This is a genomic window from Pseudoalteromonas sp. 2CM28B (assembly GCF_023161935.1).
Window position 1 is genome coordinate 1 of the sequence record NZ_JALNTH010000006.1, and the last position, 115343, is coordinate 115343.

The window sequence follows — 115343 nt, forward strand, 5'->3', positions numbered from 1 at the left end:
GTCGGCGATGCAGGATTTGAACCTGCGACCCCTTGGACCCAAACCAAGTGCGCTACCAAACTGCGCTAATCGCCGATGCTTACGATTGCCTGCGAGTGACCTCGTTGACAACGGGGTGCATAATAGTGATTTGCCTGGGAGAGGTCAAACGTTTTTTGCATAAAATAAATCAATCGGTCATTTTTAGTTCATAATGGTTAAATATTGCAAAACTAAGCTGAAATTTAGACGCTTTTTTTGAAAACACCGGTTTATAACCTAAAAGCAACTTGGCGCTTCGGGCCTTTTCTGCGAAAATAGCCTGCATATTAAAAAAGCATTAATAAAATTAATTTTTTGCATACACCCCTCTTTATATGCAGATGCTTTTAAAATATAAGTATCGAAGTTTATTTAACCCCAATTAAAGGTCCCCCATGACGGCAAACATCATTGATGGTAAGGCAATCGCAAAACAAGTACGTAGTGCAGTGGCTGAGCGCGTAAGCGAACGCGTTGCAAACGGTTTACGTGCACCCGGTTTAGCAGTAGTACTGGTAGGGCTTGACCCTGCAAGCCAAGTTTACGTTGGCTCCAAGCGTAAAGCGTGTGAAGAAGTAGGATTTATTTCAAAGTCATTTGATTTACCTGCGCAAACCAGCGAAGAAGAACTACTAGCATTAATTGATGAGCTAAATAACGATGGCGAAGTAGATGGTATTTTAGTGCAACTACCGCTACCTGAAGGCCTAGATGCAGAAAAGATTTTAGAACGTATTACACCACATAAAGATGTAGACGGTTTTCACCCTTACAATATTGGCCGCTTAGCGCAACGTATGCCGGCGCTGCGCCCATGTACACCCAAAGGGATTATTACCTTATTAGATTCAACGGGCGTGCGTTACAAAGGGATGCATGCGGTAGTTGTTGGCGCCTCTAATATTGTTGGCCGTCCTATGTCGCTTGAGTTATTACTTGCCGGTTGTACTACAACGGTATGTCACAAATTCACACAAGACTTAGAAACCCATGTGCGCCGCGCAGACTTATTAGTAGTGGCCGTAGGTAAACCTGAATTTATACCTGGTGAGTGGGTAAAAGAAGGTGCGATTGTGATTGATGTAGGTATTAACCGTTTAGATACAGGCAAGTTAGTGGGCGATGTGCAGTACGGTGTTGCAGAGCAAAAAGCTGATTTTATTACCCCTGTACCGGGTGGCGTTGGCCCAATGACTGTAGCAAGTTTAATTGAAAATACCCTCGAAGCATGTGAAAAATACCACAGTTAATTTAACGCCTTAGCATTAAAAAAGGGTTGCCAACTGGCAACCCTTTTTAGTTTAAAAGCTACTTTAACGCATTTACGCTTTACGCCATGTTGTTTTACCTGCTGAGTCTTCAAGCACGACACCGAGTGCATTAAGTGCATCACGTGCTTCATCTGCAGCGGCCCAATCTTTGTTTGCGCGCGCTTCATTACGTTTTACAATCAGCGCTTCGATAGTGGCCACTTCATCATCATCTTGCCCGCCTTGCAAAAACGATTCAGGTGCTTGCTGGGCAACACCAAGCACTTCGCCTATGCTGCGTAGCACAAATGCTAATTGACCCGCTTGCTGTGTATCGGTGTCTTTAACACGGTTTAGCTCTTTAGCCAGTTCAAATAACACCGGTAACGCCTCTGGTGTATTAAAGTCATCATTCATGGCTTTTCTAAATTTAGCCACGTACTCATTGTTTTCAATATCGCACGTTATTGGCTCAACACCGCGAAGTGCTGTGTAAATACGTTCAAGCGATGAACGTGCTTGATCTAAATTCTCTTGTGAGTAATTTAACTGGCTACGGTAATGCCCTGATATTAAAAAGTAACGAACTGATTCAGCGTCATATGTTTTTAATACCTCACGCACAGTAAAAAAGTTGTCTAATGACTTAGACATTTTTTCTTTATTTACTTGTACCATGCCTGTGTGGATCCACGTATTTACATACTTACCATTGTTTGCACAGCATGATTGCGCAATTTCGTTTTCGTGATGCGGAAACTGTAAATCAGAGCCGCCACCGTGAATATCAAAATGCTCACCTAAATGCTTTGAGCTCATTGCTGAACATTCTATATGCCAACCCGGACGCCCTTCTCCCCACGGAGATGACCAAGAAGGCTCGCCTGCTTTTGCTTTTTTCCACAATACAAAATCAAGCGGATCGTCTTTATCTTGTGCAACCTCTACGCGAGAGCCTGCTTGGAGCATACTTAAATCTTGTTGCGATAGTGCGCCGTACTGCTCAAACGTAGAAACATCAAAAAGCACGTCGCCGTCGTTTGCTACGTATGCATGGCCTTTTGCAATTAAGCGCTCAACCATTTCGATAATTTCATCCATATGGTTTGTAACCGTAGGTTCAATATCTGGGCGCAGCATGTTTAGGCTATCAAAGTCTTCGTGCATGGCTTGGGTCATACGCAAAGTTAGGTCATTAATTGACTCGCCATTTTCGTTTGCGCGTTTAATTATTTTATCATCTACGTCGGTAATATTACGTACGTATTTTAAGTCGTACCCAAGGTGGCGAAGGTAGCGGACAATAACATCAAACCCGACAAATGTACGCGCATGACCGATATGACAAAAATCATAAATGGTGATACCACACACATACATGTCGATTTTGCCTTCGACCATAGGTTTAAACTGCTCTTTTTGTCGCGTGAGTGTGTTGTATATTTGTACCATTTACTTTTAGTCCTTGACTGTTTGCTGAGTTGGCTATGTTAACACTTGAAAAGCCCCCGCTCTAGCGCTTTTTATGCCCAAACCACCTCAATGCGCGTGTTTAAGTTGGAATTAAAACCAATTTTGGCGAGGTCTTGATTGTGTGTAATAGAGGTTCTGTTGTTAAAATTAATAACACTGTAAAAATCAGTTTTAAACCACCCTGTTTATTGCTTAACAGACTCTTGCTCTGTGCATGGTTATATATTGAGAGAAAATACCACAACGGCAAAATACCGCCTCGATATTAACCCCCTGTAAAACGCACAAGTATATACCTTGGGCAGCTTTGGATATATTGAACAAGCACTTTGTTTATCTTAGTTAACTAAGATAAAATAGCGCGACTAATTAAACCAGATATAGGAAACCACATGGTTGTTCTACACACTAATTTTGGTGACATCACCATTAAAATGTTTGAGCAAGAAGCTCCAAACACAGTTAAAAACTTTTTAGAGTACGCAAACTCAGGTTTTTACAACGGCACTATTTTTCACCGCGTAATTGACGGCTTTATGGTGCAAGGCGGTGGATTTGTACCTGGTATGGAACAAAAAGACGTTAACGACCCAATTCAAAACGAAGCAAATAATGGCCTATCTAATAAAGTAGGTACATTAGCAATGGCGCGTACGCCTGATCCACATTCAGCAACAGCCCAATTTTTTATTAACGTTAACGACAACGACTTTTTAAACCACAGCAGCGAAACTTCGCAAGGCTGGGGTTACTGTGTATTTGCTGAAGTAGTTGAAGGCATGGACGTAGTAAATAAAATTAAAGGTGTAGCAACAGGCAGCGCTGGTTTTCACCAAGACGTACCGCTTGAAAATGTAATCATCGAAAACGTTACTGTAAGCTAAACGTTTACTCATATACTGAGTAATTAAGCGGGCATAGTACATTATTTATGTATTCGCCCGCTTTTATTTAACCTAACTAGATGCCTCTATGACTTCTCAAACCTACTTTATTGCAGACTTACACCTAAGTGAAAACCGCCCAGATATTAGCGAGGCCTTTTATCGCTTTATAAATACGCACATTATTGGTAAGCCCGTAGATGCACTGTATATTTTAGGTGATTTTTTTGAAGTATGGGTCGGGGATGACTACGTAACAGAATTGGCTAGTGAGGTAGCAAAGCATTTAAAAGCCGTTAAAGATGGCGGTACACCAGTGTACTTTATACACGGTAATCGCGATTTTATTATGCGTGAGCAATACGCTAAACGCGCAGGTATGGTATTGCTAAACGAGCAAACGGTTATAGATTTATATGGCACTCCCACTGTTATTTTGCACGGTGATGAAATGTGTACTCAAGATATTGAGTATCAAAAGTTTCGTAAAAAAAGTCGCGGTTGGTGGTGGCCTAAATTAATGTTAGCAATGCCACTATGGTACAGAAAAAAAATTGCTCGCAATGCCAGAGAAAAAAGCAAATTAAGCCAAGCCGACAAACCCATAGAAATTTTAGACGTAGTAGATGACGCCGTACTAGCGATGTTTGCCAAGTATAATGTAAGCAACATGATACACGGCCACACCCACCGCCCTGACGTACACACTTACACTGTAGGTAAGCAAACACTAACACGAACTGTGCTTGGTGATTGGTATACTCAAGGCTCATATTTAGTGGTTACTCCACAAGGTCAAAAACTCATTAATACGCCCTTCGCATAATCTCAAATCCTGACTATTATTTAAGTACTTTTTGGTAATAGGATAAGGATATATGTATAAAGCTATTTATTGTTTGGTGCTTTGTTGCATTTTTTCCAAAGGGTATGCCTCAGAAAATTGGCAGCTCGTCGCCGAAAACTCCCCACCCTATATTGGTGAGCGCTTAATTGATAACGGCTGGGTTACTGCCTTAACTAAAGCGGCCTTAGCTAATCAAAATATTAATAACGACATCGAGTTTACCAGCTGGAACAGAGCGCTGGAGCTTACCAAAATAAATAAAAAAGATGCAATTTTAGGCGCTTTTTATACAAAGTCGCGTACTGATCTTTTTTATTATTCGCGCCCACTTGCTAACGTATACGTTGGACTATTTAAGCTCAAAGACAGACAAATAAACTATGACGGCAGTATGGACTCTTTACAGCCATACAGTATTTGTAAAGGCGTTGGCTACGCAGTAAGTGAAGTTTTTTCTGAAAGTAATGGACTGGCCGTAACCTCAACTCGCGGGTTAATTAACAGTTTATATATGCTTCAAAAAGGACGAATAGACTTAGTAGCAGGCACTAAAGAAGTGGGTGAATACTGGTTAAAAAACACCGAAAAGCTTAATGAACCCGGCGCGCCACAAGTTGAATATATTTCGCCCGATTTAGAGCATCATCAACTGCATGTTATGTTTCCAAAGTCTGACCCTGATGCAAAACAAAAAAGAGACGCGCTTGAACAAGGCTTTTCTACTATTTTATACAATGGCACCGCAAAAGAGCTATTAGTAAAACATGGCTTTTCTCAAAGCACGGCGCTTGAGCTCATAGACTTTATAGAAAGAAGTAGCACACCTAACTAACCGGTGTGCTTGAAGAGCTAAATAACACTGCTTTAATTAGTAACTAGTGCAGGAGCGCCACTGTGAAATTTAAAGTCTTCATCAGGGCTAGTGATCAAATCAGCCTCAATTTTACCAAAAAAGTCGACTCGCTCAGTAATATCAAAATCAGCAATTTCTTGTGCCAGTGTTAAGTAATCTTGATAATGGCGCGCCTCAGAGCGAAGCAATGAAATATAAAAATCGCCTAAGCGTTTATCAACATGTGGAGCAAGTGCAGCAAAACGCTCACATGAGCGAGCCTCAATATAAGCACCTACAATTAGTTTATCGACTAATGCATTAGGCTCAAACGTTTTAACGTTACGTAGCATCCCTTTAGCGTAACGACACGGTGTAATACTGCGGTACTCTACTCCATACTCGTCCATTATTTCGAGCACTTGATAAAAGTGATGTAATTCTTCTTTTATTAGCATCACCATTTTATCTATTAAATCTTGCCCGTAAGGTGAGTTAGACTTTGGGATAATAGATTTTGTAAGTTTATTTTTAGCCGCTAAATCACGCCAATTACCTTCGCGTTTATAAATAAGTGTTTCAAAGGGCTTTAGCCATTCAAGTAATGCATCGCTGCTGTCTTTATCTACCGCGTACTTACGAATTAAAAACATTGCACTTTGCGCTGCTTTTAACTCACAAATTAAGTGATCGATTAAAATAATCGATAAATTTTCTTTTTTTACTGCCTCAATAACCCATTCATTTGGGGTTTCACACAATAAAAAATTATTAATAGGGGCTAAAAGTTCGCTATGTGGCACAGGGCTGCTCGTTACTTCAAATAATAAAAAGCCATTTTAACACGAAAAATAACGAAGAATAAAACGAGCTAAAACAACCTCTTTAAAATGTTAATAAGCAGTTAACTTGACTTTGTATATGAACTAAACCATAAATATAGGTGCTGTATAAAAAACAAACTAACTAAAACTAAATTATAACCAACAGTAATACGTTCCTTTTATGGAGTACCGCTATGATACTGAACCACCTGTGGGGCATTTATGCTCATCCACTCGAAGAATGGCAAACAATAGATAACCGCCACGAAAGCCTGACTTATAGCCTGTCGCATATTTTACTTATTGCATTATTTCCATCGATTATGGGGTATTACTCATCGGTGTATTTAGGCTGGAGTATTGGTGCGGGCAACCCAGTATTTTTAACACATGAAAGCGCACTGCTAATTGCCGTGGCTATGTATGGTGCGTTAATAGCCGGTGTGTTTGCACTGGCCTATTTAGCCCATTGGATGGCCGTTACATTTGGTGCTAAACCTACCTTTACACAAACGCTTGAACTTGCCGCTTATACTGCTACACCCGTGTTTATGTCGGCCTTAGCCGCTTTTTTACCTGAGCTGTGGTTTGTTGTTTGCGTAGGTATGATTGCCCTAGCCTACTCGGTGTACTTGCTTTATACAGGCGTGCCAATACTAATGCATATTCCACAAGAGCGCGGCTTTATTTATGCCAGCTCTGTTGTTACCTGCGGGCTAATTTTATTGGTAATAATTTTAGCTGTAACCGCAATACTTTGGACTAACGGCATTGTGAGTCCAATGTTTACCTAATCAACCACGTTGTTTGATATGAAGTGTTCCCTTTCTTTCCTTCGCAAAAAAGGAGCTAATTAGCTCCTTTTTTTATCTCTGATTATGTTTAATCACACATTAATCAGCTTCGTTGGCATCTTGATTGTGTATTTCAAGGCCTGATGACATGGCGTTTTCGCGGTTACTTTTAGCCGAGTCGTTACGCAATTGATCAATATGGTTTAAGTAATCTTGATCGATATCGCCGGTAATGTATTGCCCATCAAATACAGAGGTTTCAAACTTAGTAATTTCTGGGTTTTCTTGGCTTACAGCGGCAATTAAATCGTTTAGCGATTGAAAAATTAAGCCATCAGCACTGATGCTTTGGTTAATGTCTTCAACTTCGCGGCCATGCGCAATAAGCTCTGCGGCAGATGGCATATCAATACCATACACATTAGGAAAACGAATTTCTGGTGCTGCTGAGGCAAAATACACATTTTTTGCTCCGGCTTCACGGGCCATTTCTACAATTTGTGCCGAGGTTGTACCGCGTACAATTGAATCATCAACCAGTAAAACGTTTTTACCTTTAAACTCACGGTCAATCGCATTTAGCTTTTGACGCACTGACTTTTTACGCATTTCTTGGCCAGGCATGATAAATGTACGACCAATATAACGGTTTTTAACAAAGCCTTGGCGGTAAGGTAAATCAAGCATGCGGGCAATTTCTAACGCCACATCGCATGAGGTTTCAGGAATTGGGATAACAACGTCAATGTCTTTATCGCTCCACTCACGCGCAATTTTTTCACCCAGTTTAGTACCCATATTTACACGCGTTGCATAAACCGACATACGATCGATGGTTGAATCAGGGCGAGCAAAATAAACAAACTCAAAAATACACGGCGCATAAGAGGCTTTTTCAGCACAACTTTGTGAATGAAATTGGCCATCTTCAGTTACGTAAATCGCTTCACCTGGTGCAACGTCACGCACAAATTCAAAGCCGTCTGGCTTTAATGCTACGCTTTCTGAGGCAAACATGTACTCAGTGCCTTTAGGGGTTTCACGCTTACCAAATACCAAAGGACGGATACCATTAGGGTCACGAAATGCTAAAACACCGTGGCCAATAATCATCGCAATAGCGGCGTAGCCACCGGTTACTTTGTTGTTTACTTCGGTTACTGCAGTGAAGATGTCTTCAGCGTCTAAATGTAATTTGTCAGACTTACTTAGCTCATGTGCCATGATATTAAGTAGTATTTCTGAGTCAGACGTTGTATTAACGTGACGACGCGCTTCTGAGAACAGTTGCTGCTTTAGAGTTTCAGCATTGGTTAAATTACCATTGTGCGCAAGCGCAATACCAAATGGTGAATTAACGTAAAACGGCTGCGCTTCAGATGAACTTGACGAGCCAGCAGTAGGGTAACGTACGTGGCCAATACCAATTGTGCCTTGTAGTCGTTTCATATGGCGGGTGTGAAACACATCCTTTACTAGGCCATTTGCTTTGCGCAAGCTAAACGTATTGTTTTCAATGGTAATGATGCCCGCGGCATCTTGACCTCGGTGCTGCAAAACAGTTAAGCCATCATAAATCGCCTGATTAACAGGAGATGTTCCGACTATCCCAACGATACCACACATGTAATTTATCCTCGCCGATTAACGGTTTACTGAATTTAAAAAGCTCGAGTTGTTTTCTAGGTACGAAAAGAACCATTCAACAACAAAGCCAAATTCTGGAATCAAAATAGAATTGCCCCACCAGTGCGTGTTTGGTGCACCAGTAAAAGCATCAAGAAAGAAGAGTAACGCGCTCACGACCAACACGCCTCGTAACGCACCAAAAACAATGCCGAAGACACGATCGGTGCCAGATAAACCAGTACGTTGTACAAGCTCACCTAAAATGTAGTTTAGTAAACCGCCTAACAGTAGCGTCGCAAAGAAGAGTATGGCAATGGCCGCCGCATTTCTTAAAAGGGGTTCAGAAATACTTGTTAGGAAGGAAGCTAAATATTGGTAAAACAAACTAGAGATGATAAATGCGCAAGCCCATACTGCTAATGACATAGCTTCTTTAACAAAGCCGCGTATTAAACCGATGATGGTAGACAGTGCAATGATGCCAAGAATGGCGTAATCAACCCAGATCATATTAACCAATTAGTCGCTATTTTGGGGCGCATTCTATACCCAAACCTCGTTAATATGCAAGTTAAAGCGGGAGATAACCAGCAACTAGCACGTACAAAAACTTATCACTTTAACGGCTATTTTTAGCCCTTAAAAACAAAAAAAGCCTTACTATAGTAAGGCCTTTTAAAATCAATTAGAGACGCTGTATTGAGTGACTTTGCCGTTTAACTTAGTAAGCGCTTTTAGCTCGGGTAACTTTTTGGTCAGCTCCGCCTTATTAAGCGAGGGACCAACAAACACTTTAGTCAATGTGCCATTTGGCGTTTTAATTGGTTTTGTAAACGTTTTAAAGCCTTTCGCTTTAAGCTTAGCTTGTAAGGCCTTAACATTGGCGGCATGGGAAAAACTACCTAGCTGAATTACATAGGCCATATCAGTGAGGTTTTCTTCACTTTTACGTGGTGCAATAGGTTTTGCTTTTACCGGCTCTGGCGCTTTCGCTACAGGCTCTGGCGCAGTTTGAGGCTCTATGCTTGCTTCGACTATTTCAGGCTCTGCTGCGTATTGGCTTTGTTTGCTTGTTAGCACATCGTCATCGGCAGCTATGTCTTCAATTTGCTCTTGTTTTAAAGGCTCAGCCTGCGCTACTTTTTCATCTATAGACTCTTGAAGGTCAATAGTTTTAAACTCAGAGCGTTCAGGGATAGCTTTAAAGCCCTCTTTGTAGTGGACCTTTTCGCCATCGAGTATATTAGGAATAAACACAATTGCTGCGATCACCACAATACTGGTTCCGACTAAACGATTTATAAAACCTGAGTTCACCGACTTTCTCTCTATTTTTTAAAGTAGTTTATAGCATCTGCAACAGTAAAAAATGACCCAAACACAATTAAAAGCGTATCACTTTGCTGTGTAGGCATAATTACATTAAGTGCTTCGTGCACACTATTATAGCGTTCATGCGTGCCTGTATGAGGTATAGTTTGCAACGCCGCGGCCATATTTTCAACGTTATCGCCACGAGGTATATGCAAGCTAGTAAGAGACCAGTGATCAATTACATGGCTTACCTCTTTAAGTACACCCGCTTTATCTTTATCAGCAAGCATAGCGACTAATGCATGAATTTTAAAGCCTTTATCTTTATAGCTTGCAAGCTTTAGTGCTAAATAACGAGCAGATTCGGGGTTGTGAGCTACATCGGTAAACACTAAAGGTGCAGTGCTTAATTGCTCAAAGCGCCCCTCAACAACTAAGTTAGCTAAACAATGCTTAATTACCTCATCACTTGGCAATAAATTTAGCACAGCTAGGGTTGTTAAGGCCGTTGCTGCATTTTGTGCAGGGATAGCTGGCTTATCTAACAGCAAATTATAATTTTTATATTGCCATGTAAAATGCGCTTCGTGCTCTTTGAATATAAAATCAGTACCGGATATAATCATGCCTGCTTTAATCTCAGCACCGTAATCGGTCATTGTATGTGGTATGTTTAAATCACCAATAATAGCCGGCGTGTTTTGACGAAATATACCTGCCTTATCATAAGCAACTAACTCTCGTGTATCGCCTAGGTATTCTTTATGATCTAAATCTATGGTGGTGATCACGCTTGCATAAGGTGTAACAATATTGGTGGCATCAAAGCGCCCGCCCAAACCAACCTCAAGCAGCACATAATCAACCTCAAAGCGTTTAAAAATAGCCAGCGCACCTAGGGTGCCATATTCGAAATATGTAAGCGCCGTGCTAGCGCGACCTTGCTCTAGCGTGTTAAAGGCATCAACATGGTATTGATCATCAAGCTCTTGGCCATTTATGCGCACACGCTCGTTGTATCTAATTAAATGAGGAGAGGCATACGTACCTACGCTGTAACCTTGCGCAAGTAATAGCGATTCTAAACAGCGTGCAGTTGTGCCTTTGCCGTTTGTGCCGCCAATAAGAATAATTTTGCTGGAAGTGTTTAATAAGCCAATGTTATTTGCAACAGTAGCAACGCGTTCGAGTCCCATTTCAATATTTGCAGGGTGAACACTCTCTAAATAACAAAGCCAATCATCAAGGCTTGATGATTGGCTAGGAATTGTATTTGTCATAGCGTGTAATCAGTAAAGCTGAAATTTACGCTACTCTATGCTCTTGTTCGGTAGAAGGCAAGTTCATAAATTTAGCAAGTACGCGTGCTAATGTGTCGCGCATTTCACGACGGTCAATAATCATATCAATTGCACCGTGCTCTAATAAGAACTCACTGCGTTGAAAACCTTCTGGCAAGGTTTCACGTACTGTTTGCTCAATTACGCGCGGACCCGCAAAGCCAATTAAAGCTTTTGGCTCAGCTACGTTAATATCACCTAACATCGCTAATGATGCAGATACGCCACCCATGGTTGGGTCGGTCATTACTGATATAAACGGCAGGCCTTTTTCGCTCATTTTAGCAAGCGCAGCGCTGGTTTTAGCCATTTGCATAAGCGACATAAGCGCTTCTTGCATACGTGCACCACCTGAGGCAGAAAAACACACTAATGGCATGTTGTGCTCTAAACATTGGTCTACGGCATCAACAAAACGTGCGCCTACAACCGAAGCCATTGAACCACCCATAAATGAGAATTCAAAAGCAACCGCAGCAACAGGAATACCTTTTAAGCGGCCCTTCATTGCTACTAACGCGTCTTTTTCGCCACTTGATTTTTGGGCTGCGCTAATACGGTCTGAGTATTTTTTAGAGTCTTTAAACTTTAATACATCTTTAGGCTCGTGCTCAGTGCCAAGCTCCGTGCGGTCACCTTCATCTAAAAAGTGCTCTAAACGTTTACGGCCGCTCACACGCATGTGATGGTCGCATTTAGGACATACGTTTAATGATTTTTCTAGTTCAGCTTTATATAAAATTGAATCGCAAGCTGTACATTTAGCCCAAACGCCTTCTGGAATTTCTTTACGACCTGACGACTTAGTCGTTTTAGGTAAGATTTTTTCTAACCAACTCATTTGCAACTCTCTTAATGCTGTTCTGTGTCGCGAGTCTGCTAATAAGTAGCAGACAGATTTTTTCAATTAAAACATGAATTACACAAACACGGTATAAAAAACTGGTCTTAGTAGTTAGATAAACGCTTATAAATTCAACACTAACATTCCGAGTCAGGTAAAAATAATGGCCCTAGTGGGGTTTTAGGAATATTAAAGTGCTCTGGGTAATCTACATCTACTAAATAAAGACCCGCGGCTTTTGCCGTGGCACTGGCTTTAGCACGCTCTTTTAAATCTAATAGCTCTTTTAACCATACAGGTTGGTGCTTGTGTAGACCTATATCCATTAAACAGCCGGTAATATTACGCACCATATGGTGTAAAAAAGCGTTCGCTTTAATATCAATAATAACGTAATCGCCCTGGCGTTGTACCGATAAATGATGAATAGTTCTGTTTGCTGTATTAGCTTGGCAATGCAGCGCTCTAAAAGAGGTAAAGTCGTGCTCGCCAATTAAGTACTGACACGCCTCTTGCATTTTTGTTTCATCAAGTGGGTGATGAAAGTGCGTAACGCCTTCATTCATAACTGCGCCTCTATAAGCGTAATTATAAATAACATAACGATAACGACGCGCTGTTGCGCTAAAGCGTGCATGAAAGTCTTCACTAACAGGTTGTGCAAAACGAATCGCTATATCTTTAGGGAGTAACGTGTTCATTCCCATAGTAAATGCAACCATCTCACGGGGAGCATGGGTTTCAAAGTGTACAACTTGACCAGTCCCATGTACACCTGCATCTGTGCGACCCGCACACACTATTTCAACCGGATGATTACAAATGCTCGACAACGCTTTTTCTACTTCTTGTTGTACGCTATTTACATGAGACTGACGTTGCCACCCACTGTAACGTGCGCCGTTGTATTCAACTCCAAGTGCTACTCGCATAATTACTGCTTTACCTACTGTGCTAATGAACGGGGCATTTTATGCTATCTCGCGATGCAATAAAAGTAACCTCGTCTATTTATAGTTATTCGCAAAATTAAGTAATTTATTTTACCCCAATAAAACACAGCGATAAGTTAGTGAGCTTTTAACGTCTTGGGTTTAATTAACGTCTAAAACTAATTAAGTGCTTTTATAGGTTAGAGTTATTCGTACCTATAAAAAAACCGCATTAACAAAGCTAATGCGGTTTTTATAATCATGAATGCTCTAGTTAAGTTTAGCTTTTAAACTTTGCGCTTCTTCTTGTACATCTTCAGGGCCACTTTCAATAACATCTTCAATCACTTTAAGGGCTGAGTCAAAGTCGTCAATTTCAATGTATGCTCTTGCCAAATCAAGCTTGGCAGAATAACCACCGCTTTCTAAGTCAACATCTGTTGGGTTATCGCCTGCAAGTAACGAATCAAAGTCACTTAACCCTACGTCCATATTAACCTCGTCATAGGGCTCGTGCTCAAGTACTGAGTCATCGCTTTGCTCAAGTAGCGCGTCAATATCAACAAAATCATCTGTTGTAGCCTGCGGTTCATTTTGCGAAGGCTCTTCTTGCACCGCTTTCGCTTCAACTTCAGTGTCTAAGTCTTCGTTTAATAGGCTATCAAAGTCGACATCAAATTCGCTGCTATCTTCTAAATTTAACTCATCCGGTTCACCTAACTCACTAAGCAACGCATCAAAATCGGTTTGCGTTAAGTCAGCCATAAACTCATCGTCTAGCTGCTCGTCGGGTATAACGTCTTCATTAGTTTGATCATCAGCAGCCTGTGTTAGCTCGGCTTCTAATTGCGAATTTGTTATTTCATCTTCAACGTCTTCTGAAAGTGCTTGTTCTAAAATTGCATCGTCAAAATCAGGCTGTTCCTGCGCACTATCCGTTGTTTTCGCCTCACCTAGAGGTTCCTCTTGCGGTAAAGGCGCATCAAGCTTATCGTCAATCAGCGGCTCGTCATCTAGGTCGGCTTCTAACGCATCAATACCAGTGTTACCAGCAAGTGCATTTGCTAAGTCTTGCTCAGCTTGGCTTGGCGCCATACCGCTTGCTTGTCCATCAAGTTCATCACCTTGTAACTCTTGCGGACTATATGATTGCTGATCATCTAAATCAATTTCGTCATCGTTATCAAGCTCTAACTCAGGGTACTCGTCAAGTTCTTCACTTGGAGTTACTTGCTCATCTAATAAAGCATTGAGCTCGTCGTCTAGCTCATCAACGCTTTGCAATAAATCATCATCGAAAACCCCTTCGTCTTCATCCGTATTTTCAGATAAATCTAGCTCGCTTTCATCATCAGTTAATTCATCAAGTGATGACGGCACTTGAGCGTGGTTATCATCTGCACCTATATCATCGGTATGCTTCGGCTCAAGCTCTGGCTCTGAAAAATCGTTATCAATGAGTAACTCATCATCAAAGTCGTCTTCTAAGCTATCTAATTCACTGCCTGAAAGTGCGTTTGCTAAGTCTTGTTCAGCTTGGCTTGGCTGCATGCCTGTTGCATCACCATCAAGCTCATCTCCCAATAACTCATCAGGAAGATATTGCTGTTGCTCTGTTACATCTAACGTCTCGGGCTTATCATCTGAAAAGTCTATATCATCACTAAGCGTATCATTTACAGCATCATTTTCAGGTTGAGTATCTAAAAGCGGACTCGCTGGTGTTTCTTGTGAATCAAGCGGATCGTCACCTAAATCAACCTCTACCTCTTCAATGTCATCATCAAGATCATCTAACGCCCAATCAGGGTTTTCAACATAGTCTTCGTCTGTAGCCTGCTGTAGCTCGTTGAGTAATTCATCAACACTTTTTAGGGTATCGTCAGTGTACTCTTCCTGTGCATCCTCTGGGTCGAGTAACGTTTCTGAACTATCTGTAAAGTCAGTGTTTTCAAGCAAGTCAGCATCAAGCTCTGGTTCTTCTACAAGCTCTGGTTCTTCTACAAGCTCTGGTTCTTCTACAAGCTCTGGCTCTTCTACAAGCTCAGGCTCTTCTACAAGCTCTGGTTCCTCGAGAAGTTCTGGCTCTTCTTCAAGCTCAGGCTCTTCTACAAGTTCAGGCTCTTCTTCAAGTTCAGGTTCTTCTACAAGTTCAGGTTCTTCTTCAAGTTCAGGTTCTTCTACAAGTTCAGGTTCTTCTACAAGTTCAGGTTCTTCTACAAGTTCAGGTTCTTCTACAAGTTCAGGCTCTTCTACAAGTTCAGGCTCTCCTACAAGCTCGGGTTCTTCTACAAGCTCGGGTTCTTCTTCAAGCTCAGGCTCCTCTTCAAGCTCAGGCTCTTCTACAAGTTCAGGCTCCTCTTCGAAATCTGGCTCTTCTTCGAGGTCAGGCTCTTCTACAAGCTCTGGTTCCTCGAGAAGTTCTGGCTCTTCTGCAAGCTCTGGTTCCTCGAGAAGTTCTGGCTCTTCTACAAGCTCTGGCTCATCAATAAGTGAAGACGCTAATGTTTCAATATCATCTTCGTCAAAATCTTCCTGTGCATCAGCTAGATCTTCGACTGAATCAGCTAATGCGCTATCAATATCTCGCTCTGTATCATTATCTGTTGCTACTTGAGCGGCAGATGAATCTTCAACTTCATCAATTAAGCTGTCTATGTCGTCTAAATCAAAGTCATCGCTTTCTTCAACTAGCGCATCAGCAGGAGCTTCTTCGGTTGTATCGCCGGCTTCATCAATTAAGCCGTCTATGTCGTCTAAATCAAAGTCATCGCTTTCTTCAACTAGCGCATCAGCAGGGGTTTCATCAGGTGTATCGCCTGCTTCATCAATTAAGCTGTCTATGTCGTCTAAATCAAAGTCATCGCTCTCTTCAACTAGCGCATCAGCAGGGGCTTCATCAGGTGTATCGCCCGCTTCATCAATTAGGCTGTCTATGTCGTCTAAATCAAAGTCATCGCTCTCTTCAACTAGCGCATCAGCAGGGGTTTCATCAGGTGTATCGCCCGCTTCATCAATTAAGCTGTCTATGTCGTCTAAATCAAAGTCATCGCTTTCTTCAACTAGCGCAGCATCAGTAGGTGTTTCATCAGGTGTATCGCCCGCTTCATCAATTAAGCTGTCTATGTCGTCTAAATCAAAGTCATCGCTTTCTTCAACCAGCGCAGCATCAGTAGGTGTTTCATCAGGTGTATCGCCTGCTTCATCAATTAAGCTGTCTATGTCGTCTAAATCAAAGTCATCGTCTTTTGATGATTCTTTATCAGCTTGTTGATCTAATAATTCATCAATATCAAAGTCATCATCCTCTTCTTGGGCTAGCTCTTCGCTTAAGGCGGCCAACTCATCATTGCTTTCTAAGCTGCTATCTGCGGTAGGTTGCTCAACCTCAGGCAAGTCAATTTCAGGCAGGCTATCGTCCTCATCAAATAAATCGTCTAGGTCGTCACTGCTTAAAATATCGTCCGAATCTTTTGTATCATCTAAATCAAGGTCAATTTCATCATCTTGTTTTTCATCTACAGGTTCATCAAAGCCCTGCTGCATGAAAACGTCTAACTCGTCCCCTTCACTGCCTTCGTCATCAAAAACAATATCATCACTTAATAGGCTTTCTAATTCGTCTTGATCGAGCAAGTTTTCTGAATCAGAAAATTCATCGTCTAACGCATCATCGAGAGAATCATCAAATGCAATATCATCCTCTGGCAAAATATCGTTGCTATGATTGTCATCTAGTTGAATATCTAAATCATCAAGAGGGTCAGGAATGATTGGATCGTCTAACGCATCATTACTTTGCGGCTCGTCTTCGGTAAAGCTGGGCGTTTGTGGCAGAAAATCATCGTCATCTTGAGTTTCTTCGTCTTTGTTGGCGCGCTTTCGTAAAAACATCACCACAGCAAAAATAATTAATAACGCAGGAATGGTCATTAATAAAATAAGCACAAGTGGGTTAGACATTAAAGCGCCTAGGTCAAAAGGTTCTTCTTTTGGTACTTCTTGCACTTTTTGCTGAGCTATTATTTCGTTTTGTTTTTCTATTAGCTCTTTTAGCTGTTTTTGAATTTCGCTGTCTTGACCTAGCTGTTCTTTTACATTGGCGAGCTCTTTTGAAATACCCGACAATTGTTTTTTGAGATTATTATTTTCAGCTAATATTTCTTCTACATTATTAACCGAGCTTTTAAATTGCTGCTGCAGCTCTACAAGCTTATTACCTTGCTGGGTTTTTATTTCATTTAATTCTTTTTGGATTTCTTTTTTAGCGTCGTCAACATCGGCTTTACGAGCTTGTGTTACTTTAGTTTGCGCGGCATTAATTTCACTGGTGGTTAGTGTGCCATTTTTCTTTTTTTCCCACAGCGCGTCATCTTGCTCTGAGCGTTGTTTAGCAAGCTGTGGATTTACGCGTCTAATTTCCGCTAAAGTGGGTATTTTTAAATATGCACCACTTTGCATGTGGTTTAGGTTTTGTTCTAAAAAAGAATTAGGGTTTTTGTTATACAAGGCCTGCATAACTTGGTAAATACTAACTGAGTTATCTGGGCGTACTTTGGCAGCAATACGCCATAGTGTATCGGTTGGCTTTATAGGCCCTATTGATCGCCCTTGCGCACCATAGTCAGCGCCTTTTGGCCCCTTTAATTGGGTGCTGTCTTGAGAGTAAATTGGAGTTACTACCAATGCAGACGCTAATATAATAAGTGAAGCTAAACCGCGCATGCTGATCCTTTAATGTGTAAATGTTAAATGCTTTGCTATTTATTTAGCTGCTCAACATTAATTATTCTTGCCGTAACCAGCCAAATAGCTGATCTACATTTGTTATTACAATCTATTTTTATTGCAAGCTCTATTCCAGTTACAAACTATAAACCAGTTGCGGCCTAATATCCATTGCAACGCTTTGAAAATAAATACCTTAAAACTTTATTCTTAATACTATTTTATCGTGATAGATCAAGGCGTTTAGTTTAGTAGCAACGCTAAGCGGCAATAATTTGACTCCCTTAAATACAAAAGCGGCAAACTATAAAAGTTTGCCGCTTAATTTACACACAATATTAGCGGGTATTTATAAGTAGTTAGCGATTAACTCTTCTGCTATTTGCACACTATTAGTGGCAGCCCCTTTACGAGTGTTATCACTTACAACCCACATATTTAAACCATGAGGGTGCGAAATATCAGCTCGTAAGCGGCCTACGTAAACTGTATCATTACCACTGGCATCTGAAACCGCGGTTGGGTAATCGCCCTCATCTTCAATAAGCTCGACTCCCGGGGCATCATTTAAAAGCTGTTTAACGTGCTCAAAGTCATACGGCATGCGTGTTTCAATGTTGATTGACTCAGAGTGGCCAAAAAATACAGGTACACGTACACAGGTTGGGTTAACAGCAATAGTGGTATCACCCAAAATTTTATGCGTTTCGTTTACCATTTTCATTTCTTCGCGCGTGTAGCCGTTATCTTCAAAGGTATCTATTTGAGGAATAACGTTAAATGCAATTTGCTTAGGAAAAATTTCGTTTTCCATTGGGCGAGCATTCATTAAATTAGCTGTTTGCTTTGCTAATTCATCTACGGCTTCTTTGCCTGCACCAGATACGGCTTGGTAAGTAGATACATTAATGCGGTCAATACCATAAGCATCGTAAATTGGTTTAAGCGCTAGCATCATTTGAATAGTAGAGCAGTTAGGGTTTGCAATAATATTGCGATTTCTAAAGTCTTCAAGGCTGGCTGCATTAACTTCTGGTACCACTAGCGGTACTTCAAAATCATTTCTAAAATGTGAGGTGTTATCAATTACAACACAGCCCGCATCGGCTGCAATTGGCGCGTATTTTTCTGATACACTGCCACCAGCTGAAAACAAACCTATGTGTGCTTGGCTAAAGTCAAAGCCTTCTACGTCTTGCACTTCAATGGTTTCACCACGAAACTTTATGTCTTCACCTGCGCTGCGGCTACTGGCTAGTAAAAAAAGTTGGTCTACCGGAAATTTACGATCTTCCAGGGTTTCAATAATTTGACGACCTACTAAGCCTGTAGCGCCAAGTACAGCAACGTTATATTTTTGCGACATATTTTATCCTCTTTAAGCAGTGTTAAAACAACACTACTAGTTAAATTAGTTTGCGGTGTTAAAGCCAAGCTGAGCGAGTGCATCTGTATGCTGTGCACTCTCTTTTACCGTTAAAGTGCTAAACTCACGCCTGACTGGGTAGTTTTTACGTAAACTATCAAACCCGTCTTCTGCTAAGTTGCGCAGCAAAATGCCATCATCACGGCGTACGTCGTAAATTAAATGCACTAAACGCGCAATATCAGCCTCAGTAAAGCTGCTTTGTAAACTTAGGCTTGTAACAGCAGGTTGTGGTAAAAAATCAGCAAGAGATTTTTCTGCGGTTACGCCTTTTAATTTACACAATGCTTGGTACAGCATTTGTGTGCCGCGGGCTTTTCCTTCAAGGGTATGGCCAGCAATGTGCACGCTGGCATAGCGCACATGATCAAGCAATGGAATTAAAATGTTAGGCTCGTTTTCCCAAACATCCAAAACCAAATCTAAGTCTGCCCCTTGCTCCATAACCGATAACAAAGCTTGATTATCAATTACTTCTCCACGGCTCGCATTTATAACTGCTAACCCAGGCTTTAACGCTTTAAGGCGTTTTTCATCAATTAAATGATGCGTTTTGTGCTCACCGGTTTTAATCAGCGGTACATGAAAGGTAACCGCATCTACGCGCTCAAGTAGTTCGTCAAGCTCAACATGCTCGGCTAATAAGCCCTGCTCATGTTTAATTGGGTCACATAATAAAACATCAACATTAAGTGCTTTTAGTTTTTGTGCTAAACAGCTGCCAATGTTACCCACCCCAACAATACCTATTGTTTGACCACTTAAAGGGGCTGCGTTTTCTTGGCTTAAGGCAAACAAGCTACTTATTACATACTCAGCCACCGCCACTGCATTGCAACCTGGGGCACTACTAAAGGCAATGCCTTTATCGTTTAGTAACTGTGTATCTATATGATCAACACCAATAGTGGCGGTACCTACAAAGCTTAATTTATTAGCGTGGGCAAGCAAGTCACTGTTTACTTTAGTAACCGAACGCGTAAGTAATACATCAACATCAATTAACGCATCGGGTGTTAAGTTTCGTCCATCAAAGCGCGTTACCTCACCAAAGTCTGCAAAATACTGCTCAACTAAAGGCATGTTTTGATCGGCAAGAATCTTCATTGGGGAGTCCGTATGGCAAAATGAGGCGCTATTGTAACGAACAACCGAGCCATTACACAAACTAAAAAGCCGAGCAATGCTCGGCTTTTAATCACTATAAAGAGAAAACGAATTAACCTTTATATTTGCTCATAACTAATGTGGCGTTTGTACCACCAAAACCAAAGCTATTAGACATAACAGTATTAAGCTGTGCATCACGGCGCTCAGTTACAATGTTAAGGCCTTGTGCTTGCTCATCTAGCTCATCTACGTTAATAGATGGCGCTACAAAGTCGTTTTCCATCATTAGAATTGAGAAAATAGCTTCGTGAACACCCGCAGCACCTAGTGCATGTCCCGTTAATGATTTAGTCGCACTAATAAGCGGCGAGTTACCACCAAATACTTCTTGAATAGCGCCTAGCTCTTTAACATCGCCTACTGGCGTAGATGTACCGTGCGTGTTTAAATAATCAATTGGTGTATCAACGCCTTGCATTGCTTGGCGCATACAGCGTACTGCGCCTTCACCTGAAGGTGCTACCATGTCGTAGCCATCAGATGTAGCACCGTAGCCTACAATTTCTGCGTAAATATGTGCGCCACGAGCAAGTGCATGCTCAAGCTCTTCTACTACAACAATACCGCCACCAGCAGAAATAACAAAACCATCGCGGTTTGCATCGTACGTACGAGATGCTTTTTCTGGTGTTTCATTATATTTGGTAGATAACGCGCCCATTGCGTCAAATTCCATTGCAAGGGTCCAGTGGAGCTCTTCACCACCACCGGCAAAAATAACATCTTGCTTGCCTAATTGAATTTGCTCAACAGCGTGGCCAATACAATGTGCAGATGTTGCACACGCAGAGCTTATAGAATAGTTAACGCCTTTAATTTTAAATGGCGTTGCTAAACAAGCCGATGTCGTGCTTGCCATCGTACGCGGAACCATATAAGGACCTACGCGCTTTACGCCTTTTTCGCGCAAAATATCGGCCGCTTCTACTTGCCACTTTGAAGAGCCACCACCAGAGCCAACTAATAAACCCGTGCGCTCATTAGATACTTGCTCATCAGATAAGCCAGCGTCTTCAATTGCTTGCTTCATAGAAATATAAGAGTAAGCAGCAGCATCACCCATAAAGCGCATTGCTTTACGGTCTACGTGTTCTTTAACATCAATATCAATTTTGCCCGATACATTACTACGTAAGTTGTAATCGGCAAATTCTTGGTTAAAAGCAATACCGCTTTTGCCCGCTTTTAGTGACTCTAATACTTCTTGTTTGTTATTACCGATGCTTGATACAACACCGATACCCGTAATTACGGCTCTTCTCATGGGTAATTCCCTTAGCTTGATACTAAATTACTGTGTATTTTACGCTGTTTTTAGGTGTTAAGTGGTCAGCTTTCTAGCGTACACCTGTACTCTGAATTTAATAGCTTATAAATAACGCCAGACTATTTCAAAGAAAACCCGTAAAATAATTAAAAAATACTGTCTAAAAATTTAATAAGTCATGATAAAAAACGCCCAAATACACTTTAATGAAGTAGGCACACCGGTAGCCGATAACTTTGACGATGTTTATTTTTCTAATGACGACGGCCTTGCTGAATCGCATTACGTGTTTTATCAACAAAACAATATACAGGCGCGGTTACAAAATCATGACCAAACGCATTTTGTTATTGCCGAAACCGGTTTTGGTACTGGTTTAAACTTTTTAAATGCATGGCAACACTTTAATGACCACCTTGCCAATCAACAAGTTCAAAATCAAGTAGGCAAACGGGTTAAGCGATTGCATTTTATTTCGTTTGAAAAATACCCGCTTAATGCTGATGATCTAAAAAAAGCACTGCAAGCGTGGCCAACATTAAACAAGCTTAGTGATGAATTAATAACACATTACCCTATAAATTTAGGCGGCTGTCATCGCATAGAATTTAATAACGGCCAGGTTATTCTTGATTTGTATTTTGGCGACGTGCTTGATTCAATAAATGCAATGAGCTACCCGCAATCAGGGGTGGTCGATGCGTGGTTTTTAGATGGCTTTGCACCGAGTAAAAACCCTGACATGTGGCAACAAAGTGTGTTTAATGCCATGGTTGATATATCGCGCAAGCATGCAACACTTGCCACATTTACCGCTGCAGGCTTTGTACGCCGAGGCTTAATAGCTGCAGGCTTTAGCATGCAAAAAGCGAAAGGCTTTGGCCGTAAACGCGAAATGCTGATAGGCAAATTAGCACACGCTAATAGTGCACAGTCATCGCCCCCGTACTTTGATCAACCCCCTGCCAAACTAGAACATGTTGCTGTAATTGGCGGCGGGATTGCGAGTAGCTGTATTTTGCACAGTTTGGCTAAGCGTGGCATTAAAAGTAGCCTATTTTGCCAAGATGAAAAACCAGCTATGGGCGCTTCACATAACGTACAAGGCGCGGTTTACCCCCATCTGCAAGCTAAAAATTCACCTCATAGTGAATTATTTGCGCACAGTTTTTTATACGCTAAGCGCAGTTACCAGCAACTACTAAAAAACGGCTTTAATTTTGATTATAGCTGGTGCGGTGTACTGCAACATGCGGTTAAAAAGCCTCTTGCCGATAAACATCAAAATTTAGAACAAAAACAGTTATGGCCTCAAGCTTTAATGCGCAATGTAACTGTAGAGCAAGGAGATAAACTGGCAGGCGTAAAAACCGGCTACCCCGGCGTTTATTTTGAGCAAGGCGGTTGGGTAAACCCACCCCAGCTAGTTGAGGCAATGCTAAAAGCGGCCAATAGCCTTAACCCTATTAATAGCTATTTTAATTGCCATATACAGCAGCTTACTAAAACCGATGCAGGCTGGTATTTAACCCACAAGCATACCCAATATGGCCCTTTTAGTGATGTAATAATATGTGCAGGTGAGCATAGCGATGCGTTTGAACAAACAAACGCATTACCTATTGTAGGGGTACGTGGTCAAGTATCGCATATTCAAGCGAGTGAACAATCTAAGCAGCTTAAAACCGTGTTGTGCCACAAAGGTTATTTTACCCCCGCCTATTTAGGTAAACACTGTATGGGCGCTACATTTGAAAAAAACACAAAAAGTCGCGTCGTTACAGAAAAAGACAACCAGCTAAACCATGAGCAACTACTTAGCTTTTACCATCAAAGCGACTTTGCCACCACATTAGGTAACATTACCTGTGCTAAAGCAGCTGTGCGCTGCACGTTTATAGATCACTTACCAATGGCAGGACAATGGTGTGAGCAAAGCGATTACAGCACCGCCTTTGCTAATTTACGCCTAGGTAAACGCTATCAATACTCACCTCTATGCAAGCCACAACAAGGCTTACATATTTTTACCGGGTTTGGAGCGCGTGCATTATGCAGCGCACCGTTATTAAGCGAGCACTTTATTAGCACGTTAAATAATGAACCACGCCCACTCAGCGAGCGTGTAAGCCAGGCCATTCACCCTGCGCGTTTTATTGTGCGTGATTTAATACGAAATAAAATTTAAATGACATCATTCATTTTTTGCGTAAAATAATAACCATAAAAGGAATTTATACCAATCCGCTTAATTAAGTGATCAATTTTGAGGCTGGAAAAACGTGTTGATGGCTAGGTAAAAAGCTCGCTATTTAGTTGTTCCAAATAAGAATTTTTTAAAACAGGCAACGACACGGTTAGCACCGCAAAATGATTAAGTATTATTGCGCACTGGTATTATATAACCAATGCGCACCATATGTATGAATGCGGATGGGTATCAATAAAAGGATAACAATGAAAGCTTTAACTTGTGCTGTAATATTACTCGCCGCTATATCGTTTAGCACATTTAGCCAAGACGTAACCGCCATCCCCTTACCTGAAGAATTCATAACCACCATGGATGTAACTGGCGAATACCCGCTGGTTAGAACAGGGTATTTAGCTGCTTCTATTGATGCTATTTCTAAATTTTATCAGCAGGCCCTTGGTGACCCCATTAACAGCAAAGGCGATAATAACTACCGCACCCTTTACTATAACTACCAAAACCATGCTGTTCGCATCAGTTTATACCATCATAATTATGTTACCGAAGTCAGTATAATGATTGAATAAACACAGTAAAAAGCGGCTAATTTTCATGCTTAGTTCAGACTCAATTTTTATTTACTTTTAAATAACCACTTTGTAGAGAAAAACAGCGTTTTACCCTTTAAAAACGAATGCCTACCCCAAGGTCTATTTGTACTAAATACCTTTACACTAAATTGAGAAGGAATTAATTATGAGTAAGACCCTAATTATTGGCGCTAGCGGAAAAATTGGTAAAATGGCAACCAAGTTGCTTTTAAACAATGAGCAAAATGTATCTGCATTAGTGCGTGATAAAAGTAAGTTAGATGATTTAGATAGTCCATTTTTAACCATTGTGGAGCAAGATCTCGAAGAAGATTTTTCTGGTGCGTTAAAAGATTGCGATCAAGTTATTTTTGCTGCTGGCTCTGGCGGAAGTACAGGCACAGACAAAACCGTGCTTATTGATTTATGGGCAGCCACCAAAGCAGCAACGTATGCTAAAGAACATGGCGTAAAGCATTTTATTATGATTAGCTCTATTGGCGCTGACGATCCAGACTCAATAGAAAGTGACTTAAAACCTTACTTAGTTGCCAAACATATGGCCGATGAGCACCTTATCAACAGTGGCTTAAACTACACCATAGTGCGCCCAGGTGGGCTGACCGATGAAAGCGCCTCAATGAAAGTAACCACCGAGCGTCCAAACGATCGTTCTAAAGCTAAAATTAGCCGCGAAAACGTTGCCAATGCCCTATTACATATTGCTACTAACGCATTTAATGGCAACCGCGTTTTTGAACTATTTGACGGCGAAACGCCCATTAAAGCAGCTGTAAAATAAACACTCTGGTTGCCCTTTGTAAACCCCCTTGCAAAGGGCAACGTATTTAAATGCTAAATCGCACGCGCCCTCCCTTGCTTCACTATATTTATTAAATGTAAACAACACGTTTAAATCGCTTTATAAAAGCCTACACACCGCGTTCCTAATAAAACAACATGAAAAACAAGCACTTCCACTAAAATCACCACAAAACAATGCGTTAAAAACTCAACAGAGCAAATTTTGTTCAGGCTTTTTTACTAGTTTAATAAGGCTAAATACTAGAAACCCCTTATTTTATCTGGTAAATTAACAGCGTGTTAAAACAATAATAAAAATTCCTCAATGGAAGTTGCACGAATAAGGACATAGCGTGAGCGCCTCATTTAAAATTATTTTTAATGGTCAGTTACACCAAAATGCTGACATTAGTACCGTACAAGAGCAACTCTGTCAGTTTTTAAAAATTCCTCATAATGTCGCTGTAAAATTATTTGATGGCCGAGCCTACGCACTCGTCAAAGACCTATCAAGTATTGATGCAGTTAAAACAGAATCTAAACTAAAAAGTTTTGGTTTAATCACCAAAGTAGAACCGCACGCAAGTGTAAGGGCACCCCAAAGAGCCGCGGGTACCAAACTGGTTGTTGCTCACAATGAGCCTGCAGTAAAAAACACAGCTAATACAATAGCAAGCATTAAAAAGGCCGGCGTAAATAGCCCTGCCACCCTGCCCAAACTTGCACTGCAAAGTGCGTTATTTTTTTGCTATAGCCTATTATTCATCTGCCTTATCTGCTCAGCAGTAATAAGCTTTAACACACTTAAAATGAGTATGATAGACAGCTCATCAGCTTCGCCCTCAACAACATTAAATTACGTTCATTATAAGCAGTACTTAGCAAATCAAAAAAAGCACCCAGAAGTCACCTTACCTAACACCCACAACACAGATGAGCTTAATCAAGGGGCGCAGCAAAAAGTTGATAGCTATTTTGCTCGTTTTTCAACGCATATAAACAGTTACGCAAAAATTCTAAAGCAACCAAATATAAACAGCATGGGCGCAGAAAGGTTAAAGCAGCACCTACAAGAAATAGATGCGCTAGGCACTGAACATGTATTTTGGGAGCAATTAATTAACCTTGCTAAATCGCTTAATAACGACGCCCATGTAATGAGCAAGCTTGGTAATGATAACCCTGATAAAATTCAATGGATCAACGCCGTTGATTGGATAAGCCAAAGCTACATTAGGCAACAACAAAATAAGCCTGACGCTTTACCCGTCACGCCTACAAACACACAACTCGCCAAGTCACCGATATTAGATTTAACTCTACTAATTAGCTTAATGTCGTTTTTAACGCTTATTATTATTAGTATTAAAATGAAAGTAAGGTCGATAAAAATGAAGCTAGCCGCTACAAGCACAGAATAAATTAAAGCCATAAAAAAAACCGCCAATCTGATTGCTCAAATTGGCGGTTTTTTATGGTTTTTAAGTAACGAACTTAAATACCTGTATTGGTGGAGCTGGGGGATTTGAACCCCCGTCCGAAAAGCCTCGATTATTACTGTTACTTAGTAAAAACAACAACTTAATTTAAAATCAGTAACTTATTAGCTGCCCTCGTCTCATACAATCTTGTAAAATCTATCTGTATTGGGCATCATGTGGACATAAAAGCTTATAAATATAAAAAGTTATAGGGAAATTCCATGAATGTTTTTGACATCGATCCTAACACACAGTACTGGGTCGTAAGAGCTGGCGCTAAAGCCATTTCATATAACCAATTTCTTTCTTCTGGATGTGTTGCACTAGGACATATTGATAATGTAGATTTTGAATCGGAAGGTGTTATAACTAAAGATGATCTTGAATTTTTAGAGAAAAAAATAAATGCTTTAAATTCAAAGAAAGAGCTTCCTGAAGATACTCCACAAATGTCAGCTCGACTCGGTCAAATTCGTCATTTTATTAATGACTTTAATGTTGGAGATACTGTATTCACCTTATCTAAGAGTGAAATAGCTATTGGTACTATAATCTCTGACGCATTTATTGACTCTACCCCGCTATTTTCTTTAAATGGCAAAGGAGAAAAAGTTGAATCCAAACAAGCTTTAATCCTAAGAAGAAAGGTTAAATGGGAAAAAAGAAAGTTAAGAATTACTTTACCTTCACCTATAAGCAAGAGCCTAGGTGCTCAAAAAACTGTTTTCTCACTAGAGGTTCATCAGGAACTTTTAAAGCATTGGCTTTATGGTATTTATATTGAAGGTAATGAACTGCATTTCACAACTGAAATTAATCAAACGAGTGATATAGCTCAATTTCATCTTAGTGAATTTCAAAGAATAATTCAAAAATTAGAACTATTTTCTTTAATCGAAGACTTAGATGAAAGAACTTTAGACCCTGATGTTATTGATGAGATGTACTACCGCTATGGTGGACAAAATATATTTACCCTTTCTAATAAAAGTATTTTTACTTCACCTGGTCATTCTTGGGGCAAAATATTTGGTGAACGAGCTACACTAATATTATTTGCCGCTTTAATGGCTGGATGTATGGGTGAATCAGTTAATCCGTTAGACAGTTCAGATAAAGAAATATTGCGAAACAAGCAACTTGAATTAACTGAGGCCATATCATACATAAATTCAACAACAACACTTGAATCTCATAAATCACATTTAGAAGCTGCGATCAGTAAACCAAATAAAGATAGATTTACATTAGACAAAGCCGAAGTATCGAACCCTATATCGAGGGCAAAAGTATCACCTATAGTTGATAATGATTCAGCTCTTGGCAATGAAAATAGTGTATCTTCAACTGAAATTGATGACCGATATGAAGATTTTCCAGAAATATCTCAAAATGGTGATACTGGTGTTTAATCATGACAAAGCAAGATGGCATATACTCAATAATTAATATTTTACCAACTAGCTTACTAATTCTCATTGTAGGCGTATTTATATTATTTATTTTTTCTTATATTTTCTTCCATAAACGTAGAGATATTAGTACAACTAAACCTTCTGACTTTTCAACTATATTTCATAACTTTATTAGTGCTTTAGCTATAATTATTGGTGGACTGTGGGTTATAGCTAGTTTTAATTTGGCTAAGCAAGTAGAAACCGCTAATCAAAACCTTGATCTTAAAAAGAAGGAAATAGAAGAAAAGCAACTTTTAATTGATAACACTGAAGCATCGATAATTAGCATTGATCATAAAGTGATTGATTATCACTCTCCTGAATCACCGAATACAAAGGGGTTGATTATTGAAGTTAAAATTAAAAATAGCGGTAAATCCAGACTAACTTTCAACTTAGATAAGAATCCACTTACTGTTTATAATATTGAAGCAAAAGACCATATGCTACTTAAAAAGAGGGCTCTCAACCCTATTGTTTATTCAACGATAGGTTCTAAAAGCGATGGAGAAAAATCCCGCCCACTTTCTAAGTTTATTTCTTTAAAGTCATCTGAACGTATTCTCAGTTACTTTGTAACTGTTGATAAAGATGAACTTTACTACATAACTTTTAAGAGTCAGTTAGATTCAACAGAAAGTGCTGAAAAGATATGTGGTCAAGAGGATTGCAGTTGGTTTGTTTCTAAGTATGTGTTTATAGAATAAGCCTATAATCAAAAGCTTAGTATTTTATGGCTTGGTCTACTAACTTAAATTTGACCGAAATATATTACTCAAATGATTTTTGGGCCTAACTTTATTGCATCCTCTAAATGACTGGGTGCAAAGTGCGCGTAAACCATGGTTTGCTCAATCTTTGCATGACCAAATATCTGCTGTAAGACTAAAATATTGCCCCCGTTCATCATAAAATGACTTGCGAAAGTATGCCTTAAAACATGGCTGCACTGTCCTTTTGGTAAGTTAATATCAGTTTTATTCACCGCCCTTTCAAACGCCTTTCGACAATCTGCAAATAGTGGCCCTGACTTTTTAGGGATCTCATTAAACAGTTTTTCACTAATTGGTACAGTTCGGTTCTTTTTACCCTTGGTATTAATGAAGGTAATGCGGTAGCTATCGCCTGATTTAATAACCTGAGAACCTTTTAAATTACATGCTTCACTTATCCTACCACCAGTAGCTAAACAAATTTTAGACACGATTAAAATATGTGGGTTAGTAGAGAGTTTTAGTTCATTAAGTAGAGTAATTATTTCGTCTCCCATCAAAAATGAAAGCTCTGTTTGCTGTAGTTTGAATGGCTTAATTTCAGCCAGAGGGTTAGGGTATTTTAACTCCCCTACTTCAATTAACTAATAGGGGGGGAGCGGAATTTAAGAAAAACACATTAAGAAACTGTTTTTAAAAGTTATTTATCTTTTTAAGCATTTAAAATTATGGCAAGTAGTCTTTCCAATTTAAATATCATTGAGAGCAGGTTTAGACCAATGTTAATCCATGCTTTCATGGTGACAAATCGCAGTTTCGTAAACTATTTTGAAGTAAAGCCTGCAATATTGAGGTTTTAAATAACTGATGTGGGCACTAAGTGGACAGGAATTATAAAAACAAAAAAGCCAGTTAGAGCAACTTACTCTAACTGGCTGTTTTATAACACTTTAAAGTGGTGGAGCTGGGGGGATTTGAACCCCCGTCCGAAAAGCCTCGACCGTCGGTACTACATGTTTAGTATTGTCATTTAATTAACCTTTAAATCCCGGACAAACACGGTAGATAAAGGCGAGGCCGCTTAGTTTTAACGCTTCAACCCCGGCCAGGGTTTCCGTCGCGATCAGGTGTTAGGGTGACACTCCAAAATCCAGTCCACAAGAATACATGGAAGGAGCGCTAGCCAGCCTAAGCTGCTAGAGAGTAGTTATCGTCGTTTGCGATTACTTTAAATTGCGGCTTTTTTACGAGGCAAACCGCACCTCGACATGCACCTCAGGCTTCTTGAATTCCGTCGAATCCTAATCAGCCCCTGAAATATGAATTTCTTTCAGTGAGGGCAGTATAACTGAGTAAACGACTGATACTCAAGGGGTGTGACACTTTTATTTTAGCTAACTGAATCAACTGAACAGTAAACAAGCACAAGTTTGTAAAAAAGCAAACAAATACTGAACATTTACTTAACATACCGGTCAAGTTGTGCTCAAATAAGGAGTTAAATTTTACACTAGCTATAAGGCTTTAGTAGTAAAAGTAATAATCATAATAACAGGCATATTACGTAGGGAATTTATAAATGTCGGTTTTTTTATTTAATGAACAAACGGGTGAGCTGGCGTTATCTGCACACCCTATTGATAATGGATTTCCGGTGACGAGTGCTCAACTTATTGAGCTACTTGAACAGTCGGATTATTGCGAGTTTGAAGTACTCTCTGGCAATATTGGTAAATTATTTTCACCGAGTAAAAATTATCAGCAAGAATCATTAGTAATTGCCAAAGCCACGGACGCGAGCATTGTTATTAACGTTGATGAAAAAAACATGGTTGCAGAGGCAACGCTTACCACGGCCAAAGGCGGCGCATTACTCTCAATGGAGGCAGCTCAAGCAGCTTTAGTTAAAGCCGGTGTAAAAAAAGGCATTAGCCCTCGCGCACTTGATACGTTTTTAGGTCAGCAGTTTTCTCACCCTGCAGGTACATCATACAGCGCTATTGTGGCTCATGGCCGAAACCCTAAAGAAGGTAGTGATGCGAGGTTTGTTCGCCTTTGCTCTACAGCGCAAGACCGCGTACTTAGCCCCCAAGCAAAAGAAGGTGGCAAGGTCGATATGAAAGACCTTGGCGCGATTATTACGGTAAAGCCCGGCACCCCTTTAATGCAGCGAGTAGCAGCTACTCCAGGTGAAGATGGCTATACGGTTTTTGGCGATATGATCAAGGCAACGCCTGGTAAAGAACATCAATTACAGCCCTTTGAAGGCACAAAAATAGACCCTAATAACCCAAACATGCTCATTGCCGATTGTAAAGGTGTCCCTGTGGCCTTACCTAGAGGCATGCGGGTTGACGATGTTTTGTGTTTTCATAATGTAGATGTAAGTACAGGCCACGTTGATTTTGATGGCAGTGTAATTATCTCTGGTGATGTAAAAGATGGTATGCGGGTTAAAGCCAATGGCGATATTACTGTATTAGGGTTTGTAGAATCAGGCACGATTGAAAGCCAAAGCGCGGTAACTATTATGCTCGGCGCTATTGGCCGTAAGCGTGAAAATGAAGAAGCATTTACGTGTGAAATTTCAGCCCAGCGTACTATTTCTATTGGCTATGCCCAGTACTGTAATATTAAAAGTGCGCAAGATTTATTTATAGAACGCCAAGCATTACATTGTAATTTAAGTGCAAGGCGCTTAATACGTGTTGGTAAAGCAGGTAACCCTCGCGGCAAAATAATTGGGGGGAATATTCTTGATGCTATGCGTATAGAAACAGGTGAGCTAGGTGCGCCGGCAGGGACTAAGACCCGTGTGTTTTTAGCTCAAAACTGGCATGAACTGCGCTCAAAGCAGTCTCAAATAATTGATTTTGAAAAAGTGTTAGCAAGTAAAACATCTGCACTTAAACAAGCTAAAGAAAAAGCGATAAAAATTCCAGTTGCTGCTCAACGCCAACAGCTACTAGATAAAATTGCCGCTAATGAGCAGCATATAAAAACTCGCGCTATGCACGTACAACGTCAAAAAAGATTGGTGAAGCAAAAAATTTCTCAGCTATTGGCAACTAGCCGACTTAAAATTAACGAAATAATGCACCCAGGTGTGGAGCTTAAAATAGCAAAAGACACAAAACAGTTTTCGCGTATTTACCCACCCCACTTAGTAAAGCTTTCTGAGGGAAAAATCACTCAGTCGTTTTAGTATCCTCTTCGGTGTTTTCAGTTTCTTGGGCGTCACTTTCGGGTAGTGGCGCTAATGGCCAGCCCCCTAGCTCTTGCCAACGATTTACTATTAAACAATATAGTTCTGCTGTGCGTTCTGTATCGTAAAGTGCCGAGTGTGCTTGGCTGTTATCAAACTCAATCCCCGCGGCTCTACATGCTTTAGCTAGTACCGTTTGGCCTAAAGCTAACCCTGCAAGCGAGGTTGTGTCGAAACTCACAAATGGATGAAATGGCGTACGCTTAATATTGTTACGCTCAATGGCTGCATTTAAAAAGCCATGATCAAAGGCGGCATTGTGTGCCACTACAACTGAGCGTTGACACCCAGCAGCTTTTTGCGCTTTACGTACTGCTTTACAAATTTCTTTAATTGCTTCGTCTTCTGGTACAGCGCCGCGCAACGGGCTAAACGGGTCTATGCCGTTAAATTCAATTGCGGCTTGTTCAATATTAGCGCCTTCAAAAGGCTCTACATGAAAATGAACGGTATGATCTATGCTGAGTAACCCTTCGTCATCCATTTTTAAAATTGATACGGCAATTTCAAGTAAGGCGTCGGTTTCTTTATTAAAGCCGGCGGTTTCTACATCGATAACAACAGGAAAAAAGCCGCGAAAGCGTTGTGCGAAAAGTGTTTGCTCAGTATTTGCCATAGTCTTCTTGGTTTATGAGGATAAGCTCACTATTATGTCAAAATTGGGGGCTACTCGGCTAGGGCTTTATAAATTATTTAATTAATATATTGTAGGCATGCTATTTGCTTTTAAATAACTGCTAATTGTATTGGCTGTTATTAATTCCCATCGCATTAAATTACGGATACTAGTATGGCGCCTAGAAAATAGCGCAATAACAAGGCGAAAATTATTTATAGCTTTGTTTTACATCAGTAAGTTTAACGCAGTGAGCGGGCTATTTAATACGATACGAAGATTATGTTTTTAATTAAGTTGGTATAGAGCCCTACTTTAGCCGTACGCCAAAATATTGGCTTAGTAGATTAACCGGAGCGTTTTATGAAGTGTAAGTTGTTTTTTATTAGCGTAAGCCTTGGCACCGCCTTGATGAGTTATTCATCGCAAGCTGCTATGCGCCAATACAGCGCAAATCAAGATAACTCCAATTGGGAAGTTATAAAAACAACGCGCTTACAGTGTCAATTAAACCACGAAGTGCCCTACTACGGTGAGGCCATATTTAAGGCATCGGCCAGTAAAAACAAAAACCTAACTTTTAATCTAGATATGGTTGTGCGCCCCGACAATTACGATATAGCCGGTTTAAAGGCGGTGCCACCAGCATGGCGTTCAGGCCTGCCCGCGCGTGATATAACCACGATGAAGTTGCTTAAAAAGTTTGATGGTGAGCTTGGTAATAAAACCGCATGGGAAATGCTAACTGAACTTGAAAAAGGGTTTCATCCTACCTTTTACTACCAGGACTGGCAAAATAGTGCCGACAAAATTGCCGTTGGTATTTCAAGCGTTAATTTTAAGCAAGCCTATTGGGCGTTTTTGCAGTGCCGCGATGAACTTTTACCATACAGCTTTGAAGATATTTCATTTACTGTAATGAACTACCAATCAAATAGCAGTAAGCTCACTAAAGAGTCGCAAAAGCGCTTAGATAAAATTGCTGAGTATTTAAAAAATGATACCAGTATTGAGTCTATAAGTATTGATTCGTATACCGATAGCTACGGTGGCCGTTGGAATAACTTAGATTTATCGCGTAAGCGTGCTAAAGCTATAAAAGATTATATGGTCAGCTTAGGGGTTGATGAGGGCAAAGTAGAAACCACAGGCCTAGGTGAAAAACGTTTTGTTGATACTAACGAAAATATTTTAGGGCGAAATAAAAACCGTCGTTTAATTATTCAAATAGCAAAAATGTAACCGCCCTAAACTGCTAGCTACCGCTGCGCCGCTTTATGAGCTTATCGCCAAACTGAAAAAACGTTAGGCTCAAAAATATAATTATGGCTCCTATAATAAGCTCCTGACTCAAAGGCTCGTTATTAAGTAATGCGCCTAGCGCTAATGCAAAACTTGGTGTAATTAAACTACTTAAGGCTACAGTACTGGCGTTTAACTTTTGTAATACATGAAAATACGCTAAAGCCCCTACAATCGAGCCAAAAATACCTAAATACGCAATACTCCATAACGAGCGAGCACTCCAATAATCCATACTTATTTGCCCATCTACCAGCCACCACAACAGTCCAAATAAAGGAGTAACAAAAACCAGCGCTCCAAAAGTGGTTGCCATCGGGTGAATAGCAATTTTTACACGTTTGATCATCACCCCACTGAGACTAAATAAAGTAACGGCCAATAACACATACATCAGCCCTATGCCCTGAGTTTGTGAGGTTTGTAGCTGGTTATAACTTACAAAATAAAGGCCTATTAATGCACAGCTCAGCGCTATTAATTTAATAGGGCTAAATTTAGGCTCATTAAGTAACCTTTGTGCTAAAAAGCCAGAGAGAATAGGCGCAAGGCCAAACACTAATGAAATAATACCTGAAGGTACTGTGGTAGCAGCCATGTAACTTAATGACATACCGCCAAAAATACCCAAACTGGAGTATGCATATAACGTGCACGCGTTTTTGCTCCAAGGTACACGAATATTGGCTATAGCAACAATTAACCCAGCAACAAATAAGCCTATAACCATGCGCATTAAAACGGCGAGCGTTGGTGCTACAGTTTCACTGCTCCATACAATACCTAAAGGCGTAGTACACCAAATAATGACAAGTAGTAAATAAGATAATTTAACTGGCACACGCCATTCCTTTGCACTGAGGAGGTAGAAACCCTATTAAAGTAAATTATACGCGCGAAAGTAATACGCAGTACATATATAAACGTCTAAATACAGCTGTAAATTCATAGTTACATTATTATTTACCGGCATTTATTACAAAACTATTTATGTTTTAAGTAACTAGTTATATCTTGAGTGCCTCTCACACATTTTAGGATAGTTAAGTGCTTAAAAATAAAACAATAGGCAGCATGTTAATTGTTGCAGGCACCACCATAGGCGCAGGTATGCTGGCATTGCCAATTGCCTCTGCAGGACTTGGGTTTAATACCGCGCTTGCACTGATAATAGCCAGTTGGTTACTGATGACCTACACCGCTTTATTAATGCTAGAGCTCCACCAATACGCCCCTAGAGATGCAACGTTAAACACCTTAGCAAAGCGCTGGTTAGGAAAACGCGGCCAGTACGTTGCTAACTTTTCGATGATATTTTTGTTTTACGCCCTGTGCGCAGCCTATATAGCCGGGGGTGGCGCGCAGTTGCAGTCGCGTATTAGTAGTGATTTGAGCATAAACATAGCGCCCCAAATTGCCTCTATTGTTTTGGCCATTGTAATAGGTAGCGTGGTTACTTTAGGCACCAGTAAAGTAGATAAACTTAACCGCGTGTTATTTACGATTAAAATTTTAGTACTAGGCAGCTTGTTTTATATGCTTACACCCTATGTACAAGGTAAGCACTTACTTGAAATGCCCGTTGAGCAAGGGCTGATTTTATCTGCCTTACCCGTTATTTTTACCTCATTTGGTTTTCATGGCTCTATTCCGTCAATTGTTAAGTATGTGGGGCTAGAAACAAAAGTTTTGCGTAAGGTAATGATTGCAGGGGCTGCTTTACCTTTAGTGATTTATATTTTTTGGCAACTGCTTAGCCAAGGGATTATGCAGCAAAGTGATTTACTCAATAGTAATGGCTTAACAGGCTTTGTAGAGAGTGTGGCAAATATTGCGCATAATCCGCAGGTAACAAGCGCTGTTACACTGTTTGCCGACTTAGCATTGGCCACCTCTTTTTTAGGTGTTAGCTTAGGGTTATTTGATTTTTTTGCTGATGCATTTAATAAAGGCGACACCAAATCAGAAAGAATAAAAACCGCACTAATTACTTTTATTCCCCCTTTAGGGTTTGCGTTATTTTACCCTCAGGGATTTATAATGGCGCTAGGCTATGCAGCCATCGCCCTTGTGGTATTAGCAATATTTTTACCGGTTTCTATGGTGTATAAGCAGCGTAAATCGGGCCCTCAAACGGGATACCAAGTGCGAAGTGGTAATATGGGTTTAGCGGTGGCAGGGCTGTGCGGCGTTGTAATTATTGTCGCCCAATTTATGCAAATGTTGGGATTAGTACCCGCTATTGGTTAATAACAAAACTAACCCCTTTAGCTTAAAGGGGTTAGTTAAAAATGTTAAAATACCCGAGACTCACCACGGCCTGTAGCCTGAGAAGCTGCTTGTAACTCACCGTCTTTATTTACAATAACCTGCAAATCGCCAAAACGGCGCTCATTCAGTGTGTAGCCCATTTTTATAAGTTCAGCTTGAGTGTTTTCACTGAGCCCTGCGTGTGTTCTGATCACGTTTTTAGGCCATAACTGATGATGAAACCGCGTGCTATTAACAATATCGTTGGCGCCCATGTTAAATTCAACCGCATTTAAAATAGATTGATACACCGAGCTAATAATTGTTGTGCCCCCAGGCGAGCCTGTGACCATTTTAACGCTGTTGTTTTTGAGCAGTATGGTTGGCGACATTGAGCTAAGCATACGCTTTTGAGGCTGAATTTCATTGGCTTTACCGCCGAGCGCACCAAAGGCGTTCATTACCCCAGGTTTAGCGCTAAAGTCGTCCATTTCGTCATTTAATATAAAGCCTGCACCTTCAACCACAACGCCACTACCAAAGCTTAAATTAATCGTTGTGGTATTGGCCACTGCATTCCCCATTTTATCAATAATAGAAAAATGCGTGGTTTGTTCACTTTCTTTGAGGCCTGGTTTTATGTTTTCGGTGGTTGAAATAGCTGTTAAAGAAATATCTTTACTGCGCGCTTTTAGGTAATCAATATGAGTAAGCTCAGTCACTGGTACATCAAAAAAGTCCGGATCGCCCAAGTACTCTGCTCTATCGGCAAACACACGTTTACCTATTTCAGCAAGTAAATGTACATATTGAGTAGAGTTATGTACCAGCCCCATTTCGCTTTTTTTAAGCTCAAACATTTTTAGCCACTGCAAAATAGCTATTCCGCCAGAGCTTGGTGGTGGAGAGGTTAATACTTCATAACCGTTCCAGTTAGCTTTAATCGGCGTGCGCGACACAGCCGTGTAATTAGCCAAATCAGTTTCGTTAATAATGCCACCGTTCTGGTGCATAAAGTTGGCAATAATACGGGCCGTTTCGCCTTTATAAAACCCGTCTTGGCCGTTATCTCTTATGCGTTTTAAAGTAGCGGCTAGCTCAGGCTGTTTAAAAACCTGATTTGCTTTTATATCTGCAAAATAGTGTTTAAAATTTACATTTATATTTTGTTTGTCTAACTGAGCAATGTATTGTGCGACCCCTTGAGCCAATTTGGGCGGCACTTTAAAGCCTTGCTCTGCTAAGGTAACCGCAGGCTGTACTAATGTTTGCCATTTTAATGTGCCGTGTTTTTGATACGCCAGCCACATACCGGCTACGCTCCCTGGTACACCACTTGCGTGAATACCATAAATTGACTTGTTTTTAATTACATCGCCCTTGGCATCTAAATACATATCTCTGTGCGCTGCTTGGGGAGCGGTTTCGCGATAGTCTATAAAGTCGCCTTTTCCCTCTTTTTGTATAAGCATAAAGCCTCCCCCGCCAATATTTCCGGCTTCGGGAAGGGTTACCGCTAATACAAATTGCGCAGCAATAGCCGCATCAACGGCATTTCCACCTTGCTCTAAAATAGCTTGTGCTGTATCTGCACTAAACGAGTCAGGCATTGCGACAGCGCTTTTAGTAACTTGCTCTGCCTGCACGCTAAATATACAAAATTGTGCAATCAACACACTCTTAACAATGAGCCGGCTTGGTCGAAAGAATAACCCCATAAAACATCCTTACTTTATTATTTGAATCTCGCTTGGCTCATTTATGCATACCATAGAATGTTAGGTCAATGTTTATACAAGTAATTTTTTGTATGCTATAACGCCTTTGCGTATAAAACGGCATCCAAATCGCCTTGTTCATCAGTGTGTATATAGTTTTTGACCCAGGTAAACCCCAGCTTTTGCATGACGCTAATTGAGGCTTTATTATCGGCCAGTGCCATTGCTGATAGTGTTTTTATCTCTGGCTGCATTTTTAAGGCGTTACATAATGCACTAGCCGCTTCCGTTGCATAACCCTGTCCCCAACTAGATTGCTTAAAGCGCCACCCTATTTCAATATTTGTAAAATCGGGAGTTTGAGTAAAAAAGTGCATAGGCCTAATCAGCACCCACCCTATAAAAGAGTCCTCTTTTTTAAGGGTGATTTTCCACAGCCCCCAGCCTTTGTTTGCATTTTTATAGGCAAGCATTCTGGGGATCCCTATTTCTTTAATTTGTTTTAATGTCGAAGGCGTTCCTCGGTTTATGTATTTCATTACCGCGGGGTCTTGATCTAGTTCATGCAGCAGCGGCCAATCGTGTTCATTCATTAATTTGAAATTTAAGCGTGTTGTTACAGGTGTGTTCATCTTCGCTGTTCTATTATTAAGTGGAATTAATTATTTGTCTCTAAGGAGAGATAGCACATGAACAAATTAGCAGGTTTAGCTTTATTAGGCACTTTAATTACACTAACGGGCTGTGAAGATGCTCAGGAAGTACAAGAAGATGCAAAAGATAAAAGCGCGCAAATGCAAGAGCAGCTTGGTGACACATGGAACGATGTAAAAGATAAAGCCACAGAGCTTAAAAATGATGAGTCATTAAATGAGTTGCTTGAACAAAGTAAAGCAATGGGCTTAGACATGTACGACGATGGCAAAGAGATTGCCGTTGATGCATGGATAAAAAGCAAAGAAGCCGCGGGTGAATTAACCGAAAAAACGAAGCAAAAAGCGCAAGAAATCGCTGAAGAAATTGAAGAAGCACGTGAAGAACACGCTGAAAAACAGTAATATTATTGATATTAATTCATTTAATTAAGTAATTTGCTTTGAGGTAAAAACATCGTTTAGTAAAAATTGCTACTTAGGTGTGCTTAACAAGCATTTTTAACGCACTTAGCGTGGGGCTTAGCCCCTTAAAATACTTAATTATTATTGATGATTGGTATTAAATAGTATTTACAAAAAAAGGCTGCAAATAACATTATTTGCAGCCTTTTTATTTATGCGCTTATTACTATAATTAAATCGCTTCTTCGTCTTCTTCTGCGGTGCGTATACGAACTACACGCTCAACATCTGTGACAAATATTTTACCATCACCAATTTTGCCTGTTTGCGCTGTTTTTACTATTACTTCTATAGCGCGTTCAACATCTTCATCGGTTAGCACAATATCAAGTTTTACCTTAGGTAAAAAATCCACCATGTACTCAGCGCCACGGTAAAGTTCTGTGTGACCTTTTTGACGACCAAAACCTTTTACTTCACTTACAGTCATACCCGTAATACCTACATCTGATAGGGCTTCGCGTACGTCGTCTAACTTAAACGGTTTGATGATTGCTTCTATTTTTTTCATGCTCACTACTTATTAAAGCTTTAGTTGCCTCGATTTTAGACAATCATCGAGTTCATAGCAAACAAAGCAATTGAATTCGATGATAAAACAACCAAGCGTGGTATAATTATTTATAAGTCTGAATTATAAATCATTCTCAACTAGCTATAATAACAAATGTAGTAGGTATAAATAATATGAAAAAATTCCAAACTGGTTTAACTTTATTAGAGCTCATGGTGGCAGTAGCCATAGTCGGTATTATCGCCTCTATAGCTCTTTGGGACAGTAGCGATATGCTTGAGGAAAACCGCGCTGAGAATTTCTTGCTTGAACTAAAGCGCAATATTAGCTTTGCTCGCTCACAAGCCGCCAGCACAGATGAAATTGTTGTTGTGTGCCCTACTGGCCAAGGTAAAATTAAAAACAGCAAAGACACTTTCAACTGCAACAAAAAGTGGGACGAGAATAAAATTATTGTTGTATTTATCGATGTAGATAACGATGGGCACTATAACGGCGCTTCCGATACACTGCTTAGAGTCATGGAAGAAATATCAGATAACGACAAGTTAACCTTTACAGGAAATGAGCGTCGCTTGCGTTTTAATACTAGTGGACGAATTACCACAAACCCAGGTGACTTTATTTTTTGCCCCAATGGTGGCACTGAAAATAATAAAGCGCTTACTTTATTGCTATCAGGTACTGCTTTTTATGCCGGTGACAGCGCACTTAAGTGCGTATAAAAAACATACAATTTAAGTTGTCATATTTTTATCATTTACTACACTGAGCTAATACATTTTTTGACTCAGGGCTTCAGGGATGAGGTTATCTACCCAAACTCAGGCTGGCTATACGCTTTTAGAATTAATGGCATCTATTGCTATTGTGAGCATTGTTAGCCAAATTTCTCTATCGGTTTTTCCTGACTTTTTAGCGAAAAACCGAGCCGACAATCATGTTAGTTTGCTGCACAGAAACATTAATTATGGCCGCCTTTACGCCATTGAAAATGGCACTTATGTTACTTTGTGTGCTTTAAAAGATAATCAATGCACTAAAGATGAGTGGGATGGGCAAATGTCGCTGTTTATTGATAACGACAAGTCTACGTCATTAGACACCGACGACTTATTAATAAGCACATTTGAAAAAATCCATGATGCAGATTCTATGCAATACCCCCGAAGTGCAATTACCTTTCGGCCCGATGGCTCTTTAAATGGTTTTCAAAATGGAACATTTATATATTGCCCAAATAAAGATAAAGCCAACCTTGAGGGGCTGGCTTTATCTGTCAGTCAAACAGGCCGTATACGAATTAAATCAACCGACAAATGTCAGAGCGACTAGTTAACCCGATTAAGTTAACGTCCCCAGCAATACTCAACATCTGAATTACCTTTACTGCCTTTTGCGCCTTTATAGCCTGTGTCAGTAATTGTAATTTGCGTGCAGTCACCGTCGCCTTTTACAGCACCCGCAATAGGTTTTGCAGTAATTGTAAACGTATTATCGTTATCATCCACATCAATCGACAGCTCAAAATAGCCGTTTTCTGTGGTCTCTTGTATACCTAAGTCTGAGAATGTCTCTGTGTACTCACGATTATCTACGAAGTACTGCTCTTGTTTGTTTGCAGCGTCTAAAAGCGCAGCTGCGGCCTCGGCCCGAGAAGAGCGTTTAACATACTCAGTATAATTAGGCAGTGCTATTGAGGCTAAAATACCTACAATAGCTACGGCTATCATTAACTCTATCAACGTGAATCCGCGTGCTTGTTTATTCATTAATATTCCTTAATCATCAATTTCATCATTTTCTTCACGTTTATAAATATAGGTTTGTTGGGTTTTAAAGCCAAACCCTACACTATCATCGTCATTCACTAATTGTACGCTACCATCTACAACCGTTAAGCCTGGGCCCATTATTTCTACTGGCTTCATTGGGTTTTGTGCATCTTCGCCTTTTATTCCCGGCCCAATTAGGTAAAACTGGCTTTCTTCGGTCACTTCAATGGTTGGGTTATCATCACAAAAGCCGTCGCCATTTCCATCGGCACAAGAGGGGCCTTCACCAAAGTACAATTGTGGTGTATCAGGTACATCATAGCTAGTGGTAAACTTTAAGTCGTCATATACCTTGGTGCCATAATGTAAATGGAACGCATACAACGAGCCGCCACCGCCACTTAACGAACATTGGTTCTCTGTAGAGGTTTCTGATGATGGAGTAAAGCTTGTATAGTAAGCGACACCGCCCACCACTGTGGCTGCTGCTAAAGATTTTTCGCCGGTGCCTAACTCATAGCGCCAGCCTTTAAATTTAGCTAAATCGACTTCTAAATCAACAAACTCATCTACATCATCAAGTGCATTACCAAACGGATCGCTGTTCATTAGCATTAAATCTGCTGGTTTAATCGCTGTAGGGGCGCTAGTGAATGACTGAGTTACTGTATTTTCATCTCTTATCATAAACAGCTGATCGTCTTCATTTGTACCTGTTGGTTTTGAGCGATTTCCGCTGCCTATTACAATAGCGTCATACGGCGTATCTAAACGTGTAATCACTGTTTCACCATTAATCGTTGTTTCACTTACTTTGCTATAAAGTGTACGTGCCACCAACGGCTGGTAAAAAAAGCGACGGTCTTGGCTTGCTAAACTGCTACCAAGCTCTGCAAGTTTAAAGTGCGTAAAATTACTGGTGCTTGTGCCTGACATGTCTATACGCCAAATATCGCCCCCGGTATCGGCAGCATAAATTCTGTCAATGTAACCATCGTAATCTGAATCAAGCGTAGAAACATTTGCTGCAATCGAGTGCTTGCCTTTAAATCCATTTTCGTTTGGCGTTAAAGCCCACACTTTTTTACCTGTTTCAGCTTCTACTATATAAATACCGCGACCAACCGAGTCTTCACTTCTTACCACGGCATCTTTATTTGTATCGTACCCTGCTCCAAAGACGAGTAATGGCTTATCACCAAATGCTTTTATGTACGCTATTTGGGGTTTTGACCACGTTTGAGCTAGCTCTTTAAAATCGCCAGTACCGCCTTCTATAGGGTTATCCCATAGTTTTTTAGGCTGATCGGGGTTAGTAATATCAAAGGCGTAATAGTTTTTTCCACCACGGCGCATACCTGCAAATGCCCACACGTCGTCACCATCGCTTGCATCAACAATACCATCGTTAATGCCTTCGTCATTTAAGCTTTTATCACTAAAGTAAACACTGATTGGGCCGTCCATCCCGTAGAGTTTACCGGTGTCTTCATTGCGTAAAGGCTGAATAATATCGTAAAGATCAGAGGGAATGAACGCCCAGCTTTCGGTCACTTGGTTATTGGTATCATCGTCTTTAAACATATGTAAAAAGCCGGCATTAGTACCAATCAATATGCGTATGTCGTCATTGCCATAGTCGATTGCCACTGGCTTAGAATGTAAAGGGTCGCCAAAAATATCGCTGCGTTGATCGGTGTTTGAGCCATCGTTGTCTTCATCGTCAACATCTATCCCCATTGCCCATTTTATATCTGAACTAGCTAGGCTAATCGGGTTATTGGTGACTAAATCTAAAATATCGCTCACAATATTAGTAGTAAACTCAACTATATCGCCTTGCTTATCTGTATAGAGGTTGCGTCTTTCTTCAGCTGGAGTCCCCGTGAGTGTAGCTAAATGATAGTTTACACCCCCTTGTGCAACTAAGTTACCATCGGCAGACTGGCCATCTGGCAACCAAAACGTTTTAGCATCGGTGTCGATTAAACCATCAGAATCAAGCGCAATGTTATCTGCAGAGTCAACTATTTCGCTGCCTGATACTTTTAATTTTTTTAAATTCCCACCCCATCGGGTGTTTGTTTCTGGGTAAAACATGGCAAAGTAAATGGCATCACGGCTACGTGTTTGGTCTACGTTGTTACTTGCTACCGAAGGCGAAGAGAAGCTATCGTTTACTTCACGAATGCGAGAAATAGCGCTATTTAGCGAGTTAGAAAGCTCATCGGGTGTACTCGCTGGTAAGTTTTCACCGCCACCTAATAAAGCTGTTTGCCGCAACAACTCTTGCCCTTCGTCACTCATGCCTGACCCAAAACCTATGGTGTATATGCGGCCTGTTTCATGAATATCAGGTGTTGATGGATACAAATCAACTGTCGTATTACTGGTGCCATGAATTATTTTAGCTAATTGATGCAAATAATTATTATAAACGTAGTCCCCCTCGACCAAAGGTTGCCCAAAATAATTATTGTGTATTGCGCTTATTGAAGCATCACTGCCATTATCGCTATTTTCGTTAATGTAACGTCTTCCCCAACGATCATATACATATCGGGGTGAAGGGTCTCCATCCGTCATGTAAATTATATTTACTGAATTATCACAACGTTTTGCCTCTGCATTTGAGTCAGCGAAAGGGGAAATATAGTTATAACTATATGTATTTTCCCACTCGTTCCAACATCTCCATCTATTACATTTACGAACACGCTCTCTTCCAGTTAATACTTCGTTTTCGATTGAGGTGTCTCTATCTGATTGATCTATTGGCTCCGCATACTCTAAACCGCCACCTGTAATATACAGATATGCTTCCCACAGAGTCTCGGCTAATGGCGTACCCCCATTAGCAGGAAGCCTGTCGATTGATGAAGTAATATCCGAGTGCGGGCTTCCTATGCCTTCAACCACATAGCCACCAGCTGTTCCTACAAAACGCATTAAGCCGAAATCGATCCCTTCATTGTCATTCACTACTTTTTTCATTGCAGTCTTTGCAGCAGCAAGACGGCTATCTGGGCAAGGAATATACAGGTTACTACTTTCATTGAAACCACAACTAAGACCTGTGTTAGATGAAAACGCCATACTGCCTGAGGTATCAAATATAAGTAAAACCCTTGGCTTTTCTTCCACATCTACATCGTGGTTTACATAAAGCTCTATATCTTCAGCAACTACTGAGCCGCTCAGTGCGAGACCAAGTAAAGAGACCAATGGCTTATTAAGATTAAATTTCATTTTAAATCCCCTTACTTATACTGGCCATTTCTTGAGCTACACCTGTTACAATTGTAAGTTCGTGCTTTGCTTTAGAGCCATATTGAATAGTGGTAGAAACTTGCAACATATTACACGATATACCCGCAGTAAAATTAAATCGACGTGGGCATTCTAAATCAAGCGCCCCCTGATTTAGGTTTATCATTTTGCTTTGCATATCGTCGTGCGTGGCTATTACCATCCCTTCATCATCTGCGCCTGCATGAGTTGATACTTCATCTGGCGTTAAAAAAAACTGATTAGCAGCACCTTTGCTTGCCTCATCAGAAATCATTCGCTGTACTTCTCCAATAAGCTCATTTTCAGCGACTTCTCGCTCTTGAGCTGCATTGGTAATTTTTATATCTACACTACTGCTGCTCATTAATGTAACGGCAATTCCCGTTACAGCAATGACCATAATAAGAGCTGTAATAAGCACTACACCTTGTTGTTTATTTGCGTGTTTACTTAGATACGCCATAAATTTGCTCCCACGTTATTTAAACGAATGGTGGTGGTAAATACTGTTCTTCTGTAAGTATCGGTAAAAGTGAGCTCTCGGGAGTCTTCATCTTCACCTAAAATATATGTTTGATTTTTTATTTTAAGACCCGGATCTGGTTGCAATGCTCTAACTAATAAAAAAACCTGCACTGTTAGAATACTTTTGCGGTTTTCCCAGTCAGAGTGCTGCATGTCCTCAATGCTTCGATACGAATCAACACGGCTATCACTGTCTGTATCTAAACCAAATACAAAGCGCATGTTTTCAACGCCCTCCATTATGGTTTCGGCCTTCATGCTGGCACCATTTAAGCGTTTACGCATTAATGCAGGTACTGTAAGGCTTTTATTATTTACTGTATAAGTTTGCTCTGCGAGGTAATAAACATGATGGCTATAAGGCCACACCGTGGCATTAACATTTAAACTCCCCGAATCTACAGCGCCTCGAGCAAACTCAGCGCTTTCTTGCTCAGCTATAAAATAGTTTTCATCCGCTTGTGTTTCATTAGTGGTGCTATTTACGGTGAGCTGCTCACCTTGTAAAAACTTGATTTGTAAAATGTCAGTCCCTGCAATTGGCTTACTTATACAATTAAGCTCGCTTGTTGAACTGGCTTCTTTTGCATAAATAGTCCTGAAATTGCTTGAAGATGCTAAATCCGGAAAGCTGCCGTTATTAAGCCCTTCAAAACAATCACCACTGGGGGTAGGTAACGTTTGTGTGTTTGCTGCAGTAAACGAATCATCATAATAAGTTCCCCAAAAGCCCACCTGCTCAATATCACGCTGCATAATATTAATGGCTAAGCGGCCTGACTCTTGTAACTCGCCTATTGTCATTGTGTCTTTTGTGGTTACTTTCATACCAATATAGGTAAACATCACTCCACCTAAAATGAGCCCACCAATAAATAATGAAATCATCATTTCTATTAGTGTAAAACCTTTTTCTCTCATGTTAGCTCCTTAGGTATATATAGCTATTTAATGCAACCAAACGGCGTTTCTTATCGTCAGTACCGCATTTTAGCGCTTTGGTTTCATAATTGGCATTAAACTCTTGGCGGCCTTGCCAAGACACTATTACTTCAATATTAAACCCACGCCCACCCGTACCTGCTGCAGCCGTAGGGTTTATACATACAGTGGCATCATCGAGAGAGCCGGTGTTTTCGCGTGCACGAATGGCGCGTTTCCATTGCTGTAAATCAAGGGCTGCAACTTGCGCTGCAGTGCATGACCCACTAAAACAAGCCGTAGAGGTAGACGTTGATGTTTTACTGGTAAAAGTTTGCTTATATAAAGCAACTAGCTGTGCGGTATCATTTGCTCTAATGCGCTGAATAATATCATTACCTAACGCCACCGCGGCTGCGCGCTGCATAGAGTCAAAGCTTGCCTGCTTAGCTTTTGCTTGCAGTGCAACAGCGCCTAGTAAGCCAAAGCTTAAAATAATAAACGCAATCAGCACTTCAATTAAGGTAAAGCCTTTTTGAGGTTTTTTGTGAGGTGAATGCATAGTAAAAACCAAATAAATTTTATCTGACTATAAGTTTATGCATTGAAAATGTAGATGCAATATATACTAGGACAAGCGGCTAAATTTGTTGATAAACGGTTAACAGCATCAAACCAATTGAGCTTTGAGGATTAAAGTTACTCTATCTAGAAGCGATTTAATTCCAGCGCAATGCTGCTAATTTAGTGGGCTCGATAACGGTCTCTGCCTTACTTAAAAAGCCAAGCAACCTACTACAAATTCAACCTAAAATATAACAGGCTCTAACTTAGTGCATTTTTTACTGTTTTTAGCTCTCGCCTACTTACGCTTAATTGCTCCTTACATCCGGCTAGTTCTACGTTATGTACACCAGGGCTTTGAGTATGCATGGCAACAAGCTTTTGTTTGTTTATGAGCGTGTTTCTGTGAATACGTAATAATTGCGTTGGGAAGCGTTGCTCAAGTTGTTTTAAGCTTTGTTCAATTAGGGCCTCGCCCTCTTTAAATACCATATTGGTGTATTTTTCTTGGGCATTAAAGTAATACACTTGATCAAGTTCAATACTTTTTATTGTGCCACCAAGCTGATAACTAATTTTTGTAGATTGCTGCTTTTGCATATGCGCTTTATTTAAACGCCCTGCTTGCGCTAACACTTTATTTAATGCCTGTTCAGTAACGGGTTTTACTAAGTATCCTGCGGCACTGAGCTGTAGAGCATCAAGTGCATGCTCGGGGTAAGCCGTTACAAATACTATTGCCGGTGGCACGCTCAGCGTATTGAGTTGCTGCGCTACCTCTAGGCCATTAATACCCGGCATATCTATGTCTAAAAAAACCAAATCGGGATGAACCTGCTTGATAATGGCAAGCCCCTGCGCGCCGTTATCACCTTCGCCTTTAACTAAAATATGCTCGTTGTGCTGCAGTAGCCGCTTTATTCTAGCGCGAGCTAGCGGTTCATCATCAATAATTACAACATTCATTGGGGGCTCTCAAACTGCTTAGGGATCACCACTTTTACTCTAAATACATCCTCTTTTTGTGTGATCGTTAGTTGGGCTTTTTCTTTGTAATATATAAACAATCGCTGGCGAATATTTTCAAGTGCCATGCCATTATTTGGTCTTTTTAGCGCCTCATTATGAGTGATCGGGTTAGAAACAATCAATGTTAAATACCCTGTTGTGACGTGTAGCTCTACACTAATAACGGCCCCTGTTTCACTGGGCTCTACCCCATGGCATACCGCATTTTCTATTAACGGCTGAAGGGTTAAGCACGGAATACTAATATCTGGTAAATCAGCAGGCACTTGCCAATTTAGCTTTAAACGACTGCCAAAGCGCCAAGTTTCCAGCGCAACATATTGTTTTGATAAGGTCAGCTCATCTTCGAGAGAAACGCGCTGCCCCGAGCGCATAGCCGCTTGCGACAACGCCGCAAGCGCAAGTATTGCTTGCTCTGCAGCATCGGCATCATGATGTGTTAGCTCGGCGGCGGTATTAAGGCTATTGTACAAAAAATGAGGGCGAATTCTGGCTTGCAAAGCATCAAGCTCCGCGCGCGAAAGCGCTTTTGTTTGCTGCTCTTTTTCAAAATAAATCAGTAAAAACTGTACAAATAAAGCCGTGATCAAAAAAACAATTAAGCAGTTTCGTAATACAAAATAAATACTCGTTTCATTATTTGTAATATCTAAAAAGTAGCGGGCACACAGCACACTAAATAAAGCGGTGCTGACTAAAAAGGAAATAAAAAAAGCAAAAAGTTGGGTGGTTTGCGGCTTTTTTTGTAAAACACCCCGAAAAGAGTATAAAGCAGAAATGCTGACCAAAACGGTCATATGAGAAAATAAACTAATTACGCCAAGGCTTTGCCAGCTATCCCCTTCAACAAAAGGAGCAAACGCTAAGATAGTAGCAACAACTTGGGTAACAATAAGCGTGGCAAGTACCCCGCGCTCATTAAAAAGAGCCGAAAAAAGCAATGTTTCACCTTGCGGCAACTTGCTCATAACGGCTCTCCTTGTAATCTAAATAATTAATTTATATAGATTAACGCAGCTCAACAGGAACGGCAAATACGATATTCTCTTCTTCACCTGGGTTTTCAACTACCTGCTTGCCGCCAAGCTCTTTTAAGCGTGCAATAACTTGTTGTACAAGCACTTCTGGCGCAGAAGCCCCCGCAGTTACTCCCACAGCGTTAGTTTCGCCAAACCACTGTGCTTCAACATTTGTTGCATCATCGATTAAATAAGCGGTTGTGCCCATTTTATCTGCAAGTTCACGTAAACGGTTAGAGTTAGAGCTGTTTTTTGCCCCCACAACTAATAACACATCTACTTTGTCTGCTAAATCACGCACAGCATCTTGACGGTTTTGTGTCGCATAGCAAATGTCATCTTTGCGCGGGCCATCAATTGCTGGGAATTTTTCGCGCAGCGCATCAATTACATCTGCAGTGTCATCTACTGAAAGCGTTGTTTGGCTACAATAAAATAGGTTATCAGCATTTTTAACGTTAAGTTTGGCAACATCTTCTGCGGTTTCTACAAGGTAAATACCACCGTCGTTATTGTCATACTGCCCCATAGTACCCTCAACTTCTGGGTGACCATGGTGACCAATTAAAATACACTCAATACCTTTACGGCTCGCACGCGTTACTTCCATATGCACTTTAGTAACTAATGGGCATGTTGCGTCAAACACTTTTAAATCGCGGCGTTTAGCTTCTGAGCGTACTGCTTGCGATACACCGTGGGCGCTAAAAATAACAATGCTGTCATCAGGTACTTGGTCTAGCTCTTCAACAAATACGGCACCACGGTTTTTTAAACCATCTACTACGTAGCGGTTATGAACGACCTCGTGGCGTACGTAAATTGGCTTTTCAAAAATATCTAAAGCGCGCTCTACTATGCTAATTGCACGGTCTACCCCTGCACAAAAGCCTCGCGGGTTCGCTAATAAAATATCCATTAGCCTTGCACCTCAATAATATCTACTTCAAACGTTAAACGTTGACCTGCTAACGGATGATTAAAATCTATAGTAACCGACTCACCTTGTACTTCGCGTACCAGTCCTGGCAGCTCAGTACCATCTGGCTGAGTAAAGGCAATAATTGCGCCGACTTTAGCTGGCGTTTCTGCACCAAATTTACTGCGTTCTACATAGTAAATATTATCTGGATTAGGTTGGCCAAAGGCGTCTTCTGGTTCTAACTCAAACGTTTTGCTTTCGCCTGCACTTAAACCTAGTAAGCACTTTTCAAAATTAGCCGTTAAGCTGCCATCACCCATCGTTAACTTGGCTGGTTTATTATGCACCTTGGTTGAGTCTGCGGCAGAGCCATCTTCTAGTTTAATAGAAAAGTGAAAAATAACCTCTGAGTTTTCACCAATTACAGCTTGGCTCATGCTTTATGCTCCTTCGGACTTTCGCCTGTAAAGGCATCAAATAATAATAATGCGGCACCAATACAAATTGCACAGTCGGCAATATTAAATACTGGAAAATGCGAGTTTTTATAAAACACATGTATAAAGTCAATTACATAACCATAAGCAACACGGTCATATAAATTACCAATAGCGCCAGCAAGCACTAACGCATAAGCACTACATAATATTTTATTTGTCGCTGGTAAACGCTTTAACCACCACACTAATAGCGTACTAATAGCAATGGCAATAAAGCTTAAAAACCAACGTTGCCAGCCACCCGCTTCACTTAAAAAGCTGTAGGCCGCTCCATAGTTATGTACGTAGGTAATACTAAAAACAGGCAGTAAATTAATCGACTCTTGATAAGCCATGGTATTTACAACAAGTGTTTTAGTGGCAAAGTCTATTACAAGCAGTAATAGACTTAACCAAAGCCACACTAAACCACTTTTTTGGGCTAGTTTGCTCACTGAGTAAAGCTCCTAAGCGAATTGACGCTTTTCACCTTCGCCGTCAACATTGCTTACACAACGACCACAAATTTCAGGGTGTGCAGGCTCTGAACCTACATCATCGCTGTAATGCCAACAACGCTCACATTTAGTTGCATCTGTGGCTACTACGCTAATGTACAAACCTTCAATTTCAGTTGTTTGTGTATCACTTGGCTGGCTATCTACTCCAGATACAGTGACCGCAGACGTTAGTAATACAAAACGTAGTTCATCACCTAATGCTGCTAACTTATCAGCCAGTGCTTTTTCGGCGTATAAGTTAACGCTTGCTTGTAACGTTGCGCCAATTACTTCTTCTTTACGGGCTGCTTCTAGTACGCGGTTTACTTCGTCACGTACATTTAGAATCGCTTGCCAGTCATCGTTGCTAAATTGGCTGTTTGTCGGTGCATGTAAACCGTCGTACCATACCGATGTAAATACGTAATCGCTACGCTCGCCCGGTAGTGCTTCCCAAATTTCTTGAGCTGTAAAACTCATAATTGGCGCCATCCAACGAGTCATTGCTTCAGCAATATGATAAAGCGCAGTTTGACAAGAACGACGTGCATGACTGTCGCTTTTTGCTGTGTACTGGCGGTCTTTAATTACATCTAAGTAGAACGAACCAAGCTCACCTGTACAGAAGTTCATTAGCTTTTGCGTTACTAATAGCATTTGGTAGCTATCGTAAGCTGCTAAAATTTCTTCTTGTAATTGGGCTGCACGGCCAACAATCCACTTATCAAGCTCAACCATATCATCAACAGCAACTTGGTCTGTTTTTGGATCAAAACCACTTAAGTTAGCTAACAAGTAACGGCTAGTGTTACGAATACGGCGGTAACGATCTGCAGAGCGTTTAAATATTTCATCCGATACCGTCATTTCGGCGGTGTAATCGGTAGAGGCTACCCATAAACGTAAAATGTCAGCGCCAAGTTTATTCATCACGTTTTGTGGTGAAATAACGTTGCCTAACGATTTTGACATTTTGCGGCCGTTTTCATCTACGGTAAAGCCGTGCGTTAGTACTTGCTTGTAAGGTGCGTGACCGTTAATAGCAACTGAGGTCATCATTGATGACATAAACCAACCACGGTGCTGATCAGAACCTTCTAGGTATAAATCGGCTGGGCCAACTAACTCTTCACGTGCATCAACAACACACGCATGTGTTACGCCCGAATCAAACCATACATCTAACGTATCTTGTACTTTCATGTATTGCTTGGCATCTTCTTCGCCTAACAAGGTGGCAGGCTCTAGGTCATACCATGCTTGAATGCCTGATTTTTCTACCAGCTCTGCAGCTTGCTCAATAAGCGCTTGCGTATTTGGGTGTAAAGCACCAGTGTCTTTATCAACAAATAAAGCAATTGGCACACCCCAAGTACGTTGGCGTGAAATACACCAATCTGGGCGACCTTCAACCATGTTCGCAATGCGGCTTTCGCCCCACTCTGGCAACCATTGGGTGTTTTTAATTTCGCTTAACGAGTCTTGACGTAAGTTAGCCTGATCCATGCTTACAAACCACTGCGGTGTAGCACGGAAAATAATAGGCGTTTTGTGGCGCCAACAATGCGGGTAGCTATGCGTAAGCGCATGATGATGCATTAAAGCACCGCGCTCTGTTAGTACGTCAATTACACTGGCATTTGCTTTAAATACATGCTGACCAGCAAATAATTCTGTATCAGGCAGGTAAACGCCATTCGCGCCCACAGGGTTTGCTACTTCAAGATTGTAATTTAAGCCTGCCGCGAAATCTTCTTGACCATGGCCTGGCGCGGTATGTACCACACCCGTACCTGAGTCAGTAGTAACATGGTCTGCTACAATTACCGGTACATCAAAATCGTAAAATGGGTGAGCAACGTGTAAGTTTTCAAGTGCTGCACCTTTAACATAACCTAGTACGTGGAAATGATTAAAGCCATAACGGTCCATTGCATCTTTAACAAGCTCTGAGCCTAAAATTAAACGTTGCTGTGAGCCTTCATCATCTACTTGTACTAAGGCGTACTCTAAATCTGCATGCACTGCTACCGCACGGTTAGCGGGTAAGGTCCACGGCGTTGTAGTCCAAATAACAGTACCTACACTGCCTTGGCCTGTATGGCCATCGGCTAAATCAAAGGCATTAACAACCGCGTCTTGATCTGCAAATGTAAAACGTACGTCAATCGCTGGAGATTGCTTATCTTGGTACTCTACTTCGGCCTCTGCTAATGCAGAACCACAGTCTGTACACCAATGCACAGGCTTTGCACCTTTATGAAGGTGGCCATTTTTAATAATACGACCTAGCACGCGAATAGCGTTTGCTTCAAAGTCATAGTTCATTGTTAAGTAAGGTTTGTCCCAATCGCCAAACACACCTAAACGTTTAAAGTCTACTTTTTGACCTTCAACTTGCTTTTTAGCGTAAGCACGGCATTTTTCACGAAACTCGCTCGCGGTTACTTTAACGCCTGGCTTGCCTACTTTTTTCTCAACCATTAACTCAATTGGCAAACCATGACAGTCCCAACCAGGCACATAAGGTGCATCAAAGTCAGATAAAGTTTTAGACTTAACAATTATGTCTTTTAAAATTTTATTTACTGAGTGGCCTAAATGGATATCGCCGTTTGCATACGGAGGGCCGTCATGCAAAATAAAGGTCTTTTTACCTTTTTTAGCGCTGCGAATTTGACCGTACAGGTCGTCTTCATACCATGCTTTAAGCATTTTTGGTTCACGTTGTGCCAAATTGCCACGCATTGGAAACTGTGTTTCCGGTAAATTCAAAGTATGTTTGTAGTCGCTCATTAATCCTACTTTCCGTATCTATCGGCTACCTAATTTAAACCAAAACACTGTTTTGCGGCGGCAACATCGGTTGCAATTTGTGCCGTTAACTGTGTTAATGTCTCGAATTTTTTCTCATCGCGAAGTTTTTTTATTAACTCCACGTGCATAAACTGTCCATATATATCTTGTGCAAAGTCAAAAAGATGAACTTCTAACAAAGCACGAGTTCCATTAAAAGTGGGCTTGTTACCAATATTGGCTACCCCATAAACGTGTTTCCCGGCAATGTTTGCTTTTACGGCAAACACCCCATTTACAGGGCAAACTTGGCGTTTAAGCGCTATATTTGCAGTTCGAAAACCAAGCTCTCGCCCTCTTTTCCAACCATGTATTACACGCCCTGAAATAGCATAATTATGCCCTAGCATTAACTTAGCATTTTCTAAGTCGCCTGCGGCTAATGCTTCACGTATTAGTGTGCTGCTTACTCTAGCATTTAATTGGCGAAAACTCGCGGTGCTTTTTACATCCATGCCCGCTTGTTTGCCCATACTGAGCAGTAAATTAAAATTCCCTTGGCGCTGTTTACCAAATTTAAAATCATCACCTACTGTGAGTGCTTTAACGCCTAGCTTTTTAATTAAAATATCACTAACAAATTGCTCAGCGTGCATATTGGCAAATTGTTGGTTAAAGCTAATACAAATAACCCGCTCAATACCTAAGTTACTTAGTAATCTGAGTTTGTCGCGTAACCGAGTAAGCCGAGCTGGCGCATTGTTTTTAGCAAAAAACTCTTGCGGCTGCGGCTCAAATAACATCACAGTACTGGGTAAGTTATGTGCTTTGGCATCCGCTAACAGCCCTTTTAACACTTCGCCATGGCCTAAATGCACACCGTCAAAATTACCAATAGTCAACACACAACCATAATGCTGCGCTCGAATATTGTGTATACCTCTAATTAACTCCATGCCACCTAATGCCTTTTTCAGCGAGTATTATTAACGACTTTAAAATCGTTCAAAACCACAGGGCTGCCGATTATAATCTTTTTTTTAGTTTGATTCAGTAGTTGCTACACTTTTTATCGTATTTAGTCTTACACCAAGTAAAAACAGCACCGCAAAGTAACTTATTGCAGCAATTACTAGCAATACAATTAACAACATTACTTGCTCAGAAAAATGCCATGTAGCCCAATAATAACGGCTGCTGACGTACCACGTTAAAGCGCCCATTACCAAGCTTGCCACAATGCACTTTACGCTAAAGCGCAGGCTCATTGCAGAAAACTGATACACGTTTTCTTTTTTAAGTTGCCTGTAAAGTAAAAAAGCATTGCAGCTGGCCGACATAGACGTTGCTAAAGCAAGCCCTAAATATCCTATAAACGGGGCTAACATAATATTAAATACCATATTAAGCACCAGCGTAATAATACCAATGCGCACAGGTGTTTTGGTATCTTGGCGCGAGTAAAAACCCGGCGCTAATACTTTAATAAGCATAAAGCTAACTAACCCTACCGAGTAGGCAACCACCCCTAAGCTTACCGCTTTAACATGATCAACATCAGCGTCTTTAAATGCACCGTGATCAAATAGCACAGTAATGATAAGCGGGCTTATAATCATTAAACCAACCATGGCGGGTATGCCTAAAAAAATCACAAAACGCACACCCCAATCTAACGTATGCTGAAAATCACTGAGCTTTTTACTGCTATGCAATTTAGAAAGTGCGGGTAAAATAACAGTGGCAATACCAATACCAAATAAACCAAGTGGAAACTCAATTAACCTATCTGAGTAATAAAGCCATGCGATAGAGCCCGTCATTAATAGCGAGGCAATCATGGTGTCGAGCAGGAGGTTAATTTGGCTTATTGAAACACCAAATAATGCCGGTAGCATAAGCTTACGCACTTTTTTAACGTTCTCGTCTTGCCACGCCCAACGAGGACGTGCCAGCATTTTTGCTCGGTATAAAAATGGTAACTGAAACAACAATTGCACCACCCCGCCCACAAATACACCAATAGCTAACGCATACGCCCCCACGCTAAATTTGTCGTGCAATAAAATGGCGCAGGTAATAATTGAAACATTAAGTAATACGGGCGTAAAAGCAGCCACTGCAAAGCGGTTATACACATTCATTACTGCACCGCTAAGTGCTACCAAACTAACAAATAACAAATACGGAAAAGTTAACTTTAATAAGGAGCTTGCCAGCACAAACTTTTCTGCATTAGGGCCACCTTGCCACCAATCTATAAACCAGCCAGTACCAAATAACGCGGCAATAACAGGCGAGGCAATAACGCCAAAAATAGTCACGCAAAGCAAAATAGTGCCCAGCGTACCGGCAGCCTGTGCTACAAATAACTTAACTTTATCATCGCCATGGTGTTCTTTAATTTCGCTAAGTACAGGCACAAATGCCTGAGCAAAAGCCCCCTCAGCAAATAGTCGGCGTAAAAAATTGGGAATACGGTTAGCAAACAAAAAAACATCAGCAGCTGCACTAGCACCTAATAAGTTTGCAACGACAGCGTCTCGTACTAACCCTAAAATACGCGATATCATTGTCATACAACTTACAATCATACCGGAGCGAAATAATCCTTTTGACACCTTAAACCTACTTAAAAACCTTTAGTTAGCGCAATTATGCCACAGTCTTTTTTATAAATCGCTTTAAAGCACTAGGCTGGGCGTCTGTGCTTTGTTACAATAGCGATATTAACTGCTAAAGCGGCAAATTGATGTTCGTTATAAGGAGCAGTTTTTCTTGAGTTGTTAAATTTAAATTGACATTCATGATAAAAACAGGCATATTCCACGGCCTTTAATTTAAGCTTTATTTAAGATTGTTAGGAGCAAACCTTGGCTAACATCAAGTCTGCAAAAAAACGCGCTATCACTAGCGAAAAAAACCGTCAGCACAACGCAAGCCGTCGTTCAATGATGCGTACTTACTTCAAAAAAGTAACCGCTGCTATTGAAGCTGGCGATAAAGAAGCTGCACAGCAAGCTTTCTCTGTTGCTACACCTATCCTAGACCGTTACGCAACTAAGGGTCTAATTCATAAAAACAAAGCAGCTCGTCATAAGAGCCGTTTAGCAGCTAAAATTAAAGCGCTATAATTTGTTTTATGATTAAAAAACCGGCCTAGGCCGGTTTTTTTATATCTAAAATTTGGTATTTAGCAATCCGCTAAACTTTAAGCTAATTTAACGCATTACTATTAAAGCTGGTTAAACGTTTTCCAAATCGGGATAAAACTTTTTCAACATGGCCGCAATTTTTTTAGGCGTAAATGGCTTAACCACAAATCCTTTAGCACCTTTATCGATGGCTTCTTTAACATTTTCTACTGCAGAATGGGCCGACACCATCACCACATTAGTTTCAGGGTTAATATCATTAATTTGCGCGATTAACTCTTTACCATCGCCGTCAGGCAGTTCAATATCTAAAAAAATCATATTGTAATTAGCTGATTGGCATTCGCTAATGCATTGTTTAGCCGTTGAAGCCTCTTTAACGTTTTCTATTCCTAAGTGCATGAGCGTTTGGCTCAAAAAACTACGCACTGTGCTAACATCATCTACTATTAAAATTGATAGCTGCGTATCCATGTATCTTCCTCGTAGGCTAAAAGCATTGTATAAGTTATTATATAACTAGATATTTAATCATTTTATTATAGAGACCTACGCTCAAAAGGCCAGATTTGCTTTATGTCAAACAACACAAAAAAACAATCATTGCTTGGTAAAACACCACAAAAAAGAAAAACCCCTGTAAAAAAGCCCCGCAATAGGCCGCAAACAGCACCGCAATCTTCAGCTAACCCAACATCAACCCCAGCAGAGCAGCCTGTAAAGTCTAAAAAAGGGTTACTTATTACGCTGGCTATCATTTTTGCTGTAGCCATTATTTTTCCAAAACCAACTTTGCTCACCTATAAAAAATTAGGGTTAGTGAGCGAAAGTATTTATTGGTCTGGGGTCTTTGGGTATGGCCGTACATTACTTGATTCAAACTTACACCCGCAGCTAGACGAGAAGCGCAATGCCCTTTATTTATGCGCAGATATGAAGGCGCCGCAAAGCTGTCAAAAGTACCAACTAATAAAAAATAATGGCTTTTTTGCAGCACTAGCTAGCTATATTTAGCATTAAAAAAACTAATCTGAAAATTTAAAATTACTTGGTTGAAAGGTGTGCAAAAGATCAACATAATGGCGCTCCTTTTTTCAACAACTGAACTATTGAAACGACCATGCTAAACGAGCTAGATTGGCTTTTAAACACTGTATTACTTGCACTAGGTTTAGGTGCATTCTTTATTAACCACATAACAATACTGCGTGTTGCAGCGATTAGTGCATGTGGTCTGTTATTTTTGTCTTTTAGCTTGGATTTAATGTCGTCGAGTGTTATTTCGAATATGAGTTTAGTGTTGATCAATACATTTTACTTGTTCAAGGTATATACGTTTGGACAATTTAATGTAACTCAGAGTTAACATTTCCCCTTAGAATATTTTATAGCCCAGCCTTGCTGGGCTTTTTTATTTGAAAAAATTAAAAGGCTTGGGGAACAGATTGAACTAAGATAAAATTTATCTCGTATTAATCCTTATTTAGGTCTTACTATGTCTTTATCTGATTTCGATTTATTTTTATCTTCTATGGAAGATGTAAAACCTATAAACCACGATACTGTAACTCCCCTTGCAAGTAATCCCAGTGCCACCCTTGCCCAACAAGAAAAACGCAAAGCTGCCGAGCTTAGCCTTGCGAATGACGAAAATTACTTACAATCTGAGCATGTAGAGCTTTTAGACCCGCATGCATTACTCAGTTTTAAAAAAGATGGCGTACAAAGCGCAGTATTTAAAAACTTACGCTTAGCTAAATACCAAGTTGATGCCACATTAGATTTGCATGGCCAATTACTTAAAAACGCACGCACAACATTATTTAACTTTATTACTGATTGCCACCAGCGAAACATTCGCGTTGTACTAGTTCGCCATGGCATTGGTATAAAAAATAAAGCTAAGCCCGGTATACTAAAGAGCTATGTTAATAAGTGGCTACAGGCTCTACCCGCGGTATTAGCGTATCATACCGCTTTAAAGCACCATGGTGGCAGTGGCGCAACATATGTGTTGCTTAAAAAAAGTGATGAGAAAAAGCATGAAAACCGAGAGATCCATGCTAAACGGTACTAATTAACTTATTTTACTAAATACCAGTAACGAAGCGCACTTTAGTAATTAAATGGCCTAATGAAAGGTGGGTACTCTTTAATGATCTGGCTTTATTAAGCCAAAAACAAATTAATAGAGTCCACTTTTTATAATTTGCCTGCAAATGCACTTATTCACTTTGTGAAGTTTGTGAACTTTTGCTTTGTGGCACTTGATCGGCACTTGCTTGGTTAAACCAAGCAGACACGCCTAGCACTATAATAGAAACCACTACTAAACTTAGTTTTACTCCGCCTTGACTTGATTTCATACGTTACTCTTATTATTTTTATTGTAGTGACTAAACTTCACAATAATTAAAATTACAAATGTTAACAAGCTGTTTGTTAAACTGTTTTGCTATCTATTAATAACCTTTTGTTCTATTAACCCGATTATTTAATGTAAGGCCGCTTTTTAGGCGATTAATATTTTCTGCAATTTGCGCTGTTACGCTATTTAAATCAGATAACGCGGCGCAGTGTGGTGTAATCGTTATGTTAGCGTTATGCCAAAATGGGTGGTCTTGCGGTAGCGGCTCTTGGGTAAATACATCGAGCGTGGCAGCCCTTAACATTTCACTGTTAAGTGCGTTTATTAAATCTTGCTCTACTAGGTGCTCTCCTCTGGCAACGTTAATTACACACGCATGGGCCGGTAACTTAGCTAATAAATCGGCATTAATAATACCCTTAGTATCTTTTGTTAGCGGCAGTAGGCATACCAAGTAGTCAATTGTAGGCAGCATTTCATTAAGGCCTTGCTGCTGAGAATATAGATGCACCTGCTCATCACTTTTTTCAGTTTTTGACCAAGCGCTTACCGTAAAGCCATTCAGGGTTAGTTTTTTGGCGCACGCTTTACCTAGCTCACCAAACCCTAAAATACCCACGTGATTATATTTATATGCGCGCTTAGGTTTATAATTGCATTGTGATTGCTTAACAAAATACTCTTTTAAACGCAGCTTGTGCGCAAGTACATGGCCTAGCACGTACTCTGCCATATCTTGAGCAAGCTCAGTATCAACAATGCGAACCACGTCTACCTTTTTAGGCAATAAAGACATATTAATACTATCTACACCCGCTCCAAACGATGACACCGCTTTTAAGTTAGGTAATTGCTGCCACAAATCATCTGGTGCATTCCAGGCTAATACAAACTCTACATTGTTGAGCTTTTTACACTCTGGCCATTGCATTATCTCTTCATTGGGTAATAGCTCTTTTAGCTTTGCAATTAGCTTTGTATTATCTCGCCCGGTAATGGCTACTAATACCGACATAGAAGCTCCTAATTTTATTAAATAAATTTTATCTACACTAATAAACAACTGAGCAGCTCGTTATGTGCTCTTTAAAAAGTCACACAACTGCAAAGTAACTGTCACACCCTTTTTTTACTCTAAACAGGATGGCGAATAGGCCAAATTGTAAATGAGGTTAATATGATAAGCGTTGATAAAGTAATAGCAGCAAACTTACCACAATTAGAGAACTCCCCTAAAGTAAAAGGTTTAGTTAAAAAGGGGCTAGGCTACTTATTACATGAACAAGAATTTGTCGCCTTTGGCGATGCTTACCCCCATTTACAAGGGCTAGAGTTTGTTGAACAAGTGCTTGATGAGCTTGACTTTGATACCCGCTACAAACCAAAACAAATTGAAAACATACCCAGCGAAGGTAAGTTGGTTATTGTGGCTAACCATCCCATTGGCTCGCTCGACGCACTTGCGCTGATAAAAGTACTTTCCAGCGTTAGGCAAGATTTAAAAGTGGTTGCCAATCGCATGCTAATGTCGGTCACCCCTATGCATTCATTGCTGTTGCCAGTAGATAATTTATCGGGAACCAGTAAAAAACAAGAATTAAGTAATATACAAAGACACTTAAAAGATGAAGGTGCGTTACTTATTTTTCCTGCGGGAGAGGTCTCGCGTTTAAGCCCTACCGGTATTAAAGATTGCAAGTGGAACAGTGGCTTTTTACGCATGGCTAAAAAAGCAAACAGCCCTGTTTTACCTATTTATATAAAGGCCAAAAACAGCCCGCTTTTTTATGGCACCTCAATGATTTACAAACCACTTGCGAGCTTATTATTAGTAAAAGAAATGTTTAAGCAGCGACAAAAGTCATTAGAGTTTGAAATTGGTGCTTCCATTCCGCCTGAGTCATATTTAATCGAAAACTTAAAAGATAAAGAAATCGTTAATCTCATTCGCAAGCAACTTTATCGCCTTACCACTAAAAAGCCCCTTCCCCTTAAAACCCAAACTCCTATTGCAATACCTGAGTGCCGCAAAGAGCTTAAAAAAGCCATAGAGAGTTGTCAGTTATTAGGCAAAACACAAGATGGCATGCATATTCATTTATACCAGTACACTGGCAGCTCTCCAGTGTTTAGAGAGCTTGGACGACTGAGAGAAATTGCCTTTAGAGCGGTAGGTGAAGGCAGCGGAAAACGCCGCGACATCGACAAATATGATATGGATTATCAACACTTAGTGCTGTGGGATCCTACGCAGCTAGAATTAGTGGGTGCATATCGCCTTGCTTGTGCAAAGGAAATAATAGAGAAACATGGCCGAGAAGGCTTATACACCGATAGTTTATTTAGTTACACACAAGCAATGAAACCGTATTTAGAGCAAGGTATAGAACTTGGCCGCAGCTTTGTGCAACCTAAATATTGGGGGCGTAAAAGCTTAGACTACTTATGGTACGGTATTGGCGCATTTATTAAAAACTACCCGCAATATCGTTACTTATTTGGCGCGGTGAGCGTTTCTAACGCCTTACCTGAACAAGCAAAAGCCATGCTCGTGCATTACTATCAACATTATTATAAATCAGAGCAACACCTCGCCACCCCAAATAACGAGTTTAAATTAAGCGAGCAACAACTCACTCAGTGTAAAACTGTTTTTAGTGGCAACGATGTAAAAGAAGACTTTGTAGAATTAAAACATGTACTGGCCAATATGGGGGCACAAGTTCCTACGCTATTTAAGCAATATACTGAGCTGTGCAAGCCTGGCGGCGTAAAGTTTTTAAGCTTTAGTATCGACCCCGACTTTAACAACTGTATTGATGGGTTAGTGCTGGTAGATTTACAAAACGTAAAAGAAAATAAAGCCAAGCGCTATTTAGGTTAGGGCGTGTTGAACTTTACGGATTGAAATTTGTTCAATCTAGGGGCGATTTAATCGCGGCGCGAGGTTTGTAACCTAGTGGGCTAAGTAAAAACCGAGCAACAAAGAGTTTATCGCCCCTAGGCAGAACCCGAAGGGCAGCGCATGTTTGGCATTTATGCTGCGTTATCGCCTATTTATGGGGAATAACCACACTTCATAGGCTCTGCCTTGCCTAAAAACCAAACATACTGCTGCAAACTCAATCATTAAAGATCAACACGCCCTACTCAAACAAACAGCGAGGTGATTCTCGCTGTTTATTTTTATTGGGCGATTACTATGTATGGCTAAAAATTCGCGCTAATAAGTCTGTGTAAATGGCCTCAATTTTAAGTAAATCATCAACCGGAACATGTTCGTTTACCTGATGAATGGTACTATTTTTAACTCCGCATTCAATAACTTGGGTATGCTGGTTTGCAAAAAATCGGCCATCAGAAGTACCGCCACTGGTACTTAACATGGGGTAACTCCCTGTTTGCGCATAAATGGTGTGCTCTAACTGCTGCAATAAACTCCACCCGTTTGTTGGTGGCGTATAATAGGGCTCACACGCTCGCTCCCATTCAATCTCAAGGTGTTGAGCGTATTCACTCAGCGCCGCTGATATAAAGTGCTTTATTGCATTGCTTGTATAACCATGGCTATATCGCACATTAAAGGTAATTTCGCATTCACTAGGCACTAAATTATCAACAACATTATTTATATTAATGCCGGTCACTTGCAAGGTGGTTTTAGAGCTTGGCTCATCGTCAGGCCATGTTAAATTACTTAAACAATTTACAATATTACCCGCAATATGCGCAGCATTTATAGTGGTCTGTGGGTAGGCAACATGTCCGGCCTTGCCGTGTACTTTTATACGAGAAGAAATAGCGCCTCGGCGACCATTTTTAATTGTATCGCCTACGTGTGTAGAGCTTGTCGGCTCACCAACAATACAGCCATCAAGCTGTATATTATTTTTTGCTAAACGCGCGGCTATTACCTCTGAGCCAAATACGGCCTCTCCTTCCTCATCGGAGGTAATAAGCCAGTAAAAACGCCCTTTTTTACTTTTAGTCTCTTTTAATAGTGCCTTAGTAGCACCAAGCATAGCCGCCACGCCGCCTTTCATATCGGCAGCGCCGCGACCATACACGGCACTATTAATAATATTGCCGGCGAAAGGCGGGCTTAGCCAATTGCCCGACTCTGCGGGCACAACATCAATATGCCCAGAAAACGCAACACATGGCCCTTCTTGTTCAAAACTAACGTAGGCAATTAAATTGGTAACGCCTTCACAAATAAACTGCTCACAGTTAAAGCCAAGCGCAGTTAACTCATTGCTAAGCCAATCTATGGCACCGCCTTGATTAGGCGTTACAGACTCAAACCTAATAAGCGTTTGCGTATTTTTTACCACCGCGCTTAAAGGTTTACTTACACTGTTTTGCGATACTTTTGCAACAGACATAACAACACACTCAATAACCATAAGAGAGATTATTAAAGCGCGAGAATATGACCAAATAATGGCAAAGTTAATACAGTGCGATGACCGTTAAATACATAGCTGTGTCAATTAATTAAAATACTTTTTGCACTGACTTTAATCTAAATCAAGAAAAGGGTTCAGATACTTCAAACATTTTTGAAACTTTGATCTAGAACAGGTTTTCAACGCTCGGAGATTGTAATAATAGCGTCAATCAAAAAGTAGTTATTGGAGCACAACATGAAAACCCAAATCAGCATTGCATTACTTACCTCTTTACTTGCTATTACCCCTGCGGCACACGCTAACCTTAGCGTTAATGTTGGCGCTATTAATGTAAATCCAGATAACAGCAGCTCGGCAATTAACGAAGCGCCAACCCTGGGTCTAAAAGGCGACTCTGACACGCAGCTAGGTATTACAATCGATTATGCATTTAACGATAAGTGGGTGGTAGAGCTTATTGCCGCTACACCGTTTTCGCACGATGTAAATGGCGCAGGTGGGTTAGCTGGCAATAAAATTGCCGACATCAAACAGCTTCCGCCATCATTGGTTGCGCAATACCACTTTTTAGATACAAGTTACGCGCTACGCCTGTTTATTGGTGTAGGGTTAAATTACACCACCTTTTTTGACGAGCAGCCTTCTCAAGCGCTAAAAGCAACCCTAGGCACTGACGATGTTGAAGTAAAACTCGATGATTCGTTTGGCTTTATTGCACAAGTAGGCGCTAACTATAAAATCGATCAACATTGGGGGCTACATGCCATGGTATCAATGATTGATATAGATACCGATGCCACAGTGTATGCAAACGGTGCAAAAGCCCTTACATCAACCGTTGAGCTTGACCCTGTCGTTGCCATGTTTGGTGTAAGGTATAGCTTTTAATTAAGTTTGCAGCGCCTATGTTCTATGTGTTTAAGGCCGAAAGGCCTTATTTTATGAAAATTATTTAGGAAGGTTATTCACCTTTTTTTGCTCAAGCATTTCTTTCCAGTGCATAATTTCGCTTGGTAAAATAGGCGCTACACCATCAAACTCGGCTACTTCAAGCATTTCTTCAATACTGACAATGCCTTTTTTGTTTTTAAACACACCGCGCACATACGCTATAGCGTGCAGGCCACGCGCAGAATGAAACTTTTGTTCAATGTAAAAATATTTATGATCCCACCCCACCAGCTTGGTACTAATGGTATAACGCTGCATAGGTTTAATATCGCGAATATAAGTTATGGCTGTAGCATTAACAATAGGAAACCAACGGCGCTTCATTACTTGTTTTAATAGACCAATTCGCTCAATCATCCAAGTGCGCGACAAGTCCATCATAGCCAAATAACGCGAGTTTGTTAGATGCAGGTTTATATCGCAGTCTGTTGGCAGTGCTTTGTAATCAATATCAACAGTATCAAGTAACTGTTGGTAGTCGCGGTTGCGCTTAATTTTAAAAAATAATAAAAGAAGTCTAATATATAAGTTCACGAGAAGGTCTTACCAGTATAAAGTTAACTCAGTGTAACATAGCCACTTGTTAAGGCGAATGTTCTGTTTTAATCTCAAATTATAAATATAAAAAAGTCATAGTATGAAATATAAATTAGCGACACTTTTCACAACCAGTTTATTATGCATTAGCACCTGCGCACTAGCCGATTTTACAATTAAAGGCCCAGGTACGGTAACTTACCCAACAGGTATAGAAAAAACCTTTAATTTTGGCTTTGCATGGCAGCAGCAGCTTGGCAAATTTTCGATAGGTAGCAAAAGCTACGATATGTCGCAATTACCTAACTCATACTCGGTAGCAATCACTTTAGCTAAAGACGATAGCCAAGTGTGGGTACAAGAGTTTAATAATGGCTTTATTGAAGCGTTTGATTGGCAAATAGGTAAACATACTGTCAGTTTAAAAAAGCAGCAATTTAAAGACCCCGTAAAAGGCAATTACGTGATTGAGCTGAATGGCCGCAGTTACTTTTTTACTCGTAATAACGCAAGCATAGTGATTAATTTTGATGAAAATGGCATAGAAACTATCGCCATTGATGGGGTTACTAAAAACATGGGCACTAAGAGCTAGTGCCCAGTAAGCCGGCTATTAAACTTTAACAGTTTTGCGATTAATACCGTAATCTCGTAGTTTATTTGCCACTGCAGTGTGGCTAAGCCCTAAACGCTTAGCTAATTGTCTTGAGCTTGGGTAAGCCGGATACAATTTACGTAGCAAGGTTGCTTCAAAACGTTTTACCGCTTGATCTAACGACCCTTCAAAATCTGACTCTAAATAGCCTAAATCGTGGGTAAAAGTAGGCAATTGCAAATGCTCTACACGTAGCTCGCTATCATCAAGTAACGACACCGCCCGATAAATTGCATTTTCTAGCTGGCGCACATTACCTGGCCACGGGTATTCTTGTAAAAAGCTTAAGCACTCTTGTGATAAAAGCGGAATTGCATGGCCGTTTTGCTGCGCGTACTTTTGAATAAAGTGCTCGGCTAATGGGCCCACATCAGCTTTACGGTCTCTCAGTGGTGCAATCTCTAATGTGAGTACATTAATTCGATAGTATAAGTCTTCTCTAAATACGCCCTCTTGCACCATTGCGGGTAAATCTTTTTGTGTGGCTGCAATAATACGCACGTTAACTTTTACTTCGTTTTCGTCGCCCACTTTTCTAAATGTGCCGTCTTGTAAAAAGCGCAGCAGCTTTGTTTGTAGCTGTGTAGACATTTCGCCAACTTCATCTAAAAACACAGTACCGCCATCGGCTTGCTCTAGTACCCCGCGTTTAGGTGCGGTGTTTTCTTCATATCCGGCGTAACCAAATAATTCAGATTCAGCCACATCATCGGGCAAAGATGCGCACGAAAGTGCAATGAACGGCTTAACCGAACGATTAGAGGCATAGTGGCACGCACGAGCAAGGAGCTCTTTACCTGTGCCAGTTTCTCCGGTTATTAAAATGGGGGCTTCTAGCTGCGACATTTTGCGTGCTTCGCGCACTACACGGCGCATAGCAGTACTAAAGTTGTGAATAGTTGCAAAGCTTTCTTGCCCGTAACGCCTAAAGGCACTGACCTGCTGACCAAGGCGGCTTTGCGATTTTATATTTATAACCGCACCAGCTAACACGTCACCTTCACCACCTTGCGGGACGGCAATCGGTAAAATATCGGCAATAAAGTCTTCACCAGCAACATCTACCCGGGTTGTTTGTCCAAGTACTTCTTTGCCTTCTAACCAACGCGTAAAGTTAAACCCTTTTAGTAGGTTATTAATATTGGCCCCTACCACTTCTTTTTCGCTCAACTGTAGGTCTTTACAGGCAGCGTCGTTACACAAACGTACCCACCCTTTTGCGTCAATCGAGATAACACCATCGGGAAGTGCACGCAACAGTGTATTTAATTCGTTATGCTCTCGCTCAGAGGGTAAAAAGGCGGTTGTGCGAACATCATGTACGCCATCAATCAAACGAATAGAAGGCATAATTTTTTGAAATTGCTCAAATTCAATTTCAGGAAAGCTTACATACATACGGCAATTTACCGAATCAACCTCAATCCCTTTTAAGTCAACATCGTAGTTTACTAAAATATTTAGGATCTCTTGGGCAATACCTACACGGTCGGCACAATGAATATCTAGACGCATACATCCTCGAATAAGGAAAAACTATATTAGCCGAATAATACGCTAACTCCGTTATTCAATACAGTAAATTGTAAACAAATTTGGACAAACCACCGCCTTTATCGCTGTAAACTCACGCCTGTAAACATCAAACTGTAATAACGTGCAGCTTAAAACTAAAAAACGCAGCGTGTAAGCTGCGTTTTAAAAGGGGTCGTGCATATATGCTATTAATTTTGCGGGTATGGGGTCCAGTCTCCGCCATCTAATTGAATATAAGGGCGCTTATTAACATACATCATTATTGTATCGGCGTTTTCGGCTACTTTAGGTGCACGAGGCAGCGTATCAACTAGGTCGGCAATATTGCCATTACCTGCAAAAAAGTTTGTGCTAAGCACGCCACTAATTAGTTCCGATAAACCAAAGTAGCTTGTTGATTCGCTTACAAGCATTTGTGAATAGCTTTGTACATTTTTACCAATAAACTTAATCGCCACCGGAACAGATACAATACTTGGGCTTGGAATCTCACGAAGCCCAGCAAATTGCACTTTATCGCCTTTTAATGCTGCGCCGTGTTCAGGTACTATCATCAGCATGACATTACGACCACGTTTTTCTAGGTTTTTAATAAACCCGTTAATATCGTTAAATAATTTTTTATGTCTAATTGGGTAACTTTCAAGGCTACTCATGCGGGCTTGATTCGCTAGTTGATTGCCATCATGCAAACTGGTGGTGTTGTAATACATAGCACATGGCGCGCAGTCTTCACCTTTTTCATTTAACCATGAGTTTAGTACTGCCCCGTCTGAATAAATAGGCTTGTTGTCAAACCCATATTGAGCAACAGGTAAGTTAGTTATATCGTAAGGCTGCTCATCTATTTTACCAAACTTTTTCACCAAACCTTTAAACTCATCAAAGTGGCCGTCGTGGTTCATTACCACATTGCTTTTGTAGCCTAAGTTTTCTAAATTTTTAAACAAGTGACACTGCTCTGGCGCATTTTCAAATAAGGCAGTTTGGCTTGTTTGACCACAGCTTGCTCGTAGAAGGCGAATTGCAGCAGGTCCAGAGTAAGAAGTAGCCGAATTAAAATCAGAAAACACCACATCAAAATCGCTATATAAATCATCAAGGCTTACGCCAATGGCCTCTAGATCAGCCACGGCCATCGAGCAAATATTTAGTACTATGACATCAAATAACTCGCCATTATATTGCTGAGGGAATTGGCTTGCTAGCAAACTTTGCTGCTGATAAAACTCTTTTAATTGCTGATCAGGCGATTTTGCTTCTTGCGTTACCACTTGTGCTTGTGCACGAGGCGCCGCTGTTTGAACATTATTAGCCGCCACTGGCTGTGAAATTAAATTATCCACGTTGTTTGTGCCCTGCCAAGCTACAAACATAAGCCCAACAACTGTTACGGTGGTAAAGCGTATCCACTGTGAGCAATACCAAAAGCACACAGTAATAACAAACAGTGCTAATAACATATCAACATTAATAACCCGCGCCATGAGCTCTAAAAAGTAGCCAAAGCTAAAGTCTTGCACGTTACCAGCTTGGCGTGTTAAACGGTCTATAGGAGGCAACCACGAATCTTTATAAAGTAAAACAATGGCCATTACCGCGCCTAACCAATGTTTGGCTTTATTTAGTAAAGGGTGCGTGTAAGAAATAGCAAAAAAAGCAGCCAGCGCAGCATTTGCTAATAAGCCAAAGTCGATTGCACCATAATAAAAAAGTGCAAACTTAACTAAAAAATAGAGGTTCCACACCCCTAAGCCTGATAATTTCACTATTTACCCTTCTTTATTCTATTTGGTTTGTAAGGTTCGAGTACTTCATGTTTAAACGTAAGCTGAGCATAGTATTTTTTTATTTTTTTCAGTATCAACGACCCCGACATACATAAAAATACGCCAACTAGCATCGCTAAAATTGCTGTAATCAATAATTGATTGATACTCATACGTTACTCTTTATGGCCATTTTAAACGGCACAGCATCTGCGCGCTCGTTTTTAGTAAACTCTGGTGTTTCTAAATCAGCTGCAACATTTGGATCTATTTTTTGCGAAAATTTATAGCTTTCATTCTCTTTTAATTGGGCAGAGTAATCGGTTATATCTTGGCCCGCATAATAACTCCTAAGCTGTTTACATTCTTGCTGAATATAAAAATGATCGGAAATAATATTTTGCTGTGCAAAAAAATCGTTTGTTTCTAATTTAAACAAGTGCTTTATCGCATTGTTAACATCATTTTCGCGACACGCATGTAAATACAAATACACGGTGTTTTCTACCAAACTGAATACGTCACCTTCTCGCTTTATATGAAATAAATGCAAAGGGTGGATTGGGTCAATCCGAGGCAAAAGCTCTAATTTAACCAACACCCCGCTTACCCCTAAATTTACAGCTGAGTCGCTGTGAACTTCTACCTGTTTGGTAAATTCTATAAAAGGCAGGTAACCTTTAGAAAAGGTATTTTCGGTAAATTGAAGTACATGTTCAATAGAAGGCGGTAACGGTCTTGAAAATTGAAACCCTTGAATTGACTGCACCTGTGAGAGCAACCTAGAAGGCTCTGAAAAACTATACAAAATTAGATTAACACCTAAGGTCAAAAATAAGCATTCATCTTGATGGCGGATCACCCCATCAACGTTCTGAATCACTAATTTAAGCCAGCGACCACAGTTTTTTCTCAGCTCAAAACATTGCTTGGCAAGCAGGGCTAAATCGGTATAGCGCGAAACTGCAAATACCAATGTTGCCGCCTCTAATTTAGGGCCTTTAGAAAAAAGCGCATTGTTGTCTTTTATTATTTTATATTTTGCAGGAAGCTTGGTCCCTTCAGGAATAGCTCCTTGTACAATCCAAACGTCGTCTTCATCTGCAAATACACCCGATGTTGAGGTTTGTTGTTCCGTAATACTATTTTGCTGCACTTTAAAGCAGCCATTTTCAATCATTAATGGATACTGTACAGAGGCGATGATACCTGTACTGTGATGCCAATAATCGTACTCTAGTACGCGCACTGTTGAATCATTTTCAACATATACCAACCCGTCGAGGTCCGAATTTAACCGCCTTAATAAAAAGCGATAGTTAGTCACCTCAGGGCCAGAAACTAAAAATAAAACGGTCGCTCCTGATTGTGTACTAAATTTTTTATAGGTCTGAACACTTTGCATCAGTTGCTTTTGATCCAATGAGGCTAAATCAGTCGTACTAAAGTGAACAATGACTAATGCGTTATTTAGCTGTTTATAAGCATTTAGCTCTTTTAGGGTGTTGTTAATTATTTGTTGCTTTGGCCAGTCACGCGTATCTGCCGAAAACCTAAACGGATGCACTTTGTGTTGGTCAAATGCATGATTTAATGCATCGCTAAAAGGGCCTTCAAAAAATGTTTCTATTTGAGAAGAAACAATATAAATATCAGAGGTTGAGGGTTTATTAATTGCATGTAATGCCAGTTCAGTAGCAAAATTGTCTAAAGGGGCTAAAATTGCATATAACGATGCAGGTTTTAGCTCTGCAGCAGAGGGCTGCAAGCCTGAAATGTTAAAGTTTTGCACTGAATTTAGCCTATAAAAAATACTTTTTTACTAGTTTTACCCGCTATTCTATATATAATAGACAAATATTGTCCACTTTAAATAAAAATAATAAACTTCACTATAAAGGCAACAATGCGTAATTTAACGACAAAAAGCTCTGAAACCTTAACATCAAATGACATTGAGAACCTTGCACGGCGTTTTGGCGGCAAAAGTGAAGATTACGTTGAAATTGTTAATAAACAAAAAAATAAACAAACAATAGAAAAATACGCATTACTGAACGAAATACACCGTGCAGTAAATGCGTAAGTAGTAATTGAAACGACAGGTAAACAACCCCTTGCAAAGAATTTTTCTAAAAGGCATTAAAGGCGGCACTGGCGCTACTTCTATGGTTGCCAACTTAGCCTGCGTATTAAAAAAGTCGGGCTCTGACGTTATTGCTATAGATTTAGATTCTAAAAGCGATTTGGGCCTGCACTTTGGCCTGCCTTGGCAGTACAACCACGGCTGGAGTAACGAGCAGGACTTTGAACAAGCCCTTGAGCACTTTCATCAAGATAGTGATGGCATAGTGTTTTTACCTTTTGGCGATAAAAGTGTTAGTACCGCCGCGTTATTCGATTTTATAAACAATTGCAATAAACTGGATTATAACAATAATGCTTGGCTTCTTTTTGATTGCCCTGCACATATTGATATCACCCACTATCCGCTCGATAAAAACGACATAGTGATTGAAATAGTTAATTGTGATGCTATTTGCCATAGCTTAATTTATAAAAAACTACAAACGTTAAAACACACTGACAACCAGTGGAAACACTTCTTTTTAGTCAATCGTTATAACTCTGCATCAACACTTGAGTTTGACCTGTTTTCTTTATGGCAATCTACCTTGCCGCTTATGGCGCCCTTTTTTATAAATAGTGATGAAGTAATTAAAGAGTCTACAGCCTATAGAAATGTAGCGCTTAATTGTGCGCCTTACAGTGTTGCTAACGATGACTTTGAAACACTTGCCGGCTGGCTTGTAAGTAAATCGGCCCTGTAGTTATGAGCTTTTCTTTATTTTATAAGCGCCCAATACACAGTACTTTGTATTTACTGTTAAGCATTATTTTTACTGAAAAACTTGTACGTTATATTTTATTTAAGTTTCATAGTTATTTTAACCAGCACAAAGTAAACGTAATAGAAGCCTTTTTAATGCCTTTTATTACGCTGATTAGTTCATTGTTTATCAATATAAAAGACCACAAAATTAACTTTGAACTTATTTTATATGATTACTACCCGCATCTTCGCTTGCCGTACCGCACGTTTATTTATTCAAATATTTTGCGCTTTATCATTCAAAGCGTTTATTTGTTATTTTTTAAATACAAACCTAAAAATAACTCTGTAAGGGAGCGGCTATCAAATCAGTTTTATAATGGGGTAAGTTATTCACTTAAACAGTTGCGTTGGTTTGACTTAAAGCTAGGTAGATTACTAAAGCGTTTGTTATCAAAAAACGTTAAGGGTTCTAAAAAAAGTGCTTTTAAAACCATGGCTGACGCTAAGATTTGGCAAAATAAACTAATAAAATATGTGGTTGTAGCCTTTATATTGTTTTTACTGGCTATTTTTATAACCATTCCGTTTAGCCTAGAAGCACAAGCCGTGTTTATTAGTTTTATTTTGATAGTGGCATACGGGCTTAAGCGCGTTAAAGGACAAATGGCCACCATTGTAATGATCACCCTATCGGTAACCACTTCATCACGTTATTTATGGTGGCGCTACACAGAAACCCTCAATTGGGATGACCCTGTTGCGCTTACATTAGGCGCAGGCTTGCTGCTGGCAGAAACCTATGCGTGGCTAGTGCTCATTTTAGGCTTTTTTCAAACTATAAACCCCCTTGAGCGTAAACCTGTTCCGTTGCCAGAAAACACCGACTTATGGCCAACAGTTGATGTATACATTCCTACTTATAATGAACCATTAAGCGTTGTACAGCCTACCACACTTGCGGCGATGAGCATTGATTGGCCTGCTGATAAGCTCAACGTGTATATTCTTGATGATGGCAAACGCCCTGAGTTTAAAGAATTTGCTCAAAAAGTGGGGGTGGGTTATTTAACGCGGCCCGATAATAACCACGCTAAAGCCGGTAATATGAATAGTGCCATGCGCTACACTAACGGCGACTACATTGCTATTTTTGACTGCGACCACGTACCTGCCCGCTCATTTTTACAAATGACCATGGGGCAATTTTTAAAAGACAGCAAAGTATGTTTAGTGCAAACACCGCATCACTTTTTCTCAGCAGACCCGTTTGAACGTAATTTAAATAACCACAGCCAAATCCCTAATGAAAACATGCTTTTTTATGGCTTGATCCAAGATGGTAATGACATGTGGGACGCCACCTTCTTTTGTGGCTCATGCGCTGTTTTAAAACGTGAAGCACTCGACAATATTGGTGGCTTTGCATTTGAAACGGTAACCGAAGATGCCCACACTGCACTGCGTATGCAACGTGCCGGTTATAAAACCGCTTATATAAATATCCCACAAGCTGCAGGCCTTGCCACCGATAGCCTCTCTGCACATATTGGCCAGCGTATTCGTTGGGCTCGGGGTATGGCGCAAATATTTAGGCTCGATAACCCAATTTTAGGTAAAGGGCTCGATATACCACAGCGCCTGTGCTACTTAAACGCCATGCTGCACTTTTTATCGGGCATTCCGCGTATTGTATTTTTAACCGCGCCACTGGCGCTCATATACTTTAATGCTTACATTATTTATGCGCCGTTTTTAGCTATTTTTATTTATGTAGTGCCTACACTCATACAAATAAAAGCGACCAACTCACGAATTCAGGGTAAATATCGCTACTCTTTTTGGGGTGAAGTGTATGAGTCTGTTCTTGCGTGGTACATATTAAAGCCGACAACCGTTGCGCTAATAAACCCTAATAAGGGTAAGTTTAACGTAACAGAAAAAGGCGGCTTAAATGATAAAGAACATTACGATTGGGGTATATCTAAACCCTACTTGGTACTTTTACTCATAAACTTAGTTGGCATGCTTGTAGGTGTTTTACGCTTAGGCTTTGGCGATCCGAGCCAAGTGGGCGTTTTGTTAATCAGCATGGGCTGGGCAATTTATAATATTATTATTTTAGGCGCTGCGGTAGCCGTTGCTGCAGAAGCTAGGCAAGTAAGGCAGTCTCACCGTATTAAGGCAAACTTTCCGGCTGGCGTGCGCTTAGCAAATGGGCATACGTTAAAAGTTAAAATTACCGATTACTCTGATAATGGGGTGGGTATTGAAACAGAGCACGCTCATTTATGCCGAGTAAACGACAAAATAGAGCTATTAATGAGCCGCGGTAATAAACAGTTTTCGTTTACAACGTATGTATGTAACACCCGAAACAAACAAATAGGCTTAACGTTAAAAGATCTCTCGCTCGAAAAGCAAAAAGCATTTATACAGTGCACCTTTTCAAGAGCGGATGCGTGGCTTGACTGGCAAAATAATTTTCGTCATGACCGCCCTTCAAATAGCTTTAAAGAAGTACAAAAAACAAGTTTAAGAGGATTTAGCAATTTATTGTTTCATGCTCCTAAGCCATTACAACCCTTTGTAAAACTAATGACAAAAATTGTTGTATATATAAACTCTTTCACCCCTAAAAAACCAATAGTGCATTATAATTATGATTAAAAATTTGCTTAATACATTTCTAATACTGTTTTTAACATGCAGTGCTTACAAAGCATGTGCTATTGAGCCAATGCACGATAAATCTGTGTTTATAAACGGCTACCCAGAAAGCGCCAACGTGTCTAGTTTAAGATTAGACTTTGCTGCTTTAGGCTTTGATGGCTACAAGCTTGATGGCATAAACAACAACTCAAGAGTGGATTTTACCAACCGCATTGATAAATTAAGCACCGATTTACAGCTTAATTTTTCGTACACAAACTCGCCATCATTGATTGCTAACGTGTCGCATTTAAAAGTGTATTTTAATGAAAACTTAGTCACTGTACTGCCCATAAATGAGCAACTAAGTGTGGTTAAAAATACCGTTAACCATAGCCTAAAACTCAATGCTAAGTATGTACAAGACTACAACCAAGTACGGTTTGAGCTTGTTGGTTATTATGATTTACGTTGCCAAGATTACTTTAGTCGCTCTATTTGGACCGAAATTAATAAATCGAGCAATATCACGCTCAATCAAAAGCAACTGGCAATAGATAGCCGTTTAGAATATTTACCAGAGCCTTTTTTTGATGCCAAAGATTACAATAAGTTAAGCTTACCGTTTGTGTTTGCAAAAACACCTAACACCAAAACGGTTGAAGCGGCTGCGACTCTTTCAAGCTGGTTTGGCGCGCAAGCTGACTGGCGTGGTGCTGATTTTCCGGTGGTGATTAACAAATCATTAGATACGCACAGCGTGGTTTTTATTACCAACGATTCAAAGCCTGACTTTTTAAAAGACTATCCCGATGTGGAAAAGCCAACCGTTGAGATTATTTCAAACCCACTACATAGATACAGCAAAATGTTGCTTATTTTAGGGCGTGATGAAGACGATTTAAAAACCGCCGTCACGGGATTGGCCTTTGGCCATAAAGTCATGACCGGCAGAACAGCTAGCATAGAAGCAATTAACCAACTACCGCTTCGCAAGGCGTACGATGCCCCGCGCTGGTTACGCGCTGATAGAGCAGTACACTTTGACGAATTAATTGATTTTGACAATCAGCTACAAGCACAAGGGTTAAATAACGGACCCGTAAAATTAAACGTGCGTTTTGCACCAGATTTATTTACTTGGCGTGAAAAAGGCATCCCCATTACATTGCAATATCGCAGCACACCCGAGAGCGAGTCTTTGGATTCTCGGTTAAATATGTTGATTAATCAAAAGTTTATTAGTGGATATTTGTTAGATAACGACGATTCTACACTCAATACTACAAAAACATTATTGCCACTTATTGCCAATACCGATACTACACAAAACGCAGAAAACTTTTCACTGAATGGCATAAACTTAGCCACTCGGAACGAGCTAAACTTTGATTTTAGATTTGGTGTGCTGAAAAAAGGTGAGTGTGCAATAGCACCACCTGGTGGTGAGTTTGGTGTTATTGATGGTAATTCTAATATTGATGTAAGTGGTTTTGATCATTACATTGCCCTGCCAGATTTGAATGTATTTGCGAACAGTGGCTTCCCGTACACCAAATATGCCGATTTACAGCAAACACTTGTACTAATTGACCAGCAGCCTTCTGCAAAAGCGTTAACTTTGCTGTTTAATCTTACCGGTCATTTTGGCGCAATAACGGGGTATCCAACCCACAGAATGACAGTGGCCCATTTAAATGAAAATGTTGATTTAGACGACAAAGATATTTTAGTTGTTGCAAAGCCTGGCAGCACAGCTCAGCAACTAGATGAAGATGCGCATACAAACGTACTTTTAACGAATAACCAACGTGAAATAAAGCAAGCAATTTACAACGGTGCATACGATGAGCAAGCTACAGATAAAATACAAGTAAGTGTAAAAAGTAGCGGAGATATGGCGGTAATTACAGCTTATCAATCTCCTTTTGATTCTGAACGCTCTGTTGTATCACTTAATGCCACCACTGAAAAAGCATTTGGCTTAATTGATAAAACCCTTATGGACTCGCAAACATTAAGCCAATTAAAAGGCAGTGCTGCGGTTATAAACTCACAAGGCGTTAAAACAATAAAAACCGAAGAGCAATACTTTGTCGGTCATATTCCTGTACATACGCTGGTGTGGTTTCATTTATCTGACCATCCATTTATTTTAGCCCTGCTTTCTATATTAACGCTGTTACTAATTTCATTTATTTTATGGCGATTACTACAAGCACTCACCCATAAGCGTTTAGCTGAAGGAGATGAATAATGACATTACTTAACCGAGCATTATTAGTAGCCGCTTTTTTAAGTTTTTCTGTGTCAGCGCAAACGCAGCAGTGCGAGCCTTGGCAGGGGTGGCAAGTATTTAAAAATCACTTTATTAGTGATGAAGGCCGCGTAATAGACCTAGGCTCAAAGCAAAATATTACCACCTCAGAGGGGCAATCATACGCACTATTTTTTGCGCTAGTAGCAAACGATAAAGCCGCGTTTGATACCATTTTAGATTGGACGCAAGACCATCTCTCTGAAGGCGATTTAAGTACACGTTTGCCTGCTTGGCAATGGGGTGAAACAGGCAATGATACCTATGGGATTATAGACTCAAACCCAGCATCAGATTCTGATTTATGGATAGCATATAGTTTATCGCAAGCAGCTATTTTATGGGATGACCGCCGCTATAGTATTTTAGCTGCTGTATTAGCGCAGCGTATTATGCGAGAAGAAACCGCCTATATTTCAGGATTAGGGCTTACTTTATTACCCGCCCCTGCTGGGTTTGAATTTGAAAATAACACCTATAAACTCAACCCTAGTTATTCACCGTTATTTATTTATCAGCAATTTAGCAAATTATACCCGCACTCACCTTGGCAGCAATTACATGAAGCGTCTGCAAAGCTTATTTTGGATACCGCTAAAAACGGAGTGAGCCCTGATTGGGTGATGTATAGCCCAGCAAAAGGTTTTTATTATGATAAAAAAGCAACCGATTTAGGCAGCTTTAACGCCATTAGGGTTTACTTATGGGCTAGCATGATGGCGAACGATGCGCCTTACAAAGCACAACTAAGCGAGCAGTTTACCCCTTTTGTAGAGGCTATAAACAGCCGTGGCTACGTTCCTTTAAATACCTATGCTCGCTCTGGCAAAACCCAAAAGCGTGGCCCATTAGGCTTTAATGCTGCCCTACTGCCCATGCTAAAAGAAAAAGGCGATGATTCTTTGGTTATGGCCATTCAACAAAAGTTAATGGTCGATAAGTCATTCACACAAACACGCTATTACGACAGTGTATTAAACCTGTTTGGTAGTAGCGCGCTTAATAAGCGCTTTTTAATAACAGCAGACGGGGCGCTCAAGCCAAGGTGGAGCACTGAATGTCGTTAAAATGGGCTGTTGTTTGTACGTTAGCAGTCAGCGCAAGTGTGCATGCTAAAACAAATAATGACATTGATACACACTCTGTTGAGTGGCTTTTAAGCCAAATCAATATTGGTGAAGTGCAAGAAAATAAAGATTTAATTGCCGATAGCTTACAAAAGTTATTGGCCATTGCCCCTAATCGAATAGAAAGCCAGTGTGCGCTTGCTCGTTTTGAGTTTGCCAATGGTAAGGCTATACAAGCAAATCAAATTTTAAGAAAAATTGACGGTAACAACACACGTACCCACCCTTGTGTAGAACAGTTACGATTAATTGCTAGATTAGAAAACGAAGACAAAGCAGATATACAACAAGCTAAATTACTTGCCCGTGCGGGACGTTACGAACAAGCGCGATTAATTTACAGCAGGCTTTTTAAAAACACCTATCCAAGCTTAGCGTTTGAGCTTGAGCATTTAAGTTGGTATGCACAAGAGCAAAGCCAATGGCAAAATGTAAAAAAAGGCTACGAAAGGCTACTACGCAGTTACGAGAACATCGGCGCGGTAGATATTGCATATGCGCGCCACTTACTCAGAAATAACCCCACTGATAGCACCGCGCTAACTATTTTAAGTAAATATGGTGCCACCTCTCGCTACAGTAATGAAGTAGAAGCAATCTGGTTAGGTGCTTTATCTAACATGCAATTAAATAGCGCTACAGAAAAGCAATTTCAGCGCTACTTTAGCGTGTATCCGTTTAGCAGCAAAGGCGAATTACAGTATCAAGATTTCAAAAAAGATTTAAAAGCGCGACAAAAATTATTAGCTAACCCGGCCTACCAACTATGGCTTAAAGGTGAGGCGTTACTTGAAAAAAACAAGCTCGTTGCCGCAGAGCCGCTTTTACTAAAAGCGCTCAAAGGGCGCCCTAACGATGGCGCAATTATGCGCAGCCTTGGCACCCTTTATTTGCGTATGGGTAAAAATCAAACGTCTTATAATTATTTTACTAAGGCGTATTCGCATACCGCCGACTTTGCCGAGCGAGAAACGCTAAAAGACTTAGCCACCACGGCAAAGTTTTGGCTTTACATACGCCAAGCTAAAGAAGCCATTAATAATAGCCAGTTTAAAACGGCGTTGCTTAAATTAAATTTAGCCGACACACTTGAGCAAGACCCTGCTAGCGTTTTGTATAACCGCGGATTGTTACAATTTGCTCAAGGTAATTATTCACAAGCGGCCGCTATTTATCAAACCGTGTTAAAAAATGATCCGCTTAATAATGGCGCTCTAACAGGGTTATTAGAAATTGTTGAATTGGATAACAATGAGCAGTCGTTAATCAAGTTTTATAATGCTTTATCTCAGTCTCAAAAAGCACAACTTAAACCTGTGTATGCGGCAACGTTAAGTAGCCAGCTTCGCGAAAAAGCACGCCAATATAGTGATGCAGGCGATACAGAGCTTGCTGAGCAAACCTTAAAAGAGGCTATTGAACTGGCCCCTGAGCAGCCTTGGCTTTATTACGATTTAGCGTTTATTTATCAACAAAACGGGTTAACTAAAAAGGCAAAAACGTTATTTAATAATGTGCTTTGGCAGTTTCCGCTCAATCCACAGTTACGTTATAGCCATGCTTTATTTTTACGCTCAATTGATGATTATCAAGGCGCTTTAAACACCTTAGAGTATGTGCCGGTTAATGATCGAAATGACGACATAATTTCTCTTGAGCAACAGCTTAGGCTCAACGAGTCTCTTCGACAAAGCGAGCGACACTTAAATACCAAAAATAGAACCACTGCTATTTTTCATTTAAGTAATTTAGAAGCGCAAAATTTAACTCCTGTAATGAAAGCCGAGCTATCGCGTAGCTGGTATCAAATAGATGAGAAAAAACACGCTCTAAAGTTAATTAATAACGCATTAAATACTGAGCCTACTTTATCACCTTATTGGCATATGCTTTACGCGCAGTGGCTATTAGAACAAAACGAGCGCCCTGCTGTAGAGCAATGGTTTTCTCATTACAGCTTGCCTAATAATGCAAGTGCTGGCGAAGTAGAACAGTACGTCAATTTATACACCACGTATATTAATCAGTATTACGAAGGTGGCGAATTATTAGCAAAGCTTAACCAGCTTGATCAAAAGTACCAAAGTACACCCGCCATCACCACGGCATTAATAAATGCTAATTTAGCTCTGGGGCAACAAGAGTCAGCAATTATTGTTTATCAGCAAAAACTGAAAAACAATCAGCCAATTGAACCTCAAGCAATGCTTGCAATAGCAAAAGCTTACAGAGAATTAGGTAACGACTTTCAGGCAAAAGAAGTTACTGAGCGCGCAATAACGCAAACAGATGATCAGCAAGCCTACTTACAACGCCAAATAATGGCCTCGTTAAATGACTTTAATTACGCAGGTGATGCTTTAGTTTTAGCCAATCAATTAATTGCTAAATCACCCAATGATAAAGAGCTTAGTTATTTTGGCGCTGAAGTTGCTCGAAATTTTAATGAACAAGACCAAGCTAAGCAATGGTATTTAAAAACGCTATCAAGCGAGCAACGCCTAAACGATGAATCGTTTTATAAACAAATTGCTAACATAGATGAAAATGATGCGTGGTATATTAATGGCGCTAAACGCGAGCTTATTAATGAGCAAAGCAAAAACCAAGCATACATTGCTATTGGGGTAAACTTTAGTGGCCAAACAAGCACCGAAAGCGAGGCGACTCTTGGCGCAGGCTTAGTACCTATTGAAGCCTACTTTCCACTTTGGCAAGGCCAAGGGTTTATTAAAATAGACCCAACCACTATTAGCGCACAAACAACTCGCTTTGATGAGCAATTTGCTGGTAGCCGCTACGGCCAAGGTGCACTTTGTATATTTACCTGTGCTATTGAGGAAGTAAGCCCTGAGCAAGATGGGGTCGACATAGGTATTGGATGGCAAAATGAAAATTGGCGTGTTGATGTAGGCACGACCCCACTTGGCTTTTTAATTGAAGACATAGTATGGGGTGTAAATTACGCCAACAGTATTGGCGATTTTGGTTATAGCCTAGAGCTCGAAAAACGCCCTGTAACAAGCTCCGTGCTCTCTTATGCTGGGCTTGAAGATGTAAATACCGGTGAAATTTGGGGCGGCGTGCGCTCAACAGGCCTAACTGCCAACCTATCTCATGACTTAGGTGGCGATTGGGGCTTTTGGTCAAGCGCCGACTTTACGCTCTATAAAGGGCAAAATGTTAAAGATAACCAACGCTATAGAGTAATGGGCGGGTCTTATTATCGCGTTATTAGTAATCAAGAGCGTGAGTTTACCGTCGGCGCAAGTCTATTACATTGGGCATACCAGTATAATTTAAGTGAAGAAACATGGGGCCACGGCGGTTACTATAGCCCACAAAACTACGTTGGGTTGTCGGTGCCTTTAAGCTACGATGCGCGCTGGGGCGATGATTTTGTTTATCGCTTAAAAACGGGGATTTCGTATTCGCAAACAAAAACCCAAGCCATTGATTTTTATCCTAACGACACTGACTTGCAGCTACAAGCCTACGATAGAGAATCGATTACCGGGGTGGACCCTGTATTTGAGAGTGATGATAGCTCTGGCGTGTCATACAATCTTGAAGGAAGCTTTGAGTACCGTATAACGCCGCATTGGTTTTTTGGTGGTTATTTAGCCATCGATCGTGCTGACTTTTACGAACCAAACTTTGGCCAGCTCTATATTCGCTATTACTTCAACCCTGTGTACGGGACGTTAGAGTTTCCTGGTACCCCAATTATTCCCTATGCAGACTTTTAACGCAGTGCAAGGTGATATATCGCGAATGCTTCCCCTCGCACTAAGGTATATGTATACTTGAGCGCAATTGTAACTAGGATAAGGGTGTGTCTCTTACCTTGTGGTGTTACTACCATTTAGCAAATCATTATCTTAGCTACAAATAATATACAGATGGTCGAGCGTTTTAGTGCCCCATGGCACAAAACAGCTAAAGCAAAAAATTATAAGGCCATTACAACAATTCTTAAAGTTAGGAAGTAAATATGAGTTCAGCTCCAGATAGTGGTTGGTTTGGCCACCCTAAAGGACTTTCGACATTGTTCTTCACTGAGATGTGGGAACGAATGAGTTACTACGGCATGCGAGCGATGCTCGTATTGTTTATGACAGCAAGCCTACAAGAAGAAGGCCTTGCCTTTACTGTTGCATCAGCTGCTGCAATTTACGGTTTATACACAGGTGCCGTTTATTTCTTAGGCTTACCGGGTGGTTGGCTAGCGGATAGATTATTCGGTGGTCAAAAGGCCGTATGGTACGGCGGTATCATCATCATGTGTGGCCATATTATTTTGGCCGTGCCTCATGAGTATTCATTTTTTATTGGTTTGATCTTTGTTGCTACAGGTACTGGTTTGCTAAAACCAAATATCAGCGCAATGGTAGGCCAGTTATACAGCGATGCTGATGAGCGCCGTGATGGCGGTTACGCTATCTACTACATGGGTATTAACTTAGGTTCTTTAATTGGTTACTACGTATGTGGTTACTTTATGGAAAACGTAGGTTGGCACTGGGCATTTGGTGCAGCTGCTGTGGGTATGGCTATTGGCTTAATCCAATATAAGCGCACGCTTAACAACCTACCAGAGCACAGTGCATTACCGGCTAACCCATTAAGCGCTAAAGGTACATCTCGTGCATGGTTTGGTATTGCTGCTTTTGTTGTTATTGCCGCTGGTGTGACCGCTGCAGCAATGACGGGCGCAATTATTATTAACCCAACTGTTGTAGCAGGCTACACAGCTGTTGTGTTTACTATTATATTCTTTATTTATTTCGGGGTTATTTACTTTACAGGTAAATTAACAGCGGGCGAAAAACAAAGAATGTGGGCACTATTTTTAGTGTGTGTTGCCTCTGCGTGTTTTTGGTCTGGCTTTGAGCAAGCGGGTTCATCACTTAACCTATTTGCCCGTGATTACACAGATCGCCTTATTGGCACTTTTGAAATTCCGACTACGTGGTTCCAATCTTTAAACTCACTATTTATTATTGCTTTATCGCCATTTTTTGCCGCGCTTTGGATTAACCTATCTAAAAAGATGGTATCGCCTACTTACAGCGTAAAATGTGCAATGGGCTTAATTATTATGGCTTCTGGCTTTTTAGTTATGTTTATGGCCGCTCACTACGCAGCTGAAGGCTTAAAAGTAGCGCCATACTGGCTAGTAACAACCTACTTTTTACATACAGTGGGTGAGCTTTGTTTAAGCCCTGTAGCATTAAGTGCGGTAAGTAAACTTTCGCCGCGTCGTTACACAGGCCAAATGATGGGTGTATTTGTATTAACTTATTCAATTGGTAACATTATTGCTGGCTTACTGGCTGGTAACTTTGATCCAAATAACGTTGAAGAAATCCCTAACTTATACTTACAAATTGCCTTATTTAGCATTGGCGTAGGTATTGTTTTAGTGCTTATGAGCTTTAAAGCGAAAGTATGGGAAAAACAAGGCCTAGAAGAAAAAGCTGCATAATATTGCACGTTTAATTACGCGTAATACTAATTATAATTTCCCCCATAGCCGCTATGGGGGAAATTTTCTCAAATTTCTATATCACCTCGCTGTAAACTGGTATCATCTGCTGATTAATTTTTAACTAGTCTCAGGGACGCATTACATGCGCTTGTTAACTTTATCTCGCACCCTATTTTTAACCTTAAGCATTCTTTTATTATCTGCCTGTGGTGGTTCAGACGATCAAGTTACAACTAACCCTAATGATCCCGTTGAGCCTGAGCCTAGCGAGTTAACAGTATCTACAACTACAGGTTTAGATGTCAGACTTGATGAAGGAAGCTTTTTACTGACTGTACCTGCCAATGCTGTCTCTCAAAACACTGAACTTACATACGAAAAAACAGTATTAGATGATGTAAATGCACTACTAAATATTATCTCAGATATACACCTACTCACCCCAAGTACGCTTTCTTTTAGTAACCCAATAACAATTACCATAAAAATACCTGATGATTACCAATTAGGAGGCCAGCTATTTATTGCTAGACAATCTGGCGATAGCTGGGAAGTTATTGATAACTCTTTTGTTGCAGATGGTTTTGTAAGTGCGCAAGTAACAACACTGGGAACCTTCGCTATTATGATGCAGCGCAATGAGGCCTTTGCAGCTATAGGCCCAACGTGTGATGCCACAGCCACAGAGCAATCGGTTAGATTTGTTCATGTTGCCGACCTACATGCGCGATTCGGTTATGAGGAGCAATACTTTAGCCGCATAAAGGCCTACTACAACCAAGTACTTGCACAAACGCCGCATACCCTTTTTACCAACGGGGGTGATGACTACGAAAAAGGCACTGTTGCTGAGCAACTATCACAAGGTAGCGCTACAGAAGAAGCCATTAAAGCCATGCAGTTTGATTTACGTGTGGTTGGAAATCACGACTATGCATGGGGGCCAGAAAAGCTATTAAGCTACTCGCAAGATGACAACGCCATAGTGCTTGCCAGTAATACACGCTATGAAGGCGAACAATTACAAGATTTTGCCGCTGTAGGCTTTGCTAAAGTACAAGTAGGCTGTGTGACCTTAGGTGTATTTGGCATGACCTCAGTACCTTGGAACGAGCTAGATGAACCGATAGATGATGAGCCTATACCTGATTTTATCAAACAATTTAAAATGAGCTGGCAGTGGCAACAAATAGCACAAAGTATAGTAAACCAATACCAAGGCGACGTTGACTACATGGTAATGCTAAGCCATTTAGGTGAAGGCTTAGACATTGATATGGCAACCGATGTAAGCGGTATTGATTTAGTGTTAGGCGGACATACCCACGGCGGTGAAAGTTATAATACGCTCGAGAACGGCGCTGTGGTTATTCAGCCAGATTTTTATGCAAAAGGTATTACAGACGTAACACTTACCTTTAACACTCAAGATAAAACGTCGCCTACAATTAGCTACAGCACAATTGAAACCGACAGCATCAGCGAACGTGATGAACCAACTAAACTGGCAATTGATGAAATTATGGGCCGCTATGCGCCTGATGCAAACACAGAAATTGCTATTTCTGAAAACTACCCAAGTAGTTTAGAACTTGCAGAAATAACGGCTTTAGCTGCAGCCCATGCAAGTGATATAACGGCGGCCCTGCTTAACCCAGAATTAGTACAAACAAGGTGGACACCAGGGACCTTAACACAAGAAGACTTTCATAAAGCCTACTATGTTGAGCGCCAGCCCTCTAACACTCCAGGCTTTAATTCGTTATATAGCGTAACGGTTACAGGTAGCGATTTAAACACCATGTTTGCCAGTCAGCCTGATTGGTTTTTACTCAAACCAGATGATATACAAGCTGCGAGCACTTATCAGGTTGCGTTGTTTAAAGGCGCAGCACTTAATCCTGAGCTATTTTTTAGCGGTGTTACCTTTTCAAACGTAGAAGCCATTGACGAAGCATGGTGGTTACTTGATCAATATGCGCGTTTTAGAACAAGCCAATGCTTATACCTAGATACCGATAATCAACTCTTTTCATGTAATGAGCAAAGCAATGTCACAGTGTGGAATTTTAACGATGCAAATAGCCCTTTGGCAGCAGATTATGGCCCTTCAGTATTGAGCTATTTTGACCCAGAACAAACAAACTGGGGCCCTGAAGAAACGCAATATAATACAACTCAAGCACTTGGTATTGCTGATTTTGCTGATGGCAGCTCAGGTGTAATGGCGTTTTCACGCCACGCCCCTACCGAGGGGTTATTAATAACCTTAAATACACCTGCCAATGGTGATTATGCAAGTGAAGGAATGGTTTCTGATTACACCTTAGTAATGGATTTATATTGGCCAGAAGAAGGCAAAGATATTTATCGCGCTATCATGCAAGCAAACACACAAGATTACCTCACTGATGATGCCGATATGTTTATCGACCCAACCGGCGGTTATGGTAAATCAACCAGTGATAGTGGTTACTTTGGACAAACAGAGCCTGAAAACTGGCACCGAGTTGCATTTGTATTTTATACCGCCCCCAGTAATGGGGTATTTGAAGTGTACATAGACGGCGAGGTTGCTGGTGTTAAAGAAGACGGTGAAATAAATAACACCTGGGCATTAACGTCATCTGTTTTACTCTTTACAGATAACAACTTTGAAACAGTGCCCGGTTATTTAAACGCCCTTTTATATGCTGGGCGCGCCCTGACTCGAGACGAAATTAAAAGCATAGGCAGTGCACAATCAAAGCTGACATTTACCCCTACAACACGGGTATTAAACCAAGCTATTGAGCGCCATTACCAAGCAGCTCCAACCGTAAAACCTAACCTTTGGCTCGAGCAGCGCAACACGTTTTTTAACAATCGCACACAAAGTGTAAACAATTGAATACAAAAAACATGATGTAACTACATTTTTAAAAGAGGTTTTATTTTTATAAAACCTCTTTTTTATTTATTTATATCAATATCTTAAACTTTAATAAACTAAAAGCATCAAGCTGATAAATGCTCGTTTACCCTAAAGCGTAAGGTATAAACCTATTGAATAAGTAAACGTCTTATTAAATTTACAGTTTGCTCAAATGCTAAATCTGCTCCCCCTCTTCCCCAAACTTAAAATCTAGTTGATTATCTAGCTCAACACGACAACAACACATAAACGCAGTAGCAATATTTATTGCAGGAGTAATAAAAATGAGTGAAGCAAATAATCCACTAGGTTTAGTTGGTATTGAGTTTACTGAATACGCAACACCTGATGCAGACTACATGGATAAAGTGTTTACTGATTTTGGTTTTTCAAAATTAAAAAAATTTAAAGGCAAAGATATTGTCTATTACAACCAAAACGACATTCACTTTTTACTAAATAACGAACGCGATGGTTTTTCTGCTGAATTTGCAAAAAGTCATGGCCCAGCAATTTGCTCTATGGGTTGGCGCGTTGAGGATGCACAGCATGCATTTGAAACAGCTGTAGCACGTGGTGCAAAACCCGCAACCGACTCAACCCATAAAGACTTACCTTATCCCGCCATTTACGGTATTGGCGATAGCCTGATTTACTTTATTGAGCAATTTGGTGATAAAGGGTCTATTTATGAGTCTGACTTTGAAGATTTATCATCACCTAATGTAGTTGAAGATAAAGGCTTTATACGTATAGATCACTTAACTAATAACGTTTACAAAGGCACTATGGAAACATGGGCAAACTTTTATAAAGACGTGTTTGGTTTTACAGAAGTACGCTATTTCGATATTAAAGGTCAAAAAACAGCGCTGCTATCGTATGCATTAAAATCACCCTGTGGCACCTTCTCAATTCCTATTAATGAAGGTAAAGGCAATAACAACAACCAAATTGACGAGTATTTAGGCGAATATAATGGCCCTGGAGTACAACATCTCGCGTTTTTAACTGACGATTTAGTTAGCTCGCTTGATAAGCTTGATAAATCGACCATTGCTACTTTAGACATTATTCCTGAATATTACGACACTATTTTTGACCGTGTACCGTGGGTTGCAGAAGATAAAGAGAAAATTCGCGAGCATCAAATATTAGTCGATAGCCAAAGTGAAAACTGCTACCTATTACAAATTTTCTCTAAAAACCTATTTGGACCTATTTTTATAGAAATGATCCAACGTGTAGATGATGGTGGTTTTGGTGAAGGTAATTTCCAAGCATTGTTTGAGTCAATTGAGCGAGACCAAGAGCGCCGCGGCGTTTTATAACTTTTTTGAGTAAATTAAAAGCAGCGATCTTCGCTGCTTTTTGTCGTTTTAATATTTAAAAAGTAGGGTGCAAGATACAAGTATGCTTAAATAAATGCATGCACCCAACATCAAACCTAAAGGATAAGTAATGAGCCAAATTAACGAAACCCACGACATTAATTTAACTAGCTGGGTAGAGTCGGCCAATATTAAAGGCTGTGATTTCCCGATTCAAAATTTACCTTTTGCAGAATTTCGTACTAAAAACACAAATGAAGAATTTAGAGGCGGGGTTGCGATTGGCGATCAGGTTATTGATTTAGCAAAATTGAGCCACTTAAACATTTTTACCGGTGATGCTAAAACAGCCCTAGATGCAGCAAGCGAATCAACACTAAATACATTTATGGGTTTAGGGGAGCAATACTGGTCAGCACTGCGCTTAGCGCTTTCAAAAGCATTGCGTGAAGGCGCACAGCAACAAAAAGAAATGCAAAGTACCCTTATTGCTCAAGCTGATATAGAGTTTTCACTGCCGTGTCGTATTGGTGATTACACCGACTTTTATACCTCAATTTACCATGCAACAGCCGTTGGTAGCTTGTTTAGACCAGACAACCCGCTTTTACCAAACTATAAGTGGGTGCCGATTGGCTATCATGGCCGCTCTTCATCTATTGATGTATCGGGGCAAACGTTTCACCGCCCTAAAGGGCAAACTAAAGCGCCCGATGCAGATACCCCATCATTTGGCCCATGTAAACGCCTAGATTACGAGTTAGAGCTTGGTATTTACTTAGGCAAAGGCAATGCGCTGGGTGATGCTATCGCCATTGAAAACGCTGAAAACCATGTATTTGGTTTTTGTGTATTTAACGATTGGTCAGCACGAGATTTACAAGCATGGGAATACCAACCATTAGGCCCGTTTTTAGCTAAAAACTTTGCATCAACCGTATCGCCTTGGATTGTCACCACTGAAGCACTTGCACCTTTTAGAACTAGCTGGACACGTGATGAAAACGACCCTCAGCCAATGCCGTACCTAGAATCTGCTGCTAACCGCGAGCAAGGAGCATTTGATATCCAGATGGATGTTAAAATTCAGACTCAAAAAATGCGTGATGAAAACCACCAACCTACGCAGGTCTCTGCCTCAAGCTTCAAACATTCATATTGGACTGTGGCGCAAATGGTGACCCACCATACTGTAAATGGCTGTAACTTTATGCCAGGTGATATGCTCGGCTCTGGCACGCAGTCAGGCCCTACACATGAAGAAGCGGGCTCTTTATTAGAGCTTTCTCGTGGTGGTAAAGAAAAAATAACCCTGAGTAATGGTGAGCAACGCAGCTTTTTAGAAGATGGCGATAATGTAATTATGCGCGGCTGGTGTGAAAAGCCAGGCTATGCCCGTATTGGCTTTGGTAGTGTAGAAAGCACTGTATTACCTGCTAAATAACTTATTGGTTATTGATATGTCCTAAATAAGCAAACACATTTGTGGACAACACATAGCAAATAAAAAAGCCACCTAGTTAAACTAGGTGGCTTTTTCGTATCTAAAGTACGGGTTGATTAAAGGTCTTTTTCAACCTCATCAAATAGCGCAGTAATATTTTGCGCTGGCTCTTTCGTCGCTAAGCTTACAACTACAATTGCAATACTTGCTAAAATAAAGCCTGGTACAATTTCGTACATGTAACTGCTTAAGCTTTGCCCATCAATCATAAATGGTGAGTAAATCCAAAAAAGAACCGTACCAGCACCTACAACCATACCTGCTAGCGCGCCTTCAAAGTTCATGCGTTTCCAGTACAGGCTAAATAAAACCAGTGGGCCAAATGCCGCACCAAAACCTGCCCATGCATTACTTACTAAGCTTAATATTGAGCTGTTTCTATCGTACGCTAAGTAAATAGCACATAGAGCAACTGCTGCTACACTAATACGTCCTACAGTAACAAGCTCTGTGTCGCTTGCTTCTTTGCGTAAAAACGTTTTGTAAAAATCTTCAGTTAACGAACTTGAGCTAACAAGTAACTGCGAAGAAATTGTACTCATGATTGCAGCTAAAATAGCCGCCAATAAGAAACCAGCAATTAATGGGTGGAATAATAACTCAGAAAGAATTAAGAAAATGGTTTCTGGGTCTTCAACAACAATGTTGTTTTCGTAAGTGTACGCGGCACCAAATAAACCAGTACCCACAGCACCAATGGCTGCAACTATCATCCATGTCATACCAATACGGCGAGCCGTTGGCATATCTTTTACGCTACGCACCGACATAAAACGTACAATAATATGAGGTTGACCAAAGTAGCCCAAGCCCCATGCCATTGCCGAAATAATCCCTAATGCAGAGCCTGCACCTATCCAATTAAGCATATCGGGGTTAACGCTATGAAGTGTTGACTCTAGCGGTTGATCTAATAAAGAGTAAGCAACGGTCGGTACCAGTATCAAGGCAATAAACATAATACAGCCTTGCACAAAGTCAGTTAAGCTAACTGCTAAGAAGCCACCAAATAAGGTATATAAAACAACAACACCAGTGGTGATGTATAAACCCATTTCGTAACTTAAGCCAAACGAGCTTTCAAACAATTTACCGCCTGCTACAACACCTGATGATGTATAAAGCGTAAAGAACACAATAATTACTACCGCAGAAACTACACGTAAAAGGTTTGATTTATCATTAAAACGATTAGAGAAGTAGTCTGGGATTGTGATTGAGTCGTTTGCTTTTTCAGTGTAAACACGCAAACGAGGCGCAACTAAAAAGTAGTTTAACCACGCACCAATAACCAAGCCTATTGCTATCCATGTGCTACTAAAGCCAGTAACGAACATAGCGCCAGGTAAGCCCATTAAAATCCAACCACTCATATCCGATGCGCCAGCAGATAATGCTGCAACACTTGGAGATAAGCTACGTCCACCTAGCATATAACCCGAAACATCACTTGTAGACTGTTTGTATGCATAAAGTCCAATGCCAAGCATGACTATAAAATACAATACCAGTGAAATAATCATTCCTGTTTCCAAATTCGCCTCCACAAAGTTGTATAAAACAGGCTTTTAATCCTAATAATGACTCTTAAAATATTATAATAAAGACACTATTGGGGTAAAAACCATCCGTCTTGACTATACCATGCTTAAAGGTGATAACTCCAACTTGTTACACTGAAGTGAACAAAAAACAGCCGCATTGACTATTTAACCCTCAAACACCCGATATACGGTAAATTTATTTACATATATAGCTAATATTTAATAACAATTCATTAAATCAATAATAATTACCTAATGCTATTTCGAACGTTTTGCCATATATTATAGCCATTGCTAATAATTATTATTTTGTACGGAACTATTTATGTATTTTTATGCTGCACGCCAACCTATTTTAGACCGCGAAAAGGAGCTTGTTGGATACGAGTTATTATTTCGTGATGGCGTTGATAATGTATTTCCAGACATAGACGGTGACGAAGCAACAACGAAGCTGATCGAAGGGAGTCAGTTTAATTTTGGCTTAGAAGATTTAACTGGCAACAAACCCGCCTATATTAACTTTACTCTAGAAACCTTACTTAAAGGTTACCCTACTATGTTAGGGAAAGAGACGGTCGTTGTAGAAATCCTTGAAACAGTGCAACCAGGTAAGCGCTTACTGGCTATTGTTAAAGATTTAAAAGAAAAAGGCTACACCCTAGCGCTTGATGATTACATTCACCAACCAGTATGGCGCCATTTTTACCCATTTATCGATATTATAAAAATAGACTTTTTAACCACTGATGAAAGTGCAATAAAAACCATAATTAACGATATTAAAGCTTATCCAAACATCAAGCTTTTAGCTGAAAAAGTAGAAACCTATGAAGCCTATAATTTAGCTCTTGAGCTTGGGTTTGAATATTTTCAGGGGTTCTTTTTTTCAAAACCTGAAATGGTACAAAGTAAAGCACTGCCGCCATCAGAAATGGCATTAGCAGAGCTGCTTTACGAAACCTCATCTGTTGAAATGGATCTTAAAAAGATAACCGATGTGTTTGAACGTGACGTAAATCTATCTTACAAGTTATTGCGTTATTCAAACTCAGCTGCGTTTGCGCGCAGAGCCGAAATAAACACAATCAAACAAGCACTCATCGTCCTTGGCGCTAACGAAATTAAAAAGCTGTTATCTTTGTTATTTGCAGCGCAAGTTTCTGCCGATAAACCTGTTGAGCTAATTAGGCTTTCGCTAACACGTGCACGATTTGGCGAACTACTTGCTATTTCACACGGGCAGTTTAAAGATACCGGTATGGCCTTTTTAACTGGCATGATGTCGCTTATGGACGCCATTTTAGATGAAACCATGGAAAGCGTTATGCAAAAGCTCCCGCTGTCTGCAGAGATAAAAGCTGCGCTATTGAATGACGAAGGCCTGCTTGCTCAGTATCTAAACTTGGTTAAGTTTTATGAGCACGCAGATTGGGAAGCCGCCAACGAAATTGCTAAACAGTTAAATTTAGGCGAAGAAGTTGCCAACGCATACCATGACGCCTTAACGTGGGTTAATGAGCAAATGCAGCTGATGGTTAAAGAATAATAAACATTAGAGCTTATTTAAGCTCAAAATACACATAAAAAAATGCCAGCAATTGCTGGCATTTTTTATAGCTGTTATTTAGAGGCTTTCTAAGAAGTCTTCATCAAAGTCTTCAGGCTCTTCTTTGATTGGTGGATTGCCGTCGTATAGCTCATAAAGCTGACGCTGAAAGTATATGTCTTTAACAAATAAATACGGGTCAAGAGAGTCATTAAGTAGGCCTTCTTGCGGGATAAGTGAAGCACGAGCTTCAACCGCTTTAAGCGCAAAAACTAAAATAGTTTGAGGCGTAGTCAGAGCGATTTCTGGTAACACAAAGTTATCAACGACATCGCCTGTTAAGTTACGTGCTGTAGTCGGTCCCATTGCTGGCAGCATAATATATGCGCCATCGCCAACGCCCCACACGCCCAATGTTTGGCCAAAGTCTTCATCTACCAGCTCAAGTCCAAGTGAACTTGCAACATCAAAAATACCAAACACACCTACCGTAGAGTTAACTAAAAAACGCGCTAAACTCACGCCTGCGTTGCCCGCTTTACCTTGTAGCCCTGCGTTTATCATATCAACAGGCGCACTAATATTATCGGTAAAGTTAACAATCCCATTGCGTACAGGTACAGGGGTCACTTCTACATACCCTACAGCCACAGGGCGTAAAATATAAGCATCAAGAATATCCATATTAAAGTCGTACAATGGACGGTTAATGCTTTGTAGCGGGTCGCGCTCATCAACTTTGTTTTCTGGTACTTGTGCACATCCGGCTAGCACCAATAAACATAAAAAAGTAAAACTATGCTTTAACATCTAATGTCCTTAAGGTATTAATGTATCAATTTGAAGTTGGTAGTCACTTACGTTTTCACGTTGTAGTGTCTCAGAGTGACCCTCTAACTCACCACTACTTGGCATAACTGACTCATCGATTGAGATCCGCGCTGTGATCACAATATCTTTAGCACTTGATAAGTTTAACCCATCAACCATTGCATTAGCATCAGTGAGTTGCACCGTTAGCGGAAAGCTGTATTCATTTAGTTTTACAACCGCTAATGGCATAGGAGAGCCTTGAGCAGCCTTGGCAAAAATAAATAAAGTCCCCTGCTGTGGCTGCTTATCGAAAAGCTCATCCGCTAAGCTCACAGTAACACTAATAGTACTGTTAGCAGAGACCGGCATTACAGAGCCCTCATTTTGCATTTGTTGCTCTATATCGGAAATACGCTGCGCTATCATTGTATAACGCGTATCGCTTTTATCCATGCTTGCCAGTAATACTTCAAACGCCGCTTTGGCTTGCGGCCAGTCCTTGCGCTCATAGGCAATAAGCGCTAATAAAGAAATAGCATCAAGGTTTGTTGGTTCAACCTTTAGCACTTTAGATAGCATACCCGCTGCACGCGTCATGTTCTCTTCGCTGCCTTCAAGTAGTAAAACTTGGCTGTAGCTAATGAGTACTTGCATGTTGTCTGGGTTCATTCGCAGGGCTTTATCAAATGATTGCTGCGCCATATCAAATTCGTTTAACGACATGGCTACACGTCCAAGCAACATCCACGCAACTTCGTCATCGCCTGATTCACTAAGCTTAGTGCGCAGCGCTAAAGCAAACGCTTGCAACTCGTTTTGAGTTAGTGGCTCACCTTTTTGCATTACCGCACGCTCGCCATAATCTGCAAGGTTATCCATTGCATCATACCACGCTGCTATTTGCTGCTGGCTCCCTGTAAAGGTGTAAAAAACACCGGTGAGGGCTAATAAAAATGCTGCGCCTGTTAAAGCAAAAATACGGTTATTACCTTTGCTATTAAGCGATTTTTCTGGCGAAAGCTCGTTCAATAAACGACGTTTTAACTCTATAACCGATTCACTATGGCTTTGCGCATCAATACGTTGATTGTCTAAGTCGTTTTGCAACTCAACTAAACGCTGCTCGTAAATGCTGATCAATTCTGCATTAGCATTGTGAGTAATGGTTTGCACGCGCTCTTTTTTTAAAAAAGGCAACATAATGAAAGCCAGTGCAATTAGTGTGAGTAAAGCAAAACACGCCCACATTAAAATCATTAATTTTGCTCCTGACGTTTATTTTCTGCAATTAACTTAGCAAGTTTTGCTTCATCATCACTGTTCCAGGTTTGCTTAACTGACGCCTTACGCTGGCGAATTACAATAAAACCAAAACCCAAAATAACAATAAGTACAGGTAAAACCCAAAGTACTAATGTGGCTGGTGTTACAGGCGGATCGTAATGAACAAAATAACCGTATCTGTCTATCATGTAATCGATTACTTCGTCTTTTGTTTTACCTTCTTTTACCAACGCGAGTACCTTGTCGCGTAAATCTTTTGCAACAATGGCATCAGAGTCTGCAATATTTTGGTTTTGACATTTAGGGCACCTGAGCTCTTTGGTTAACTCTTCAAAGCGCACAGCTTGTTGGTTATTGTCAAACTGGTAGCGATCTTGCTCGGCATACACTGCCATACTTATAAAAAAGCTCAGGGTTAATAAAAACACTCGCATTAATTTAGCTCCTGCATAACAGGGGCAAATTTAGCACGCCATACGCGCGGGTTTAGATCCCCTGTATGGTGTAATAAAATTTTACCCGTTTTATCCACTAAAAATGTTTCAGGGGCACCTGATACACCTAAATCAAGTGACAAGGTACGGTGCAAGTCTAAAATATTAAATTGGTATGGGTCGCCAGCACGGCTGAGCATATCGCTCACATCGGTGCGCAAAGCCTGCATATCAAATGGGCCATCAAAATCGGCATCGTACCCTTGTACATAGTACAAACCAATAATTTTTACGCCTTGCTCGCGTAGCTTAGTTAAATACCCTAGTTCAACTAAACATGTAGGGCACCAAGTCCCCCATACATTAAGTAAATAAACTTCGCCTTTTAGGCTTTCATCTGTCCAGCGCTTATCATCTTGCATTAAATCAGGCAGGTTAAACGCAGGCATCGTTTGGCCTAGTCGTCCGGTTTGAATTTCACGCGGGTTGGCAAACAAACCTTGATACAAAAATACACATAAAAATATGAATATTAATAACGGTGCTAAAGCTAAAATTTTACGGTTCATTACGCATTCTCCAACGCTTTTTTGCGTGTACTTGCTGATGTACGGTAGCGTTTATCGAATAAAATCATAAACCCTGCAAGCGATATAAGTACACCGCCTATCCACATCCAACGCACGAAAGGTTTGTGATAAATACGCAGTGACCATGCCCCTTTACTTAATTGCTCACCGAGCGCTAAATATAGGTCGCGAGTAAAGCCGGCATCAATTGCCGCTTCGGTCATAAATTGCATACCAATATCGTATTTGCGTTTTTCTGCATGTAACTCAGTCACTAGCTTATCGTTATTGAATACCGACACTACACCAGCATGCCCACTGTAGTTAGGGCCGCGTATTGATTTAACGCCATCAAATCGGTATTCGTATTGGTTAAGCGTGACAATATCGCCTTGCTTCATAGAAACATCACGCTCCACCGAGTACGCCGAAGTAAGTGTTACGCCAGCAATAACAAATGCTAAACCAACGTGACCTAGCACCATAGCCCAGTAGCTAATGCCTAAACGTTTAATACCTTCTTTTAGCGTCCCGTGAACCGACGCCTTGGCGTATAAATCTATGGCAGTAGAGACTGCAACCCATACACCTAAGGTGGTGGCTAATAATGTAAGTGGTTTTACGACATCGTAGCTTGAGAACAACCACGCACAGGTAATAACAACACTTATTAACACACCTATTAATACTTTATTTTGTAGTACAGCCCACTTGTTTTGTTTCCAACGAAGAAAAGGCCCAATTCCCATTAATATGGCAAATGGTACTAATAAAATGGCAAACATTTTATTAAAGAACGGTTCGCCAATAGAAATACTGCCTAGGCCCATTTCTTTATGCACCATAGGTAACAAAGTACCTAAAAGAACAATTAATGTGGCTACCACTAAAAAGATGTTGTTAAGCCATAAGGCCACTTCGCGTGATACAAACTTGTAACGGCCTTCGCTTTTAACTTGTGATACGCGCAGCGCATACAACGATAAACCGCCGCCAACAACAATGCCTAAAAAGGCTAGAATAAATAAACCTCTATCGGGGTCAGTGGCAAATGCATGCACCGATACAATAATGCCTGAGCGAACAATAAAGGTGCCTAATAAGCTTAGAGAAAATGCAGCGATGGCAAGCAGCACAGTCCACGATTTAAATACACCGCGCTTTTCTGTCACGCTCAAAGAGTGCAATAAAGCCGTAGCGACTAGCCAGGGCATAAGCGATGCGTTTTCTACCGGATCCCAAAACCACCAGCCACCCCAGCCAAGCTCAGAGTAAGCCCACCAGCTGCCTATGGTTATTCCTAAACTTAAAAAGCCCCAAGCAGTCATCGTCCATGGGCGAGACCATTTAGCCCAGGTGTTATCAAGTTTACCTGTTAAAAGTGCTGCAATAGCAAATGAAAACGCAACCGATAACCCTACATATCCCATATACAGTAATGGCGGATGAATGATCATACCTGGGTCTTGTAGTAGCGGATTTAAATCACGCCCTTCAACAGGGAAATACGGCAGTAAGCGTTCAAACGGGCTTGAAAGCAGTAGTGTGTACATCATAAAACCGACACCTAAAAAGCCAAGCACACCTAAAACACGTGCACGCAACACCCAAGGTAGCGATTTAGAACGCATAGCAACCACGGCGGTCCACCCTGCTTGCATTACAAGCCACAGTAAAATAGCGCCTTCGTGCCCACCCCACGTAGAGGTAATTTTATAATACCAAGGCAACGTACTACTTGAATGGTACGCCACATAAGATACCGTAAAGTCATCAGTTAAGCTGGCATAGATAAGCGCAGCAAACGAGATAAGTACAAAAGCAAACTGCCCAACGGCTAAAGACGGGGCCGCACGCATTAAACGAAGATTACCGGTATGCGCGCCCCACAGCGGAAAAATACACAGTAAAACGCTTAGCACCATGGCAAGCGTTAAAGAAAAATAACCAAGTTCTGGGATCATATTAGCTACCGCTATCTAGGTTGTATTTTGGTTTTTCGTGTTTAATTCCTTTTACGGCTTCTGCTACTTCTGCTGGCATGTATTCTTCATCATGCTTAGCCAGTACTTCAAAAGCTTCAATCACGTTTGGTTCTACAAGCACACCTTGCGCTACAATACCTTGGCCTTCGCGAAATAAGTCAGGCAAAATGCCTTGGTATTTAATTGTTACCAATGGCCCGGTATCAATCAATTTAAAGCTGACTTGTAAACTTTGTTCATTACGAATGACAGAACCCGGCACAACCATACCGCCAATACGCAACTTTTGCCCTATTTGCGGTTTTTCTTTATCTGGGCCTTTGCCGTCTATTAGCTCGCTTGGTGTATAAAATAAGTTTATGTTTTCTTGTAGCGCATAAAGCACTAGGCCTACAGAGGCACCAATACCAAACAGTACGGCAATAATTACCAATAGGCGTTTTTTACGTCTTGGGTTCATGAGATTTGTTCCTGCTTCGCTTTTTTAATTCGCGCTTCGCGCGCAACTTGCTGCTCTACTGAGGCCATAATACGTTTTGTATCACGTAAAGAGCTAAATAAAATGCCCAACAAAATTAAGGCGCATGTACCAAATGAAAGCCACACGTAAAACCCGTAGCCTCCCATTGCAATAAAATCAGAAAAAGAGTCAAACTGCATAATTTACCCCTTACTTAACAAGGCTCGAACCCAAGGTCGATGCTTTTCACGTTGTAATATTTCATTTTTAAGGCGAATTAACGTTACAGTGCCCACAAACGCTGCAAATGCTAAAATATTTACCATAAGCGGCCAAAACATACTTGGGTCAATGGCTTTTGTATCAAGCTTTGTGATTGTTGCGCCTTGGTGCAGGGTGTTCCACCACTCTACGGAGTAGTGAATAACAGGTAAATTAATTACCCCTACAATGGCTAAAATAGACGCTGCGCGCCCTGCTGATTTTTTATCTTCAAAGGCATGGTAAAGCGACAGCACGCCTAAGTATAAAAACAATAAAATAAGTTCAGAGGTTAAACGTGCATCCCATACCCACCAAGCACCCCACATAGGTTTACCCCATGCAGCGCCGGTAATTAAGGCAATAGCTGTAACACAAGCTCCCACCGGGGCAATAGCAATTACAGCAAGTTCAGCGTTACGTAATTGCCACACTAAAGCGACAATAGCTGCTATAGCCATAGAAGAGTATGCGCCCATAGACAAAATAGCCGATGGAACATGAATGAAAATAATACGGTAGCTGTCTTTTTGTTGATAATCAGCTGGTGCAAAACCTAAGCCCCAAATCCAACCAACAAGCATACTTATAACCGTAACAACGGCAAAATAAGGCAGTAACGTATTACATAATTGATATGCGCGCTCTGCTTTTGCGTAGGGATGTAACCACTTCCACATATTAACTTACACTCACTTTTAATGCTGACGATATGGCGATGGGTGCGCACATAATAGCAACTACTAACATGGCCCCAAGAATGGCAAGCTGCCCGCTATAATCCAGCGACATAGTACTGGTATCAATGGCTGACGTTGCAAAAATTAAAACAGGAATATACAAAGGCAACACTAATAGGCTCATTAAAATGCCGCCTTTTTGTAATCCCACAGTAAGGCCAGCCCCAATTGCACCAATAAAGCTTAATAATGGCGTGCCTAATAATAATGTTAATACGGTCGCTAACAGCGCAGAGCTCTCTAAATTAAGCAATAAAGCAAATAACGGTGTCATTAATACTAATGGTAAACCGGTAACAACCCAATGCGCCGCGACTTTAGCCAACACGGTGAGTGATAGCGGGTACGATGAAGCAATTAACTGCTCTAACGAGCCATCGTTATAGTCGTCTCTGAATAATTTATCGAGTCCAAGCATGGTAGAGAGCAAAGCAGCTACCCAAATAATACCTGGCGCCATTCTGTTTAATAGACCGGGCTCTGGGCCAATTGCTAACGGAAATAAAGAAATAACAATGAGAAAAAACAAGATAGGATTGATAATTTCAGCACGCTGGCGAAACGCAAGCTTTACATCTTTACTAAATACCGCACTAAACAGCAGCCAATATGAATGTTGACGAGTCATCAGTAACGATACTCCAAGGTCACCGTTTGTAGGTTTTCAAACTGTGTTGTTAAATCTTGATGGGTTGTTAGTAAAATAGCGCCACCACTTTTTAAATGCTCAGAAAAACGTTGTTGTAAAAATGCAACGCCATTTTTATCAAGTGCAGTAAAGGGTTCATCAAGCACCCATAGTTTTGCATCGCTTAACCATAATCGCACTAAAGCGACACGACGCTGCTGCCCTGCAGAGAGCATTCTTACCGGCACATCTTCAAGGCCCACTAAGCCAAGCTTAGCTAAAATTGGATATAAGTCGGGCTCATTTGTATAGCCGTTAATGTGTAACCAATGGCGTACGTTTTCCAATGCGCTGAGCTGCACATTGACACCGGTTTTATGGCCTATAAATAGCAGGTCAGTGGCGTACTCTTCATAATGCTTGGTAATAGCTTGCTGGTTATAAAAAATAGCGCCTTCATCAGGCACACTAAAGCCTGCGACAATACGCAATAATGATGTTTTGCCTGCCCCGTTAGGACCTGCTAATTGCATGATTTGACCGCTATTTAGGCTAAAATTAAGATCCGCAAACAAACAACGTTCTTGCTTGATGCAGGTGACGGACTTAATGTGTAACAAGATGACGTTTCTCTATGCCAAAAATTAGGCGTTAGTCTACCATAATGATAGGGTAATACGAATATTGCTTTAAAATCGATTCACGAAAATTAGCGAAAACTTGATTTAAAATAATGAATAATCCAACGCAAATCACATTATCTAATTCATTGGTTAATAACCAAAGCGCCCCGAGCACTTCGGACGAATTAGTACAATTACCAGAGCAGGTACTTGCGGCTAAAAATATTCAGTTTTCAAAAGGCTCAATTACACTCGATGTTTTAATTGATAAACACTGGCAAACTCTACGCTTAGGCATAACGCATGCCCCTCAAAATACAGACAAAATAGCAAGTGCTAACATACAACTCAGCGCTGATGGAAAGCAGCTAAATATTACTCCCAACAATACTAATATTACACTTAGCAACGCATCACAACTGCAGCGTTTTTTAAATTATGTTAGTACCGGTAGTGAAATACAAAGTAAACCCTTGCCAGTCAATGTACAGCTTTCGCCGTCACCGCAGCTTATGATACCTAGCCTTAATGCCAGTATTGCAATTAACAAAGAAACCGCACAGCTGTTAAATACCGAGCAGCCATTACAGGTACTTATTAATACAACCAATAAAGGCGCACAAATAAATGTTATTAACCGCTTTGCTGACACTGTTCATACTCAAACTCTCAGCCAGCATAAAATTTCGCAGCTATTAACTAACTTACTGCCCAGCGCGCAACTACAAGCAACGCCTAAATTAGCTATTATTTCGCACCCTCAGCATAGCGGCTCGTTCACAACCCCGATAACCAATAAACAGCTTAGTGAATTGCCTAGCAAGCCCGTGGCAGTAAATATTACTAATCAAGCAGATAAGCTGCTCATTAAAACTAACTTACCTAAAATGCAGGTCGCACTTAATAACTCATTTAGTAAACCCTTTACCGACTTGGTTTTATCACAGCAGCAAAATGCAGCCAGACCCCCCGCTGATAAAACAAGCCCGCAGTTAAGTGCACAAAGCCCTATAAAGTCGTGGTTACAAAGTAGCTTTAGTGATATAAAAACGCGAATTAACGATGCCGTTAAATACTTTGAAAACAAACCCTTTGCGAGTAAAACGTCACCTTTGCAGGCTCAACAAGCTAAGCTTGATGTAAATAAAACGCCTACACCAATAAACACACTAACAAACCCTAATTTAAGCAAGCTAAATATAACCGCAGAAGTGGCTAATCATTCTTTTACCCCTAACAGCCCTTTAGCTAAACACTTTGCGCAGCTGCCTCCTTTAGTGCAAATAACCCAGCAATTAAAGGCGAGTGTGACGTTATGGCAATCAGCAAACAATAAAGCTCAGCCCCAAGCAGTGAGCGCCCAACCAACAAATGTACGTACGCAAGGCAACGCTTCTGCGCTGCTGAGTTTAAAAACACTAAATACCACAACTTCACAGGTAAATACTCCCAATCAACCCAGTTTGTCTCACTTGCTTTTGAACACAGCTGTAAGTCAGCAGTTACAACCAACAGAGGCTAAACTTTTAACCTCGCTTTTAAATTTGCCAACAGAGAGTGAGCGCCAAAATAGCGCTTCCAACCCTAAAACATTGTTGAGTAGCCAAATTACTTACATAGCAAGTAAAGCGACACAAAATACACCTGATCTAACGCGTTTAGTGAATCAAGCTTTTAATAGAATGGTCTCCAGTACTAATGTGCACCCAGCCACCATACAGCGAGAGCTTTTAAGTACCTTACAACCGCTTACTACGCCAAACGACACACTACAAAGTAGCTTTACAAAAGGGCTTGAGCAACTTGCAGTTACTATTTTAGCGGCGCCAATAATAAGCCAACCAAGTACTTCGCTAACCTTTAATAACCACACAGGAGTTGATGCCCTACTTAATGTGCTTTTACCTACTTTTAAAGTAGGTAATGGCGCGGATAAACTATTAGAGCAACTTCAACAAACACAAATACAAGAGCTTGCCCCAGAGCTGCTACAAGTTAAAAATACCCTTAGCCAAGTACAAGTAACTACGCCAAACCAACAAAGCGACACAAACCCGCTAGCACAGTTTTTATTTCCAATGAAACTTCCGCCTGAAGCGGGACAAACAGAGATAACCTTAGGACAATATAAAAAAGCCAGTGTAGATAAAACCGAAAAAAACGTGTGGTTTGTTAGATTAAATTTTGATTATGCACAGCAAGGGCAATTACAAATAGTGGCTGAGCTTATGGACAAAGCGCTCGATTGCCAGCTGCTTGCCTCTAGCCAAGAAGTAAGTGCAATTGCACACCCTCACTTAGATAGCCTCAGGGCTAAATTAGCTCAGCATGGCTTGCAAGTTGGCGAGCTAAACTTAAAACGCGGAGATGCTAGTCATCAAGCGTTTTATCAATCGCATGCCATTATAAATATTAAGGTTTAACATGACTGACACCTCTAATTTAGCAGCAAATAATAAATCCGCGATTGGCCTGTTGTATGAAGCAGGAAGTACCCCAGCAGTAAGTGTAAAAGGGTTTGGCGAGTTGGCCGATGAAATAATCGCAGCAGCGAAACAAAAAGGCATTATGATCCACCAAGATGAAGCACTTGCTAAAACACTCTCACACTTAGAATTGGGAGAGGAAATACCTAAAGAGCTTTATTATGTTATTGCTGAATTGATTGCTTTTTCGTACGTGCTTCGTGGGCAGTTCCCACCTGGCTGGCAAGACTTTCAAGGTAAGCTAAATGTAAAGGCATAACTAGGTGGATGAATTATATCTCCCCCTTTATTAAGTATTACTGCACATTGGTATTACGTGTAGTTAAAAGCAAAAAAGACGCTAGGCGTCTTTTTGTTTATGTAACGAAAATAATAGTTCAGCCTCAGCCCTAGGAAGCTCGCACTCGCGTATCACCTCATCTAAATCTGCGCCAAGCTCAACCATTTTAACAGCACGAGAATATATTTTTGCGTCTGGGTCATCATATTTTTGGGCAGCTTGTTGTTGCATCAACTCTTGATTTTGTTGCTCAACTTCAAGTACGCGCTTACCAATACTTAAAAGCCCTGTTCTGAGCTCAGACACTTCACTGCGTAATATATGTGTTTGCTCTGAGGTATCTTTTAATTGCTGTGATACCGCATTAAGCTCCGCCGACTGTTTATTTTTTAATGCAACAATTAGCGCCAGCGATATTAAACCTATCCCTAGCGCTGCTATTGCGATACTGAGTAACAACATAATTTTAGTGGTAAAGCTTAAATATCGCTTAACTCATCCCATTCGTCATCGCTAAGTAATTTATTTAAATCGACTAAAATAAGTAATTCGTTATCGCGGTTACATACACCTTGGATAAACTTAGCGCTTTCTTCGGTACCAACATTTGGCGCGCTGTCTATTTCAGAGCTGCGTAAGTACACAACTTCAGAAACACTATCAGCTAAAATACCAATTACTTGCTCTTCTGCTTCAATAATTAAAATGCGAGAGTTATCAGTTGCATCCGCAGCAGGCAAACCAAAGCGTGCACGAGTATCAATAACAGTGACTACGTTACCACGTAAATTTATAATGCCAATAACGTATGAAGGTGCACCAGGTACTGGGGCAATTTCGGTATAACGTAAAATTTCTTGCACCTGCATTACGTTTACGCCATACGTTTCTTCTTCAAGCTTAAACGTTACCCACTGTAAAATTTCATCGTTGTTATCTGCGTTTTTATTCGCTGATAATAGTCTATCTTCGCTCATGCTGTTACCCCGTAATGGTCGTTACTACTGACGGCTATCTAAGCCTTTTTCTAATAGTGCATTTAAATTATCTACATCTATTAAAGCACACATTTTTTCTTTAATAACACCGGCAAGCCAAGGACGTTTGCCACTGTTTTTTCGCCATTTTACATCTTCTTTACTCAATGTAATGTTATTTATTAACTTTTCGGCCAATAAACCCCAGTTGCTATCGCCTAGGGTTATTAAATACTGATAATTAAGAGAGGCCTCTAACTTTTCATCGTACTTTTCAGGCATTACCCAACGTGCAGTATCAACTACGTTTAGCTTTTCATCTCTATTAAGCATAACGCCTTTAAACCACTTTGGCTTACCAAATAAATGATTTACTTCACCTAATTGATGAATTCCTCCAAGCGCTTTTAAAGGAACAGCCAATGTTAAACCAGCCACTTCAAAAAACAGAGCCTGAAATTCACCTTCAAAGTAATCTTCTTGGCTATGTAATAAAGGGGCAGGTTCTGTACTTAACTGGGTTTGCACCTCAGGTGTCTCTATTGGCTCAGGCTCAATAGGTGCAGGTGGCGAAATAGTGGCGTCAGCCTCGCTATTACTCTCTTTTACTTGCTCAGAATAAAGCTGCTCGGTTACTTTTAATTGCGCTTTGGGCTTTAAAAGTACTTCGTCGTTTTGTAAGGTACTAGGTACTTGCTCAAGTAGCTTTGCTACAGGCTCAAGGTTTTCCTCAGGTTCGTCTTCGCATAATAGCGCCCCTAAGTATTGAGTCATTACTTTTTCATTAGCAAATAATTGCTTACTCATTCATTAACCTTGTCCAATTAAATAATCTAATAACGCTTTATAAGCGTAAACCCCACGCGAACGTGGGCAAAACTCTATGGGTACCTTTTGTGCAAGGCTTGCATCTCTAAACTTTGTATCAACGGGGATCACCCCTGGCCATACTTTATCTTTATATGTATTTTGCAACGTTTTGTAGGCTTCAAGCGACGCTTTTGTGCGCTTATCATACATAGTAGGGATTATAGTATATTGGTATTGTTTCGCTTGAGAGCTTTGCATTAATTCCATAGTGCGCATCATTCTATCAAGCCCTTTGAGCGCCAAAAACTCAGTTTGCACAGGCACTAAAATACGTTCGCTGGCGGCTAATGCGTTCACCATTAAAACACCTAAAACGGGCGGGCAATCAAGCAGCGCATAATCGTAATGTTCACTAATTTTTGCAAGTGTTTTTTTTAAAATTAAGCCCATCCCCGTTTTATTGCCCATACTTCTATCGAGGGTTGCTATAGCCATCGTCGCGGGCAATATATCTAGGTTTTCCATGGTAGAGGGGCACAATGCTTGAAGTATTTCTTCACTTTGCATTGAGGTGCCGCGGGCAAAAATATCGTACACACTGACTTCTAAATCTTCAGAATCAATACCAAAATAGTACGTTAGTGAGGCGTGAGGGTCGGTATCAATGAGTAATACGCGTTTACCTTGCAAGGCCAAAATACCAGCAAGACTGACAGCCGTTGTGGTTTTACCTACACCGCCCTTTTGATTTGCTACTGTCCAAATCTTCACATTAAGTCCTAATTACTGTTCATTGCGCGTGGTGATTCTGATGCCACCATGAGGTAAACGAATTATTTTAATAGAGTTATCATCAGAGGGAAGTTCCACCTCTGGCTCAGGCGCAGCTTGTTGCACTTGCTCGTCAGGCTCAGCTTCATTTTCGGTGGTTTGTTGTACTAAGCCATACTTAGAAAGCGCAATAACAACTTTACGATTCTCTGCTCGACCCGCTGCGGTGTCGTTATCGGCAAAAGGTGAGTATTGCCCATACCCCTCGATTGCCATTCGCGCTGGGTTAATTCCTAACGTTTCTAATTCAACTAAAATAGAGGTCGCCCGTGCAACTGACAACTCCCAGTTAGAGCGAAACATTTCATTGCGAATACTTTCGTTATCTGTGTAACCTCTTACCCTTATGTAGTTATCTACTGGGGCAATAATATCTTTTACAATTTTTACGACTTGCTTAGCTCGCGCGTGGGCCACAGAGCTACCACTTGAGAACAGCATTCCTGAACTTAGCTCAATAATAAGCCAATCTTGGTTGAGCTCTAAACTTGCTTCTCCATCACGAATTTCATCAATAAGTGCTGAATGTAATTTAGTTAACAAACTATCGAGTGGTTTACCTAAATGTTTTTGTTTTATATTGCTGGTATCACTATGTCCATCTAACAGCTCTGGGCCAGACTCCTGTTTTTGAATGCTCTCACCGTACAATAACTCTTGCTCTGGGGTAACACGGTCAGTAAGTAGCCCTTCGCCTGTCACGCCTTCACCTTGTTGCGATTGCTGCCTTGCTGATTTGTCAAAAACCTGTTCTAGGGAGTCTGAGAGGATTTGAAAACTTTCTTCTTTATTTATGGCAATGGCATACATAACCACAAAAAAGGCAAACATAATGGTCATGTAATCAGCATAAGAGACTAACCAACGCTCTGTATGTTGATTTTTTTCAGCTGATTGACGTAAGCGCCGGCGTAACATAAAAGTTACTCTACCCCGACATTGGGGCGCTCTGTGCGATAAGCTTCAAGCTTTAATTCTATGTTAATAGGACTTTCGCCAAGGCTTATAGCAATCACCCCTTCGGCCATCATTTCATGGTAAAGCATTTTTTGCTCTACTCGCTGCTTAAGCTTATTGGCCATAGGTAAAAATAATAAGTTAGCTAAACCCACCCCATATATTGTTGCAATAAATGCGGTGGCGACCCCTGCACCTAGCTTTTGAGGGTCGGTAATAAATGACATTGCTTGAATAAGGCCAAGTACAGCCCCTAAAATACCTATAGTTGGGCTATATCCGCCCATAGCTTCGTACACTCTACTTGCTTCAAGTAAGCGGTCTCGTTCAAGCATTAAATCTATTTCTAAGGTGTCGCGTAGCTTTTGCTCCGAACACCCATCTACTAGTAAACTAAGCCCTTTTGCTGCATAAGGATCTGGGTGACTAAGTGCCTCTTTTTCAAGCGCTAAGTACCCTTCCTGGCGAGCTTTATGCGACCACGTTTTAATTTGCTCTATGGCTTGCTCAATATTGTACTGGGGTGAAAAAAACACCCAATGGCTCATGCTTAGCGTTTTTTTAAAGGTGCTTGTGGCCGTTTGCAACATAACAGCCCCTAAGGTGCCGCCAAGTACAATAATAAGTGCAGGGCCATTAAATAACGCCGTGACAACGCCACCCTCTAAAGAGTAACCAATCGCTATAGCGCCCAGCGCAATGATTAACCCTAAAACAGAGAGCTTATCCACAACCAGTCTCTCTTTTTATTCTTGCTGCTACGTCGTTTAACGCTAAATGCTCAGAGGCAAGCCCAGCGTTGGCAATAGCTTGAGGCATACCGTATACCACACAGCTTTTTTCATCTTGCGCCCAAATTGTTGCGCCAGATTGCTTAAGCATTCGCGCGCCATCACGTCCATCAGCGCCCATGCCGGTTAAAACAATAGCAAGTACGTCTCCTTGGTAGCTTTTAGCAACACTTGCAAAAGTCACATCAACGCTTGGTTTGTAGCTTATTCGTTCACTATTATCTTCAAATACACGCAACGTTTTGTTACCACTTCGCCCCTCTACCATCATTTGCTGTCCACCAGGTGCTAAGTAGGCTGTGCCGGCTTCTAGCCTGTCACCTTGTTGCGCTTCTTTAACGCGTATTTTGCAAAGGCTATTTAAACGTGCCGCAAACGCAGGCGTAAATGCTGCCGGCATATGCTGAATTAACAAAATAGGGTGTGCAAAGTGAGCAGGTAATTGGGTTAATATGGTTTGTAAAGCAACTGGCCCGCCAGTTGAAGTGCCAATAGCCACTATTTGATAGTGTTTACCGCTGGAACGTGTGGGCATACTGGGTGTAGTTGCTGTCTGCACTGGGGCAGCACGTTGAAAGCTTCTATCAGGTTGTTTAAGCGATGAGCTTGTTGTGGCAAGTTTGCTTGCAGGTGCAGCAGTAGTCTTACTTGATGTTAATGGCCTAACAGGGCGCGGTGCACGCCTGCGACCAATTTCCTTCACTTTAGCTTGCAATAACTTGATTGCATCTTCGTTATTTCGTGCAATGTCTTCAAACTTTTTCGGTAAAAAGTCCATAGCTCCGGCATCAAGTGCATCTAAAGTTGCGGTTGCACCGTCGCGAGTTAATGAAGAAAACATAAGTATTGGCGTTGGGTTACTCGCCATAATTTCTTTTACTGCACTAATACCATCAAGCACAGGCATTTCTACATCCATGGTGATCATATCTGGACGTAACTGCGCTGTTTTTTCTACGGCTTCTCTACCGTTAACAGCAAAACCTATTACTTCGATACCGCTGTCTTGTTCAAGGATTTCGCTTACTCGACGGCGAAAAAAACTGGAATCGTCAACAACTAAAACTTTTACGGCCATTGCGCTCTCTTATTAAATTTATGTGTAGGCATACACAGGTATGCCTACATTTTATCCTGCGTAATGCTTAAGCATATTAGGTACATCCAGAATCAGCGCAATACCACCGTCAGATGTAATTGTTGCACCAGCCATTCCAGGCGTACCTTGTAATAACGCATCAAGAGGCTTAATAACAACTTCTTCTTGGCCAATTAATGAATCAACCACAAAGCCAACTTGCTGAGTACCTATTTGTACAATTACCACATGACCTTGCGCTTTTCGCTGAGAACAATCAGCACCTTTAACTAGCCAATGCTCTAAGTAAAATAGCGGTATCGCTTTTTTACGAACAATAATTGTAAGCTGACCATCTACAACATTGGTTTTGGTTAAATCTAAGTGGAATATTTCACTCACACCAGCAAGTGGTAACGCAAACGTTTGCTCACCAACAATAACCATCAGCGTAGGTAAAATAGCCAGTGTTAATGGTACTTTTATTTCTAAAACAGTCCCTACGCCCAACTCTGACTGTATACTCACAGAGCCATTAAGCTGCGTAATTTTAGTTTTTACTACATCCATGCCTACGCCACGGCCAGAAATATCAGATATCTCTTCTTTGGTCGAAAAGCCTGGTGCAAATATTAAGTTATACGCTTCTGTATCTGATAAACGACTTGCCTGATCATGGTCAATAACGCCTTTACTGATCGCTATTTTTTTCAGTTTTTCCGCATCCATACCTGCACCATCATCTTTAATGGTTAACAAAATATGATCGCCTTCTTGCGAAGCCGATAATGTAACGTTACCGGTTCTAGGCTTACCCGCAGCTTCACGCGCTGCTGGCATTTCAATTCCGTGGTCAACTGAGTTTCGTACTAAATGCACCAACGGATCGGCCAGTGCCTCAACTAAGTTTTTATCTAAATCGGTTTCTTCACCTACAAGCTGTAAATCAATTTCTTTATTTAAGCTACGGGCTAAGTCACGTACTACGCGAGGGAATCGGCCAAACACTTTTTTGATAGGCTGCATTCGCGTTTGCATTACTGCACCTTGAATATCAGCAGTGACCACATCAAGATTTGATATCGCCTTACCCATCGCTTCACTGTCTGTATTGGTCGCTAAACTAACCAACCTATTTCGTACTAATACCAACTCGCCAACCATATTCATTATTTGGTCTAAACGCTTTGTATCAACACGTACTGTGGTTTCAGCAGGTGGAGGCGTAGCTTTTTTAGATGCAGCGCTACTCGCTGGTTTTTCAGCCACTTTAGGTGTAGGCGCAGCGGCTTTAGCCGCCGGAGCTTGTTTTGCTGCAGGTGCTGGCGTAGGCTTTTCTGGCGTAGGTTTTGCTGGCGTTTGTGCTACAGGTGCAGCCTTAGGTGGCTGCGGTGCAGGTGTGTCAGCTTCTTTTGATTCTGGTGCGGCGCCTTTACCATGCAGTTCATCAAGCAGTGCTTCAAATTCATCATCGCTGATTTCATCATCACCGCTATCATTTGCAACAGCCGCTGGTGGTGCTGTGTGTTTTACTTCTGGCTCACTGCTTGAAGTATCTCCTGCAACAGGACCAAAACTACCTACACCGTGTAATTCATCTAATAAACTGTCAAATTCATCATCGGTAATATCTGAACTTGAATCTGGCTCTGCACTTGCACTTGGTTGCGACACCGGGCTTTGGCCTTTGCCGTGTAGCTCATCGAGTAAGCTTTCAAATTCATCTTCTGTAATTTCATCAATTTGCGTGCTATCTGCTGAAGGGCTTGAACCTGCCACATCAAATAGTTCATCAAATGCAAATGGGTCTTCATCATCTGTTGCGCTAACGGGAGCTGCGGGTTCTTGTTCAACAACGTCGGGGGCTGTTTCAGTAAGCTCATCATCCGTAGGCGGTTGGCCAAGTTTATGAAGGGTTTCTAATAATTGAGGGTCTGCTGGGTCTGGTTGTTCGCGGTTTTGAATAGTGGCAAACATTTCATTAATGGTATCTAGTGCTTGTAAAATCACATCCATTAATTCTGAATTAACAGTTCTAACCCCTTGGCGTAAGAGATCAAATACGTTTTCAGCACCATGACAGGCATCAACAAGCTCAGTCATAGCTAAAAAGCCTGCTCCCCCTTTTACGGTATGAAAGCCCCTAAAAATAGCATTTAGTAACTCAGTATCTTCTGGGTTATTTTCTAGCTCAACTAACTGTTCAGATAAAAGCTCTAGGATTTCTCCAGCCTCTACAAGAAAGTCTTGTAAAATATCTTCATCGACTTCAAAGCTCATGCAGTTACTCTCCTCTTAGAAGCCCAAACTTGATAATAGGTCATCGACCTCGTCTTGGTCAGATACAACATCATTTCGCGACTCTTTATCAATAATAGGGCCTTCAGGACCTGCTAATGTTTGTGCGGCAACCAGTTCTTCTGTTTCTTGTTGTTCTTTACTTTCAGCAATGCTGTCATCTTGTGCAGCAAATGCTGTTAAAAGGTGGATTAAACTTTCTTCTACTTCTCTGACTAATTCAATTACACGGCGGATAACCTGGCCGGTTAAATCTTGAAAATCCTGCGCCATTAATACATTAGTCATTAAAGTTTGCAACTCATCGGTTTTATGATGAGAGCTGTTCATAAACTTGTCGATGCTGTGGCATAAGGTTTTAAACTCGCCCAGCTCTATTTCGCGGTTCATAAGCCTATCCCAAGTAGGCTTAATATGTGCAATTTCATCTGCTAGCTGCTGCGCAATAGGGAGGCTTGCTTCGACCGCATCCATTGTCTTATTAGCTGCATTTTCTGTCATTTCCATGACATAGTTTAAGCGCTTTTTCGCATCCGGAATTGCATCAGTGGTTAAATCGGTTAAACGCGTATCAAGTTCAAAGCTTTTAAGGGCTTCGTGTAATTGGCGTGTTAACTTACCTACTTCAGCAAAAAGCTGCGATTGCTCTTGAGAGGCAGTATCTAAAATTAATTGATCAGCTTTATCTTGCTCACCGTTTTCTAAAAAAACGACGAGCTGACGAGCTTGTTCTAAAGTAATTTGAGGCGCAGCTGGTGCTGACATAAGCCTCTCCTCTCATTAACCTAAGCGTTCAAACACTTTTTCTAATTTAGTTTTCAAAGTACCAGCAGTAAATGGCTTAACAATATAGCCATTAACACCTGCTTGCGCTGCCGCTATTATTTGTTCTTTTTTAGCTTCTGCCGTCACCATTAAAACCGGAATATGTTTTAATTTTTCGTCAGCTCTAATGGCTCTTAGCAAGTCAATACCCTGCATGCCTGGCATGTTCCAATCGGTTACAACAAAGTCAAAAACCTGATTTTGCAACATAGGTAATGCTGTAGAACCATCGTCAGCTTCTTGAACATTCGTGAACCCTAGGTCACGCAACAGATTTTTTATAATACGTCTCATTGTAGAGAAATCATCAACAACAAGAATTTTCATGTTTTTATCCAAAACATCCTCCGGTGAGGTCTTAACCTATAATTTACTTACTACTAGTTTATCCAGTCATTGATTTTTGCTTTGAGCTTAATCATCGCCTGACCATGTATCTGACTTACACGCGATTCACTTACATCGAGTATATGCCCAATTTCTTTTAAATTCATTTCATCGTTGTAATACAAAGAAAGCACCATTGCATCTCGCTCTGGTAAAGACTTTATTGCCTCTAACAATGAATTATTAAACCGTTCATTTTTAACATTATTAAATGGTTTGTCTAGCGCTAAATCTTGACCTGCAGGGCTAATAACATCTTCATCTACCCCTAGGTCTTCTATACCAAGCACTTTACTGGAATTAACATCATTTAAAATATGATGGTATTCTTCTAGCGAAATATCAAGTTTTTCAGCTACTTCAGTATCTTTTGGTTCTCTATTTAAGCTATTTTCTAATTCTGTGATAGTTTCGGCTACTAATCGGCTTTTACGGTGCACCGAACGTGGTGCCCAATCCCCTCTGCGCATTTCATCAAGCATAGCGCCGCGAATACGAATACCAGCAAACGTTTCAAAGCTTGCCCCTTTACTGGCGTCAAAGTTTTTTGAGGCCTCGATAAGGCCAATCATTCCCGATTGAATTAAGTCATCAAGCTGAACGCTAGGAGGAAGACGAGCTATTAAATGGCACGCCACTTTTTTGACAAGCGACGCGTGCTTTTCAACAATCACATTTAAATTTTGTGTTGATTGATATCCCATAGCTCTTTTCACCGATGTTGTCATAATCAGCCGTTTACTAGCTTCTCAATGAAAAACTCTAAATGTCCTGAAGGTTGATTAGGTATAGGCCATTTTACTGCTTTTGTCGCTAATGTTTTAAACGCGACTGCTGCTGGTGAATTAGGGAAAAGATCGACAATTACTTTTTGTTTACGCGTAGATTTACGCATATTTTCATCATATGGAATAGTCGCAACAAGCTCCATAGACACATCTAAAAAGCGGTCTGTTACTTTAGAGAGCTTTGCAAAAAGCTCTTGGCCCTCGCGCATACTCCGCACCATGTTTGCAACAATTTTAAATTTATAAACGCCATGTTCGCGGCTAAGTACTTTAATAAGCGCGTAGGCATCAGTAATAGAGGTCGGCTCGTCACACACTACCACCATGACATCTTGCGCTGCACGAGAAAAACTCAGCACCATGTCAGAAATACCAGCGGCGGTATCTACAATTAAAATATCAAATTCGGTATTAAGCTCACTAAAGGCACGAATTAACCCAGCATGCTCAGATGGGGTTAGCTCCACCATACTTTGCGAGCCTGATGTAGCAGGCACGATTTTAATACCGCCTGGGCCTTCAACTAAAATCTCGTCAAGTTCGCACTCGCCTGAAAGGACATGAGATAAGTTTTTTTCAACACGTAGTCCTAGCATTACATCACAATTAGCTAGGCCTAAATCGGCATCTAATACTAATACACGATTACCCTGCTGCCCTAAAGCAATAGCAGTATTTAAAGAGACGTTGGTTTTACCCACCCCTCCTTTACCGCCAGTGACAGCGATAACTTTTACGCCGTTGTTGTTGTTTTGACTCATTTTGCGCAGGCCGCTTGCTTGATCTAATACTGTGTTAATCATACATCCCTACTGTGCTTGGCGCCACTGCTTGGTGCCTTGAATGTTGTGCTTTTGCTCTTTTTAAATACAATTGCTCAGCTTTTTTTACTAGTTTTTCAGCATTTGCAACGCGAATATCTTCTGGTACACGCTGACCATTAGTAAGATACCCTATTGGAAGACGATTTTGAATCGCTATACTAATAATCTCACCTAAACTTAATGATTCATCTAACTTAGTGAAAATACAACCGCTTAGCTGAACCTTTTTAAAATGTCTTACGGTTTCTTGCAGTACATTTATTTGTGCTGTGGCACTTAATACTAAATAACTACGTATATCTACTCGCTGGTTGCGCATTAACGTATTTAATTGCTCTGTAAGGCGTAAATCACGTTGGCTCATACCCGCTGTATCAATTAATACTAGACGCTTATTGCGTAAATGATATAAAACTTCAGCTAATTCATTGGCATCTTTTACTTGTTTAACACCACAACCAATAATACGACCATACGTTGCAAGCTGCTCATACGCACCAATTCTGTATGTATCAGTGGTGATTAGGGCAACTTTGTCGGCGCCATACTTTTGTGCGCCTAATGCGGCAAGTTTAGCTACTGTGGTTGTTTTACCTACACCAGTAGGCCCAACAAGTGCATACACACCCCCTTGGCGAAGAATTTCGTTATTGGTGGTTTGCATTTGATCTTCAACCATTTGCAATAATGCTTTCCAACCTTGCTGACGCGATACGTCATCTGGGATAAAACACGCCATTTGCTCTGCAACGTCTTTATCTATTCCCATGCCAACTAAACGGTCAATCATGCATGCACGTGTAGGGTCGCGACGTGCCATATCTTGCTGCATTAAACCCGATACTTGGTGTTCTAATAACTGGCGAATTGCGTTCATTTCATCACGCATCGCGCTCATTTGGGCGCTTTCGTTGTTATTAGCTTGACTACGCGGAGCCACAGGCGCATCTAAATCGTCAAAGTCTTGATCTAAGTCATCAAAGCCTAGGCTGTCTGCTTGGGTTTGCATGCGTTTTGGCGCTTCATTTTCGCGTGCAAACATATTTGTCGTACGTGGCTGTGCTGGCTCTTGGTAATGCTCAGACGTATCAATACCTGATTGCGAAAACATAGAGGCTAGCTCAGGAGAGCGAGGGCGTGGCGACTGGCGCTCTAATAAAGCTTGTAAGCTATCAGCTACTTTTGCTTGTGGCTCAGGTTGCGCACGCTTAGGCTCTGGCTTTACAAAGTTATGAGTAGGCTGTTGCACGGCTCTTTGCGGAGCAGGCGCTGCCTGTGGTTGCGCTGCGGCTTTAGGGGCTGCTTTGTCGTAATCTACTGCGGCAACAATTTCTACACCATTAGCGAGTTTTTTGTTCGACATAATAACGGCATCAACACCTAGCTCATCTTTAACTTCTTTCAGTGCGGTGCGCATATCTTTGGCAAAAAAACGTTTAATCTTCATGGTTCAACCCCTGTTAAAATCTTTATTGTTGGCCTACTGAGCTGACAATCTTGATCTGTCTTTCATCTGGTACCTCTTGATAAGACATCACCCTTAAACCCGGTATGGTGTACTTAACAAAACGAGATAACACAGTGCGTAACATTCCTGACGTTAGCAATATTGAAGGTTCTCCGGCCATTTCTTGATTCTGATGCGCTTCGTTTAATGATGTTTGAAGTCGCTCAGCAAGGCTTGGTTCTATTCCGGCACCTTCGTCGCCTGCATTTTGTAATGACTGATGCAACATCTGTTCCAACTCAGGCGCCAAGGTTATGACAGGGATTTCTGATGACATTCCCACAGCGTCTTGAACTATTAAACGGCGCAGCGAAATACGCACTGCAGCTGTTAAAACATCGGCATCTTGGCTACGTGGGCCGTACTCTACAAGAGTTTGAACAATAGAGCGCATATCACGAATAGCCACACCTTCGTTTAATAAATTTTGCAGTACTTTTACAACGGTTGTCAGTGGTAGTACTTCTGGCACTAACCCTTCGACTAAACGTGGATGGCTTTTAGCTAACATATCAAGCAGGTTTTGAACCTCCTCATGCCCTAGTAATAATGCGGCACTGTTAGTTAATAACTGGCTAATGTGGGTGGCTACCACAGTGGCTGAGTCAACCACGGTGTAACCTAGTGACTGTGCTTCGTCTTTT

General features: G+C 40.8%; 102 protein-coding genes, 1 tRNA gene and 1 other RNA gene (1 of these 104 running past the window's edge). 37 read left to right on the top strand and 67 right to left on the bottom strand.

Features of this window, described 5'->3' with window-relative positions; translation table 11 throughout:
* Nucleotide 1: 1 nt before the first annotated feature.
* Nucleotides 2-75, bottom strand: a tRNA-Pro gene (locus MTN96_RS10310).
* A gap of 341 nt (nucleotides 76-416) precedes the next feature.
* Here MTN96_RS10310 and folD point away from each other — a divergent pair.
* Entirely contained in the window at nucleotides 417-1271 is an 855-nt protein-coding gene (gene folD / locus MTN96_RS10315) for a bifunctional methylenetetrahydrofolate dehydrogenase/methenyltetrahydrofolate cyclohydrolase FolD (protein WP_248531489.1), read from the top strand.
* 72 nt (nucleotides 1272-1343) lie between these two features.
* On the opposite strand, the gene cysS is transcribed toward folD, so the two are convergent.
* A complete protein-coding gene (gene cysS / locus MTN96_RS10320) occupies nucleotides 1344-2723 on the bottom strand; it encodes a cysteine--tRNA ligase (RefSeq protein ID WP_096041402.1) in 1380 nt (459 codons plus the stop codon).
* A 100-nt stretch (nucleotides 2724-2823) separates the two neighbouring features.
* The gene (locus MTN96_RS37285) at nucleotides 2824-2994 is read right to left on the bottom strand and encodes a hypothetical protein (RefSeq protein ID WP_374275080.1); all 171 of its coding nucleotides are present in this window, start codon (nucleotides 2992-2994) and stop codon (nucleotides 2824-2826) included.
* Nucleotides 2995-3136: 142 nt separating this feature from the next.
* Between MTN96_RS37285 and MTN96_RS10325 the strand changes: the two genes are divergently transcribed.
* The 3 genes from MTN96_RS10325 to MTN96_RS10335 all read left to right on the top strand — a co-directional run bounded on the left by MTN96_RS10325 (nucleotide 3137) and on the right by MTN96_RS10335 (nucleotide 5307).
* Nucleotides 3137-3628: a peptidylprolyl isomerase gene (locus MTN96_RS10325; RefSeq protein WP_024032242.1), complete on the top strand. Its 492-nt coding sequence runs from the start codon at nucleotides 3137-3139 to the stop codon at nucleotides 3626-3628.
* Nucleotides 3629-3716: 88 nt separating this feature from the next.
* Nucleotides 3717-4454, top strand: coding sequence for a UDP-2,3-diacylglucosamine diphosphatase (locus MTN96_RS10330; RefSeq protein ID WP_248531491.1), 738 nt, complete (start codon nucleotides 3717-3719; stop codon nucleotides 4452-4454).
* Between the two features lie 52 nt (nucleotides 4455-4506).
* A complete protein-coding gene (locus tag MTN96_RS10335; protein WP_004586889.1) occupies nucleotides 4507-5307 on the top strand; it encodes an ABC transporter substrate-binding protein in 801 nt (266 codons plus the stop codon).
* A gap of 32 nt (nucleotides 5308-5339) precedes the next feature.
* Here the strand turns inward: MTN96_RS10335 and miaE are convergent, their stop codons facing one another.
* Nucleotides 5340-6110: a tRNA isopentenyl-2-thiomethyl-A-37 hydroxylase MiaE gene (miaE, locus tag MTN96_RS10340; RefSeq protein WP_004586888.1), complete on the bottom strand. Its 771-nt coding sequence runs from the start codon at nucleotides 6108-6110 to the stop codon at nucleotides 5340-5342.
* A gap of 215 nt (nucleotides 6111-6325) precedes the next feature.
* Here miaE and MTN96_RS10345 point away from each other — a divergent pair, with 215 nt between their 5' ends.
* The gene (locus MTN96_RS10345) at nucleotides 6326-6925 is read left to right on the top strand and encodes a Yip1 family protein (RefSeq protein ID WP_004586887.1); all 600 of its coding nucleotides are present in this window, start codon (nucleotides 6326-6328) and stop codon (nucleotides 6923-6925) included.
* A 99-nt stretch (nucleotides 6926-7024) separates the two neighbouring features.
* On the opposite strand, the gene purF is transcribed toward MTN96_RS10345, so the two are convergent.
* The 10 genes from purF to fabB form a co-directional block, all read right to left on the bottom strand.
* A complete protein-coding gene (gene purF, locus MTN96_RS10350; RefSeq protein ID WP_004586886.1) occupies nucleotides 7025-8551 on the bottom strand; it encodes an amidophosphoribosyltransferase in 1527 nt (508 codons plus the stop codon).
* Nucleotides 8552-8569: 18 nt separating this feature from the next.
* Nucleotides 8570-9064, bottom strand: coding sequence for a CvpA family protein (locus MTN96_RS10355; protein ID WP_004586885.1), 495 nt, complete (start codon nucleotides 9062-9064; stop codon nucleotides 8570-8572).
* A gap of 171 nt (nucleotides 9065-9235) precedes the next feature.
* On the bottom strand, nucleotides 9236-9871 hold the full coding sequence (locus MTN96_RS10360) for an SPOR domain-containing protein (RefSeq protein WP_024032245.1): 636 nt from the start codon (nucleotides 9869-9871) through the stop codon (nucleotides 9236-9238).
* Between the two features lie 11 nt (nucleotides 9872-9882).
* The gene (gene folC, locus MTN96_RS10365; protein WP_248531493.1) at nucleotides 9883-11148 is read right to left on the bottom strand and encodes a bifunctional tetrahydrofolate synthase/dihydrofolate synthase; all 1266 of its coding nucleotides are present in this window, start codon (nucleotides 11146-11148) and stop codon (nucleotides 9883-9885) included.
* Between the two features lie 25 nt (nucleotides 11149-11173).
* Nucleotides 11174-12049: an acetyl-CoA carboxylase, carboxyltransferase subunit beta gene (gene accD / locus MTN96_RS10370; RefSeq protein WP_024032247.1), complete on the bottom strand. Its 876-nt coding sequence runs from the start codon at nucleotides 12047-12049 to the stop codon at nucleotides 11174-11176.
* 140 nt (nucleotides 12050-12189) lie between these two features.
* Nucleotides 12190-12984, bottom strand: a complete 795-nt coding sequence (truA, locus tag MTN96_RS10375) for a tRNA pseudouridine(38-40) synthase TruA (protein WP_054983053.1) — start codon at nucleotides 12982-12984, stop codon at nucleotides 12190-12192.
* Nucleotides 12985-13254: 270 nt separating this feature from the next.
* Nucleotides 13255-17709 carry a FimV/HubP family polar landmark protein gene (locus tag MTN96_RS10380; RefSeq protein ID WP_248531494.1) on the bottom strand — a complete coding sequence of 1485 codons (4455 nt, stop codon included), beginning with the start codon at nucleotides 17707-17709 and terminating at the stop codon, nucleotides 13255-13257.
* 352 nt (nucleotides 17710-18061) lie between these two features.
* Entirely contained in the window at nucleotides 18062-19078 is a 1017-nt protein-coding gene (locus MTN96_RS10385; protein ID WP_004588395.1) for an aspartate-semialdehyde dehydrogenase, read from the bottom strand.
* Between the two features lie 45 nt (nucleotides 19079-19123).
* Nucleotides 19124-20245, bottom strand: a complete 1122-nt coding sequence (locus tag MTN96_RS10390) for a 4-phosphoerythronate dehydrogenase (protein WP_248531495.1) — start codon at nucleotides 20243-20245, stop codon at nucleotides 19124-19126.
* 112 nt (nucleotides 20246-20357) lie between these two features.
* Nucleotides 20358-21572 (bottom strand): beta-ketoacyl-ACP synthase I, encoded by a 1215-nt coding sequence (gene fabB, locus MTN96_RS10395; protein ID WP_004588393.1) that lies wholly within the window; start codon nucleotides 21570-21572, stop codon nucleotides 20358-20360.
* 181 nt (nucleotides 21573-21753) lie between these two features.
* Between fabB and mnmC the strand changes: the two genes are divergently transcribed.
* From mnmC to MTN96_RS10425, 6 genes are all read left to right on the top strand, one after another.
* Nucleotides 21754-23763, top strand: coding sequence for a bifunctional tRNA (5-methylaminomethyl-2-thiouridine)(34)-methyltransferase MnmD/FAD-dependent 5-carboxymethylaminomethyl-2-thiouridine(34) oxidoreductase MnmC (gene mnmC, locus MTN96_RS10400; RefSeq protein WP_248531496.1), 2010 nt, complete (start codon nucleotides 21754-21756; stop codon nucleotides 23761-23763).
* Between the two features lie 269 nt (nucleotides 23764-24032).
* Nucleotides 24033-24356 (top strand): hypothetical protein, encoded by a 324-nt coding sequence (locus MTN96_RS10405; RefSeq protein WP_054983049.1) that lies wholly within the window; start codon nucleotides 24033-24035, stop codon nucleotides 24354-24356.
* 169 nt (nucleotides 24357-24525) lie between these two features.
* Nucleotides 24526-25161, top strand: a complete 636-nt coding sequence (locus MTN96_RS10410; protein WP_248531497.1) for an NAD(P)-binding oxidoreductase — start codon at nucleotides 24526-24528, stop codon at nucleotides 25159-25161.
* Nucleotides 25162-25516: 355 nt separating this feature from the next.
* Nucleotides 25517-26584 (top strand): hypothetical protein, encoded by a 1068-nt coding sequence (locus tag MTN96_RS10415; protein ID WP_248531498.1) that lies wholly within the window; start codon nucleotides 25517-25519, stop codon nucleotides 26582-26584.
* A 281-nt stretch (nucleotides 26585-26865) separates the two neighbouring features.
* Nucleotides 26866-28056 (top strand): hypothetical protein, encoded by a 1191-nt coding sequence (locus tag MTN96_RS10420; RefSeq protein WP_248531499.1) that lies wholly within the window; start codon nucleotides 26866-26868, stop codon nucleotides 28054-28056.
* Between the two features lie 2 nt (nucleotides 28057-28058).
* On the top strand, nucleotides 28059-28808 hold the full coding sequence (locus MTN96_RS10425; RefSeq protein ID WP_248531500.1) for a hypothetical protein: 750 nt from the start codon (nucleotides 28059-28061) through the stop codon (nucleotides 28806-28808).
* Between the two features lie 68 nt (nucleotides 28809-28876).
* Here MTN96_RS10425 and MTN96_RS10430 read toward each other — a convergent pair whose 3' ends face one another.
* Nucleotides 28877-29371, bottom strand: a complete 495-nt coding sequence (locus MTN96_RS10430) for a tyrosine-type recombinase/integrase (RefSeq protein WP_248531501.1) — start codon at nucleotides 29369-29371, stop codon at nucleotides 28877-28879.
* A gap of 399 nt (nucleotides 29372-29770) precedes the next feature.
* Nucleotides 29771-30127, bottom strand: a transfer-messenger RNA (tmRNA) gene (gene ssrA, locus MTN96_RS10435).
* 266 nt (nucleotides 30128-30393) lie between these two features.
* On the opposite strand from ssrA, the gene MTN96_RS10440 reads away from it, so the two are divergent.
* Entirely contained in the window at nucleotides 30394-32019 is a 1626-nt protein-coding gene (locus MTN96_RS10440) for a DUF342 domain-containing protein (protein WP_054983045.1), read from the top strand.
* Here MTN96_RS10440 and rnt read toward each other — a convergent pair.
* A complete protein-coding gene (gene rnt / locus MTN96_RS10445) occupies nucleotides 32003-32695 on the bottom strand; it encodes a ribonuclease T (RefSeq protein ID WP_029774102.1) in 693 nt (230 codons plus the stop codon). The two genes, MTN96_RS10440 and rnt, sit on opposite strands and share 17 nt — an antisense overlap.
* Before the next feature lie 363 nt (nucleotides 32696-33058).
* Between rnt and MTN96_RS10450 the strand changes: the two genes are divergently transcribed.
* The gene (locus MTN96_RS10450) at nucleotides 33059-33937 is read left to right on the top strand and encodes an OmpA family protein (protein WP_054983043.1); all 879 of its coding nucleotides are present in this window, start codon (nucleotides 33059-33061) and stop codon (nucleotides 33935-33937) included.
* A 13-nt stretch (nucleotides 33938-33950) separates the two neighbouring features.
* Here MTN96_RS10450 and MTN96_RS10455 read toward each other — a convergent pair whose 3' ends face one another.
* A complete protein-coding gene (locus MTN96_RS10455) occupies nucleotides 33951-34838 on the bottom strand; it encodes a DMT family transporter (protein ID WP_248450601.1) in 888 nt (295 codons plus the stop codon).
* Nucleotides 34839-35044: 206 nt separating this feature from the next.
* Here MTN96_RS10455 and MTN96_RS10460 point away from each other — a divergent pair, with 206 nt between their 5' ends.
* Nucleotides 35045-36247 (top strand): aromatic amino acid transport family protein, encoded by a 1203-nt coding sequence (locus MTN96_RS10460; RefSeq protein WP_096041392.1) that lies wholly within the window; start codon nucleotides 35045-35047, stop codon nucleotides 36245-36247.
* 44 nt (nucleotides 36248-36291) lie between these two features.
* Here MTN96_RS10460 and ggt read toward each other — a convergent pair whose 3' ends face one another.
* Together ggt and MTN96_RS10470 are read right to left on the bottom strand one after the other, a co-directional pair.
* Nucleotides 36292-37965 (bottom strand): gamma-glutamyltransferase, encoded by a 1674-nt coding sequence (ggt, locus tag MTN96_RS10465; protein WP_248531502.1) that lies wholly within the window; start codon nucleotides 37963-37965, stop codon nucleotides 36292-36294.
* A gap of 95 nt (nucleotides 37966-38060) precedes the next feature.
* Entirely contained in the window at nucleotides 38061-38597 is a 537-nt protein-coding gene (locus tag MTN96_RS10470; RefSeq protein ID WP_096739291.1) for a GNAT family N-acetyltransferase, read from the bottom strand.
* A gap of 57 nt (nucleotides 38598-38654) precedes the next feature.
* Here MTN96_RS10470 and MTN96_RS10475 point away from each other — a divergent pair, with 57 nt between their 5' ends.
* Complete coding sequence (locus MTN96_RS10475) at nucleotides 38655-39023, top strand: hypothetical protein (protein ID WP_024032265.1); 369 nt, start codon at nucleotides 38655-38657, stop codon at nucleotides 39021-39023.
* A gap of 232 nt (nucleotides 39024-39255) precedes the next feature.
* On the opposite strand, the gene MTN96_RS10480 is transcribed toward MTN96_RS10475, so the two are convergent.
* Nucleotides 39256-39594, bottom strand: a complete 339-nt coding sequence (locus MTN96_RS10480) for a P-II family nitrogen regulator (RefSeq protein ID WP_004588371.1) — start codon at nucleotides 39592-39594, stop codon at nucleotides 39256-39258.
* 176 nt (nucleotides 39595-39770) lie between these two features.
* On the opposite strand from MTN96_RS10480, the gene MTN96_RS10485 reads away from it, so the two are divergent.
* Nucleotides 39771-40322, top strand: coding sequence for a GspH/FimT family pseudopilin (locus MTN96_RS10485; RefSeq protein ID WP_096041390.1), 552 nt, complete (start codon nucleotides 39771-39773; stop codon nucleotides 40320-40322).
* A gap of 79 nt (nucleotides 40323-40401) precedes the next feature.
* Complete coding sequence (locus tag MTN96_RS10490) at nucleotides 40402-40932, top strand: GspH/FimT family pseudopilin (RefSeq protein ID WP_096041389.1); 531 nt, start codon at nucleotides 40402-40404, stop codon at nucleotides 40930-40932.
* Nucleotides 40933-40946: 14 nt separating this feature from the next.
* On the opposite strand, the gene MTN96_RS10495 is transcribed toward MTN96_RS10490, so the two are convergent.
* From MTN96_RS10495 to murJ, 13 genes are all read right to left on the bottom strand, one after another.
* Nucleotides 40947-41369: a type IV pilin protein gene (locus MTN96_RS10495; protein ID WP_248531503.1), complete on the bottom strand. Its 423-nt coding sequence runs from the start codon at nucleotides 41367-41369 to the stop codon at nucleotides 40947-40949.
* Nucleotides 41370-41378: 9 nt separating this feature from the next.
* On the bottom strand, nucleotides 41379-44621 hold the full coding sequence (locus tag MTN96_RS10500; RefSeq protein ID WP_248531512.1) for a PilC/PilY family type IV pilus protein: 3243 nt from the start codon (nucleotides 44619-44621) through the stop codon (nucleotides 41379-41381).
* Nucleotide 44622: 1 nt separating this feature from the next.
* The gene (locus MTN96_RS10505; RefSeq protein ID WP_004588366.1) at nucleotides 44623-45126 is read right to left on the bottom strand and encodes a hypothetical protein; all 504 of its coding nucleotides are present in this window, start codon (nucleotides 45124-45126) and stop codon (nucleotides 44623-44625) included.
* Complete coding sequence (locus tag MTN96_RS10510; RefSeq protein WP_248531514.1) at nucleotides 45114-46109, bottom strand: PilW family protein; 996 nt, start codon at nucleotides 46107-46109, stop codon at nucleotides 45114-45116. The genes MTN96_RS10505 and MTN96_RS10510 overlap by 13 nt, the downstream gene beginning before the upstream one ends.
* A 1-nt stretch (nucleotide 46110) precedes the next feature.
* A complete protein-coding gene (gene pilV, locus MTN96_RS10515) occupies nucleotides 46111-46671 on the bottom strand; it encodes a type IV pilus modification protein PilV (RefSeq protein WP_248531516.1) in 561 nt (186 codons plus the stop codon).
* 263 nt (nucleotides 46672-46934) lie between these two features.
* Nucleotides 46935-47639, bottom strand: a complete 705-nt coding sequence (locus MTN96_RS10520) for a LytTR family DNA-binding domain-containing protein (protein WP_248531518.1) — start codon at nucleotides 47637-47639, stop codon at nucleotides 46935-46937.
* Nucleotides 47636-48670: a sensor histidine kinase gene (locus MTN96_RS10525; protein ID WP_248531519.1), complete on the bottom strand. Its 1035-nt coding sequence runs from the start codon at nucleotides 48668-48670 to the stop codon at nucleotides 47636-47638. The genes MTN96_RS10520 and MTN96_RS10525 overlap by 4 nt, the downstream gene beginning before the upstream one ends.
* Before the next feature lie 40 nt (nucleotides 48671-48710).
* A complete protein-coding gene (ispH, locus tag MTN96_RS10530; protein WP_029774112.1) occupies nucleotides 48711-49640 on the bottom strand; it encodes a 4-hydroxy-3-methylbut-2-enyl diphosphate reductase in 930 nt (309 codons plus the stop codon).
* The gene (fkpB, locus tag MTN96_RS10535; RefSeq protein WP_004588360.1) at nucleotides 49640-50080 is read right to left on the bottom strand and encodes an FKBP-type peptidyl-prolyl cis-trans isomerase; all 441 of its coding nucleotides are present in this window, start codon (nucleotides 50078-50080) and stop codon (nucleotides 49640-49642) included. The genes ispH and fkpB overlap by 1 nt, the downstream gene beginning before the upstream one ends.
* Nucleotides 50077-50577, bottom strand: a complete 501-nt coding sequence (gene lspA, locus MTN96_RS10540) for a signal peptidase II (protein ID WP_024032275.1) — start codon at nucleotides 50575-50577, stop codon at nucleotides 50077-50079. The genes fkpB and lspA overlap by 4 nt, the downstream gene beginning before the upstream one ends.
* 12 nt (nucleotides 50578-50589) lie before the next feature.
* A complete protein-coding gene (gene ileS, locus MTN96_RS10545) occupies nucleotides 50590-53418 on the bottom strand; it encodes an isoleucine--tRNA ligase (protein WP_248531522.1) in 2829 nt (942 codons plus the stop codon).
* Nucleotides 53419-53447: 29 nt separating this feature from the next.
* A complete protein-coding gene (ribF, locus tag MTN96_RS10550; RefSeq protein ID WP_004588357.1) occupies nucleotides 53448-54374 on the bottom strand; it encodes a bifunctional riboflavin kinase/FAD synthetase in 927 nt (308 codons plus the stop codon).
* A gap of 84 nt (nucleotides 54375-54458) precedes the next feature.
* Nucleotides 54459-55997 carry a murein biosynthesis integral membrane protein MurJ gene (gene murJ, locus MTN96_RS10555; protein ID WP_055253146.1) on the bottom strand — a complete coding sequence of 513 codons (1539 nt, stop codon included), beginning with the start codon at nucleotides 55995-55997 and terminating at the stop codon, nucleotides 54459-54461.
* A gap of 294 nt (nucleotides 55998-56291) precedes the next feature.
* On the opposite strand from murJ, the gene rpsT reads away from it, so the two are divergent.
* On the top strand, nucleotides 56292-56552 hold the full coding sequence (gene rpsT, locus MTN96_RS10560; RefSeq protein ID WP_004588355.1) for a 30S ribosomal protein S20: 261 nt from the start codon (nucleotides 56292-56294) through the stop codon (nucleotides 56550-56552).
* Between the two features lie 111 nt (nucleotides 56553-56663).
* On the opposite strand, the gene MTN96_RS10565 is transcribed toward rpsT, so the two are convergent.
* Nucleotides 56664-57047, bottom strand: coding sequence for a response regulator (locus MTN96_RS10565; protein WP_248531524.1), 384 nt, complete (start codon nucleotides 57045-57047; stop codon nucleotides 56664-56666).
* Nucleotides 57048-57149: 102 nt separating this feature from the next.
* Here MTN96_RS10565 and MTN96_RS10570 point away from each other — a divergent pair, with 102 nt between their 5' ends.
* The 3 genes from MTN96_RS10570 to smrA all read left to right on the top strand — a co-directional run bounded on the left by MTN96_RS10570 (nucleotide 57150) and on the right by smrA (nucleotide 58650).
* Nucleotides 57150-57587 (top strand): hypothetical protein, encoded by a 438-nt coding sequence (locus MTN96_RS10570; RefSeq protein WP_248531525.1) that lies wholly within the window; start codon nucleotides 57150-57152, stop codon nucleotides 57585-57587.
* Nucleotides 57588-57693: 106 nt separating this feature from the next.
* On the top strand, nucleotides 57694-57939 hold the full coding sequence (locus MTN96_RS10575; RefSeq protein WP_083901815.1) for a hypothetical protein: 246 nt from the start codon (nucleotides 57694-57696) through the stop codon (nucleotides 57937-57939).
* A gap of 129 nt (nucleotides 57940-58068) precedes the next feature.
* Nucleotides 58069-58650 carry a DNA endonuclease SmrA gene (smrA, locus tag MTN96_RS10580; RefSeq protein ID WP_024032280.1) on the top strand — a complete coding sequence of 194 codons (582 nt, stop codon included), beginning with the start codon at nucleotides 58069-58071 and terminating at the stop codon, nucleotides 58648-58650.
* Between the two features lie 148 nt (nucleotides 58651-58798).
* Here smrA and MTN96_RS10585 read toward each other — a convergent pair whose 3' ends face one another.
* Both MTN96_RS10585 and MTN96_RS10590 read right to left on the bottom strand, forming a co-directional pair.
* Nucleotides 58799-58939, bottom strand: a complete 141-nt coding sequence (locus tag MTN96_RS10585) for a hypothetical protein (protein WP_024032281.1) — start codon at nucleotides 58937-58939, stop codon at nucleotides 58799-58801.
* A gap of 96 nt (nucleotides 58940-59035) precedes the next feature.
* Nucleotides 59036-59956, bottom strand: coding sequence for a glyoxylate/hydroxypyruvate reductase A (locus tag MTN96_RS10590; RefSeq protein ID WP_248531527.1), 921 nt, complete (start codon nucleotides 59954-59956; stop codon nucleotides 59036-59038).
* A gap of 162 nt (nucleotides 59957-60118) precedes the next feature.
* Between MTN96_RS10590 and MTN96_RS10595 the strand changes: the two genes are divergently transcribed.
* Entirely contained in the window at nucleotides 60119-61825 is a 1707-nt protein-coding gene (locus tag MTN96_RS10595; protein WP_248531529.1) for a lysophospholipid acyltransferase family protein, read from the top strand.
* Nucleotides 61826-62141: 316 nt separating this feature from the next.
* Here MTN96_RS10595 and dapE read toward each other — a convergent pair whose 3' ends face one another.
* Entirely contained in the window at nucleotides 62142-63326 is a 1185-nt protein-coding gene (gene dapE / locus MTN96_RS10600) for a succinyl-diaminopimelate desuccinylase (protein WP_248531531.1), read from the bottom strand.
* Nucleotides 63327-63587: 261 nt separating this feature from the next.
* Here dapE and MTN96_RS10605 point away from each other — a divergent pair, with 261 nt between their 5' ends.
* On the top strand, nucleotides 63588-64241 hold the full coding sequence (locus tag MTN96_RS10605; RefSeq protein WP_248531533.1) for an OmpW family protein: 654 nt from the start codon (nucleotides 63588-63590) through the stop codon (nucleotides 64239-64241).
* A gap of 60 nt (nucleotides 64242-64301) precedes the next feature.
* On the opposite strand, the gene MTN96_RS10610 is transcribed toward MTN96_RS10605, so the two are convergent.
* Nucleotides 64302-64838 (bottom strand): thioesterase family protein, encoded by a 537-nt coding sequence (locus MTN96_RS10610; protein WP_004588346.1) that lies wholly within the window; start codon nucleotides 64836-64838, stop codon nucleotides 64302-64304.
* Between the two features lie 103 nt (nucleotides 64839-64941).
* Between MTN96_RS10610 and MTN96_RS10615 the strand changes: the two genes are divergently transcribed.
* Complete coding sequence (locus MTN96_RS10615; RefSeq protein ID WP_054983023.1) at nucleotides 64942-65436, top strand: hypothetical protein; 495 nt, start codon at nucleotides 64942-64944, stop codon at nucleotides 65434-65436.
* Between the two features lie 18 nt (nucleotides 65437-65454).
* On the opposite strand, the gene tyrR is transcribed toward MTN96_RS10615, so the two are convergent.
* From tyrR to bcsE, 3 genes are all read right to left on the bottom strand, one after another.
* Entirely contained in the window at nucleotides 65455-67011 is a 1557-nt protein-coding gene (gene tyrR, locus MTN96_RS10620) for a transcriptional regulator TyrR (protein WP_096041380.1), read from the bottom strand.
* 209 nt (nucleotides 67012-67220) lie between these two features.
* Nucleotides 67221-68801: a cellulose biosynthesis protein BcsG gene (gene bcsG / locus MTN96_RS10625; protein ID WP_121637781.1), complete on the bottom strand. Its 1581-nt coding sequence runs from the start codon at nucleotides 68799-68801 to the stop codon at nucleotides 67221-67223.
* A gap of 169 nt (nucleotides 68802-68970) precedes the next feature.
* On the bottom strand, nucleotides 68971-70593 hold the full coding sequence (gene bcsE / locus MTN96_RS10630; RefSeq protein WP_121637782.1) for a cellulose biosynthesis protein BcsE: 1623 nt from the start codon (nucleotides 70591-70593) through the stop codon (nucleotides 68971-68973).
* A gap of 114 nt (nucleotides 70594-70707) precedes the next feature.
* Here bcsE and bcsR point away from each other — a divergent pair, with 114 nt between their 5' ends.
* The 10 genes from bcsR to fahA all read left to right on the top strand — a co-directional run bounded on the left by bcsR (nucleotide 70708) and on the right by fahA (nucleotide 88910).
* Complete coding sequence (gene bcsR, locus MTN96_RS10635) at nucleotides 70708-70887, top strand: BcsR/BcsP family cellulose biosynthesis protein (protein WP_004588341.1); 180 nt, start codon at nucleotides 70708-70710, stop codon at nucleotides 70885-70887.
* A 31-nt stretch (nucleotides 70888-70918) separates the two neighbouring features.
* Complete coding sequence (gene bcsQ / locus MTN96_RS10640; RefSeq protein WP_004588340.1) at nucleotides 70919-71632, top strand: cellulose biosynthesis protein BcsQ; 714 nt, start codon at nucleotides 70919-70921, stop codon at nucleotides 71630-71632.
* A 2-nt stretch (nucleotides 71633-71634) separates the two neighbouring features.
* A complete protein-coding gene (bcsA, locus tag MTN96_RS10645) occupies nucleotides 71635-74304 on the top strand; it encodes a UDP-forming cellulose synthase catalytic subunit (RefSeq protein WP_248531535.1) in 2670 nt (889 codons plus the stop codon).
* A complete protein-coding gene (gene bcsB, locus MTN96_RS10650) occupies nucleotides 74297-76543 on the top strand; it encodes a cellulose biosynthesis cyclic di-GMP-binding regulatory protein BcsB (protein WP_248531537.1) in 2247 nt (748 codons plus the stop codon). The genes bcsA and bcsB overlap by 8 nt, the downstream gene beginning before the upstream one ends.
* Nucleotides 76543-77670: a cellulose synthase complex periplasmic endoglucanase BcsZ gene (gene bcsZ, locus MTN96_RS10655; protein ID WP_248531538.1), complete on the top strand. Its 1128-nt coding sequence runs from the start codon at nucleotides 76543-76545 to the stop codon at nucleotides 77668-77670. The genes bcsB and bcsZ overlap by 1 nt, the downstream gene beginning before the upstream one ends.
* Nucleotides 77661-81479, top strand: a complete 3819-nt coding sequence (locus MTN96_RS10660) for a cellulose synthase subunit BcsC-related outer membrane protein (RefSeq protein ID WP_248531544.1) — start codon at nucleotides 77661-77663, stop codon at nucleotides 81477-81479. Before bcsZ ends, MTN96_RS10660 begins: the two co-directional genes overlap by 10 nt.
* A 245-nt stretch (nucleotides 81480-81724) precedes the next feature.
* Nucleotides 81725-83218: a peptide MFS transporter gene (locus MTN96_RS10665; protein ID WP_138579263.1), complete on the top strand. Its 1494-nt coding sequence runs from the start codon at nucleotides 81725-81727 to the stop codon at nucleotides 83216-83218.
* 145 nt (nucleotides 83219-83363) lie between these two features.
* Entirely contained in the window at nucleotides 83364-86111 is a 2748-nt protein-coding gene (locus tag MTN96_RS10670) for a metallophosphoesterase (RefSeq protein WP_248531546.1), read from the top strand.
* Between the two features lie 308 nt (nucleotides 86112-86419).
* The gene (gene hppD / locus MTN96_RS10675) at nucleotides 86420-87466 is read left to right on the top strand and encodes a 4-hydroxyphenylpyruvate dioxygenase (RefSeq protein WP_004588333.1); all 1047 of its coding nucleotides are present in this window, start codon (nucleotides 86420-86422) and stop codon (nucleotides 87464-87466) included.
* Nucleotides 87467-87596: 130 nt separating this feature from the next.
* A complete protein-coding gene (fahA, locus tag MTN96_RS10680; RefSeq protein WP_054983015.1) occupies nucleotides 87597-88910 on the top strand; it encodes a fumarylacetoacetase in 1314 nt (437 codons plus the stop codon).
* A 116-nt stretch (nucleotides 88911-89026) separates the two neighbouring features.
* Here fahA and putP read toward each other — a convergent pair whose 3' ends face one another.
* Nucleotides 89027-90505, bottom strand: coding sequence for a sodium/proline symporter PutP (putP, locus tag MTN96_RS10685; protein ID WP_248531548.1), 1479 nt, complete (start codon nucleotides 90503-90505; stop codon nucleotides 89027-89029).
* Between the two features lie 334 nt (nucleotides 90506-90839).
* Between putP and MTN96_RS10690 the strand changes: the two genes are divergently transcribed.
* Entirely contained in the window at nucleotides 90840-92063 is a 1224-nt protein-coding gene (locus MTN96_RS10690) for an EAL and HDOD domain-containing protein (protein ID WP_248531549.1), read from the top strand.
* 78 nt (nucleotides 92064-92141) lie between these two features.
* On the opposite strand, the gene MTN96_RS10695 is transcribed toward MTN96_RS10690, so the two are convergent.
* The 10 genes from MTN96_RS10695 to ccmA are packed head-to-tail and all read right to left on the bottom strand — an operon-like array spanning nucleotide 92142 to nucleotide 99857.
* Nucleotides 92142-92873 (bottom strand): VacJ family lipoprotein, encoded by a 732-nt coding sequence (locus MTN96_RS10695; protein WP_004588329.1) that lies wholly within the window; start codon nucleotides 92871-92873, stop codon nucleotides 92142-92144.
* 9 nt (nucleotides 92874-92882) lie between these two features.
* Nucleotides 92883-94133, bottom strand: coding sequence for a c-type cytochrome biogenesis protein CcmI (gene ccmI / locus MTN96_RS10700; protein ID WP_248531551.1), 1251 nt, complete (start codon nucleotides 94131-94133; stop codon nucleotides 92883-92885).
* Nucleotides 94133-94594, bottom strand: coding sequence for a cytochrome c-type biogenesis protein (locus tag MTN96_RS10705; RefSeq protein ID WP_004588327.1), 462 nt, complete (start codon nucleotides 94592-94594; stop codon nucleotides 94133-94135). Before MTN96_RS10705 ends, ccmI begins: the two co-directional genes overlap by 1 nt.
* On the bottom strand, nucleotides 94594-95163 hold the full coding sequence (locus MTN96_RS10710) for a redoxin family protein (protein ID WP_029773820.1): 570 nt from the start codon (nucleotides 95161-95163) through the stop codon (nucleotides 94594-94596). The genes MTN96_RS10705 and MTN96_RS10710 overlap by 1 nt, the downstream gene beginning before the upstream one ends.
* On the bottom strand, nucleotides 95163-97127 hold the full coding sequence (locus tag MTN96_RS10715; RefSeq protein ID WP_096739268.1) for a heme lyase CcmF/NrfE family subunit: 1965 nt from the start codon (nucleotides 97125-97127) through the stop codon (nucleotides 95163-95165). Before MTN96_RS10715 ends, MTN96_RS10710 begins: the two co-directional genes overlap by 1 nt.
* Before the next feature lies 1 nt (nucleotide 97128).
* Complete coding sequence (gene ccmE / locus MTN96_RS10720; protein WP_004588324.1) at nucleotides 97129-97608, bottom strand: cytochrome c maturation protein CcmE; 480 nt, start codon at nucleotides 97606-97608, stop codon at nucleotides 97129-97131.
* Entirely contained in the window at nucleotides 97605-97808 is a 204-nt protein-coding gene (gene ccmD / locus MTN96_RS10725; protein WP_004588323.1) for a heme exporter protein CcmD, read from the bottom strand. The genes ccmE and ccmD overlap by 4 nt, the downstream gene beginning before the upstream one ends.
* A 3-nt stretch (nucleotides 97809-97811) precedes the next feature.
* Nucleotides 97812-98549 (bottom strand): heme ABC transporter permease, encoded by a 738-nt coding sequence (locus tag MTN96_RS10730; RefSeq protein ID WP_004588322.1) that lies wholly within the window; start codon nucleotides 98547-98549, stop codon nucleotides 97812-97814.
* Between the two features lies 1 nt (nucleotide 98550).
* Nucleotides 98551-99237: a heme exporter protein CcmB gene (gene ccmB / locus MTN96_RS10735; protein WP_004588321.1), complete on the bottom strand. Its 687-nt coding sequence runs from the start codon at nucleotides 99235-99237 to the stop codon at nucleotides 98551-98553.
* Nucleotides 99237-99857 carry a cytochrome c biogenesis heme-transporting ATPase CcmA gene (gene ccmA, locus MTN96_RS10740; RefSeq protein ID WP_086004334.1) on the bottom strand — a complete coding sequence of 207 codons (621 nt, stop codon included), beginning with the start codon at nucleotides 99855-99857 and terminating at the stop codon, nucleotides 99237-99239. The genes ccmB and ccmA overlap by 1 nt, the downstream gene beginning before the upstream one ends.
* 113 nt (nucleotides 99858-99970) lie before the next feature.
* On the opposite strand from ccmA, the gene MTN96_RS10745 reads away from it, so the two are divergent.
* Both MTN96_RS10745 and MTN96_RS10750 read left to right on the top strand, forming a co-directional pair.
* Nucleotides 99971-102283 carry a flagellar hook-length control protein FliK gene (locus tag MTN96_RS10745; RefSeq protein ID WP_121637793.1) on the top strand — a complete coding sequence of 771 codons (2313 nt, stop codon included), beginning with the start codon at nucleotides 99971-99973 and terminating at the stop codon, nucleotides 102281-102283.
* 1 nt (nucleotide 102284) lies between these two features.
* Complete coding sequence (locus MTN96_RS10750; protein ID WP_004588318.1) at nucleotides 102285-102605, top strand: EscU/YscU/HrcU family type III secretion system export apparatus switch protein; 321 nt, start codon at nucleotides 102285-102287, stop codon at nucleotides 102603-102605.
* A gap of 81 nt (nucleotides 102606-102686) precedes the next feature.
* On the opposite strand, the gene MTN96_RS10755 is transcribed toward MTN96_RS10750, so the two are convergent.
* The 14 genes in view from MTN96_RS10755 to flhA are tightly spaced (at most 51 nt apart) and all read right to left on the bottom strand, a layout consistent with a single transcriptional unit that may run on beyond the window.
* Entirely contained in the window at nucleotides 102687-103088 is a 402-nt protein-coding gene (locus tag MTN96_RS10755; protein WP_004588317.1) for a DUF2802 domain-containing protein, read from the bottom strand.
* 17 nt (nucleotides 103089-103105) lie between these two features.
* Entirely contained in the window at nucleotides 103106-103603 is a 498-nt protein-coding gene (locus MTN96_RS10760) for a chemotaxis protein CheW (protein ID WP_004588316.1), read from the bottom strand.
* A gap of 24 nt (nucleotides 103604-103627) precedes the next feature.
* Complete coding sequence (locus tag MTN96_RS10765; protein ID WP_121637794.1) at nucleotides 103628-104410, bottom strand: chemotaxis protein CheW; 783 nt, start codon at nucleotides 104408-104410, stop codon at nucleotides 103628-103630.
* A 3-nt stretch (nucleotides 104411-104413) separates the two neighbouring features.
* Nucleotides 104414-105184: a ParA family protein gene (locus tag MTN96_RS10770; protein ID WP_004588314.1), complete on the bottom strand. Its 771-nt coding sequence runs from the start codon at nucleotides 105182-105184 to the stop codon at nucleotides 104414-104416.
* 12 nt (nucleotides 105185-105196) lie between these two features.
* Nucleotides 105197-106162, bottom strand: a complete 966-nt coding sequence (locus tag MTN96_RS10775; RefSeq protein ID WP_054983007.1) for a flagellar motor protein MotB — start codon at nucleotides 106160-106162, stop codon at nucleotides 105197-105199.
* A gap of 5 nt (nucleotides 106163-106167) precedes the next feature.
* Complete coding sequence (locus MTN96_RS10780) at nucleotides 106168-106932, bottom strand: flagellar motor protein (protein ID WP_121637795.1); 765 nt, start codon at nucleotides 106930-106932, stop codon at nucleotides 106168-106170.
* Nucleotides 106925-108070 carry a chemotaxis response regulator protein-glutamate methylesterase gene (locus MTN96_RS10785; RefSeq protein ID WP_121637796.1) on the bottom strand — a complete coding sequence of 382 codons (1146 nt, stop codon included), beginning with the start codon at nucleotides 108068-108070 and terminating at the stop codon, nucleotides 106925-106927. Before MTN96_RS10785 ends, MTN96_RS10780 begins: the two co-directional genes overlap by 8 nt.
* Nucleotides 108071-108121: 51 nt before the next feature.
* Nucleotides 108122-110350 (bottom strand): chemotaxis protein CheA, encoded by a 2229-nt coding sequence (locus MTN96_RS10790; RefSeq protein WP_121637797.1) that lies wholly within the window; start codon nucleotides 110348-110350, stop codon nucleotides 108122-108124.
* 15 nt (nucleotides 110351-110365) lie between these two features.
* Nucleotides 110366-111133 carry a protein phosphatase CheZ gene (locus MTN96_RS10795; RefSeq protein ID WP_004588309.1) on the bottom strand — a complete coding sequence of 256 codons (768 nt, stop codon included), beginning with the start codon at nucleotides 111131-111133 and terminating at the stop codon, nucleotides 110366-110368.
* Nucleotides 111134-111148: 15 nt separating this feature from the next.
* A complete protein-coding gene (gene cheY, locus MTN96_RS10800) occupies nucleotides 111149-111532 on the bottom strand; it encodes a chemotaxis response regulator CheY (RefSeq protein WP_004588308.1) in 384 nt (127 codons plus the stop codon).
* A 41-nt stretch (nucleotides 111533-111573) separates the two neighbouring features.
* Nucleotides 111574-112284, bottom strand: a complete 711-nt coding sequence (locus MTN96_RS10805; RefSeq protein ID WP_024032309.1) for an RNA polymerase sigma factor FliA — start codon at nucleotides 112282-112284, stop codon at nucleotides 111574-111576.
* Between the two features lie 26 nt (nucleotides 112285-112310).
* Complete coding sequence (locus tag MTN96_RS10810) at nucleotides 112311-113171, bottom strand: MinD/ParA family protein (RefSeq protein ID WP_054983003.1); 861 nt, start codon at nucleotides 113169-113171, stop codon at nucleotides 112311-112313.
* On the bottom strand, nucleotides 113164-114639 hold the full coding sequence (gene flhF, locus MTN96_RS10815) for a flagellar biosynthesis protein FlhF (RefSeq protein WP_055015933.1): 1476 nt from the start codon (nucleotides 114637-114639) through the stop codon (nucleotides 113164-113166). Before flhF ends, MTN96_RS10810 begins: the two co-directional genes overlap by 8 nt.
* 22 nt (nucleotides 114640-114661) lie before the next feature.
* Nucleotides 114662-115343: the 3' end of a flagellar biosynthesis protein FlhA gene (gene flhA, locus MTN96_RS10820; protein ID WP_004588304.1), read on the bottom strand. Its footprint extends 1430 nt past the window's final position; only the last 682 of its 2112 coding nucleotides appear in the window; the start codon falls outside the window, past its right edge; the stop codon is at nucleotides 114662-114664.

Excerpts from the sequence above, each read along its gene's own strand:
- MTN96_RS10595 (WP_248531529.1), top strand. The coding sequence starts at position 60,119 with ATGATAAGCGTTGATAAAGTAATAGCAGCAAACTTACCACAATTAGAG.
- MTN96_RS10420 (WP_248531499.1), top strand. The coding sequence starts at position 26,866 with ATGAATGTTTTTGACATCGATCCTAACACACAGTACTGGGTCGTAAGA.
- MTN96_RS10710 (WP_029773820.1), bottom strand. The coding sequence starts at position 95,163 with ATGAACCGTAAAATTTTAGCTTTAGCACCGTTATTAATATTCATATTT.
- bcsR (WP_004588341.1), top strand. The coding sequence starts at position 70,708 with ATGCGTAATTTAACGACAAAAAGCTCTGAAACCTTAACATCAAATGAC.
- MTN96_RS10605 (WP_248531533.1), top strand. The coding sequence starts at position 63,588 with ATGAAAACCCAAATCAGCATTGCATTACTTACCTCTTTACTTGCTATT.
- MTN96_RS10410 (WP_248531497.1), top strand. The coding sequence starts at position 24,526 with ATGAGTAAGACCCTAATTATTGGCGCTAGCGGAAAAATTGGTAAAATG.
- MTN96_RS10480 (WP_004588371.1), bottom strand. The coding sequence starts at position 39,594 with ATGAAAAAAATAGAAGCAATCATCAAACCGTTTAAGTTAGACGACGTA.
- ggt (WP_248531502.1), bottom strand. The coding sequence starts at position 37,965 with ATGGGGTTATTCTTTCGACCAAGCCGGCTCATTGTTAAGAGTGTGTTG.
- MTN96_RS10585 (WP_024032281.1), bottom strand. The coding sequence starts at position 58,939 with ATGAAATCAAGTCAAGGCGGAGTAAAACTAAGTTTAGTAGTGGTTTCT.
- MTN96_RS10390 (WP_248531495.1), bottom strand. The coding sequence starts at position 20,245 with ATGAAGATTCTTGCCGATCAAAACATGCCTTTAGTTGAGCAGTATTTT.
- ispH (WP_029774112.1), bottom strand. The coding sequence starts at position 49,640 with ATGGATATTTTATTAGCGAACCCGCGAGGCTTTTGTGCAGGGGTAGAC.
- ccmD (WP_004588323.1), bottom strand. The coding sequence starts at position 97,808 with ATGCAGTTTGACTCTTTTTCTGATTTTATTGCAATGGGAGGCTACGGG.
- MTN96_RS10570 (WP_248531525.1), top strand. The coding sequence starts at position 57,150 with ATGTCAAACAACACAAAAAAACAATCATTGCTTGGTAAAACACCACAA.
- MTN96_RS10765 (WP_121637794.1), bottom strand. The coding sequence starts at position 104,410 with ATGAGTAAGCAATTATTTGCTAATGAAAAAGTAATGACTCAATACTTA.
- MTN96_RS10760 (WP_004588316.1), bottom strand. The coding sequence starts at position 103,603 with ATGAGCGAAGATAGACTATTATCAGCGAATAAAAACGCAGATAACAAC.
- fkpB (WP_004588360.1), bottom strand. The coding sequence starts at position 50,080 with ATGAGCCAAGCTGTAATTGGTGAAAACTCAGAGGTTATTTTTCACTTT.
- MTN96_RS10590 (WP_248531527.1), bottom strand. The coding sequence starts at position 59,956 with ATGTCGGTATTAGTAGCCATTACCGGGCGAGATAATACAAAGCTAATT.
- MTN96_RS10695 (WP_004588329.1), bottom strand. The coding sequence starts at position 92,873 with ATGTTAAAGCATAGTTTTACTTTTTTATGTTTATTGGTGCTAGCCGGA.
- MTN96_RS10475 (WP_024032265.1), top strand. The coding sequence starts at position 38,655 with ATGAACAAATTAGCAGGTTTAGCTTTATTAGGCACTTTAATTACACTA.
- bcsB (WP_248531537.1), top strand. The coding sequence starts at position 74,297 with ATGATTAAAAATTTGCTTAATACATTTCTAATACTGTTTTTAACATGC.
- ccmB (WP_004588321.1), bottom strand. The coding sequence starts at position 99,237 with ATGACTCGTCAACATTCATATTGGCTGCTGTTTAGTGCGGTATTTAGT.
- dapE (WP_248531531.1), bottom strand. The coding sequence starts at position 63,326 with ATGTCTGTTGCAAAAGTATCGCAAAACAGTGTAAGTAAACCTTTAAGC.
- cysS (WP_096041402.1), bottom strand. The coding sequence starts at position 2,723 with ATGGTACAAATATACAACACACTCACGCGACAAAAAGAGCAGTTTAAA.
- MTN96_RS10345 (WP_004586887.1), top strand. The coding sequence starts at position 6,326 with ATGATACTGAACCACCTGTGGGGCATTTATGCTCATCCACTCGAAGAA.
- flhF (WP_055015933.1), bottom strand. The coding sequence starts at position 114,639 with ATGAAGATTAAACGTTTTTTTGCCAAAGATATGCGCACCGCACTGAAA.
- MTN96_RS10575 (WP_083901815.1), top strand. The coding sequence starts at position 57,694 with ATGCTAAACGAGCTAGATTGGCTTTTAAACACTGTATTACTTGCACTA.
- MTN96_RS10785 (WP_121637796.1), bottom strand. The coding sequence starts at position 108,070 with ATGGCCGTAAAAGTTTTAGTTGTTGACGATTCCAGTTTTTTTCGCCGT.
- MTN96_RS10485 (WP_096041390.1), top strand. The coding sequence starts at position 39,771 with ATGAAAAAATTCCAAACTGGTTTAACTTTATTAGAGCTCATGGTGGCA.
- fahA (WP_054983015.1), top strand. The coding sequence starts at position 87,597 with ATGAGCCAAATTAACGAAACCCACGACATTAATTTAACTAGCTGGGTA.
- MTN96_RS10755 (WP_004588317.1), bottom strand. The coding sequence starts at position 103,088 with ATGTTGTTACTCAGTATCGCAATAGCAGCGCTAGGGATAGGTTTAATA.
- MTN96_RS10705 (WP_004588327.1), bottom strand. The coding sequence starts at position 94,594 with ATGCGAGTGTTTTTATTAACCCTGAGCTTTTTTATAAGTATGGCAGTG.
- ccmI (WP_248531551.1), bottom strand. The coding sequence starts at position 94,133 with ATGATTTTAATGTGGGCGTGTTTTGCTTTACTCACACTAATTGCACTG.
- ileS (WP_248531522.1), bottom strand. The coding sequence starts at position 53,418 with ATGAGCGACTACAAACATACTTTGAATTTACCGGAAACACAGTTTCCA.
- rnt (WP_029774102.1), bottom strand. The coding sequence starts at position 32,695 with ATGGCAAATACTGAGCAAACACTTTTCGCACAACGCTTTCGCGGCTTT.
- MTN96_RS10505 (WP_004588366.1), bottom strand. The coding sequence starts at position 45,126 with ATGGCGTATCTAAGTAAACACGCAAATAAACAACAAGGTGTAGTGCTT.
- tyrR (WP_096041380.1), bottom strand. The coding sequence starts at position 67,011 with ATGCGTCTAGATATTCATTGTGCCGACCGTGTAGGTATTGCCCAAGAG.
- MTN96_RS10690 (WP_248531549.1), top strand. The coding sequence starts at position 90,840 with ATGTATTTTTATGCTGCACGCCAACCTATTTTAGACCGCGAAAAGGAG.
- MTN96_RS10525 (WP_248531519.1), bottom strand. The coding sequence starts at position 48,670 with ATGAGCAAGTTGCCGCAAGGTGAAACATTGCTTTTTTCGGCTCTTTTT.
- MTN96_RS10665 (WP_138579263.1), top strand. The coding sequence starts at position 81,725 with ATGAGTTCAGCTCCAGATAGTGGTTGGTTTGGCCACCCTAAAGGACTT.
- MTN96_RS10425 (WP_248531500.1), top strand. The coding sequence starts at position 28,059 with ATGACAAAGCAAGATGGCATATACTCAATAATTAATATTTTACCAACT.
- folD (WP_248531489.1), top strand. The coding sequence starts at position 417 with ATGACGGCAAACATCATTGATGGTAAGGCAATCGCAAAACAAGTACGT.
- MTN96_RS10405 (WP_054983049.1), top strand. The coding sequence starts at position 24,033 with ATGAAAGCTTTAACTTGTGCTGTAATATTACTCGCCGCTATATCGTTT.
- murJ (WP_055253146.1), bottom strand. The coding sequence starts at position 55,997 with ATGACAATGATATCGCGTATTTTAGGGTTAGTACGAGACGCTGTCGTT.
- MTN96_RS10660 (WP_248531544.1), top strand. The coding sequence starts at position 77,661 with ATGTCGTTAAAATGGGCTGTTGTTTGTACGTTAGCAGTCAGCGCAAGT.
- MTN96_RS10565 (WP_248531524.1), bottom strand. The coding sequence starts at position 57,047 with ATGGATACGCAGCTATCAATTTTAATAGTAGATGATGTTAGCACAGTG.
- MTN96_RS10810 (WP_054983003.1), bottom strand. The coding sequence starts at position 113,171 with ATGATTAACACAGTATTAGATCAAGCAAGCGGCCTGCGCAAAATGAGT.
- MTN96_RS10805 (WP_024032309.1), bottom strand. The coding sequence starts at position 112,284 with ATGGGATATCAATCAACACAAAATTTAAATGTGATTGTTGAAAAGCAC.
- accD (WP_024032247.1), bottom strand. The coding sequence starts at position 12,049 with ATGAGTTGGTTAGAAAAAATCTTACCTAAAACGACTAAGTCGTCAGGT.
- MTN96_RS10470 (WP_096739291.1), bottom strand. The coding sequence starts at position 38,597 with ATGAACACACCTGTAACAACACGCTTAAATTTCAAATTAATGAATGAA.
- MTN96_RS10325 (WP_024032242.1), top strand. The coding sequence starts at position 3,137 with ATGGTTGTTCTACACACTAATTTTGGTGACATCACCATTAAAATGTTT.
- MTN96_RS10510 (WP_248531514.1), bottom strand. The coding sequence starts at position 46,109 with ATGAGAGAAAAAGGTTTTACACTAATAGAAATGATGATTTCATTATTT.
- MTN96_RS10495 (WP_248531503.1), bottom strand. The coding sequence starts at position 41,369 with ATGAATAAACAAGCACGCGGATTCACGTTGATAGAGTTAATGATAGCC.
- MTN96_RS10750 (WP_004588318.1), top strand. The coding sequence starts at position 102,285 with ATGACTGACACCTCTAATTTAGCAGCAAATAATAAATCCGCGATTGGC.
- purF (WP_004586886.1), bottom strand. The coding sequence starts at position 8,551 with ATGTGTGGTATCGTTGGGATAGTCGGAACATCTCCTGTTAATCAGGCG.
- MTN96_RS10440 (WP_054983045.1), top strand. The coding sequence starts at position 30,394 with ATGTCGGTTTTTTTATTTAATGAACAAACGGGTGAGCTGGCGTTATCT.
- MTN96_RS10715 (WP_096739268.1), bottom strand. The coding sequence starts at position 97,127 with ATGATCCCAGAACTTGGTTATTTTTCTTTAACGCTTGCCATGGTGCTA.
- MTN96_RS10335 (WP_004586889.1), top strand. The coding sequence starts at position 4,507 with ATGTATAAAGCTATTTATTGTTTGGTGCTTTGTTGCATTTTTTCCAAA.
- MTN96_RS10790 (WP_121637797.1), bottom strand. The coding sequence starts at position 110,350 with ATGAGCTTTGAAGTCGATGAAGATATTTTACAAGACTTTCTTGTAGAG.
- MTN96_RS10490 (WP_096041389.1), top strand. The coding sequence starts at position 40,402 with ATGAGGTTATCTACCCAAACTCAGGCTGGCTATACGCTTTTAGAATTA.
- ribF (WP_004588357.1), bottom strand. The coding sequence starts at position 54,374 with ATGGAGTTAATTAGAGGTATACACAATATTCGAGCGCAGCATTATGGT.
- MTN96_RS10670 (WP_248531546.1), top strand. The coding sequence starts at position 83,364 with ATGCGCTTGTTAACTTTATCTCGCACCCTATTTTTAACCTTAAGCATT.
- MTN96_RS10745 (WP_121637793.1), top strand. The coding sequence starts at position 99,971 with ATGAATAATCCAACGCAAATCACATTATCTAATTCATTGGTTAATAAC.
- MTN96_RS10380 (WP_248531494.1), bottom strand. The coding sequence starts at position 17,709 with ATGCGCGGTTTAGCTTCACTTATTATATTAGCGTCTGCATTGGTAGTA.
- pilV (WP_248531516.1), bottom strand. The coding sequence starts at position 46,671 with ATGCATTCACCTCACAAAAAACCTCAAAAAGGCTTTACCTTAATTGAA.
- MTN96_RS10385 (WP_004588395.1), bottom strand. The coding sequence starts at position 19,078 with ATGTCGCAAAAATATAACGTTGCTGTACTTGGCGCTACAGGCTTAGTA.
- MTN96_RS10795 (WP_004588309.1), bottom strand. The coding sequence starts at position 111,133 with ATGTCAGCACCAGCTGCGCCTCAAATTACTTTAGAACAAGCTCGTCAG.
- MTN96_RS10520 (WP_248531518.1), bottom strand. The coding sequence starts at position 47,639 with ATGAATGTTGTAATTATTGATGATGAACCGCTAGCTCGCGCTAGAATA.
- hppD (WP_004588333.1), top strand. The coding sequence starts at position 86,420 with ATGAGTGAAGCAAATAATCCACTAGGTTTAGTTGGTATTGAGTTTACT.
- ccmE (WP_004588324.1), bottom strand. The coding sequence starts at position 97,608 with ATGAACCCAAGACGTAAAAAACGCCTATTGGTAATTATTGCCGTACTG.
- mnmC (WP_248531496.1), top strand. The coding sequence starts at position 21,754 with ATGATAAAAAACGCCCAAATACACTTTAATGAAGTAGGCACACCGGTA.
- fabB (WP_004588393.1), bottom strand. The coding sequence starts at position 21,572 with ATGAGAAGAGCCGTAATTACGGGTATCGGTGTTGTATCAAGCATCGGT.
- MTN96_RS10430 (WP_248531501.1), bottom strand. The coding sequence starts at position 29,371 with ATGGGAGACGAAATAATTACTCTACTTAATGAACTAAAACTCTCTACT.
- MTN96_RS10615 (WP_054983023.1), top strand. The coding sequence starts at position 64,942 with ATGAAATATAAATTAGCGACACTTTTCACAACCAGTTTATTATGCATT.
- bcsA (WP_248531535.1), top strand. The coding sequence starts at position 71,635 with ATGAGCTTTTCTTTATTTTATAAGCGCCCAATACACAGTACTTTGTAT.
- MTN96_RS10730 (WP_004588322.1), bottom strand. The coding sequence starts at position 98,549 with ATGTGGAAGTGGTTACATCCCTACGCAAAAGCAGAGCGCGCATATCAA.
- bcsZ (WP_248531538.1), top strand. The coding sequence starts at position 76,543 with ATGACATTACTTAACCGAGCATTATTAGTAGCCGCTTTTTTAAGTTTT.
- smrA (WP_024032280.1), top strand. The coding sequence starts at position 58,069 with ATGTCTTTATCTGATTTCGATTTATTTTTATCTTCTATGGAAGATGTA.
- MTN96_RS10450 (WP_054983043.1), top strand. The coding sequence starts at position 33,059 with ATGAAGTGTAAGTTGTTTTTTATTAGCGTAAGCCTTGGCACCGCCTTG.
- MTN96_RS10355 (WP_004586885.1), bottom strand. The coding sequence starts at position 9,064 with ATGATCTGGGTTGATTACGCCATTCTTGGCATCATTGCACTGTCTACC.
- folC (WP_248531493.1), bottom strand. The coding sequence starts at position 11,148 with ATGACAAATACAATTCCTAGCCAATCATCAAGCCTTGATGATTGGCTT.
- truA (WP_054983053.1), bottom strand. The coding sequence starts at position 12,984 with ATGCGAGTAGCACTTGGAGTTGAATACAACGGCGCACGTTACAGTGGG.
- MTN96_RS10330 (WP_248531491.1), top strand. The coding sequence starts at position 3,717 with ATGACTTCTCAAACCTACTTTATTGCAGACTTACACCTAAGTGAAAAC.
- MTN96_RS10775 (WP_054983007.1), bottom strand. The coding sequence starts at position 106,162 with ATGTTACGCCGGCGCTTACGTCAATCAGCTGAAAAAAATCAACATACA.
- MTN96_RS10500 (WP_248531512.1), bottom strand. The coding sequence starts at position 44,621 with ATGAAATTTAATCTTAATAAGCCATTGGTCTCTTTACTTGGTCTCGCA.